At 60.1% G+C, this 115343-nt stretch carries 105 protein-coding genes, 6 tRNA genes and 1 riboswitch (2 of these 112 running past the window's edge); of the genes, 28 read left to right on the forward strand and 83 right to left on the reverse strand.

Translation table 11 applies throughout. The features are described 5' to 3' along the window. Together rapA and rluA are read left to right on the forward strand one after the other, a co-directional pair. Positions 1-2502, forward strand: partial view of an RNA polymerase-associated protein RapA gene (rapA, locus tag AB5Y99_RS09755; protein WP_368209602.1) — the 3' portion only. The gene continues 366 nt to the left of window position 1, outside the view; the window shows 2502 of its 2868 coding nt (coding positions 367-2868); the start codon falls outside the window, past its left edge; it ends in the stop codon at positions 2500-2502. A gap of 115 nt (positions 2503-2617) precedes the next feature. Beyond that, on the forward strand, positions 2618-3274 hold the full coding sequence (rluA, locus tag AB5Y99_RS09760) for a bifunctional tRNA pseudouridine(32) synthase/23S rRNA pseudouridine(746) synthase RluA (RefSeq protein WP_042081022.1): 657 nt from the start codon (positions 2618-2620) through the stop codon (positions 3272-3274). A 60-nt stretch (positions 3275-3334) separates the two neighbouring features. On the opposite strand, the gene AB5Y99_RS09765 is transcribed toward rluA, so the two are convergent. The 5 genes from AB5Y99_RS09765 to treR all read right to left on the reverse strand — a co-directional run bounded on the left by AB5Y99_RS09765 (position 3335) and on the right by treR (position 8546). Continuing rightward, the gene (locus AB5Y99_RS09765) at positions 3335-3523 is read right to left on the reverse strand and encodes a hypothetical protein (protein ID WP_005336040.1); all 189 of its coding nucleotides are present in this window, start codon (positions 3521-3523) and stop codon (positions 3335-3337) included. Positions 3524-3643: 120 nt separating this feature from the next. Further along, a complete protein-coding gene (locus AB5Y99_RS09770; protein ID WP_368209604.1) occupies positions 3644-4243 on the reverse strand; it encodes a sugar O-acetyltransferase in 600 nt (199 codons plus the stop codon). 3 nt (positions 4244-4246) lie between these two features. Next, a complete protein-coding gene (treC, locus tag AB5Y99_RS09775; protein ID WP_368209606.1) occupies positions 4247-5908 on the reverse strand; it encodes an alpha,alpha-phosphotrehalase in 1662 nt (553 codons plus the stop codon). 67 nt (positions 5909-5975) lie between these two features. Then, the gene (gene treB, locus AB5Y99_RS09780) at positions 5976-7406 is read right to left on the reverse strand and encodes a PTS trehalose transporter subunit IIBC (protein ID WP_042052735.1); all 1431 of its coding nucleotides are present in this window, start codon (positions 7404-7406) and stop codon (positions 5976-5978) included. 192 nt (positions 7407-7598) lie between these two features. Beyond that, positions 7599-8546, reverse strand: a complete 948-nt coding sequence (gene treR, locus AB5Y99_RS09785; protein WP_323894396.1) for a trehalose operon repressor TreR — start codon at positions 8544-8546, stop codon at positions 7599-7601. 137 nt (positions 8547-8683) lie between these two features. On the opposite strand from treR, the gene AB5Y99_RS09790 reads away from it, so the two are divergent. The 7 genes from AB5Y99_RS09790 to pbpG all read left to right on the forward strand — a co-directional run bounded on the left by AB5Y99_RS09790 (position 8684) and on the right by pbpG (position 14397). After that, positions 8684-9634 (forward strand): AEC family transporter, encoded by a 951-nt coding sequence (locus AB5Y99_RS09790; RefSeq protein ID WP_159157724.1) that lies wholly within the window; start codon positions 8684-8686, stop codon positions 9632-9634. Positions 9635-9806: 172 nt separating this feature from the next. Next, complete coding sequence (locus tag AB5Y99_RS09795) at positions 9807-10001, forward strand: heavy-metal-associated domain-containing protein (protein ID WP_005348755.1); 195 nt, start codon at positions 9807-9809, stop codon at positions 9999-10001. Between the two features lie 130 nt (positions 10002-10131). Further along, positions 10132-11190, forward strand: a complete 1059-nt coding sequence (gene ansB / locus AB5Y99_RS09800) for an L-asparaginase 2 (protein ID WP_113740412.1) — start codon at positions 10132-10134, stop codon at positions 11188-11190. A 17-nt stretch (positions 11191-11207) separates the two neighbouring features. Next, positions 11208-11471 carry a hypothetical protein gene (locus AB5Y99_RS09805; protein ID WP_368209609.1) on the forward strand — a complete coding sequence of 88 codons (264 nt, stop codon included), beginning with the start codon at positions 11208-11210 and terminating at the stop codon, positions 11469-11471. Beyond that, entirely contained in the window at positions 11434-12726 is a 1293-nt protein-coding gene (locus AB5Y99_RS09810) for a hemolysin family protein (RefSeq protein WP_159162840.1), read from the forward strand. The genes AB5Y99_RS09805 and AB5Y99_RS09810 overlap by 38 nt, the downstream gene beginning before the upstream one ends. An 18-nt stretch (positions 12727-12744) precedes the next feature. Further along, on the forward strand, positions 12745-13410 hold the full coding sequence (locus AB5Y99_RS09815; RefSeq protein ID WP_005343012.1) for a DedA family protein: 666 nt from the start codon (positions 12745-12747) through the stop codon (positions 13408-13410). 159 nt (positions 13411-13569) lie between these two features. Next, complete coding sequence (gene pbpG, locus AB5Y99_RS09820) at positions 13570-14397, forward strand: D-alanyl-D-alanine endopeptidase (RefSeq protein WP_005343009.1); 828 nt, start codon at positions 13570-13572, stop codon at positions 14395-14397. Between the two features lie 332 nt (positions 14398-14729). Here the strand turns inward: pbpG and AB5Y99_RS09825 are convergent. From AB5Y99_RS09825 to pncC, 12 genes are all read right to left on the reverse strand, one after another. Further along, positions 14730-14806: transfer RNA gene (locus AB5Y99_RS09825), tRNA-Arg, on the reverse strand. A 28-nt stretch (positions 14807-14834) separates the two neighbouring features. Further along, positions 14835-14911 (reverse strand) — tRNA-Arg (locus AB5Y99_RS09830). Between the two features lie 28 nt (positions 14912-14939). Continuing rightward, positions 14940-15016: transfer RNA gene (locus AB5Y99_RS09835), tRNA-Arg, on the reverse strand. 25 nt (positions 15017-15041) lie between these two features. Next, positions 15042-15118 (reverse strand) — tRNA-Arg (locus AB5Y99_RS09840). Between the two features lie 100 nt (positions 15119-15218). Then, a tRNA-Arg gene (locus tag AB5Y99_RS09845) sits at positions 15219-15295 on the reverse strand. Between the two features lie 3 nt (positions 15296-15298). After that, a tRNA-Ser gene (locus AB5Y99_RS09850) sits at positions 15299-15391 on the reverse strand. Positions 15392-15604: 213 nt separating this feature from the next. Next, entirely contained in the window at positions 15605-15793 is a 189-nt protein-coding gene (csrA, locus tag AB5Y99_RS09855; RefSeq protein ID WP_005336053.1) for a carbon storage regulator CsrA, read from the reverse strand. 103 nt (positions 15794-15896) lie between these two features. Continuing rightward, on the reverse strand, positions 15897-17135 hold the full coding sequence (locus AB5Y99_RS09860) for an aspartate kinase (protein ID WP_005336054.1): 1239 nt from the start codon (positions 17133-17135) through the stop codon (positions 15897-15899). A 16-nt stretch (positions 17136-17151) separates the two neighbouring features. Then, complete coding sequence (alaS, locus tag AB5Y99_RS09865) at positions 17152-19776, reverse strand: alanine--tRNA ligase (protein ID WP_323893647.1); 2625 nt, start codon at positions 19774-19776, stop codon at positions 17152-17154. Positions 19777-20071: 295 nt separating this feature from the next. Further along, on the reverse strand, positions 20072-20581 hold the full coding sequence (locus tag AB5Y99_RS09870; RefSeq protein ID WP_043822097.1) for a regulatory protein RecX: 510 nt from the start codon (positions 20579-20581) through the stop codon (positions 20072-20074). A gap of 44 nt (positions 20582-20625) precedes the next feature. Then, positions 20626-21690 carry a recombinase RecA gene (gene recA, locus AB5Y99_RS09875; RefSeq protein ID WP_368209611.1) on the reverse strand — a complete coding sequence of 355 codons (1065 nt, stop codon included), beginning with the start codon at positions 21688-21690 and terminating at the stop codon, positions 20626-20628. 80 nt (positions 21691-21770) lie between these two features. Beyond that, on the reverse strand, positions 21771-22262 hold the full coding sequence (gene pncC / locus AB5Y99_RS09880) for a nicotinamide-nucleotide amidase (protein WP_216956522.1): 492 nt from the start codon (positions 22260-22262) through the stop codon (positions 21771-21773). 322 nt (positions 22263-22584) lie between these two features. Between pncC and mutS the strand changes: the two genes are divergently transcribed. Then, complete coding sequence (gene mutS, locus AB5Y99_RS09885; protein WP_216956903.1) at positions 22585-25104, forward strand: DNA mismatch repair protein MutS; 2520 nt, start codon at positions 22585-22587, stop codon at positions 25102-25104. A gap of 90 nt (positions 25105-25194) precedes the next feature. On the opposite strand, the gene AB5Y99_RS09890 is transcribed toward mutS, so the two are convergent. From AB5Y99_RS09890 to AB5Y99_RS09905, 4 genes are all read right to left on the reverse strand, one after another. After that, entirely contained in the window at positions 25195-26058 is an 864-nt protein-coding gene (locus tag AB5Y99_RS09890) for a patatin family protein (protein ID WP_005357796.1), read from the reverse strand. Positions 26059-26335: 277 nt separating this feature from the next. Continuing rightward, complete coding sequence (locus tag AB5Y99_RS09895; RefSeq protein WP_368209613.1) at positions 26336-27235, reverse strand: hypothetical protein; 900 nt, start codon at positions 27233-27235, stop codon at positions 26336-26338. Positions 27236-27309: 74 nt separating this feature from the next. Then, positions 27310-27999 carry an LrgB family protein gene (locus tag AB5Y99_RS09900; protein WP_005341581.1) on the reverse strand — a complete coding sequence of 230 codons (690 nt, stop codon included), beginning with the start codon at positions 27997-27999 and terminating at the stop codon, positions 27310-27312. Continuing rightward, the gene (locus tag AB5Y99_RS09905; RefSeq protein WP_040069042.1) at positions 27992-28393 is read right to left on the reverse strand and encodes a CidA/LrgA family protein; all 402 of its coding nucleotides are present in this window, start codon (positions 28391-28393) and stop codon (positions 27992-27994) included. The genes AB5Y99_RS09900 and AB5Y99_RS09905 overlap by 8 nt, the downstream gene beginning before the upstream one ends. 135 nt (positions 28394-28528) lie before the next feature. Between AB5Y99_RS09905 and AB5Y99_RS09910 the strand changes: the two genes are divergently transcribed. Continuing rightward, positions 28529-29413, forward strand: a complete 885-nt coding sequence (locus AB5Y99_RS09910; protein WP_368209615.1) for a LysR substrate-binding domain-containing protein — start codon at positions 28529-28531, stop codon at positions 29411-29413. On the opposite strand, the gene AB5Y99_RS09915 is transcribed toward AB5Y99_RS09910, so the two are convergent. The 4 genes from AB5Y99_RS09915 to ybaK form a co-directional block, all read right to left on the reverse strand. Further along, complete coding sequence (locus tag AB5Y99_RS09915; protein ID WP_368209616.1) at positions 29407-30291, reverse strand: transporter substrate-binding domain-containing protein; 885 nt, start codon at positions 30289-30291, stop codon at positions 29407-29409. The genes AB5Y99_RS09910 and AB5Y99_RS09915 overlap by 7 nt on opposite strands. Positions 30292-30403: 112 nt before the next feature. Further along, a complete protein-coding gene (locus AB5Y99_RS09920; RefSeq protein ID WP_368209618.1) occupies positions 30404-31216 on the reverse strand; it encodes a substrate-binding periplasmic protein in 813 nt (270 codons plus the stop codon). A 61-nt stretch (positions 31217-31277) separates the two neighbouring features. Then, complete coding sequence (locus AB5Y99_RS09925) at positions 31278-32171, reverse strand: hypothetical protein (RefSeq protein ID WP_193860481.1); 894 nt, start codon at positions 32169-32171, stop codon at positions 31278-31280. A 136-nt stretch (positions 32172-32307) separates the two neighbouring features. Further along, positions 32308-32772, reverse strand: a complete 465-nt coding sequence (ybaK, locus tag AB5Y99_RS09930) for a Cys-tRNA(Pro) deacylase (protein ID WP_368209620.1) — start codon at positions 32770-32772, stop codon at positions 32308-32310. Positions 32773-32990: 218 nt separating this feature from the next. Between ybaK and AB5Y99_RS09935 the strand changes: the two genes are divergently transcribed. Further along, positions 32991-33428, forward strand: coding sequence for a GNAT family N-acetyltransferase (locus tag AB5Y99_RS09935; RefSeq protein WP_368209621.1), 438 nt, complete (start codon positions 32991-32993; stop codon positions 33426-33428). Then, positions 33421-34380 (forward strand): DUF2971 domain-containing protein, encoded by a 960-nt coding sequence (locus AB5Y99_RS09940; RefSeq protein ID WP_323893661.1) that lies wholly within the window; start codon positions 33421-33423, stop codon positions 34378-34380. The genes AB5Y99_RS09935 and AB5Y99_RS09940 overlap by 8 nt, the downstream gene beginning before the upstream one ends. A 43-nt stretch (positions 34381-34423) precedes the next feature. Here the strand turns inward: AB5Y99_RS09940 and AB5Y99_RS09945 are convergent, their stop codons facing one another. Then, positions 34424-34741: a hypothetical protein gene (locus AB5Y99_RS09945; protein ID WP_323893663.1), complete on the reverse strand. Its 318-nt coding sequence runs from the start codon at positions 34739-34741 to the stop codon at positions 34424-34426. A 143-nt stretch (positions 34742-34884) separates the two neighbouring features. On the opposite strand from AB5Y99_RS09945, the gene AB5Y99_RS09950 reads away from it, so the two are divergent. Both AB5Y99_RS09950 and AB5Y99_RS09955 read left to right on the forward strand, forming a co-directional pair. Further along, a complete protein-coding gene (locus AB5Y99_RS09950; protein WP_033112521.1) occupies positions 34885-35220 on the forward strand; it encodes a hypothetical protein in 336 nt (111 codons plus the stop codon). 37 nt (positions 35221-35257) lie between these two features. Then, positions 35258-35647: a hypothetical protein gene (locus AB5Y99_RS09955; protein ID WP_234822020.1), complete on the forward strand. Its 390-nt coding sequence runs from the start codon at positions 35258-35260 to the stop codon at positions 35645-35647. Positions 35648-35918: 271 nt separating this feature from the next. Here AB5Y99_RS09955 and thiH read toward each other — a convergent pair whose 3' ends face one another. The 9 genes from thiH to AB5Y99_RS10000 all read right to left on the reverse strand — a co-directional run bounded on the left by thiH (position 35919) and on the right by AB5Y99_RS10000 (position 45894). Then, the gene (gene thiH, locus AB5Y99_RS09960; protein WP_368209652.1) at positions 35919-37124 is read right to left on the reverse strand and encodes a 2-iminoacetate synthase ThiH; all 1206 of its coding nucleotides are present in this window, start codon (positions 37122-37124) and stop codon (positions 35919-35921) included. Between the two features lie 20 nt (positions 37125-37144). Then, positions 37145-37912, reverse strand: a complete 768-nt coding sequence (locus tag AB5Y99_RS09965) for a thiazole synthase (protein ID WP_182963022.1) — start codon at positions 37910-37912, stop codon at positions 37145-37147. Between the two features lies 1 nt (position 37913). Then, on the reverse strand, positions 37914-38120 hold the full coding sequence (gene thiS / locus AB5Y99_RS09970; RefSeq protein ID WP_368209623.1) for a sulfur carrier protein ThiS: 207 nt from the start codon (positions 38118-38120) through the stop codon (positions 37914-37916). Next, a complete protein-coding gene (locus tag AB5Y99_RS09975) occupies positions 38117-38911 on the reverse strand; it encodes a ThiF family adenylyltransferase (RefSeq protein ID WP_368209625.1) in 795 nt (264 codons plus the stop codon). The genes thiS and AB5Y99_RS09975 overlap by 4 nt, the downstream gene beginning before the upstream one ends. Continuing rightward, on the reverse strand, positions 38901-40508 hold the full coding sequence (gene thiE, locus AB5Y99_RS09980) for a thiamine phosphate synthase (RefSeq protein ID WP_368209626.1): 1608 nt from the start codon (positions 40506-40508) through the stop codon (positions 38901-38903). The genes AB5Y99_RS09975 and thiE overlap by 11 nt, the downstream gene beginning before the upstream one ends. Further along, positions 40505-42511 carry a phosphomethylpyrimidine synthase ThiC gene (gene thiC / locus AB5Y99_RS09985; RefSeq protein ID WP_368209628.1) on the reverse strand — a complete coding sequence of 669 codons (2007 nt, stop codon included), beginning with the start codon at positions 42509-42511 and terminating at the stop codon, positions 40505-40507. Before thiC ends, thiE begins: the two co-directional genes overlap by 4 nt. A gap of 280 nt (positions 42512-42791) precedes the next feature. Continuing rightward, positions 42792-42904, reverse strand: a riboswitch (TPP riboswitch). A gap of 271 nt (positions 42905-43175) precedes the next feature. Continuing rightward, entirely contained in the window at positions 43176-44639 is a 1464-nt protein-coding gene (aerA, locus tag AB5Y99_RS09990) for an aerolysin AerA (RefSeq protein ID WP_236368271.1), read from the reverse strand. A gap of 260 nt (positions 44640-44899) precedes the next feature. Then, entirely contained in the window at positions 44900-45385 is a 486-nt protein-coding gene (locus tag AB5Y99_RS09995; RefSeq protein ID WP_368209630.1) for a hypothetical protein, read from the reverse strand. A gap of 86 nt (positions 45386-45471) precedes the next feature. Then, positions 45472-45894: a hypothetical protein gene (locus tag AB5Y99_RS10000; protein WP_064338884.1), complete on the reverse strand. Its 423-nt coding sequence runs from the start codon at positions 45892-45894 to the stop codon at positions 45472-45474. Positions 45895-45982: 88 nt separating this feature from the next. Between AB5Y99_RS10000 and AB5Y99_RS10005 the strand changes: the two genes are divergently transcribed. Together AB5Y99_RS10005 and AB5Y99_RS10010 are read left to right on the forward strand one after the other, a co-directional pair. After that, on the forward strand, positions 45983-46651 hold the full coding sequence (locus AB5Y99_RS10005) for a response regulator transcription factor (RefSeq protein ID WP_005340090.1): 669 nt from the start codon (positions 45983-45985) through the stop codon (positions 46649-46651). Then, positions 46648-47892: a HAMP domain-containing sensor histidine kinase gene (locus tag AB5Y99_RS10010; protein WP_216959635.1), complete on the forward strand. Its 1245-nt coding sequence runs from the start codon at positions 46648-46650 to the stop codon at positions 47890-47892. Before AB5Y99_RS10005 ends, AB5Y99_RS10010 begins: the two co-directional genes overlap by 4 nt. Positions 47893-47987: 95 nt before the next feature. Here AB5Y99_RS10010 and rimK read toward each other — a convergent pair whose 3' ends face one another. Continuing rightward, entirely contained in the window at positions 47988-48884 is an 897-nt protein-coding gene (gene rimK / locus AB5Y99_RS10015) for a 30S ribosomal protein S6--L-glutamate ligase (RefSeq protein WP_005340088.1), read from the reverse strand. Between the two features lie 231 nt (positions 48885-49115). Beyond that, entirely contained in the window at positions 49116-52811 is a 3696-nt protein-coding gene (metH, locus tag AB5Y99_RS10020) for a methionine synthase (RefSeq protein WP_368209654.1), read from the reverse strand. A gap of 216 nt (positions 52812-53027) precedes the next feature. Between metH and AB5Y99_RS10025 the strand changes: the two genes are divergently transcribed. Together AB5Y99_RS10025 and AB5Y99_RS10030 are read left to right on the forward strand one after the other, a co-directional pair. Then, the gene (locus AB5Y99_RS10025; RefSeq protein WP_021231596.1) at positions 53028-54305 is read left to right on the forward strand and encodes a sodium:proton antiporter; all 1278 of its coding nucleotides are present in this window, start codon (positions 53028-53030) and stop codon (positions 54303-54305) included. 505 nt (positions 54306-54810) lie between these two features. After that, positions 54811-54987, forward strand: coding sequence for a hypothetical protein (locus AB5Y99_RS10030; protein ID WP_005340085.1), 177 nt, complete (start codon positions 54811-54813; stop codon positions 54985-54987). Positions 54988-55140: 153 nt separating this feature from the next. On the opposite strand, the gene AB5Y99_RS10035 is transcribed toward AB5Y99_RS10030, so the two are convergent. Both AB5Y99_RS10035 and AB5Y99_RS10040 read right to left on the reverse strand, forming a co-directional pair. After that, positions 55141-55638, reverse strand: coding sequence for a GNAT family N-acetyltransferase (locus AB5Y99_RS10035; protein ID WP_042081371.1), 498 nt, complete (start codon positions 55636-55638; stop codon positions 55141-55143). 128 nt (positions 55639-55766) lie between these two features. Further along, complete coding sequence (locus AB5Y99_RS10040; protein WP_019446506.1) at positions 55767-56588, reverse strand: HDOD domain-containing protein; 822 nt, start codon at positions 56586-56588, stop codon at positions 55767-55769. A gap of 169 nt (positions 56589-56757) precedes the next feature. Here AB5Y99_RS10040 and AB5Y99_RS10045 point away from each other — a divergent pair, with 169 nt between their 5' ends. Then, on the forward strand, positions 56758-57024 hold the full coding sequence (locus AB5Y99_RS10045) for a hypothetical protein (protein WP_005348674.1): 267 nt from the start codon (positions 56758-56760) through the stop codon (positions 57022-57024). Between the two features lie 72 nt (positions 57025-57096). Here the strand turns inward: AB5Y99_RS10045 and aphA are convergent, their stop codons facing one another. Both aphA and AB5Y99_RS10055 read right to left on the reverse strand, forming a co-directional pair. After that, positions 57097-57816, reverse strand: coding sequence for an acid phosphatase AphA (gene aphA / locus AB5Y99_RS10050; RefSeq protein ID WP_236317233.1), 720 nt, complete (start codon positions 57814-57816; stop codon positions 57097-57099). Positions 57817-57922: 106 nt separating this feature from the next. Continuing rightward, positions 57923-58597, reverse strand: a complete 675-nt coding sequence (locus AB5Y99_RS10055; protein WP_139443100.1) for an adenine nucleotide alpha hydrolase — start codon at positions 58595-58597, stop codon at positions 57923-57925. A 166-nt stretch (positions 58598-58763) separates the two neighbouring features. Between AB5Y99_RS10055 and AB5Y99_RS10060 the strand changes: the two genes are divergently transcribed. From AB5Y99_RS10060 to AB5Y99_RS10070, 3 genes are all read left to right on the forward strand, one after another. Then, positions 58764-60083, forward strand: coding sequence for an MFS transporter (locus AB5Y99_RS10060; protein ID WP_236317232.1), 1320 nt, complete (start codon positions 58764-58766; stop codon positions 60081-60083). 138 nt (positions 60084-60221) lie between these two features. Beyond that, the gene (locus AB5Y99_RS10065) at positions 60222-60944 is read left to right on the forward strand and encodes a MarC family NAAT transporter (protein ID WP_368209632.1); all 723 of its coding nucleotides are present in this window, start codon (positions 60222-60224) and stop codon (positions 60942-60944) included. A 159-nt stretch (positions 60945-61103) separates the two neighbouring features. Beyond that, positions 61104-61307 carry a hypothetical protein gene (locus tag AB5Y99_RS10070; RefSeq protein WP_005340062.1) on the forward strand — a complete coding sequence of 68 codons (204 nt, stop codon included), beginning with the start codon at positions 61104-61106 and terminating at the stop codon, positions 61305-61307. 132 nt (positions 61308-61439) lie between these two features. Here AB5Y99_RS10070 and tldD read toward each other — a convergent pair whose 3' ends face one another. The 27 genes from tldD to AB5Y99_RS10205 form a co-directional block, all read right to left on the reverse strand. Continuing rightward, positions 61440-62888 (reverse strand): metalloprotease TldD, encoded by a 1449-nt coding sequence (gene tldD, locus AB5Y99_RS10075; RefSeq protein ID WP_201943971.1) that lies wholly within the window; start codon positions 62886-62888, stop codon positions 61440-61442. Positions 62889-63066: 178 nt separating this feature from the next. After that, entirely contained in the window at positions 63067-63873 is an 807-nt protein-coding gene (locus tag AB5Y99_RS10080; protein WP_323893679.1) for a carbon-nitrogen hydrolase family protein, read from the reverse strand. A gap of 19 nt (positions 63874-63892) precedes the next feature. Continuing rightward, positions 63893-64480 (reverse strand): nucleotidyltransferase domain-containing protein, encoded by a 588-nt coding sequence (locus AB5Y99_RS10085; RefSeq protein ID WP_323893681.1) that lies wholly within the window; start codon positions 64478-64480, stop codon positions 63893-63895. Beyond that, a complete protein-coding gene (locus AB5Y99_RS10090; protein WP_323893683.1) occupies positions 64477-64809 on the reverse strand; it encodes a Dabb family protein in 333 nt (110 codons plus the stop codon). Before AB5Y99_RS10090 ends, AB5Y99_RS10085 begins: the two co-directional genes overlap by 4 nt. A 34-nt stretch (positions 64810-64843) precedes the next feature. Next, positions 64844-68737 (reverse strand): YhdP family protein, encoded by a 3894-nt coding sequence (locus AB5Y99_RS10095; protein WP_368209634.1) that lies wholly within the window; start codon positions 68735-68737, stop codon positions 64844-64846. Next, positions 68738-70207, reverse strand: a complete 1470-nt coding sequence (rng, locus tag AB5Y99_RS10100; protein WP_005340056.1) for a ribonuclease G — start codon at positions 70205-70207, stop codon at positions 68738-68740. A 95-nt stretch (positions 70208-70302) separates the two neighbouring features. Beyond that, positions 70303-70890, reverse strand: coding sequence for a nucleoside triphosphate pyrophosphatase (locus AB5Y99_RS10105; RefSeq protein ID WP_005340055.1), 588 nt, complete (start codon positions 70888-70890; stop codon positions 70303-70305). A gap of 2 nt (positions 70891-70892) precedes the next feature. Continuing rightward, positions 70893-71378: a rod shape-determining protein MreD gene (mreD, locus tag AB5Y99_RS10110; RefSeq protein ID WP_005340054.1), complete on the reverse strand. Its 486-nt coding sequence runs from the start codon at positions 71376-71378 to the stop codon at positions 70893-70895. Further along, the gene (gene mreC, locus AB5Y99_RS10115) at positions 71378-72268 is read right to left on the reverse strand and encodes a rod shape-determining protein MreC (RefSeq protein ID WP_005340053.1); all 891 of its coding nucleotides are present in this window, start codon (positions 72266-72268) and stop codon (positions 71378-71380) included. The genes mreD and mreC overlap by 1 nt, the downstream gene beginning before the upstream one ends. Positions 72269-72310: 42 nt before the next feature. Next, the gene (locus tag AB5Y99_RS10120) at positions 72311-73351 is read right to left on the reverse strand and encodes a rod shape-determining protein (protein WP_005340051.1); all 1041 of its coding nucleotides are present in this window, start codon (positions 73349-73351) and stop codon (positions 72311-72313) included. A gap of 204 nt (positions 73352-73555) precedes the next feature. Next, positions 73556-77311, reverse strand: coding sequence for a DUF6701 domain-containing protein (locus AB5Y99_RS10125; RefSeq protein ID WP_368209635.1), 3756 nt, complete (start codon positions 77309-77311; stop codon positions 73556-73558). Next, positions 77311-77736, reverse strand: coding sequence for an MSHA biogenesis protein MshP (locus AB5Y99_RS10130; protein ID WP_103422546.1), 426 nt, complete (start codon positions 77734-77736; stop codon positions 77311-77313). Before AB5Y99_RS10130 ends, AB5Y99_RS10125 begins: the two co-directional genes overlap by 1 nt. 37 nt (positions 77737-77773) lie before the next feature. Further along, positions 77774-78703, reverse strand: a complete 930-nt coding sequence (locus tag AB5Y99_RS10135; RefSeq protein ID WP_368209637.1) for a PilW family protein — start codon at positions 78701-78703, stop codon at positions 77774-77776. Further along, positions 78703-79263 (reverse strand): prepilin-type N-terminal cleavage/methylation domain-containing protein, encoded by a 561-nt coding sequence (locus AB5Y99_RS10140; protein WP_206875943.1) that lies wholly within the window; start codon positions 79261-79263, stop codon positions 78703-78705. Before AB5Y99_RS10140 ends, AB5Y99_RS10135 begins: the two co-directional genes overlap by 1 nt. After that, entirely contained in the window at positions 79250-79744 is a 495-nt protein-coding gene (locus AB5Y99_RS10145; RefSeq protein WP_368209639.1) for a prepilin-type N-terminal cleavage/methylation domain-containing protein, read from the reverse strand. The genes AB5Y99_RS10140 and AB5Y99_RS10145 overlap by 14 nt, the downstream gene beginning before the upstream one ends. A 59-nt stretch (positions 79745-79803) precedes the next feature. Further along, positions 79804-80277: a prepilin-type N-terminal cleavage/methylation domain-containing protein gene (locus AB5Y99_RS10150; protein ID WP_100654690.1), complete on the reverse strand. Its 474-nt coding sequence runs from the start codon at positions 80275-80277 to the stop codon at positions 79804-79806. 14 nt (positions 80278-80291) lie between these two features. Beyond that, positions 80292-80963, reverse strand: coding sequence for a prepilin-type N-terminal cleavage/methylation domain-containing protein (locus AB5Y99_RS10155; RefSeq protein ID WP_123173923.1), 672 nt, complete (start codon positions 80961-80963; stop codon positions 80292-80294). A gap of 77 nt (positions 80964-81040) precedes the next feature. After that, positions 81041-81502, reverse strand: a complete 462-nt coding sequence (locus tag AB5Y99_RS10160) for a hypothetical protein (protein ID WP_368209640.1) — start codon at positions 81500-81502, stop codon at positions 81041-81043. A gap of 77 nt (positions 81503-81579) precedes the next feature. Beyond that, positions 81580-82800, reverse strand: coding sequence for a type II secretion system F family protein (locus AB5Y99_RS10165; RefSeq protein WP_111900319.1), 1221 nt, complete (start codon positions 82798-82800; stop codon positions 81580-81582). 3 nt (positions 82801-82803) lie between these two features. Continuing rightward, positions 82804-84513 carry an MSHA fimbrial ATPase MshE gene (gene mshE, locus AB5Y99_RS10170; RefSeq protein WP_064341307.1) on the reverse strand — a complete coding sequence of 570 codons (1710 nt, stop codon included), beginning with the start codon at positions 84511-84513 and terminating at the stop codon, positions 82804-82806. A 74-nt stretch (positions 84514-84587) separates the two neighbouring features. Then, positions 84588-85682: a tetratricopeptide repeat protein gene (locus AB5Y99_RS10175; protein WP_304520313.1), complete on the reverse strand. Its 1095-nt coding sequence runs from the start codon at positions 85680-85682 to the stop codon at positions 84588-84590. Further along, positions 85679-86569 carry an MSHA fimbrial biogenesis protein MshM gene (mshM, locus tag AB5Y99_RS10180; RefSeq protein WP_368209641.1) on the reverse strand — a complete coding sequence of 297 codons (891 nt, stop codon included), beginning with the start codon at positions 86567-86569 and terminating at the stop codon, positions 85679-85681. Before mshM ends, AB5Y99_RS10175 begins: the two co-directional genes overlap by 4 nt. Before the next feature lie 92 nt (positions 86570-86661). After that, positions 86662-88335 (reverse strand): pilus (MSHA type) biogenesis protein MshL, encoded by a 1674-nt coding sequence (gene mshL / locus AB5Y99_RS10185; RefSeq protein ID WP_110304182.1) that lies wholly within the window; start codon positions 88333-88335, stop codon positions 86662-86664. 70 nt (positions 88336-88405) lie between these two features. Next, a complete protein-coding gene (locus AB5Y99_RS10190; RefSeq protein WP_005348607.1) occupies positions 88406-88735 on the reverse strand; it encodes a hypothetical protein in 330 nt (109 codons plus the stop codon). Then, entirely contained in the window at positions 88728-89375 is a 648-nt protein-coding gene (locus AB5Y99_RS10195; protein WP_323893704.1) for an MSHA biogenesis protein MshJ, read from the reverse strand. Before AB5Y99_RS10195 ends, AB5Y99_RS10190 begins: the two co-directional genes overlap by 8 nt. Next, positions 89375-89968, reverse strand: coding sequence for a PilN domain-containing protein (locus AB5Y99_RS10200; RefSeq protein ID WP_368209642.1), 594 nt, complete (start codon positions 89966-89968; stop codon positions 89375-89377). Before AB5Y99_RS10200 ends, AB5Y99_RS10195 begins: the two co-directional genes overlap by 1 nt. Next, complete coding sequence (locus AB5Y99_RS10205) at positions 89968-90831, reverse strand: MSHA biogenesis protein MshI (RefSeq protein ID WP_110304179.1); 864 nt, start codon at positions 90829-90831, stop codon at positions 89968-89970. Before AB5Y99_RS10205 ends, AB5Y99_RS10200 begins: the two co-directional genes overlap by 1 nt. A gap of 87 nt (positions 90832-90918) precedes the next feature. Here AB5Y99_RS10205 and AB5Y99_RS10210 point away from each other — a divergent pair, with 87 nt between their 5' ends. Then, positions 90919-91842 carry a pyridoxal-phosphate dependent enzyme gene (locus tag AB5Y99_RS10210; protein ID WP_323893706.1) on the forward strand — a complete coding sequence of 308 codons (924 nt, stop codon included), beginning with the start codon at positions 90919-90921 and terminating at the stop codon, positions 91840-91842. A gap of 76 nt (positions 91843-91918) precedes the next feature. Here the strand turns inward: AB5Y99_RS10210 and AB5Y99_RS10215 are convergent, their stop codons facing one another. Then, positions 91919-93847 (reverse strand): EAL domain-containing protein, encoded by a 1929-nt coding sequence (locus tag AB5Y99_RS10215; protein ID WP_323893708.1) that lies wholly within the window; start codon positions 93845-93847, stop codon positions 91919-91921. A gap of 504 nt (positions 93848-94351) precedes the next feature. Between AB5Y99_RS10215 and AB5Y99_RS10220 the strand changes: the two genes are divergently transcribed. Next, positions 94352-95878 carry an EAL domain-containing protein gene (locus tag AB5Y99_RS10220; RefSeq protein WP_323893710.1) on the forward strand — a complete coding sequence of 509 codons (1527 nt, stop codon included), beginning with the start codon at positions 94352-94354 and terminating at the stop codon, positions 95876-95878. Between the two features lie 310 nt (positions 95879-96188). Further along, positions 96189-97286 carry a calcium:proton antiporter gene (locus tag AB5Y99_RS10225; protein ID WP_005348596.1) on the forward strand — a complete coding sequence of 366 codons (1098 nt, stop codon included), beginning with the start codon at positions 96189-96191 and terminating at the stop codon, positions 97284-97286. A gap of 145 nt (positions 97287-97431) precedes the next feature. Here the strand turns inward: AB5Y99_RS10225 and hutH are convergent, their stop codons facing one another. From hutH to ftsY, 10 genes are all read right to left on the reverse strand, one after another. After that, entirely contained in the window at positions 97432-98964 is a 1533-nt protein-coding gene (gene hutH / locus AB5Y99_RS10230) for a histidine ammonia-lyase (RefSeq protein ID WP_368209643.1), read from the reverse strand. A gap of 4 nt (positions 98965-98968) precedes the next feature. Beyond that, entirely contained in the window at positions 98969-100678 is a 1710-nt protein-coding gene (hutU, locus tag AB5Y99_RS10235; protein ID WP_368209644.1) for a urocanate hydratase, read from the reverse strand. A 53-nt stretch (positions 100679-100731) separates the two neighbouring features. Beyond that, positions 100732-101694: a formimidoylglutamase gene (hutG, locus tag AB5Y99_RS10240; protein WP_368209645.1), complete on the reverse strand. Its 963-nt coding sequence runs from the start codon at positions 101692-101694 to the stop codon at positions 100732-100734. Further along, positions 101687-102922 (reverse strand): imidazolonepropionase, encoded by a 1236-nt coding sequence (gene hutI, locus AB5Y99_RS10245; protein WP_368209646.1) that lies wholly within the window; start codon positions 102920-102922, stop codon positions 101687-101689. The genes hutG and hutI overlap by 8 nt, the downstream gene beginning before the upstream one ends. Positions 102923-103076: 154 nt before the next feature. Beyond that, positions 103077-103781, reverse strand: coding sequence for a histidine utilization repressor (gene hutC / locus AB5Y99_RS10250; protein WP_368209655.1), 705 nt, complete (start codon positions 103779-103781; stop codon positions 103077-103079). Positions 103782-103792: 11 nt separating this feature from the next. Beyond that, the gene (can, locus tag AB5Y99_RS10255; RefSeq protein WP_005339998.1) at positions 103793-104452 is read right to left on the reverse strand and encodes a carbonate dehydratase; all 660 of its coding nucleotides are present in this window, start codon (positions 104450-104452) and stop codon (positions 103793-103795) included. 125 nt (positions 104453-104577) lie between these two features. Beyond that, positions 104578-105432 carry an RNA polymerase sigma factor RpoH gene (gene rpoH / locus AB5Y99_RS10260; protein WP_005339997.1) on the reverse strand — a complete coding sequence of 285 codons (855 nt, stop codon included), beginning with the start codon at positions 105430-105432 and terminating at the stop codon, positions 104578-104580. Positions 105433-105883: 451 nt separating this feature from the next. Next, positions 105884-106837, reverse strand: a complete 954-nt coding sequence (gene ftsX / locus AB5Y99_RS10265; RefSeq protein ID WP_106844124.1) for a permease-like cell division protein FtsX — start codon at positions 106835-106837, stop codon at positions 105884-105886. Beyond that, entirely contained in the window at positions 106837-107505 is a 669-nt protein-coding gene (ftsE, locus tag AB5Y99_RS10270; RefSeq protein ID WP_005339995.1) for a cell division ATP-binding protein FtsE, read from the reverse strand. Before ftsE ends, ftsX begins: the two co-directional genes overlap by 1 nt. A gap of 89 nt (positions 107506-107594) precedes the next feature. Further along, positions 107595-109364, reverse strand: a complete 1770-nt coding sequence (gene ftsY / locus AB5Y99_RS10275; RefSeq protein ID WP_368209647.1) for a signal recognition particle-docking protein FtsY — start codon at positions 109362-109364, stop codon at positions 107595-107597. A gap of 110 nt (positions 109365-109474) precedes the next feature. On the opposite strand from ftsY, the gene rsmD reads away from it, so the two are divergent. Then, on the forward strand, positions 109475-110104 hold the full coding sequence (rsmD, locus tag AB5Y99_RS10280; RefSeq protein WP_005339991.1) for a 16S rRNA (guanine(966)-N(2))-methyltransferase RsmD: 630 nt from the start codon (positions 109475-109477) through the stop codon (positions 110102-110104). Then, positions 110088-110399 (forward strand): DUF1145 domain-containing protein, encoded by a 312-nt coding sequence (locus AB5Y99_RS10285; RefSeq protein WP_019444692.1) that lies wholly within the window; start codon positions 110088-110090, stop codon positions 110397-110399. The genes rsmD and AB5Y99_RS10285 overlap by 17 nt, the downstream gene beginning before the upstream one ends. A gap of 855 nt (positions 110400-111254) precedes the next feature. Here the strand turns inward: AB5Y99_RS10285 and AB5Y99_RS10290 are convergent. The 4 genes from AB5Y99_RS10290 to AB5Y99_RS10305 all read right to left on the reverse strand — a co-directional run. After that, complete coding sequence (locus tag AB5Y99_RS10290; RefSeq protein WP_005339987.1) at positions 111255-112241, reverse strand: YafY family protein; 987 nt, start codon at positions 112239-112241, stop codon at positions 111255-111257. A gap of 287 nt (positions 112242-112528) precedes the next feature. Beyond that, entirely contained in the window at positions 112529-112915 is a 387-nt protein-coding gene (locus AB5Y99_RS10295; RefSeq protein ID WP_042052535.1) for a SirB2 family protein, read from the reverse strand. Beyond that, complete coding sequence (locus AB5Y99_RS10300; RefSeq protein WP_158110892.1) at positions 112912-114768, reverse strand: monovalent cation:proton antiporter-2 (CPA2) family protein; 1857 nt, start codon at positions 114766-114768, stop codon at positions 112912-112914. The genes AB5Y99_RS10295 and AB5Y99_RS10300 overlap by 4 nt, the downstream gene beginning before the upstream one ends. Positions 114769-114835: 67 nt before the next feature. After that, on the reverse strand, positions 114836-115343 hold the 3' portion of the coding sequence (locus AB5Y99_RS10305; protein ID WP_323893715.1) for an NAD(P)H-dependent oxidoreductase. The gene runs 89 nt beyond the window's last position; 508 of the gene's 597 nt are visible here — the last part of the coding sequence; the start codon falls outside the window, past its right edge; the stop codon is at positions 114836-114838.

The raw sequence follows: 115343 nt of genomic DNA on the forward strand, positions 1-115343 counted from the left end.
TCCCGCTTTACCCTGCGCTACGAGGCGTTGATCAACCAGCACCAGCGTCGTCGCAACCCGACTCGCGGTCTGGCCGGTGGCCGTGTCAGCCTGATCCCGCACCAGCTCTATATCGCCCATGAAGTGGGTCACCGCTACGCTCCGCGCGTACTGCTGGCCGATGAGGTAGGTCTGGGCAAAACCATCGAAGCGGGCATGGTCATTCATCAGCAGCTGCTCTCCGGCCGTGCTCATCGGGTGCTGATCCTGCTGCCCGAAACGCTCCAGCACCAGTGGCTGGTCGAGATGCTGCGCCGCTTCAACCTGCACTTCTCCCTGTTTGACGAGGAGCGCTGCATCGAGGCGTTTGCCGATGCGGAGAACCCCTTCGAGACCGAACAGCTGGTGATCTGCAGCCTCGACTTCCTGCGCAAGAAGCGTCGTCGCTTCGAGCAGGTGCTGGAGGCCGAGTGGGATCTGCTGGTTGTCGACGAAGCCCACCATCTGGAGTGGAGTGAAGAGGCGCCGAGCCGCGCCTACGAAATGGTGGAAGCGCTGGCCGAACAGGTGCCGGGCGTACTGCTGCTGACCGCTACCCCGGATCAGCTGGGCCACCAGAGCCACTTTGCCCGTCTGCGCCTGCTCGACCCGGAGCGTTTCTACGACTACGAGGCCTTCCTCGCCGAGGAGCAGGCCTATGGTCAGGTCGCGAGCGCCGCGCAAGAGCTGCTGGATGGCGAGACCCTGAGCGATGAAGCCAAACAGATCCTCGCCAGCCAGCTGGAAGGGCTGGACTTGAGCGATGCCGCCGCCCGTCAGCAGGCAGTCGCCAAGCTGCTGGACCAGCATGGCACCGGCCGGGTACTGTTCCGCAACAGCCGCGCCAATATTCAGGGCTTCCCCGAGCGTCACCTCAACGTCTACCCCATGCCGCTGCCGGAGCAGTACAAGACTGCCATCAAGGTGATGGGCATGATGGGTGGCAACGGTGGCGATCTGCAGACCCGCGCCCTGCGCTACCTCTATCCCGAGAAGATCTTCCAGCAGTTCGAAGGTGACAACGCCACCTGGACCCAGTTCGACCCGCGCGTAGAATGGTTGCTGGAGCTGCTGCTCTCAGCCCGTCAGCAGAAGGTGCTGGTGATCTGCTCCGAAGCGGCAACCGCCATCGCGCTGGAAGAGGCGCTGCGCACTCGTGAAGGGATCCGTGGTGCCGTGTTCCACGAAGGGATGTCGATCCTCGAGCGGGACAAGGCCTCCGCCTATTTTGCCCAGCAAGAGGGTGGCGCCCAGGTGCTGCTCTGCTCCGAGATCGGCTCAGAAGGGCGCAACTTCCAGTTTGCCAGCCATCTGGTGCTGTTCGATCTGCCCCTCAACCCGGATCTGCTGGAACAACGTATCGGCCGACTGGATCGTATCGGTCAGCAGAATACCGTCGAGATCCACGTTCCCTATCTGGAAGGGACTGCCCAGCGCGCCCTGCAACTCTGGTATCACGATGGTCTGGACGCGTTCGAGCAGACCTGCCCGACTGCCCGCCCGGTATTCGAAGCGGTACGTGAAGAGCTGTTCGAGCTGCTGGCCGCCAACACCGGCGATCAGGCAGCCCTCGACGCCCTGCTGATCAAGACCCGCGAACTGCACGAGCCGCTCAAGGCCCGACTGGAGCAGGGTCGCGATCGCCTGCTGGAGATCCACTCCAGCGGTGGCGCCGCCGCCCAGCAGCTGGTCGACAAGCTGGCCGCCGAAGATGACGACACTGGTATGATCTCCTTCGCTCTCAAGATGTTCGACGAGATCGGCGTCAATCAGGATGACCGTGGCGAGAACGCGCTGGTGCTGACCCCCGGGGATCACATGCTGGTCTCCAGCTTCCCGGGCTTGCCGCAAGATGGCATGACTATCACCTTCGATCGCAACACTGCCCTGTCGCGTGATGACATGGCGCTGCTCTCCTGGGATCACCCCATGATGCGCGGCGGTATCGACCTGATCCTGGGCTCCGAGATCGGTGCCACCTCGGTCGCACTGCTCAAGAACAAGGCGCTGCCCATCGGCTCCATCCTGCTTGAGCTGATCTTCGTTGCCGAGTCTGCGGCCCATCCCCAGCTCTACCGCTTCATGCCGCCGACACCGATCCGTCTGCTGATGGACAAGAACGGCCAGAATCTGGGTGAAAAAGTGGCGTTCGATGCCTTCAACCGTCAGCTGACTCCGGTCAACCGCCACCTCGGCAGCAAGCTGGTCACCGCGTCCCAACCGGTGATCCACGGTCTGATTGGCAAGGGCCAGGCCATTGCCGAAGAGCTGAAAGCCGGGATTGTCGACAAGGCCCGCACCCAGATGGCGCAGACCCTGCAGCAGGATCTGGATCGTCTGGAAGCGCTCAAGGCGGTTAACCCGAACGTGCGCGACAGCGAACTGGATTATCTGCGCAATCTGCAGGCAGAATTGCACCACCTGATCGATCAGACCCAACTCAAGCTGGATGCAATCCGCTTTATCGTGGTCACCCATAACTGACAAGGTACCGACCGACAGCGGCCAGAACCAGCTCAAACTGGATACCCAAGGCCGCTTTGTCGTGGTTACCCATAACTGATGGGGGCTTGCCCCCACCTTCTGATGCGAGACATTTATGTTTGAATACTCACCGCCTCTGGAACCCTGGCTCGATATCCTGTTCAAGGACAAGGACATCATGGTGGTCAACAAGCCCACTGGCCTGCTAAGCGTCCCCGGGCGCGGCCCCGAGAATGAAGACAGCGTCCTGCATCGGGTAAAACAGCAGCACCCCAAGGCGGCGGCAGCTCATCGCCTCGACATGTCCACCACTGGCGTCATTGTCATTCCCCTCAATCCCAACTCTCATCGGGAGCTGAGTCGGCAATTTCGCGAGCGGGAGACAGAGAAGCACTACCTCGCCTGGGTGTGGGGCGAGCCGGAAGCAGAGTCGGGTCAGGTTGACCTGCCGCTCTGCGTCGACTGGCCCAACCGCCCGAAGCAGAAGGTGGATCACGAGGAGGGGCGTCATGCTCTGACCCTGTGGGAAAAACTGAAAGTGGAGAACGGCAACAGCCTGATCAAGTTGACCCCCATCACAGGTCGCTCCCACCAGCTGCGCGTCCATATGCTGGAGCTGGGGCACCCGATCCTGGGTGACAACCTCTATGCTCATCCGGATGCGCTGGCGGCTGCGCCCCATCTCTACCTGCATGCGGCCATGTTGACCATCAGTCACCCCCGTAGCGGCGAGCGGATGACCTTCGAGGCGCCGGCTCCTTTCCCGGTCTGATCCCGCAAATCGCAGAGATAAAAAAGCCCCCATCGCGAGATGGGGGCTTTTTCATTAGGGTCAGACGCGAATATCGATCTTGCTTCCCAGAGAAGCGCTGGCCGATGTCGGTGCAACCGGCGCTGATTGCGCTGCGTTTTGCAGCAGCTTCAGCGCAGCTTCGCCCTCTTGGGTCTGCTGTTTCTTGGCCAGACTAGCCGTCATCAGAGCAGAACCAAACGACGCATTTGCAGAACTTGATATATCCATAGGGTTCCTCCTGCACTCAACAGTATCGACCAAGCGGCCCCGAACATAAGCACTGAATGCAAAACAATCTGAAAGTCGCTTTTCTATCAATCAGATAGCAATAGCATTCATGGTCCCTGTTCACCGTTGGATGACGCCTTCAAGCTCCTGTGCCGTCATCGGCCGAAGCACCTTGCAAGGGTTGCCAGCCGCCACCACGTTGGCGGGCACATCTTTGGTCACCACCGAGCCTGCGCCTATCACGCTGTTGTCACCGATAGTGACGCCGGGGCAGATGACGACGCTGCCGCCAATCCAGACGTTGTGACCGATCCGCACCGGCTTGCCGAACTCGACACCCCTGATGCGTGGCGCCACCGCCACCGGGTGAGCGGCGGTGTAGATCTGCACCCCGGGCGCCAGCAGCACGTTGTCGCCGATGTGCACCTCGCAGACGTCGAGGATGGTGCAGCCCACGTTGGCGTAGAAGTTCTCGCCGACGAAGATGTTGGCACCATAGTCGCAGAAGAATGGCGAATTGATGGCACACTCCTGGCCGCGGCCACCGAGCAGCTCGTGCAGCAAAGCATCCCGCGCCGGTTTCTCCTGCCAGCTGGTATTGAAGGTGTGATAGAGCCTGCGGCAGCGCTCACGTGCCGCTTTGAGCTCGGGGTCAGCCGCGTCATAGGGCTCCCCCGCCACCATCTTCTGCCACTCGGTACCGCGCACCACCTTCTCCATTACCTACTCCATCAGCCAGATCAGGGATTCATAAGGGCGCAGCATACCCGATTGCGGTCGGGCCGGGCTATCCGGGTAGTTGCCGAGCAGCAGCCGACCTTGCCCGCTTTGCAGCTCGGCAGGCAAGGCAAACTCCACCGGCTCGCCATAGAAGTTGCTCACCACCAGCAGGGTCTGGCCGTTGACGCGACGGGCGTAGGCCCAGATCTGCGGGTGCCCCGTCAGCAGCTCCTGATAATTCCCCTGAGTGAAGATGGGGTGCGCCTTGCGAAGGGCGATAAGATCCCGATAGTGCCAGAACACCGAGTTCTGGTCGGCCAGCGCCGCCTCGGCGTTGATCTCGGGATAGTTGGCGGCAGGCTTGAGCCAGGGCGTTCCTTGGGTGAAACCTGCATTGGCCGCAGCGCTCCACTGCATCGGGGTACGCGAGTTGTCGCGGGACTTGGCACCGAGAATGGCGAGGATCTCGGCCTCGCTCATCCCTTCCGCCTGCTTGATGGCGAAGATGTTGCGACTTTCCACATCCTGATAGTCGTTGATGTGCTGATAGCCGGGGTTGGTCATGCCGATCTCCTCCCCCTGATAGATGTAGGGGGTGCCCTGCAGGCCATGCAGAGTGCTGGCCAACATTTTGGCAGCGACCACTCTGTACTCACCCTCATCGCCGAAACGGGAGACGATGCGCGGCTGATCGTGGTTGCACCAGAACAGCGCCGACCACCCCTTGCCGTGCATGCCACTCTGCCAGTGGTTGAAGATACGCTTGAGTTCGAGGAAATCGAACGGCGCCTTGGTCCACTTGTCGCCGTTGGGGTAATCCACCTTCAGATGGTGGAAGTTGAACACCATGGAGAGCTCGGAGCCATCGAGGGCGCCATAGCGCTGGCAGTGTTCCAGCGAAGTAGAGGACATCTCCCCCACCGTCATGGCGCCGACAGGAGCAAACACGTCGCGGCTAACATCCTGCAGGAATTCGTGGATGCGCGGCCCGTCGGTGTAGAAGCGGCGGCCATCGCCAATATCGTCGTTCGGGAAGGTCTGATCCTTGGAGATAAGGTTGATAACGTCGAGGCGGAACCCATCCACTCCCTTCTTGGCCCAGAAGTGGATGATGTTTTTCACCTCGGCACGTACCGCCGGGTTTTCCCAGTTGAGATCCGCCTGCTCGCGGGCAAACAGGTGCAGGTAGTACTGACCGGTGAGCTCATCCAGCGCCCAGGCGCTGCCGCCAAACTTGGATTGCCAGTTGTTGGGCACGCTGCCATCCACCGGATCGCGCCAGATGTAGTAGTCGCGGTAGGGGCTGTTCTTGTCCCCCAGCGCCGACTTGAACCAGGCGTGCTCGGTGGAGGTGTGGTTGACCACGATATCCATCACGATGCGGATGTCGCGCGCGTGGGCGGCGGACAGCAGCGCCTCGAAATCAGCCATGGTGCCGTAGGCGGGGTCGATGGCGTAGTAGTCGGCGATGTCGTAGCCGTTGTCCACCTGCGGCGAGACGTAAACCGGGGTCAGCCAGAGGGCATCGACCCCCAGCGTCTTGAGGTAATCGAGGCGGGCCATGCTCCCCTTGAGATCACCGGTGCCACGGGCGCCGGAATCCTGAAAGCTCTTGGGATAGATCTGGTAAATCACGGCGCTCTGCCACCAGGGTGTTTGGCTCATGGCTCTTTCTCTTGTCACAAATTGAAAAGGGAGAGGGCGACCCGTTGGGTCGCCCTGACAATCAGATTCAGGCGCTGGCTTCGGCCAGCTTGCCGGCCGCTTGCTGGCGCTTGTAGACCAGCAGGGTCAGCACCACCGGCACCACGATGGCGACCAGCATGGCGAGGGAATAAACGGCCCAGTATTGCGGCTGGATGGAGAGGATGCCCGGCAGGCCGCCTACTCCGATGCCGTTGGCCATCACCCCGGCGAAACCGCAGATGAGGGCTGCAAGGCTGGAGCCCACCATGGCGCACAGCATGGGGAACTTGTACTTGAGGTTGATTCCGTACATGGCCGGTTCGGTCACCCCGAGGTAGGCGGAGATGGCGGCAGGTACCGAGATCTCCCGTTCGTTCTCCTTGCGGCTAATCAGAATGATGCCCACTACGGCAGATGCCTGAGCGATGTTTGAGAGAGCGATCAGCGGCCAAATCGGAGTGCCACCCATGCTCTGCATCAGCTGCAGATCCACTGCGTTGGTGGTGTGGTGGATACCGGTAATGACCAGCGGTGCATAGAGGAAACCGAACAGGGCAGCGCCGATGGGAGCGAAGGAGCCAGTCATGGCGGCCTTGGCAGCGAAACCGACGCCATCACCAATCCAGCGACCGAACGGGCCGATAAAGGCGTGGGCCACGATCACTGCCAGCAGCAGCGAGACAAACGGCACAATCACCAGATATAGGTAAGCCGGAATGATCCGCTTGAGGTTGGTCTCCACCCAGGCGAGGAAGACACCCGCCAGCAGCGCCGGAATGACCTGTGCCTGATAGCCCACCTTCTGGATCACGAACAGGCCGAAGTCCCACACCTCGGGAGTCTGCTGGCCGATGCCGTAGGCGTTCATCAACTGCGGTGACACCAGCGTCACCCCCAGCACGATACCCAGGATCTCGGAGCCGCCCATCTTCTTCACTGCAGACCAGCAAACACCAACCGGCAGGAAGTGGAAAATCGCCTCGCCCAGCAGCCAGAGGAAGGCGTGTACCTGAGCCCAGAACTGGCTGATCTCGGTGAGGGTGTGCGTGCCATCGTCGAACATCTTGATGTCGCCGATGACGTTGCGAAAGCCCAGGATCAGACCACCGGTGATGATGGCGGGCAGCAGCGGAACGAAGATCTCCGCCAGATGGGAAATGCCCCGCTCCAGCGGGTTCATGTTCTGGCGCGCCGCCTGCTTGGCGGTCTCCTTGCTGCCACCGCTGACGCCGAGCTGCTCGGTCAGCGCCTTGTACCACTGCTCCACCTCGTTGCCGATCACCACCTGGAATTGACCGCCCTGGGTGAAGCTTCCCTTCACCGCCGGGATGGTTTCGATGGCCTTGCTGTCGGCCTTGGCCGGATCGTTCAGGACGAAGCGCAACCGGGTCAGACAGTGGCTGACGGTGGCGATGTTCTCCTTGCCGCCGATCTTGTCGATCAGGGTGGCAAGCTGCTGTGCGTTGATCTTGGACATGGGTCTTCCCTCTGTGACGCCATTGAATAGTGGTCTGTATCGCCCTTTTGAGCCAGTCTGTCGGCCTGAGCGTTTTTGGTATCGTTCCCATTTAGCATGCCGACAATCTGGCCAGATCGAAATGGGAACGTTCCCAATTCGTGGCGAGCGTCACAGAAAGCGCACTTTTTGTTCAGTCGGAAGTGATGGGGCTCACAGGGTTCGACAGGGGGCGATTGTCACCAGCGGAGGCTGATCCTGCTCAATCTGGCCGAGCAGCTGACGCGCCGCCTGCTCCCCCGCCCCCTTGTAACCAAGATCGAGACTGAGGGCGTTGGGGAAGAGGAAGCTGAGCATGGGGTTGTTGCCAAGGCCGGTCACCAGCACCTCGCTACGCCCTTGTTCTTGCAGGTATTTTGCCGCACCGATGGCGAGGGTGTCGCTGGCGCAGACCAACGCCTGGGTGGAGGGAGTCAGCAGCTCGGCCGCCAGCCGGTAGCCGCTCTGCAGGCTGAGATCGCCGAGGGCGCTGCGCGGGTGCAACCCTTGCTCTGCGCAGTAAGCGAGATAGGCGTCGAGGCGGCGCTGGCCGGTGGTGAGATCCGAGGCATCCACCCCCAGATAGGCGATGTCGCGGGCGCCACGGCTTGCCAGCTGCGCCAGCATGGTGCGCACCGCACCGGCGTCGTCAAAGCAGACCGAGGAGAAACCGGGATGTTCACGGGCGACCAGCACCAGCTTCTCTTTCAGCGACGCCATGGCGGCATAGTCCAAGTCATTGAAGGCGAACAGGATAATGCCATCCACTCCGCGCCGCTCCAGCACCGCCAGATGCTCCTGTACCTTGGCGGGGGAGAACTTGCTCTCCATCAGCACAGCATCGTAGCCACGCTGGTAGAGGGTCTCCAGCATGCCGCGCACCGCCTGATTCTCCGAGCTGGAGTCGAGCCGCGAGACGATGATCCCCACCACCTGCTGGCTCTGGCTGCGCATGGCCCGCGCCGACTTGCTCGGCACGAAGCCGTGCTCGGCGATGATCTGCTCCACCCGCTCGCGGGTCTCCTGCTTCACCTTGGGATCCTGGTTGAGCACCCGGGAGACGGTCGACTTGCCGACGCCACTCAGTCTGGCGATATCGAGGATGGTCAGTTTCTTGTCCATGAATTGGCTCACAGGAGGCTAGGCGGTGGAATTGCCCACATTGTTGTGATTAACCCCTGTGAATACAAGCCCATGGCGTTAGAATGCCCTTTTTGCCCCGCCGTCAGGGTGTGTGGGCACAGCACAGGATGCCCATCATGGATCTGCTGGCCAGTCTGCTCTTCTCCCTCTCCATCACAGGCCCCATCTGCGTGGTGCTGCTGCTCGGCATCTTGCTCAAGCGGTTGGGGCTGCTGCCGGATCCCTTTACCGAATCAGCCTCGCGACTGGTGTTTCAGGTCACCCTGCCCGCTCTGCTCTTTCTCAGTATTCTGGGTACCAACTTCGCCACCATGCCGAGCCTCTGGTTTATCGGCTATGGCCTGCTCGCCACCGTTATCAGCTATCTGGTGCTGGAGCTGCTGGCCGGACGTTTTATCGGGGAGCTGCGGCTGCGCGGCATCTTCGTGCAGGGGAGCTTTCGCGGCAACAGCGCCATTATCGGGCTCGCCTATGTGCAGAACGCCTACGGCCACGAGGGGTTGGGGGCGGCGGCCTTCTATGTCGGCGCGGTGACCGTGCTCTACAACATTCTCGCGGTGATCACCCTCACCCGCAGTCTCGGCGGCGCCACCGGTATCCGCCCCATTCTGCTCGGCATCATCAAGAACCCGCTGATCATCGCCATTGTGGCGGCGCTGCCCTTTACCCTGCTCGGTATCAAGATGCCGCAACTGCTGCTCACCACCGGCAGCTACTTCGCCAACATGACGTTGCCGCTGGCGCTACTCTGCACCGGCGCCTCTCTCAGCCTCGACGCCCTGCGTGGTGGTGCAGCCATTGCGGGCTGGGCCAGCATCATGCGGCTCTGTCTCATTCCGGCTGCGTTCACTCTTGGGGCTGCCCTGCTCGGCTTCAGCCATCTGGAGCTGGGTATTCTGTTCCTCATCAGCGCCACTCCGACTGCCGCCGCCAGCTATGTGATGACCCGCGCCATGGGGGGCGACAGCGTGCTGGCAGCGAACATCATCGCTACCACCACCCTCGGCTCGCTGGTCACTACCAGCCTCGGGGCAACCCTGATGAATTACCTAGGTCTGATGTACTGACCCTGCCCGAAGAAACTGCCACCCTCATCGCCACCACGAACCTTTGCTCGCATGTCACCCATACACCGGCAGGGAGCAACCATGATGAACTATCTGGGTCTTATGTACTGAGGCTTGACCTTGCCGGAGGCGGCAGCTTTAGGCTGGCGCCCATCAACAGAGGAGATATCCCATGACCATCGAACTCACCGTGTCCGGCATGTCCTGTGGTGGCTGCGCCGCCAGTCTGCAAAAAGCGCTGCTGGCCCAGCCTGCGGTCACCACCGCGACCGTCGATTTCGCCAGCAGCAAGGCCTTCATCGAGAGCGAGCTGAGCAAGGCCGAGCTGATCGCTCTGATCGAAGCCAAGGGTTTCTCTGCGAGTTAAATTATCTCCATAGAGGTATAAAACAGGTTAAAAATCTGTACTCACCTGTCTTTTGGTGAGTTTTATCACAGACCCGGGTTATTAAACGGGCAAACTTGCTGCGATTATTCCAACCACAAGGATTTGCAGCATGACCCTACCGATCCGCAAGACCCTGCTCGCCGCCGTCGTCGGCCTGACCCTCTCCCCCATGGCGATGGCGCTGCCCAACGTCCATATTCTGGCAACCGGCGGCACCATTGCCGGGGCTGGCCAGTCGGCTACCCAGTCCAACTACGAGGCAGGCAAGGTAGCCATCGAGACGCTGATCGCCGCCGTGCCCGAGATGAAGAACGTGGCCGATGTGCAGGGTGAGCAGGTGGTGAAGATCGGCTCCCAGGACATGAACGACGAGGTGTGGCTCAAGCTGGCCAAGCGGGTCAACGAGCTGCTGGCCAAGGATGACGTGGATGGCATCGTCATCACCCACGGCACCGACACCATGGAAGAGACCGCCTACTTCCTCAATCTGACCGTCAAGAGCGACAAGCCGGTGGTATTGGTTGGCGCCATGCGCCCCTCCACCGCAATGAGTGCTGATGGCCCGCTCAACCTCTACAACGCCGTGGTGACCGCCTCCGACCCCGCCTCCAAGGGCCGTGGCGTGATGGTGGCGATGAACGACACCGTGCTGGATGCCCGCGACGTCACCAAGACCAACACCACCGGGGTGCAGACCTTCGCCTCCCCCAACTTTGGCCCGCTCGGTTACATCCACAACGGCAAGATCGACTATCAGCGCAGCCCGGCCCGCCTGCACACCAGCAAGACACCGTTTGACGTGAGCAAGCTCGACAAGCTGCCGCAAGTGGGCATCGTCTACAGCTACGCCAACGCCACCGACTTGCCTGCCAAAGCGATGGTGGATGCCAAGTTCGACGGCATCGTCAGCGCTGGGGTGGGTAACGGCAACCTCTACCACACCCTGTTCGATACCCTGGCTCAGGCGAGCAAAGACGGCATCCGGGTAGTGCGCTCAGCCCGCGTGCCGACCGGCGCCACCACCCTGGATGCCGAGATCGATGATGCCAAGTACGGCTTCGTGGCCTCCGGCACTCTAAACCCGCAGAAGGCGCGGGTGCTGCTGATGCTCTCCCTGACCCAGAGCAAGGATCCGGCCCAGATCCAGCGCTGGTTCCAGCAGTTCTGATAAGGGTTGTCTGAACCATGACAAGCAAGGGCGGGACTTCCCGCCCTTTTCCCTCCTGCAATGCTGCCTCGCCCATTACGCCGTTTGGCGGGGCCATCCCTCCCTTTTCCGGTCATCTTTTTCAGCCACCCCAGAGCGCTGTCATCAAATTAGCGAGCCGGATCACCCGCTTTCACAAGCGCATCGCCGCCAAATTCATTACACTGCCAGCGATCTTATCCACTCAAGGAGTGCTGTTGCTGTATGGAAATATTGATCCTGCTGGGATTGATTTTGCTTAATGGCGTCTTCGCCATGTCAGAAATCGCCATCGTCACCGCACGCAAGGCTCGCCTCGGCAAGCTTGCCTCTGAAGGCAACCGCTCCGCCGCCATTGCCCTCAAACTGGGCGAAGACCCGACCCATTTTCTCTCTGCCGTCCAAATCGGCATTACCAGCATAGGTTTGCTCAACGGTATCTACGGCGAATCCCTGCTGGCCCAGCCCTTCTCCCTCTGGTTGCAGGAGTGGGGACTATCCCCCAAGAGCAGCGGCCTGATCGCCACCGTCATAGTGGTGGTGGTGGTTACTTACCTCTCCATCGTGGTGGGGGAGCTGGTGCCCAAGCGGCTCGGCCAGCTCAATGCCGAGCGCATCGCCTGTCTGGTCGCGCGCCCCATGCACTGGCTCGCCACCCTGACCCGCCCCTTCGTCTGGCTGCTGTCGGCCTCTACCAATGCCAGCCTGCGGCTGCTGCGGGTCAACCAGAACGGCAGCGCCAACGTTACCGAGGAGGAGATCCACGCCATGCTGGTGGAGGGCTCTGAAGCCGGGGTGATCGAGGATCATGAACACACCATGCTGCGCAACGTCTTCCGTCTCGACGAGCGCAGCCTCTCCTCCCTGATGGTGCCGCGCAGCGATATCCGCTATCTGGATCTGGCGCTGCCGCTGGAGACCAACCTGCAGCGACTGGTGGAGTATCGCCACAGCTATTTTCCGGTCTGCGACGGCAACCTGTCAGAATTGGTGGGTATCATCAATGTCAGCAAGGTGCTGCACGCCTATATCAAGGGGGAGCCCATCGATCTGGCTGCCCTGACCCAGGAGGGCAGCCTGCTGCCCGAGACTCTCAACGGCGTCGAGCTGCTCAACCACTTCCGCACCCACAGCGAACAGATGGCGCTGGTGGTTGACGAATATGGCGAGCTGCAGGGGCTGGTCACCCAGCAGGATCTGCTGGAGGCGCTGGCGGGGGATTTCCAGCAGGAGGATGGCGAGGACAACTGGGCCTTCCGGCGCGCCGACGGCAGCTGGCTACTCGATGGCCTGATCCCGCTGCCCGAGTTGAAGGACTGTCTGAAGTTGGTTCGTCTGCCAGAAGAAGAAAAACATCACTATCACACCCTCGGAGGGCTTATCATGCTGCTCCTTGGTCGTGTTCCACAAACCGGAGACCTGGTGACACTGGAACAGTGGCAACTGGAAATTGTTGACATGGATGGCCTGCGCATCGACAAGGTGCTCGCCATGCCCTTGACCGATCAACCCAGCTAACCTGCGGAGTTTGCAAGTATGGAGCAGTTTTACCAACTGGCTCACGCCTTTATGAATCACGATCTGAACACACTTTCCGATCCCAAGATGGCCTTCATGATCTGTGGTGTGATTCTGACGTTTCTGGTACTGGAAAACGGATTCATCCCTACCGCCTTTCTGCCCGGTGACAGCCTGCTGATCCTCACCGGCGTGCTCATCTATCAGGATGTATTGTCTCTCGGGGTGATCCCGCTGTTAATCATGGCTACCTTTGTCGGCACCTGGCTCGGTTACATGCAGGGGCGCTTCCTTGGCCACACCCAGCTCTACCATCGGCTGATGTCCCACGTGGAAGAGCGACACCAGCAGAAGGTCTACCACCTGCTGGACAAGTACGGGATCATCACCCTGATCACCGCGCGCTATATCGCCTTCGTGCGCACCGCCTACCCCTACATCGTGGGTGCCACCGAACTGCCGCAGGGGCGCTTTCTCATCGTCAATCTGATCAGCTCCATCATGTGGATCTGCCCGTTGGTCGGGTTTGGCTACTACCTGAGCCACACCAAGCTGGCCGCCGAATACCAGACCCAGTTCTTCAATATCATCATCTATCTGCCGGTGGCCCTGCTGGTGGGTGGCATGGTGGCGCTGGTCTGGCGCTGGATCAGCAAACGCAGGGCCGCGCAGCCGCGGGATTGACCCCTCGCCCAACGCCCGACCAGAAAGCCCTCGCCAGAGGGCTTTTTTGATCGCCAATTTCGCGCAAATAGCAGAAATAGTCCCGCTCGGCCCTTGTAAAGCCGGGGTAAAAATGAGTGAATCTAGCGCCTTTTTTTGGATGGGAACGGAGTCGGTTGTATGTGGTGTCGGATTCGCGCAGCAGCGCTGGTTGTCGGGTTGATGGGAATACTGGGATTGCCTGCGGTCAGCGCGGCACCCAACCCTGCCAAACTGGAAGTACGCTCGAGCAGCGCCCTGGTCGTGGATGTAAAAACGGGCAAGACGCTCTACCAGAAGAATGCCACCAAGGTGCGTCCCATCGCCTCCCTCACCAAACTGATGACAGCGCTGGTGGTGCTGGATGCCAAGCAGAATCTCAACCAGACCATCACGGTCGATAAGAACGATCTGGATCGGGTCAAACACACCCACTCCCGCATCCGCATGGGCACCAAGGTGACCCGCCGCGACGCCCTGCATCTGGCGCTGATGTCCTCCGAAAACCGGATGGCCTCGGCACTGGCGCGTCACTATCCGGGCGGTCGCAGCGCCTTCGTGCGAGCCATGAACAACAAGGCCAGACAGCTGGGTATGCGTAATACCCACTTCTACGACTCCACCGGCCTCTCCACCCGCAACGTCTCTACCGCCCAGGATCTCGGCAAGCTGGCTGCCGCCGCCTACCGTCAGCCGCTGATCCGTCAGTTCACTCAGGATGAGAACCGGGAGATGCGCTTCAGCGCCCCCGCCTACAGCCTGATGTTCAACAACACCAACCCGCTGGTGAAAAACCCGGATTGGGACGTGCGCCTCTCCAAAACCGGCTTCACTGACGAAGCGGGGCGCTGTCTGGTGATGCGCGCCAAACCGGACAGCCGCGAGCTCGCCATCGTGCTGCTCAACTCGGTGGGCAAACGCACCCCCATCGGCGATGCCAACCGCATTCGCAAATGGCTGAAAAGCTGAGTCAATATCTCGACACAAAAGGATGCTGCGGCATCCTTTTTTATTGCCTGCAGAACGCCTCTGCAGGCCTTGCAGGATGTTGATAGCCAAACCCTGAGTAATGAGCTGCGCGCAGTCCCCACAGCAACAGCAGGCATACAGCCCGCTTGCAGATGAGGCAAAGGCTTGTTCCGTTCAGAAGAACGCGGCTCAATAACAGAAGAGGTATAAAAGAGGACAAGAACAGACAGGCAGGAGGGTGACCCGGCCGCCACAGCGAACGCGGATCCACACGACAGGGGTAAATATCGCTCATAAAAAAACAGCCCCGACCGACGTCGAGGCTGTCTGTATGGTGCGCCCGAGAGGATTCGAACCTCTGACCACCTGGTTCGTAGCCAGGTACTCTATCCAGCTGAGCTACGGGCGCTCATAAACTTTTGATACTGCTCGAAAAATGGTGCGCCCGAGAGGATTCGAACCTCTGACCACCTGGTTCGTAGCCAGGTACTCTATCCAGCTGAGCTACGGGCGCTCACAAACTTTTGGTACTGCTTGAAAAATGGTGCGCCCGAGAGGATTCGAACCTCTGACCACCTGGTTCGTAGCCAGGTACTCTATCCAGCTGAGCTACGGGCGCTCATAAATCGTTGAGTCGTTTTAAATGGTGCGCCCGAGAGGATTCGAACCTCTGACCACCTGGTTCGTAGCCAGGTACTCTATCCAGCTGAGCTACGGGCGCCCTGTTTTAAAACGATAAAAAAAGCTTACTTATCAGTAAGCCTTTTCCAAAGTGTCGACTTGCTTATGGTCAACACATGACTCTTGCTTGAGTCGTAATATGGTGCGCCCGAGAGGATTCGAACCTCTGACCACCTGGTTCGTAGCCAGGTACTCTATCCAGCTGAGCTACGGGCGCAAATGGCGGAGAAGGGGGGATTCGAACCCCCGATGCGGGTATAAGCCGCATACTCCCTTAGCAGGGGAGCGCCTTCAGCCTCTCGGCCACCTCTCCGTTTGCGGGGCTGATAATACTTCACAGGGATTTTTAGTCAAACACTTTTTTGGAGAAAAAAGTGCGTTCGCTCAGCATTTGGTCAAAGCGTGGAATATTCAAACAATATCGGCACTTATCCCGCAGTTTCGCGCCCTGCAGGGCAATTTCAGGGGGCCGGAAAAACAAAAGGCGACACATGAGGTGTCGCCTTGTCACAGCCATGAAAGTGGCTTAGAAGCCCGGTTGGCCCGGAACTTTCTCGGCCTGGATGCGCTGGTAGATCTCTTCGCGGTGCACGGAGACCTCTTTCGGCGCGTTAACACCGATACGGACCTGGTTGCCTTTAACGCCCAGTACGGTGACAGTCACTTCATCACCAATCATCAGGGTTTCCCCAACACGACGAGTCAAAATAAGCATTCGCTTGCTCCTGTATCCTGTTTTGTTTTTATATCGATATGCGACATTATCTAACAAAGATACCGATATGGTAAATGGTTGAAACTAAATCAATCAGAGATTGTTAGCCCAAGGGCTGCTCTTGCGGTGCCTGATCCAACCCGAAAGCAGCGTGCAGGGCTCGCACCGCCAGCTCCAGATACTTCTCGTCAATCACCACAGAGATTTTGATTTCAGAGGTCGAGATCAACTGCATGTTGATCCCCTCCTCGCCCAATACCTTGAACATGGTGCGCGCAACACCGGGATGGTTCCACATGCCGACACCGACAATGGAAACCTTGGCAATTTCGCCATTGCCCTGCACGCAGGAGGCGCCAAGTTCGGTGGCGGTCTCCTCCAGCAGTGCCCGGGCGCGGCGATAGTCGTCACGATTCACCGTGAAGGTGAAGTCGGCGGTGCCATCTCCCAGGGTGTTCTGCACAATCATGTCGACATCAATGTTGGCGTCGCTGATCGGATTCAGGATCTGCGCGGCAACGGTTGGTCTGTCCGGCACGCCCAGAATGGTCAGGCTGGCCTCGTTGCGGTTAAAAGCGATCCCGGATACCAGGGGAGCTTCCATCCTATCACCTCCATATGTGATTAAGGTTCCCTCTCCATCGATAAAGCTCGACAGCACCCGCAGCGGGACGCGGTACTTGCCCGCAAACTCCACCGAGCGGATCTGTAGCACCTTGGCGCCGAGACTGGCCATCTCCAGCATCTCCTCGAAGGTGATGGTGTCGAGACGACGCGCCTTGGGTTCGATGCGCGGATCCGTGGTGTATACCCCATCCACATCGGTAAAGATCTGGCACTCATCGGCCTTGATGGCCGCCGCCACGGCAACCGCCGTGGTATCCGAACCGCCGCGGCCCAGAGTCGTGATGGCGTTATGCTCGTCACGGCCCTGGAAACCGGCGATCACCACCACCTTGCCCGCAGCCAGTTCGGCATGAACCAGCTCGGTGTCGATGTGGGTGATGCGCGCCTTGCCATAGGCGGAATCGGTGTGAATCCGTACCTGATCACCGGTCATCGAGACCGCAGGACAACCGCGTTTGTTCAACGCGATCGCCAGCAGCGCTATGGTGACCTGCTCACCGGTGGAGACCAGTACATCCATCTCCCGCCGGTTGGCATCAGGATCCAGCTGCTGGGCCATGCCCAGCAACCGGTTGGTTTCGCCCGACATGGCGGAGACAACCACCACCACGTCGTGTCCCTGGGCGCGGGTCTGCTCGACCCGCTCAGCTACCGCCTCGATCCGCTCCAGTGTGCCGACCGAGGTGCCGCCGTACTTCTGTACATAGAGTGCCACAGATCACCTCGCCCGATTACAGGCGCTCTTCCAGCCAGGAGTGAACGGATTGCAGCGCTGCCGGCACCGCCTCAGGCTGGGTACCACCCGCCTGTGCCATGTCCGGACGGCCACCGCCCTTGCCACCCACCTGCTGGGCAACCAGATTGACCAGCTCACCGGCCTTGACCTTGCCGGTCAGGTCGTTGGTGACACCGGCGATCAGGTTGACCTTGCCGTCGGCACAGGTTGCCAGCAACACAACACCGGACTTCATCTGGTTCTTCAGCTCGTCCAGCATGCCGCGCAGGGATTTCGGATCGGCCCCTTCCAGCGCTGCAACCAGCACCTTCTGACCGTTGATCTCGATCACCTGACCCAGCAGGTCGTTACCGGCCTGAGCGGCCAGTTTGGCCTTGAGCTGCTCCAGCTCGCGCTCCATCATCTTGGCCTTGTCCAGCATCTGGCGAACCTTGTCGGCGATGCAGAACTGGTCGCCTTTCACCAGGGCAGCAGCCTCTTCGATCTGCTCGCCAACCTGATGCATGAAGTCGATGGCCGCTTTGCCGGTCACCGCTTCGATACGGCGCACGCCAGCAGCGATACCGCTCTCGGCGATGATCTTGAAGAAGCCAATATCACCGGTGCGCTTGGCGTGAGTACCGCCGCACAGTTCGGTGGAGTAGTCGCCCATGCGCACCACGCGCACGTCGTCTTCATATTTCTCACCAAACAGCGCCATGGCACCGGCGGACTTGGCCGCTTCCAGATCCATCAGCTGGGTGGTGATTTCGTGGTTGGCGCGGATCTGGTTGTTGACCAGCTCCTCGACCCGGCGAATGGTCGCCATGGTCAGCCCCTCGAAGTGGGAGAAGTCGAAACGCATGCGCTCGGCCCCAACCAGAGAACCTTTCTGGGTGACATGCTCGCCCAGTGCCTGACGCAGGGCAGCGTGCAGCAGGTGAGTCACGGAGTGGTTCAGGGCGATGGCCTGACGACGGTCAGCGTCAACCACGGCTTCCACTTCGGCGCCCTTCTCCAGGGTGCCCAGCTCCATGTAGCCCTTGTGGATGATCGCCTTGCCCGCTTTCAGGGTGTCGGTCACGGCAAAGATGCCGTCGTCCACTTTCAGGGTACCGCTGTCGCCAATCTGGCCGCCGGACTCGGCGTAGAAGGGGGTCTCTTCCAGCACGATGACCGCTTCGTCACCGGCGATAAGACCGCTCACCTCTTCCACACCCTTGTAGATACCGACCACGCGGGTACGCTCGGTGAGGGTCTTGTAACCGGTGAAGGGGGTCTCGAAGTCGAGCTTGAGCATCTCGTTGTAGTTCACGCCGAAGCTGGACGCTTCCTTGGCACGAGCACGCTGCTTCTCCATCTCGACCTTGAAGCCCTCTTCGTCGATGCCGATCTCGCGCTCGCGCACCACGTCGGCAGTCAGGTCGGCCGGGAAGCCGTAAGTGTCATAGAGCTTGAACACCACTTCGCCCGGAATAACCTTGGCATCGCCCAGGTTGGCCAGAGCGTCTTCCAGCAGCAGCAGACCGCGATCCAGAGTGCGGACGAACTGCTCCTCTTCGATGCGCAGCACGCGCTCGACCAGCGGCAGCTGGGCGATCAGCTCGGCAGCGACATCCTTCATCTGCACTGCCAGCTCGGCAGCCAGTTTGTAGAAGAAGACATCGGTAGCGCCCAGCTTGCGACCGTGACGCACGGCGCGGCGGATGATGCGGCGCAGCACATAGCCACGGCCTTCGTTGGACGGCATCACGCCATCTGCCACCAGGAAGGCGCAGGAGCGGATATGGTCAGCGATGACGCGCAGAGACTGGTTGCTCAGATCGGTAGTACCGACAATCTCGGCCGCTTTCTTGATCAGCGCCTGGAAGATGTCGATTTCGTAGTTGGAGTGGACACCCTGCATGATGGCGGAGATACGCTCCAGCCCCATGCCAGTATCCACGGACGGACGCGGCAGCGGCTCCATGGTGCCGTCAGCCTGACGGTTGAACTGCATGAAGACCACGTTCCAGATCTCGATGAAACGGTCGCCATCCTCTTCCGGTGAACCGGGACGGCCACCCCAGATGTGATCGCCGTGATCGTAGAAGATCTCGGTGCAGGGACCGCACGGACCGGTATCGCCCATCGCCCAGAAGTTGTCGGAGGCGTACGGAGCGCCCTTGTTGTCACCGATGCGCACGATGCGATCAGCCGGCACACCGACCTCTTTTTCCCAGATGTCGAAAGCTTCATCGTCAGTCGCGTAGACGGTCACCAGCAGGCGCTCTTTCGGCAGTTGCAGCACCTCGGTCAGGAAGCCCCATGCAAACTTGATGGCATCCTGCTTGAAGTAGTCACCGAAGCTGAAGTTGCCCAGCATTTCGAAGAAGGTGTGGTGACGAGCGGTATAGCCGACGTTTTCCAGATCGTTGTGCTTACCACCGGCACGCACGCAACGCTGGGAAGTCGTCGCGCGATTGTAGGCACGCTTGTCTGCGCCAAGGAACACGTCCTTGAACTGGTTCATACCCGCGTTGGTAAACAACAGGGTCGGGTCGTTATGCGGTACCAGCGAGCTGGAGGAGACAACCTGGTGCCCCTGGGAACGGAAATACTCGAGAAACGCAGCGCGAATCTCTGACGTGGACATATACATGGAAAATCCTGCTTGATTCGAATACGGACTTTTAACCGCATTAATGTAAGTTTTCTGCGGGGTAAAGTAAAACGGACAGGGCCACCACGGGCGAAAAAGCGCACATAAACGGGCCAGATAAGAGCGCCGCTGCCCACAGTGGCTTTTTTCACTGTCGAGAGGCAAAAAAGCAGCGCATAAAGAGGGATGAGATGAACAAAAGGCCGCTTTTTCGGGATTGTGCGCGCAAGCTACTGAACGGGCAGGAAAAACCTGCCATAAGGAGAGGTGAAACGACGTTTGCCACGCAGTGGCGTTACTCCTCCCGCTCCTGCAGGGCAGAGATAGCGTAACGTGCCTGATCCTGGGTAAAGCCGCGCCCCAGCAGATACTTGAGCCACTTCATCCGCAGCTTGAAATCCGCCAGATCGGCCACCCGGGCGCGCCGTTCGAGCAGGGCAAACGCCAGTTCGAACCAGTCCAGCTCCGGCTGATCGAACGCGGCATCAATCTGCATATCGTCGAGCCCCTTGCGGCGCAGATCGAAGCGGATCTTGATGGGGCCATGGCCCTTGGCGGCACCGGCACGTACAGCCATACCGCCGTAACGTTCGTCATTGACCCAGTTGTAACCGCGGCAGTAGTCGACCACCGCCTCGATCACCTCTTCATTGAAGCCCTGCTGGCGCAGCCGGTTGGCCAGCTCTGACTCGGCACTCTCGCGACGGGCCAGACTGCGCATGGCATAAGCACGGGCAGCGGCCAGCTGCTCGGCAAAGGTCGGTTCGGCAGGCTCGACCGGTTCGGTAACGGATTCATCAACCATCATAAATAACAAGGCCGGGTATCAACCCGGCCTTCCTTTGTTCCTTATTCGAACTCTTGTTCGCTTTCGGCATCGAACTCGTCTGCCTCAACCGGAGCAGCCTTGTCATCGACAGGCACTGTGCCGGAGAGCAGCAGCTCGCGTAGACGAGCCTCCACTTCACCAGCCATCACCTTGTTCTCGGCGAACAGCTTCATCACGTTGGCCTTGCCCTGACCGATCTTCTCGCCGTTGTAGCTGTACCAGGCACCGGCCTTGTCGATCAGCTTGTGCTTGACGCCGAGATCCACCAGCTCACCCTCTTTGGAGATACCGGCACCGTAGAAGATCTGGAATTCAGCCTGCTTGAAGGGCGGGGCAACCTTGTTCTTGACCACTTTAACGCGGGTCTCGTTACCGACCACTTCGTCGCCTTCCTTGATGGCGCCGATACGACGGATATCCAGACGCACGGAGGCGTAGAACTTGAGCGCGTTACCACCAGTGGTAGTCTCCGGGCTACCGAACATGACGCCGATCTTCATCCGGATCTGGTTGATGAAGATGCACAGGCAGTTGGCGTTCTTGATGTTGGCAGTCAGCTTGCGCAGTGCCTGGGACATCAGACGGGCCTGCAGGCCAACGTGGGAGTCACCCATCTCGCCTTCAATTTCCGCTTTCGGGGTCAGGGCTGCCACGGAGTCGACGATAATGACGTCAACCGCGTTGGAGCGAACCAGCATGTCGCAGATCTCCAGCGCCTGTTCACCGGTATCCGGTTGGGAAATGAGCAGGTCGTCGACGTTGACGCCCAGCTTGGCAGCATAGATGGGGTCGAGGGCGTGTTCCGCATCGACGAAGGCACAGGTTTTGCCCTTCTTCTGGGCTTCCGCGATCACCTGCAGGGTGAGGGTGGTTTTACCGGAAGATTCCGGGCCGTAGATTTCGACGATACGGCCACACGGCAGACCGCCAATGCCCAGCGCCACGTCCAGCGAGAGGGAACCGGTAGAGATGGCTTCTATATCCATGGTCTTGCTGTCGCCCAGACGCATGATGGAACCTTTGCCGAACTGCTTTTCAATCTGACCCAGCGCAGCCGCCAGTGCCTTCTGTTTGTTCTGATCCATGCCAATCTCCGCTGGAAATCGTGAGTAAGAAGTGAAGTTGGGCTAAGTATACTGTCTATTCATACAGTATCAAGCCCAATTTATCTAAGCAGGGCCAACAGACCCGACAAGGCCTGTCTCACCGCCTGCTGGCGCACCTGTCGGCGATCCCCGTCGAAGCGGGCGAGCAGGGAGTGGTGACGGCCGTTGCGGTCGGTCCAGGCGAACCAGACGGTGCCTACCGGCTTGCCCTCGGTGGCGCCGCCGGGGCCGGCGATGCCACTGATAGCAACGCTGATGGAGGCAGACGAGTGCGCCAGCGCGCCGCGGGCCATCTCCAGCACCACGGCTTCACTCACCGCACCGTGCTGTTCAAGGCTATCGCTGCTCACCCCTAACATCTGCTGCTTGGCCTCGTTGGTGTAGGTGACAAATCCGCGATCGAACCAGCCGGAGCTGCCCGCGATGTCGGTGATGGCGCTGGCCACCCCGCCGCCGGTACAGGATTCGGCGGTCGTCGCCAGCCAGCCCCGCTGACCGAGGGCCCGTCCCAGCTCGATGGCAAGGTGCTCTATCTCTGCATCCAGTTTCATCACGACTCCTTCTGATCCGCTCAAGAGGCACATTATGCGATCCCGCTAGCGCCGCCCGCAACCACGGCTGACCGCCCTTGCCTGCCGCAATGTGCGGTGCCGCACCTGTGTCATGCCTTCAATAGTGCAGAACAACCGCGCCCGGAACACCCGCTCCCCCGTCGCAGCGCTTATGTGTAGAATGGCGCCATCAAGCTCAAGGCTCATCACCGCAGACATTGGCCCGCAGAGGCCCCTTCTGGAACAGAACATGACCGCACAACACCAAGCCAGCGGCGCCACAAGCTCCGCTCCCGGCGCCAATCTGAGCGCCCACACGCCCATGATGCAGCAGTACCTCGGCCTCAAGGCCGAGAACCCGGAGATCCTGCTGTTCTACCGGATGGGCGACTTCTACGAGCTGTTCTATGACGATGCCCGCAAGGCCTCCCAGCTGCTCGATATCTCCCTGACCAAGCGCGGCCAGTCGGCCGGCAGCCCCATCCCGATGGCGGGTGTTCCCTATCACGCCATCGAGGGCTATCTGGCCAAGCTGGTGCAGCTTGGCGAATCCGCCGCCATCTGCGAGCAGGTGGGGGATCCCGCCACCAGCAAGGGGCCGGTGGAGCGCAAGGTTATTCGCATCATCACCCCGGGCACCGTCTCCGACGAGGCGCTGCTCAGCGAGCGACAGGACAACCTGATCGCCGCCGTCTACCACGATGGCCGCCGCTTCGGCTATGGCACCATGGACATCGGCTCCGGCCGCTTCTTCATCAACCAGTTCGAGAAAGAAGAGACCCTGCTGGCAGAGCTGCAGCGCACCAATCCGGCCGAACTGCTCTACCCGGAATCCTTCGAGTTTCTGCACCATATCGAGGGCCGCCGCGGCCTGCGTCGCCGCCCGGAGTGGGAGTTCGAGCTGGGCACCGCTCGCAAGCTGCTCTGCCAGCAGTTCGGCACCCAGGATCTGGTGGGCTTTGGCGTCGACAAGAGCGAAACCGCCCTGTGCGCCGCTGGCTGCCTGATGCAGTACGTCAAGGACACCCAACGTACCGCCCTGCCCCACATCCGCAACGTGCGCCTCGAGCAGCCGGATCACGCGGTCATCATGGATGCCGCCACCCGCCGCAATCTGGAGCTGACCCAGAATCTGGCTGGTGGCTATGAAAATACCCTGGCCGAGGTGCTGGATCGCACCGCCACCCCCATGGGCAGCCGGCTGCTCAAGCGCTGGATCCACCAGCCGATCCGCGATCGGGTGATCCTGAAAGGTCGCCAGAGCACCATCAAGGAGCTCATTGAGCAGAACCTCTACGACGAGTTGGGCAACCTGCTGCGTCAGGTGGGTGATGTGGAGCGGGTGCTGGCCCGTCTCGCCCTGCGCTCGGCCCGTCCTCGCGACCTCACCCGCCTGCGTCAGGCCTTCGCCCAGTTGCCCGAGCTACAGCGCCTGCTGGCGGACAACGAGCACGAAGCGGTCCAACAGCTGGCCGAGCGGGCCAGCACCTTCCCCGAGCTGCTCGACCTGCTGGAGCGCGCGGTGATGGAGGTGCCGCCGGTGCTGATCCGCGATGGTGGCGTCATCCGTGACGGCTTCAATCAGGAGCTGGACGAGCTACGGGATCTCGCCAACGGCGCCACCGCCAGCCTCGCCCGCATCGAAGAGCGGGAGAAGCTGCTGACCGGCATCAACACCCTCAAGGTGGGTTACAACAAGGTGCACGGCTTCTATATCGAGGTGAGCCGCGCCAACAGCCATCTGGTGCCGGCCCACTACATCCGCCGTCAAACCCTCAAGAACAACGAACGCTACATCATCGATGAGCTGAAGAAGTACGAGGACAAGGTACTCACCGCCCAGTCCCAGGCGCTTGCGCTGGAGAAACGGCTCTACGAAGAGCTGCTCGATGCCCTGCTGCCCCACCTCGGCGATCTGCAGGATTCTGCCGCCGCACTGGCGGAGCTGGACGTGCTGGCCAACCTGGCCGAGCGGGCCGAGACCCTCGACTACCGCTGCCCCACCCTCATTGACGAAGATCAGATCCTGATCGAGGCGGGCCGCCATCCGGTGGTTGAGCAGGTGATGACAGACCCCTTTATCGCCAACCCCATCAGGCTGGAGCGGGAGCGGCGGATGCTGATCATCACCGGCCCCAACATGGGCGGTAAATCGACCTACATGCGCCAGACCGCGCTGATCGTGCTGCTGGCCCATATCGGTGCCTTCGTCCCCGCCGACAGCGCCCGCATCGGCCCCATCGACCGCATCTTCACCCGCATCGGGGCATCGGATGATCTCGCCTCCGGCCGATCCACCTTTATGGTGGAGATGACCGAGACCGCCAACATCCTCAACAACGCCACCGCCCGCAGTCTGGTGCTGATGGACGAAATTGGCCGCGGCACCAGCACCTACGACGGCCTCTCGCTGGCGTGGGCCTGCGCCGAGCAGCTGGCGAGCAAGATTGGCGCCTACACCCTGTTTGCCACCCACTACTTCGAGCTGACCCGCTTGCCGGAGCTGATGAGCGGGCTGGCCAACGTCCACCTGGATGCGGTGGAGCACGGCGACACCATCGCCTTCATGCATGCGGTGCAGGAGGGGGCGGCCAGCCGCTCCTACGGTCTGCAAGTGGCGGCGCTGGCGGGGGTACCCAAATCGGTGATCCAGCAGGCCCGTCACAAACTGCACGAGCTGGAGAGTGCCACCCCGGTCGCCGCAGGTGAAAGCCGCCCGGCTCCGGTGACTCTCGCCCCGCAGCCTCATCCGGTGGTGGAAGAGCTGGAAGCGGTGCGCCCGGACGAGCTCACCCCCCGTCAGGCACTGGACCTGCTCTATCGCCTCAAGCAGATGCTGTAATCAACGACTGCCGCACAAGCATGCAAAAGGGGAACCGCGAGGTTCCCCTTTTTATGTTCAGCGCATCATATTCAGCACCCGGCAAACCAGTCAGGCCACCGCTCGCGCCTCTCCACGGGCCCGCAGCAGGCTCTGGCGCCCCTGCCAGTAACCCTGCAGATAGCCGGACTCCAGCTTGACCGGATCCTGGGTAAAACGGGAAACCATGAAATCGGCCGGTGGCGCGATCACCTCGATCTCGCAATCGGCAGGGGGATTGGCGATGAAATCGAGCGCCCGGTTGTAGGCGCGATCCCGCTCCAGCATGGCTTGCGCCAGCGCAGGCTGGGTTTTCAGCAAGGCTTTGACCATCCAGCAGAAACGGGCCGGCTTCTTGCGATATCCCCAGGGCTCCGACAGCACCACCGTCATCCGCCGCGCCCCGCGCCGATAGGCCTCGATCACCGGAATGGAATCGCTGATGCCGCCATCGGCCATCGGGCGACCATCGACGCAGGGGGTATCGTGCTGCACCACCGGCAGGGCGCAGGTAGCGGTCAGCACCTCATCCATGTTGTCGGGCCGCACCGGCAGATAGATGGCCTTGCCGCTCGCCACATCGGTCGCCACCGCGTAGAAGGGAATGTCGCGGGCGCAGAAGGTGTCGAGATCGAGCGGGAAGCGATGGCGACTGGCTTGCCACAGCCAGCCGATGTCCACCAGATCGCCCCCTTTGACGAAACGCAGGGGATCGAGAAACCGGGAGCTGCAAGCCAGCTCGGTGATGATGTGGTGACTGCGGCGCGGCTGCTCGCTCAGATAGGAGACCAGATTGGTGGCACCGGCCGAGACGCCCATGACGAAATCGAACGGGTAGTGGTGACTTTCGACAAACGCATCGAGCACGCCGCTGGCAAAGATGCCGCGCATCGCGCCCCCTTCGACAATCAGGGCGCAAGAGTGGGGATTAAACATAACAAGGCTCCGTCAGCTGTAATACCTGCCGGGATCGATCCCGGCCCAGTGATGGACGCCTTCATGCAGAACATCAAGACGCCGCAGCAGGACGATTCAGGCTCACTCACACAAGCCAGAAGCGGGCAGGAGCAAACCTGAACCGTGAAGCGACCCCCAGTATATGCAGCGCACCAACCTTCAAAAAATGAATTTAAATAATAAAAAACATGCCTTTTTGGCATGACTTGGTTCATCAGCAGAGACGGCCCTTTATCCGGGAACAGCACCATCAGGATCAAGGCAGCCCGGGCCCGAACGTCCCGTCGACGGGGTTGTAGTGGTAGGCCCGATAATCAAAATCCACCTTATCCAAGCGCGGATTGGCCAACTCGAACAACAGGCGTCTGGGGAGCTGTGCCTGATCGAGGGAAGGTTTGAAGTGGCGCAGCCAGAGCTGTTGCAGCGAGCCATCCCGCCACGCCAGCTTGAGCCCGACCGAGATGCGGCGGATGGCGGCCTGATTATCCTTGTGGGTGTAGAAGAGGTGGAGGAAGGGATAGTGCAGCGCCACTCGCCGATCCACGGTGAGGCCGGGCAGATCACTGTGCTGCTCCTGCTCGATAAAGAGCTCGTTGGCCCCGCGGCAGAAGAGGTCGATGCGACCGCGAGCCACCAGCTTGAACAGCCGCTCGTAACCGTCGATCTCCTGCACCTTGAAACCCCCATGACGCAGGATCTCAGCATCCTGCCAGCCACGCCCCTGCCCGTGCAGAAATTGCTGCAGCTCGGCCAGGGTATTGACCCTTGCCACCGCATCGGCCTGCTGCGGACTGACAAAGCAGATGCGATAACCGAGGATGCCCAGCTCCACCGGAAAACGGACGTAATCCAGCGCTCCGCTCTCTGCGGCCGGACGCAGACTGTCGGCCACAAACAGATTGGGGTATTGCTGAGTCTGCACAATCTGTCGCATCCGGATACGGTTCATCGGCGGCGCGGTTCGCAGCTCGTAGTCACCGAAGCTGTCGCGGGTCTTCTCCAGCGCCAGCTGCAACAGATCGCGAAAATAGAGGGTACGCAAGTCCCGATCGCTCTCGGGGCTGATGTGAGTGATGACGTCGCTCGCCCGTAGGGGAGTGGCAAGGAGGGAAAGGCTGCACAGCAGCAAGCAGGAAGCGAGGCGATGAAAGGTCATACTGCTCATCCCGGAAATACAGGCTCACTAGAGTGTAGCGCCGGGACGAGCCGCCTTCTAAAGGGAAGCCAGGCCTACCAGAACATCCGGCCCAGCAGGGGCGCCAGCAGCACGGTCACCATACCGGCGATCATCATCACCATGCTGGAGACCACTCCCTCCTCATTACCCATCTGATAGGCCCTGGCGGTGCCGGCACCGTGGGCCGAGGCGCCAAAGCCCGCCCCCTTGCCGAGGCGACTGCGAATGGCCAGCACGGTCAGCACGCTCTCCCCCACCGCCATACCAATCACCCCGGTCAGCACCACAAACAGCGCAGTGAGATCGCTCTGACCGCCGATGGCGCGGGTCGCCTCCACCGCAAACGGCGTGGTGATGGAGCGCATCGCCAGACTGCGTTGCAGCATGTCGGAGAGATCCAGCCAGCGAGCCAGCAGCACGGTACTCCCCACCGCCATGATGACGGAAGCAACCACCCCGACCGACAGCGACAACCAGTGGCGGCGGATGAGCTGGCGGTTCTCGTAGACCGGCACCGCGAAGGCGACGGTCGCCGGGCCCAGCAGCCAGAGCAGCCAGTGGGATTCCGCCATGTAATCCTGATAGGGGATGTGGAACAGCAGCACCACGGCCACCAGCAGGGTCGGCGCCAGCAGCAGCGGCATCAGCGGCAGAATGCGTTTCTTGCCGTAGAGCCATTTGCTGGCGTAGTAGAAGAGCAGGGTAAGGGCGAAACAGATCAGCCCGAGCAGGGTATCAGACATGACGACGACTCCGGCGGGCCAGTTTCAGTTCGAGGCGGTAGACCCGGTCTACCACCAGCGCGGTAGTGCCGAGCACCAGCGTGGTGCTCACCAGCAGCACCACCATGATGCGCCACCCCTCTTGCAGCAGCAGATCCTGATAGTTGACCACCGCCACCACGGCGGGCACGAAGAAGAGCAGCATCTCGGCCAGCAGCCAGCGAGCACCCGCGCTGAACCACTCGGCCTTAACCACCCCGAGCAGGATGCAGGCCAGCAGCAGCAACATGCCGGTGAGATTGGCGGGCAGCGGCAGATGGAGGGTACGCACCGCGGTATCGGCCAGCAGCCAGATGGCTGCCAGCAACACAATCTGGAAGGGAGTCTGTAACCAGCGCAAGCAGAGGGCTTTCATGATCATCGTCTTTCTGTGAACCAGCTCACAGTATAGAGTTGAGCAAAACCTGCCAGAAATGAATTAAAATTATCAAATTCATGCCACATAGGCATACTTCCATCCCGTACCCGCCAACACGAGTCGAGAGAGTCCATGGATATTCGCGCCCTGCGCTATTTTGTCGAACTGGTGCGGGAAAAGAGCTTCACCCGCGCCTCTGAAAAGCTGTTCGTCACCCAGCCCACCATCAGCAAGATGATCCGCAATATCGAAGAGGAGTTGGGCCAACCCCTGCTCAACCGGGAAGGGCGCCGCTTCACCCTGACCGACAGCGGCCAGGTGCTGTTCAACCGGGCCCAGACCATATTGGCGGAGATGCAACAGCTGGAGGCCGAACTGGCGGATCTGCAGAGCCTGCAACATGGTCGCCTCACCCTCGGCATTCCCCCCATGGTGGGTCACGTCTATGCGGACCTGATCCGCGCCTACCGCAGCCGCTATCCCAAGGTGGAGCTGACACTGGTGGAGTACGGCGGTCGCCGCATCGAACAGGCGGTGCTGGAGGGGGAGCTGGATCTCGCCATCACCATGCTGCCGACCAAAGAGGGGGGGGCCCTCAGCGCGCTGGAGCTGGATCAATACCCGATCCGGGTAGTGTTGCCTGATCAACCCCGCTGGCATGGCGATGCGCCGCTGCGGCTGGAATCACTGCAAGATGAGCCCTTCCTGCTCTATACCCAGGCGTTTACCCTGAGCGAGCGACTGGAGCAGGCGTGTCAGGAGGCGGGCTTTGTGCCGCAGGTGGCGGCGCGCAGCAGCCAGTGGGATTTTCTCACCGCCATGGTACGCAGCGGCATGGGGGTCGCCTTCTTGCCGGAGCCGGTCTGCAACCGGCTGACCCCGGATGGTCTGGTGCTGCGACCGCTGGAACCAGAACTTAGCTGGCGACTCGGGGTGATCTGGCCGAGCGAGCGCTATCTCTCCCGCACCGCCGAGGCCTGGCTGGCCCTCTGCCGCCAGCGGCAGGCGCCTCAGTAATCGCCGAAGCGATCGGTTTGCGGATTGTAGAAGTAGGGGCGGTAATCGAAGCTGATCCCGTCGAGGAAGGGGTTATCCAGACGCAACATTCGGCGCTGGGAGAGCTTGGCAAAGGCGATGGCCGGGCCAAAGCTCTTGCGCCACAGCGCCTGTAGCGAGCCATCCTGCCACGCCAGCTGCAACCCCCGCTCGACCCGCTGCAGTGCCTCGCGATTGTTGGGATTGGTGTAGAAAACCCGGGGCAGCGGGTAGTAGATCAACAGCGCGTCATCCACCAGCAGGTCCGTCATCTCCTTGTGGGTCAGCTGCTCGCTGCGCAGCTCGCTCACCCCGCGGCAGAAGAGATCGAAGCGGCCCCGCGCCACCATCTTGAACAGCTTCTCGTACCCCTCCACCTCCACCACCTCCATCCCGGCGTAACGCAGGATATCCACATCCAGCCACCCCTTGCCCTGACCGAAGGTGAACTGGCGCAGCCCCTTGAGGTCAGTCACTTTGCTCACCGCCCCCTTTTGCTGCGGGCTGACAAAACAGATGCGGTAGCTGACGATCCCCAGATGGATGGGAAAACGGACATAGGCGAGCCCCAGATCCTCGCGGGTGCTGCTGTAGCTGTCCATTACAAAGAGGTTGGGATAGCTGTCGAGCTGCATGCTGACCCGCTCGCGCGCCTTGGTCATGGGCGGCGCAGGTTCCAGCAGATAATCGCCAAACTGGTCACGAGTCTTGTCGAGGGCGAGCCGCAGCAGCTCCCGATCATAAGTGGTTCGCGGATCTCGTTCGCTCTCCGGGCTGATATAGGTAAACCGGGTGGCCGCCTGTCCGGTCAGCGACAACATGCAGAGCAGAGCGGCGGCCAGCAGATGCAGGGGTGACATAAACCGCGCCTTGGCTGAAGGGGTACTTTCAGTGTAGCCCCTGAGCGTGGCCGCTCGGCCCTGCCCCGCCCCCACGCTCTCCTCCCCTTTTCGGCCAGTCGCATCCATCAGCCTACTCCCCCACCGGAGGTGTGCTTCTGAGCGATGTTGCATAACGCTGATAGGCAGCAGAGTCGCGCACCTGCTCGATGGCATCCCACACCTGCCGGCTTTGTCGGGGATGGGCCTGATAGAAGCGGTGAGAGAAGACCAGATAGTAGGGCTTCTCCACCAGCACCGGCGACAGCCGCTCGATGCGGGCCTGCAACTCGGGATGAGCCACCAGAATACTGTCGGCCACCTCGGTCTGGATGGCGGTCGCCTGCGCCCGATCCATCACCAGCTTTTTCAACATGATCAGCGGGTCACGGCTGGAGTCATCCACCTCGGCTCCCGCAGCCTGCAACAAGTCGACGATGGAAAATCCGGACTGGGCCGCCACTATGCCATTGACCCTGAGGGTGGAGCCATCCCACTGGCTTTTGCCACCCTTGAGCTGGTAGAGACTGTAACTCTCGGTCAGCAGCCGCTTGGCGGGGTCAGGTTTACCCTCACGCATGGGATAGACCCCCACCTTGGTCGCCCGCTCGACGCTATAGCTCATCTTGATGGCCGCATCCATCTGGCCACTGCTCACCTGAGAGAGGCAGCGCTTCCACGGTAGCGGCGTCAGCACGATCTCGGCATCAAGAGCGGTAGCAACCGCCTTGAGGTGATATTGCACAACCCCCTCCCCCGATTGCAGCAGCCAAGGGTAGGAATCACTGTTTTCAAAGCAGGTACGCAGCGTAAAGGCCGGAGCCGCGCTGCCGGTGGCGGGCAGCAGCAACGCGATAAAGAGCAGGGAGCAGGGAGCAGGGAGCAGGCAGATGCGCGCATGGGCCATATCCTTGGCGGCAATGATCTCTCCCTTACTCTATCAGAGCCTGCGCACCTGATAACTCGGCTCAGGGCAGTGAACCGAAATCATCCGCCAGCGGGTTGTAAAGGTAGGAACGATAGTCAAAACCGCCCTTGGGTAACTGCGGATTGCCGAGCCGGAAAATCTGGCGAGCCCCCAGATTGGCAAACACCAGCGAGGGTTGGAAGTGATGGCGCCAGAGCCGCTTGAGCGAACCATCCTGCCAGGCTAGTTGCAGACCGCGCTCAAGGCGCTCACGCTCCTGAACGTAGCGGGCATTACTGTAGAACACGTGGATCAACGGATAGAAAAGGGCCAGATGGCGATCGACCGTCAAACCGGCCACCTTGCCCTGATGAGATTGCCACTCCGGCAGGATCTCGTTGGCCCCACGACAGAAGAGATCGATGCGCCCTCGTGCCACCATACGAAACAGCGACTCGTAGTTATCCACCTCATGCACAGTCAGCCCGCCGTGGCGCAGGATCGCCGCATCCTGCCAGCCGGTGCCCACCCCTTGAGTGAAGTGGCGCAACTGATCCAGGGTGTTCACCCGCGCCAGCTCGGCAGCACGATCCGAGCCGACAAAACAGACCCGATAGCCGAGGATCCCCATATCGATCGGGAACGGGATCGATGCCACCTGATCCGCCACCGCCTCCCCCTGATAAGGCCAGCTGTCGACAATAAAGAGGGCGTTTTTGCCCTGCTCCTGCACCTCGATCCGCATCCGCGCCTTGTTCATCGGCAGGGAGTCCAGCAACTCGTAGTCGCCATATTCGGGGCGAGTTTTCTCTAGCGCCAGCTGCATCACCTCACGGTAATAACGCATCCGCATATCCTGACTGTTTTCAGGGCTGAGCAGGGTAAAACGGGTGGCAGCCAGCAAGGCAGAGGGGAGGGATAAACAGAGGCAAAGCAACAGAAGTCGGTACATCATGGCTGAACTCATACAACGGGGTTCACCCATTATAGACTGGCACGCACCCCGTTGAGCACAGGGCACGCGCCCGCTCACAGGTGGGGCTATCCGGGCCGCCACAGGCCCGGAGGACAGGTTCACAACGTGCCCGGCACTACTCTTCGCCGATGGGAGCGGCGATCCACTTCATCAGCGTCAGCATATCCTGCGGCGCCACCCCGACCGAGAGGCCGCGCTTGCCGCCGCTCACCAGGATCTCGTCAAACTGCAGCGCCGACTCGTCGAGCACGGTGGGCAGCAGTTTCTTCTGGGCCAGCGGGCTGATGCCACCCACCTTGTAACCGGTCAGCTTCTCCGCCTCCGCCGGTTTCATCATCTCCACCTTCTTGAGGCCGGTCGCCTTGGCCAGCTGTTTCAGACTGCACATGCCGGATGAGGGAACGATGGCCACCACCGCCTGCTTGTCGTGATGAGCGACCAGAGTCTTGAACACCTGCGCCTCCGGCATCCCGAGCTGGGTCGCGGCATGCTTGCCGAAATCGTCGTGGGCTTCGCACTCGTAGGGGTAGAGCTTGTGGGGGATCTTGAGCTTCTTCAGCAGGTTGATGGCAGGAGTCATGATGGTTGCCTTGAATCGAATCGCATAAAAACAAGGCCAAATAGTCTGCGCCTCACTCTGGGGTGATGCAAGGGGGGATGGAAGTTGCAAGGACCATTGACTGGCGCCATACCATGCACGCTTGGTGGCGAGCGACCAGAACACTTGACCAAACAGAGTCCAAACGGGTATTGCTTTAACCCTTTAACGCCGCCACAACCCATACCGCAGGAGCCCATATGCAACTCACCCCACCCCAACCACCTCAGGACGATGATGTTGAAGCGCTGCGCATTGGCCTGACGGGCTACAACATAAGCCAGGCAGGCCCTCAACTGTACGAACTTCGGCGCGAGCGGATCGCCAGCTTTATCAAGGATGAAGAGGGCAAGGTACACGGCGGCATCATCGCCGACATCAAGTGGGGCTGGCTGCACGTCGACTGGCTCTGGATCGACGAAAGCATCCGCCGCGATGGCTGGGGTGGCCGCCTGCTGGGCACCATGGAGCAGTACGCCCAAAGCAAGGGCATCAGCAACTACCATCTGGAAACCACCAGTTTTCAGGCTCTCCCCTTCTATCAGAAGCAGGGTTACAAGGTCTTTGGCCAGCTGCCCGATATGCCGCCGGGGCATGTGAGTTATTTTTTGAAGAAGCAAGGCATTTGTAATGAATAAAATTTACAAATACATGAAATTTAGACCTGATTTTTTTAAAAAACCTAGTCTTAGGTTAAGTCAACGCTGTGCACTGAATGACCCTTTTGAGCTCAGCCCGGACCAAGATACGCTAGATAAAATATTAGAAGATGCTCATCGAGAGGATTTCTTCCAACAAATTTCAGAATATGCAAGTGATGAAGGGTTTGATGATACAGGAATCATCTCTTTCACGGAAAGTTATAATAACTTATTGATGTGGTCTCACTACGCTGACGAGCATAAGGGTATTGTTATTGAATTTGACTACAATGCTTTGAATACTCACTTCAATAAAATATTATCTGTGAGTAACTCTATTGAACGGGTATTATATAATAGAGAAAGACATGAGAGACTACCATGTACCACCTCACCCAAAAGAAACTTATTAACTAAGAGCGATGACTGGATTTATGAAAAAGAACATCGAGTAATAACTAAAGTATCGAATGCTGATTACTTTATCATAAATAAAGACACCTATGAATACATCCTAGACTTCTATGATGAGAACTACCTTGCACTTCTTAAGTTTCAAGAATGTAAAGGAGTGATTAAAACATCCATAAACCATCAATTATGCGACTTAATGGATAAACAAGAAAAAGATGGCAGTGCTACAGATGATATGGAAGAGATGAGATTTTCTCCAAGTGGGACAATATTAAACGAACTACTTTCTTTTATTGCTGCTGTTCCGACATCCATTTTCCTTTTTGATATCCCTGTAGAATGTATTACTGGGATATTTTTAGGTTGTAGGCTAACCAAATCAGACAAAATATCACTAGGAAAATTAGCGCTCGAGGAAAATTCATTTAAGAAAATACCTTGCTATCAAGCTAGCTTAAGCAAGTATCAATTCGCCTTGAATTTTAGAGAAATCGAACTGCCATATACAGAACCATCAGTTGAACAAACTCTATGAGTTACACCTCCATTTTTCAAACTTATCAAAAACCACTACCAAACTAAATAATGACACTTAACAAAAAGTGAGAAAAAATGGATAGCAACAACCCCAAAAACCCAGCCATATATATAACTCCTTTTTTAAATGGGATAAATAATGAACCAAACAATATCAAACTATATGAAAAAACAGGGAGATATTGGGTCAAGCGGCCAATATAAATTGAAGTGCCGGAAGTAGTAACTGGGAAAGTGTAATAGAGGATAAGATAGAATATAATCAAGAGCAAACCAAATAAAAAACGCTTATCCTCAAGCCGCCCAAAACCAGCAAAAATGTAGATTGCCGCAATAAGAAAAACGCCCAGTAGCATCATGATAAATATCCATCTCTCACTGTTCTGCTTACCTCATAACAGTACGATATACCTTCCATTTTCAAACCCTTCAATTTGACGATTGGCTGGATAAATGATATCCATTTGGTCTCATTCATGTCTGGTAGCTACAGGAGAGTATCATGGGGATAGCCACTTGTCCGATCAAAGAGTTGACTCTGAGCTCCCGCTCAATAGATGCTCTTGAGCAAATTGATCAACTGGTGGATAGCGCAAATCAACTTGCATTCGCTGTTTCTGCCACACCGCTATATACGATTTTCAGCGATCCAAGAAGTGCCAAAGACGTGGTTTACAATATCAACGATTACGATTGGGAGTTGTATGGTCAAGCAATGGAAGGGATCCCCAATATGCTTCGCCATAAATTGAATCAGGTTGTTGAACCCATGGCATGGTCTTCAACAGGTAAAGAATCCCAATTCTGGAAATGCGTCCATGCCTCATATAACAAGTAAACTTGCCTTCCTGCTGCTCTTTATATGTCAGGGCTCTATGGCACTCTCACTCCACGATCTGGATCCTGTGTTTGAGCGATGTGAAGCGATCAAGTCACAACACAGCGCCACACTGCCCGCGAAAAGCGACCTCTTCTGGTCACTGGAGAGGGAACAGCAGGCAACCTTGCTGATCTATCTGCATGAGAAAAGCATGGAGCGCTGCACCGCAGCAGAGGTCGATGCGCTGGCACTCAAGGCGTTCCATCAAGCCGTAGAGGGAGACCGCAGTTTTCTCGACACCTTGATCGAAGCGAGGACCACCACGCTAACTCCCGCCCAGCAAACCCAGCTACAGAAGATTGGCCAGGCAGAACTGGACAGATTCGCAGGGATGAAGGAATTTGCTCAGCCCTTCTCGCTAACCGAATACCTCAAGCAGCTCTGAACAAAGGGGCGCCATATAATTTGTGCCTTGAAGAATTGGGGGTGTAATTCAACTTTCATCCCCCAAATCGGCCATTGCTAATGGTCGCAATGGCCCATTCAATAAGCTGACCAGCACTCACGATTTTTGCACTGTCGAAACGATATCAAGAATCATCGTCTCACCAACGAAACAATCTTGTTGGAGCAAACAAAGCAAAGCGGCAAGCAGTGGCGGGGATCTGCCCCTCCGATCTGCTTGCCGCTGTCTGTTACCGCAGGTGTAAACGTCGTTAGCGACCCAAAAACGGCTCCCAATCCTTGAACACCGGCTGCAACCCCGCCTGCCGCACCGCGGCGGCCACTTCACCCACCGGGCGGTCGTCGTGGATGGCGAACTGCTCCAGCTCCTCTTTATCCCCTTCGGCATAGCCCCCCGGCTGGGTGCGCGATTCGGCCGACATCTGGGTGATGCCAAGGCGCACCGCGCCGTTGCGAAACGTGGCCGACTCGCGGGTGGAGAGGGACAAGTCCAGGGTCGGCGAGAAGAGGCGCCAGGCGCAGATAAGCTGGGCAAGCTGGCGATCCGACATGATGACGGCAGGCTCCAGTCCGCCGGTGCAGGGGCGCAGGCGCGGGAAGGAGAGCGAGTAGCGGCTCTGCCAGTGGTGGCGCTCAAGCCAGCTCAGATGCTCGGCGACAAAGTAGCTGTCGGCGCGCCAATCCGAGGAGAGGCCGATGAGTGCCCCCAGCCCTATCTTGTCGATACCGGCGCGGCCCAGCCGATCCGGTGTGGCGAGGCGCCATGCGATGTCCCGCTTGTTGCCGCGCAGATGGTGGCGGGCGTAGGTGGGGGCGTGGTAGGTCTCCTGATAGACCATGACAGCGTCGAGGCCGAGGCTCTTCAGCTCGGCATATTCGGCCTGCGAGAGGGGCTGCACCTCCATCCCCACCGTGCTGAAGTGGCGGCGGATGATGGGCATCACCTCGCGAAAATAGGCGAGCCCCACCTTGTGCTCGTGCTCACCGGTCACCAGCAGCACGCTGTCAAAACCGCGCGCCTTGATGGCCAGACACTCGCGCTCAATCTCCTCTGCATTCAGGGTCTTGCGCTTGAGGCGATTGCTCATGGAGAAGCCGCAGTAGGTGCAGTCGTTGGCGCAGAGGTTCGACAGATAGAGCGGCACATAGAAGCCGATGGTGTTGCCAAAACGCTGGCGGGTGAGCCGCTCGGCCTCGGCCGCCATCTGCGGCAGATACGCCTCGGCGGCTGGCGAGATCAGCGCCATAAAGTCGGCCAGGGTGCGGCGGGGGGCGCTCAGGGCACGGGCCACGTCGGCAGCGGTCTTGGCGCGGATCTGCATGCCGATATCGTCCCACTCCAGCTCTTGCCATCGGTCGAGAAAGGTAGGCTCCTTAGCCCTCACCCCCAGCCCCTCTCCCCAAGGGAGAGGGGGGCAAACCTCTGGCTGCCCTTGGGGCAAGGGGGAGATGTTCATGGTCGCCCCTGTTTCATGACTCATAACGCCCCCAGAAAATCGGTGAGCGGGCTGGAGGCTTGGGCCTGCAGGGCGCGGGCGCCAAGGCCAGCTTCATAGGCGCTGCGACCGGCGGTGCAGGCCAGCGCAAAGGCGCGGCCCATGGCGACCGGGTCGCCACTCACCGCGATGGCGGTGTTGACCAGCACGGCGTCGGCACCCAGCTCAAAGGCTGCGGCGGCGTGGCTCGGCGCACCGATCCCCGCATCCACCACCACAGGCACATTGGCCTGCTCGACGATGATGGCGAGAAACTCCCGGGTCACCAGCCCCTGATTGGAGCCGATGGGCGCGCCGAGCGGCATCACGGCGGCGCAGCCCACCTCTTCCAGCCGCTTGCAGAGCACGGGGTCGGCACCGCAGTAGGGCAGCACCACAAAGCCCTCTTTCACCAATTGCTCGGCGGCTTTCAGCGTCTCGATGGGATCGGGCAGCAGGTAGCGCGGGTCGGGGTGGATCTCCAGCTTGAGCCAGTTCGTCCCCAGCGCCTCGCGGGCGAGATGGGCGGCAAACACCGCCTCGGCGGCGGTCTTGGCGCCGGAGGTGTTGGGCAGCAGCTTGACCCCGAGTTGCAGCAAGGGACTCAGGATATCGTCATGGGCCTTGCCCGGCTCGAGCCGCTTGATGGCCATGGTGACCAGCCGGGAGCCGCTCGCCTCGATGGCGGCGGCCATCAGGTCCGGGCGGGCAAACTTGCCGGTGCCGGTAAAGAGGCGCGATGAGAAGGTGTGATCGGCAATTGTCAGCATGTCAGCCTCCCGCAATGGCGGTGAAGAGGTGAAGTTCATCCCCGTCATTGAGACGGGTCTCGGCCCAGCGGCCTCGGGGCAACACGGCGCCGTTAAGGGCCACCGCTACGCCCTGTGGATTAACGTCTTGCGCCGCCAGCAGGTCGGCGACGCTCTGCCCTGCCGCCAGCGACTGGGCTTTATCGTTGAGTCGAATGGTGAGGATCATGGGGTGATCTCCTTATCGTGTGTCGGACATCGGCCCTGCCCGCAGACCGGGCAATCGGGATCGGGGGCCAGAGTGAGGGTCTGCCACTGATGGGTCAAAGCATCGAAGCGGCGCAATGTGCCAGCCACCGGGCTCGGCATCCCGAGCAGCAGTTTCAGTGCCTCCAGCGCCTGCAAAGAGCCCATCACCCCCACCAGAGGGCCGGTGACGCCGCTGGTCTCGCAGCTCTGGGCGAGCTTGGTATCCAGCGGATAGAGGCAGGCGTAGCAGGCGTGCTCCGTACCTGTGCGCGCCATCAGCTGCCCCTGCCAACCCACTGCGGCGGCGGAGATCCACGGCTTGCCCTGAGCCACGCAGGTGGCGTTGATGGCCTGGCGGGTAGGGAGGTTGTCGCAGCAGTCGATCACCAGATCTACCTCGGCCACAAACTCCGGCAGGCTGGCAGCATCGAGCCGCTGGTTGATGGCGATCAGCTCCACCAGCGGGTTGTGGGCCGCCAACCGCTCGCGGGCCAGCTCCGCCTTGGAGTGGTTGACCGCCTCGGAGTCGAACAGGATCTGGCGCGGCAGATTGCTGGAGTCCACCGTATCGCCATCGGCCAGCCACAAGGTGCCCACCCCGGCCCCGGCCAGATAGAGGGCGAGCGGCGAGCCGAGCCCGCCGAGGCCGACGATCAGCACGGACTTATCTTTCAGCCGTGCCTGCCCTTCTTCACCCACTTCCGCCAGCATCAGCTGACGGCCGTATCGCAGATACTCTTTGTCACTAAGGGAAGCTGCATCAGAGTGCATGTTCTGCCTCCTGTATAACGGTGGCCGAGCATGGCTCATCCCCCGCCCCCACGGCGGCGAGCAGCCGCTCGGTCGCCCCCTGCCAGTCGTCACTGGCGGTGATAGCCGAGACCAGCGCGATACTGCCGACCCCGCTTGCCTTGACCGCAGCCACCCGCTCCTCGCTGATGCCACCGATGGCCACCGTCGGCCACTCCGCCATCAGGGCGCGGTAGCGATGCAGCCGCACCAGCCCCTGCGGGCGCGAAGGCATCGCCTTGGTATTGGTCGGGAAGATATGACCCAGCGCCATATAGGAGGGGGCCAGCTCGCGGGCCCGCATCAGCTCGAAGTAGCCGTGAGTGGAGATGCCAAGGCGCAGCCCGGCGGCCTGAATGGCGGCGAGATCGGCGGTCTCCATGTCCTCCTGCCCCAGATGCACGCCCCAGGCACCCGCCTCGATGGCCTGCTGCCAGTAGTCGTTGATAAAGAGCCGCGCCCCATGGCGGCGACCAAGCTCAACAGCATCACGAATGGCCGGTGCTACCTCTGCGGCGGGCAGATTCTTGATCCGCAGCTGGATGGTCTTGACCCCCTGCCCCAGCAGGCGGCGCAGCCACTTGACCGAATCCACCACCGGATAGAGGCCGAGGTTGGATTCGGTCGGCGCGAAGGGGCCCTGCGGCAGGCGGGCGCTGCTCGCCTCATAAAGTCCGAAGCGGCGATCGAGGGTTGAACCTGCCAGCACGGCGCGGGGGAAGTGGGCAAGATCGGCGGGCCAACCGAGATGGGCGATGGGGCCGGGGCCTGCCCCCACTCCTTGCGCCGCCGCCAGCCCCTGTTGCAGGTAGGCGCGAGCGAGGGTGATGGCGTCCTCTACCGGATAATCCTGCGCCACCACGGCGGCGATGGCGCTGGCGTAACAGCAGCCGGTGCCATGGCCGTGGCGGGTATTCAGGCGCGGCGCGGCGAGCCAAAATTCACGCTGCTCATCCTGGTAGTAGTCGAGACAGAGATCGCCGCTCCACTCCAGATGGCCACCCTTGACCAGCACGGCGCGGGCGCCGAGTTCACGCAGACGGCGGGCGGCGAGGCGCACCAACTCGGGGCTGCTGACCGGCAAGCCGGTCAGGGCCTCCAGCTCGGGGCCGTTGGGGGTAATAAGCGACAGACGTGGCAGCAGCTGTTCACGCACCGCCTCCAGCATATTGGGCTCCGCCATCGGGGTGCCGGTGCTGGCGATGGCCACCGGATCGTAGACCACGAAGGGGACCGGGGTGGCTGCCAGTCGGCGGGCCAGCACCTCGACATGGAGCCGGGTCGGCAGCAGGCCGATCTTGATGGCGGCGGGCGGCAGATCGACGCCGAGGGCGTCGATCTGGGCGGTGAAGGTCTGCATCAGCACGGGGTCGACCATCTTCACCGCCACCGAGTTCTGGGCGGTGATGGCGGAGATAACCGAACAGCCGTGCACGCCGAGGTCGTGCAATGTGTGCAAGTCGGCCTGAATGCCAGCACCGCCGCCGGAGTCGGAACCGGCGATGGTCCAGACCACAGGGCGAGAGTCCGTCATGGGCGACAGGTCGGCGGGGCTGACAGCCCAGCTTGCGCTGCTCACGCCTCCTCCCCTGCGGCCTGTTTCAGCGCCGCCGCCTGATGGTAGATCTCGCCGCCAGTCTCCTTGAAGGTTTCGGCCATGCGGGCCATGCCGCTCTCCACCTGAGCCACCACCTGCTCCTGTTGGCCATCCATACCAACCAGCTTGATCTCCACCGCTTCAAGCTTTGCTGCATTCAGTTCGGCGGTGTAGGCGCGCACATCCTGAGTGATCTTCATGGAGCAGAACTTGGGCCCGCACATGGAGCAGAAGTGGGCCACCTTGCCGGACTCCAGGGGCAGAGTCTCGTCGTGGTAGGCACGGGCAGTGTCAGGGTCGAGGGCCAGATTGAACTGATCCTCCCAGCGGAACTCGAAGCGCGCCTTGGACATGGCGTTGTCGCGGATCTGGGCGCCCGGGTGACCCTTGGCCAGATCGGCGGCGTGGGCGGCGATCTTGTAGGTAATCAGCCCCTTCTTCACATCCTCCTTGTTGGGCAGCCCCAGATGCTCCTTGGGGGTGACGTAGCAGAGCATGGCGCAGCCGTACCAGCCGATGAGCGCGGCGCCGATGCCGGAGGTGAAGTGATCGTAACCCGGTGCAATGTCGGTGGTGAGCGGGCCCAGGGTATAGAAAGGCGCCTCGTGGCAGTGCTCCAGCTGCTCGGTCATGTTGCGCTCGATCATGTGCATGGGCACGTGGCCGGGGCCCTCTATCATCACCTGCACGTCGTACTCCCACGCGATTTTTGTCAGCTCGCCCAGGGTGCGCAGCTCTGCGAACTGGGCCTCGTCGTTGGCGTCATAGACGGAGCCCGGACGCAGACCGTCGCCCAGCGACAGGGCCACATCATAGGCGGCGCAGATCTCGCAGATTTCGCGAAAGTGCTGGTAGAGGAAGTTCTCCTTGTGGTGGGAGAGGCACCACTTGGCCATGATGCTGCCGCCGCGCGAGACGATGCCGGTGAGGCGCTTGGCGGTCATCGGGACGAAGCGCAGCAGGACGCCGGCGTGGATGGTGAAGTAGTCCACCCCCTGCTCGGCCTGCTCCAGCAGGGTGTCGCGGAACAGCTCCCAGGTGAGGTCTTCGGCGATGCCGTTGGTCTTCTCCAGCGCCTGATAGATGGGCACGGTACCAATGGGCACCGGGCTGTTGCGCAGGATCCACTCGCGAGTCTCGTGGATGTAGCGGCCGGTGGAGAGATCCATCACTGTGTCGGCGCCCCAGCGGGTCGACCAGACCAGCTTTTCGACTTCCTCTTCGATGCTGGAGGTGACCGCCGAGTTGCCGATGTTGGCGTTGATCTTCACCAGAAAATTGCGGCCGATGATCATCGGCTCCGCTTCCGGGTGGTTGATGTTGCTGGGGATGATGGCGCGACCGGCGGCCACCTCATCGCGCACAAATTCGGGAGTGATATTTTCCGGCAGGCGGGCACCGAAATCGCGGCCCGGATGTTGGGTGCGCAGCAGTTCGGAGCGCACCCGCTCACGCCCCATGTTCTCGCGAATGGCGATAAATTCCATCTCGGGAGTGACGATGCCGGCGCGGGCGTAGTGGAGCTGGGTGACCCGGCGGCCCGGCTTGGCGCGGCGTGGCTTTGGCAGATGCTCGAAGCGCAGATGATCCAGCCCCTCGTCGGCCAGACGCTCCTGAGTGAAGGTGGAGCTGAGCCCCGGCAGTTCATCGGTATCGTCGCGCTCCAGCACCCAGTTCTCCCGCAGGCGCGGCAGACCGCGGCGCACATCGATGGCGACCCCCTCCTCCCCGTAACGGCCCGAGGTGTCGTAGACCGGCACCGGCTCGTTGGGCTCGAACTGAGGAGCCTCTTTGGTGCCGCCGATGAAGGTGTCGGCCAGCTGGATCTCCCGCAGGGGCACCCGGATATCGGCGCGGGAGCCTTCGATAAAGATGCGGCGGGAGTTGGGGTGAGCCATCCCCTTGAGGCTGTCGATAAAGGCCTGAGCGCTGGAGCGCTGCTCGCGGCGGCTGGATTTGGCGGTATCAGATACAGAAGTAGACATAGCAAAACTCACATTAACTGGTTGAAGTTATGGGTATTTGCTTGTCTGGAGTTCGAGGAGAAGATGAACTTGCGGCGGGGTGTTTATCTCGGGAGGGAGTGCGCGCGGGATAGATCTCCGCGCTGCTGTTCTGCCGCTTCCCGCTCTCTGCATGCTTTGGGCAAGGCGCCCCACGTGCTGGACAACCGGACGGGACAGACTCCCTCCTGTGCGCCCTGACCCATCAAGGGTGAGCCCTTCGATGAGCGGAAGAGGCTTGTTCCTCCTCCGGCGCGGTAACCCGCAAGTTACCCTTGTTCCCTTCGCAGGTTTTAACCTGATCAGGTTCCACGGATCCCGAATTAACGGTCTCAGCTTCGCGTCGTTCGACGGTCAGCACTCCGACAAGATGGCGCCAGTATAAGGGGGAAAATTTAAAGCACAAGCCGTTAACAATCTGGCCAACACCACTCTTGCAACAAATGAGTGAACGATGCCTCACTCACGGGGCCACCCCAAACAGAGGTCAAACCTGCGTTGGCATCACCTTGGCAAGCCATAGCTTCCCGCTGTGATCATGCAGGTACAGGAGGACAAAAAGAGGGAAAAGCGAGGTGCGCTGGGCAAGTGCATCGTCTTACGCAGAACAGGAACAGGCCCCTATGAAAGGGGCCTGCGAGTGAGGTTATTGAACCGGAACTATGGTCAGGGATACGTTGCCAAACCCTTCGTTGGCAAGGGCCTCGCTGTCCAGATCCACACCGGTAAGCGCCACCTCATCGGCAGAGGCACTGCGCAGCTGGGCAGACTTCGCGGAACGGGTCTGGGGCTGACCGATTTCGATATCGCCGGCAAACTGGCTCTCGGCATAGAAGTCACCAGTCACCGCCGAACGGATCGGGCGCAGCACACGACCCAGGTTATTCTGCATGGTCGACAAACCATACTCGCTGATGGTCCAGTTCCAGTCCCACCACTTCACTTCACCCGGGATATAACGCTTGTCCCACTGGTAGCGGATGCTGCTCGCCTTGTCGCGGAACGGGCCGACGGCAAAGGTGTGCTCCCAGGTCGGACGATTCTCCGGATGGGTATACCAGGCATTGCCGCCCCAACGCAGGAAGCCCTTCATGGTCAGGTCATAATTGACCTCGGCCTTGAACTCGTAGGGGTAGGAGATGTTGGACTTGTAGAGGGCAACCCGCACCGGCAGGCTGGAGTGAGGCGGCACCGTGGGGCGCGCTTCAACCGAGACGGTCTCGGTCGTCGAGCCCCCTTTCTGGGAGGCCCAGCTCTGGCTCGCAGCGATCTCGATAGCCAGTTCGGTTTCCCCCACCAGCGGCCACTGAAACTTGTTCTTGGTAGTCACCTTCTCGCTCAGGCTGTAGGTGTCGGTCTTCGACCAGTTGGTGGCCTTGTCGTACTTCAGGGTCACCACCACCTGCTGAGGCAGATCCGTGTAGTTGGTCGCATTAGCCGTGATGGTCTTGACCAGCTGCTTGCCGCTCTCGGTAACCTGACCATGGCTGAAGGAGTCGGGTTCCAGGGTATATGAGAAGTTGCTTACCTTGATGGAGCTCTTCTCCCCACAACGATATCCGGAGCAGCCGCCGTCATTATTTCCCTTTATCAGCCAGCCATCGCCAACCCGGGTAACATCCATATCTTCCCCGACATAGGGGCTATGATTTCCACCTACCCAAGCGTATCCCAAATAATGGGCGAGATAACTGACTGGCTTGATAAAATAATCATTGTCGTGGACAAGACGCCATTGCACATCGACCTCATCACCCGCCGGAATATTCCAGTCAGAGAGTGTTGGTATTTCTCCGGAAACCGGTGAGTTGGGATAACACCAGGTTTCTCCGGCAGTGCCCTGTTTGATTTCGCCATTATATCCAGGCCCCATAATCACCCAGCGATCCGCCAGCCCGGTAATCTGCCACTGCCCCATGCGGCTGACCAGATTGCCCTTGATACTCATGGCTTCATCGCGGGTCAGAGGACGATAACCACTGGCACAGACGCCCGTCCCAAGACCCGCCCACTTGACCTGATCAGGGTAGACAGGTTCAGCCGCCTGCACCTGAGCGAGCATCAATGAAGACGCCAAAAACGCCAGATTGGCGGTAATTATTCTATTCATCATTTATCCCTCTTTCAGACATACGATAATTGTTATTGTGTAGAAATATCCTTTTTCATTTGACAGGTATGGACTCCGACAAAACCTGACACAAATAAAATAAACCACCAAAAAAAATTCATGACAAACAAAATAATGGTGATACAGGAAAATAATTAGAGTGATGACTTTATTGAGGAATAAATCATAAATATTGTGGCAGCCATTATTTAATGGCTGCCACAATATGGTGAAACCATATTAAATAAGAAGATGCTGAATTACTCTTCCGGATTGATCACTTCAATTCCCTGCAATATTCCATCCGCCGAACGGATCAATACCAGCTCGCTCCCGGCATGCAGATCGGCGGCCGAACCGTTGACCCAGCGCACCTGCGGATTGAGTGGCACTGTGCCCAGGGTTGCCAGGGTGAGCTGCCGATCATCGAAGGATTGCAGGCGATCTTGCGCCCGCTGCCAGGGCTGATTGGCCCGCGGGGCTCTGGCGGCCAGCAGCTCAATCCGGGTGGCAACGCCATCGGCCACCAGCAGGGCGAGCTGGTCGCCGGGTTTGAGTGGCTGCGGCCAAATCTCCCCCTGCCGCCAGATGGCGGCACTGCCCTGCTCCACCTCGGCCCCCTGAAATTGCAGGCGGATGCCGTCGCTGTGCTCCAGCTCCACCAGCCACAATTCATCGGCTCCCGCCTGCGCCGCCCAGAGCGGCACACCCAGCATCCATGCACACCACTTTCTCGATTGTTCCATCTTCGTTCGTCCCTGAACAAAAAGCCCATGCTGGACAAGCATGGGCTTCATTCGGGAGCATTTCTAATCGGAACGCAGAGATCGGATCAGTCATCCTCGCGGCAGCGGCTCAGGCGCATGCCGTCAAACTTGCACTCCAGCTCCAGCCAGCGCCCTTCGAACGGCGCCAGACTGTTGTCCGAGGCGGTGTAGCCCCAGATCCGCCCCCCTTCCACCGGCCCTTCCAGATCCATCTCGTCCTTGTCATCTTCGTCGAGGGCTTCAACCTTGCGCACATAGCGCACGCCGTTCTCAACCACCCCCTTCATCTCGACCCAGGTACCGCCGAGATCATCTTCGTTGAGCCAATCCTTGAAGCGGGTCTGGTCGTCGATCACGAACGGCATGCCATTGACCATCAACTGGCCAAGCTGCCAGGTAGTGCGGCCGGTCAGTTTGAATTCGGTCGCCTGTGCGGTGCCAAGTGGCAACAAGATAAGCAGCAGGAGGGCGCAGAGAGACTTCTTCATCAGGGATCCTCGGGGTTACACTGGCAAACAGGATGCCGAATCCGGTGTGAAAAGAGCGTGAAACGCTCGCCAACCAGGAGAGCAAAGCATGAAGATTTTGGTAGTGGAAGACAATCCTCAGGTGGCGGAAACCATCATGGATTATCTGGAGCTGGCCGGTCACCGCCTCGATTGTGCCTATCACGGTCAGGCGGCGCTGCAACTGCTGGAGGAGCAGCGTTTCGACGTCATCATCATGGATGTGATGATGCCGCGCCTCGATGGCCTCAGCACGGTGGCGCGCCTGCGCGAGCAGGGGATTGCCACTCCCGTGCTGTTTCTCACCGCCCGCGACAGCCTGGAAGACAAGCTGGCAGGCTTCAAGGCGGGGGGGGATGACTATCTGGTCAAGCCGTTCGCCATGGAGGAGCTGGAGGTACGGCTGCAAGCTCTGAGCCTGCGCGGCCCGCGCGGCGATGTGGGGGCCATCAGCTTTGGCGATCTGACGGTCGATGTCGCCAGCGGCCGCGCCACCCGCGCCGGTGAGCCCCTCAAACTCGGCAAGATCCCGTTCCGGATCCTCGCCCTGCTGGCCCGCCGCGCCCCCGCCATCGTCAGCCGTCAGGAGGTACTCGACACCGTCTGGGGGGATGAGGAGCCCGACTCCGATGCCCTGCGCAGCCATATCTACGCCCTGCGCAACGCGCTCGACAAGCCCTTCCCCACTCCCATGCTGGAGACCCTGCACGGTCAGGGCTATCGACTGGTGAGCGCATGAGCCTGCCGAGCCTGCGCCGCCGCCTGATCATGGCGCTCGGCGGCGCCGGGGTGGTGCTGCTGATCCTGCTCTCCGGCCTGATGCTGGTGGCCGAAGACAAGATGGAGGAGCTGAGCCTGCGCCACTGGCTGGAAGCCGAAGTGACCCGCTACAGCGATGACTGGCTGCGACTCGGCCCGGCCGCAGCTGCCCCGAGCCCCAGACAGTTCTCCAGCTACTGGACCGAGGCGGGCCGCCTGCCGAAGTGGCTGAAGCCCTACCAGACCCCCGGCTTTTTCGAGCATCAGCTGGGCAAGGAGGACAAACACTTTCTGGTGGCCCGTCACCCCTCCGGCGAGGGACTGCTCTATCTGGTGTTCAACGACGACGCCGATGACTACCTCGACCCCTACGAAGACAAGCTGCATCTGGCGACCCGGCTGATCGGGGTGACCCTGCTGCTGGGCTGCCTCGGCTTCGGTATCTGGCTGGTACGCCATATCACAGGGCCGCTGCAACGGCTGCAACAGAGGGTCGCCCACCTCACCCCGGATCAGGCGGATTTCGAGCCCGACGCCCCCTGGCAGGAGCTGCGGGATATCGAGCTGGCGCTGCTGGCCGGCAAGCAGGAGGTGAGCGCTGTGTTCGCCCGCGAGCAGGAGTTCAGCCGCTTCGCCAGCCACGAGCTGCGCACCCCCAACATGGTGATCCAGGGCTCGGCCGCGCTGCTTGGCAAGGTGACAGATCTGCCAGCACCGGCCGCCCGCGCCACCACCCGCATCCGCGCCGCCGCCGACGAGATGGCACTGCTCACCGAGACCTTCCTGCTGCTGGGCCGCAAGGAGGCAGTGGAGCGACCGCTGCAACAGGTCACCCCGCTGATCCGTCAGGAGCTGGCCCGCCTCGCCCCACTGTTGCAGCGGGAGGCCCTCGATATCCGGCTTAATCTGGACGAGAGCAGCGAAGTCAACGCCCCCCTCTCCCTGCTCGCCATCGCCCTTGGCAACCTGCTGAAAAATGCCCTGAGCTATGCCGAAGGACATATCGACATCGAGCTGTGCGGCCCGGAGCTCACCATCAGCAACCCGACGGCGGCGGCGCCGGATCAGATCCTCGGCTACGGCTGTGGCCTCACCATCATCCAACGCATCTGCGAGAAGCTGGGCTGGCAGATCGACACCCGGCTCGAGGATGGCGTATTCAGCGCCCGGCTGGCGATGATCACTGCCGAACAGTTCCCTCTCCCTTTGGGAGAGGGTTAGGGTGAGGGCGCAGTGGCACCGCCAACCCACCAGCCAGATAGCAACAAGGCGCCCGAGGGCGCCCTGTTTCTATCTGACAGATGCAAGCCCGCGGCTCACTCCGCCGGTTTGTTCTTGCGGCTCGCCTTGAGTTCGAGGAACTCGATGATCTTGCCGGCCACATCCTTGCCGGAGGCGGCTTCCACCCCTTGCAGGCCGGGGGAGGAGTTGACCTCCAGCACCAGCGGGCCGCGGGCGCTGCGCAGGATATCGACCCCCGCTACATCCAGCCCCATGATCTTGGCGGCCTGCACCGCGGTAGCGCGCTCTTCCGGAGTGATCTTGATCGCCTCGGCGGTGCCGCCACGGTGCAGGTTGGAGCGAAACTCCCCCGGCTGTGCCTGACGGCGCATGGCGGCAACCACCTTGCCGTTGACCACCAGACAGCGGATGTCGGCGCCATTGGCCTCGCGGATATACTCCTGCACCAGAATGTTGTTGTTGGTCTGGATAAAGGCCTCGATCACACTCTCGGCGGCCTTCTGAGTCTCGCAGAGCACAACGCCAATCCCCTGGGTTCCCTCCAGCAGTTTCACCACCAGCGGCGCCCCGCCCACCATGGTGATGAGGTCGGGCACGTCGTGGGTGCTGTGGGCATAGCCGGTGATGGGCAGGCCGATACCGTGGCGGGAGAGCAGCTGCATCGCCCGCAGCTTGTCGCGGGAACGGCTGATGGCCACCGAGCTGTTGAGGGCCATGGTGTTCATCATCTCGAACTGGCGCAGCACGGCGGTGCCGTAGGCGGTAATGCTGGCCCCGATCCGCGGGATCACGGCGTCATAGCTTCCCAGCTCCCCACCCTCGTAGTGAATGGAGGGGTTGTGGGAAGCGATATTCATATAGCAGCGCAGGGTGTCGAGCACCTCTACCTGATGACCGCGCGCCTGTGCCACCTCGACCAGACGGCGGGTGGAGTAGTTTTTCGGCTCACGGGATAAAATGGCGATCTTCATGACAATTCCGCTAGAAGGCTGTGCCTGGGCAGGATGGGGCGGGAGAGTATAAGGTGCCACAGCGCCAAGACAACGCCAATTGTTTATCCTGACAACAAGACAAACCACACCAAACCGCACGCTACCACATCACTGTGACCAACAGGTTAAACGGCGGCTCAGCGCAGGTTGTTCAACCCGTGCAAGGATGCCGCCGTTTCTCGTTAAAGATCAACCGATGTCACGCGGAAATCAGTTCAGGTTTGGCCCCAACCAGCGTTCGGCCTCTGCCAGCGTCATCCCCTTGCGAACGGCGTAATCTTCCACCTGATCTTGCTGGATCTGCGCCACCGCGAAGTACTTGCTCTCGGGGTGAGAGAAGTACCAACCCGACACCGCCGCACCCGGCCACATGGCGTAGGATTCGGTGAGCTGCATGCCGATAGCCTGCTCCACCTCCAGCAGCTCCCAGATGCTCCCCTTCTCGGTGTGCTCCGGGCAGGCCGGATAACCGGGTGCCGGGCGGATGCCCTGATAGTTCTCGCGGATCAGCTCCTCGTTGCTGAGGGCCTCGTCGGGAGCATAACCCCAATGCACCTTGCGCACCTGCTCGTGCAGATACTCGGCAAAGGCTTCGGCCAGACGGTCGCACACCGCCTGAATAAGGATGGCGTTGTAGTCATCGTGCTGCGCCTTGTAGGCCTTGGCAATGGCCTCCTCACCGATACCGCCGGTCACCGCGAAGGCGCCGATCCAGTCGGGCTTGCCGCTCTCTTTCGGCGCCACATAGTCCGCCAGACAGTAGTTGGGGAAGCCCTGCTTCTCGCTCTGCTGGCGCAGGTGGTGCAACACCTTGATGACCTCGGTGCGCGACTCGTCGCTGTAGACCTCGATGCTGTCTCCTACCGCGTTGGCCGGGAACAGGCCGATCACCCCGGCGCAGCGCACGCTCTGATCCTTTTCCAGCTGGTCCAGCATGGCGTTGGCGTCGGCAAACAGCTTGGTCGCCTCCTCGCCGATGATCTCGTCCTCGAGGATGCGCGGGAATTTGCCCGCCAGCTCCCAGCTGAGGAAGAACGGCGTCCAGTCGATGTAGGGACGCAGCACCGAAATGGCCACATCTTCGAACTTCTGCACCCCGAGCTCGCGGGGCTTGGGTGGCTGGTAGCCAACCCAATCCAGCTGGTGCCGGTTGGCGCGGGCGTGGGCCAGACTGACCGGGCGGGAGCGCGGCTGCTTGCGGGCATGCTGATCCCGGGCGATCTCGTACTCCTTGTCGATGCGGGCGACAAACGCCTCCTTCAGATCCGGACTAAGCAGGCTCTGGGCCACCCCCACCGCGCGGGAGGCGTTGGAGACATAGACCACTGGCTCCGAGTAGTTCTGTTCGATCTTCACAGCAGTGTGCGCCTTGGAGGTGGTGGCACCGCCGATCAAGAGCGGCAGCTTGAAGCCCTGACGCTCCATCTCCTTGGCCACGTGCACCATCTCGTCCAGCGACGGGGTGATAAGACCCGACAGCCCGATGATATCGGCGCCGACCTCCCGCGCCGTCTTGAGAATCGTCTCGCAGGAGACCATGACCCCGAGGTCGACAATCTCGAAGTTGTTGCACTGCAGCACCACCCCGACGATGTTCTTGCCGATGTCGTGCACGTCCCCTTTCACGGTCGCCAGCACGATTTTGCCGTTGCTGGAGCCGCCCGATTTTTCCGCCTCGATATAGGGCTGCAGATAGGCCACCGCCCGCTTCATCACCCGCGCTGATTTCACCACCTGCGGCAGGAACATCTTGCCCGCCCCGAACAGGTCGCCGACCACGTTCATGCCATCCATCAGCGGCCCTTCGATGACGTGCAGCGGCTTCTCGGCACCAGCGCGTGCCTCTTCGGTATCCTCTTCGATAAAGTCGGTGATCCCCTTGACCAGCGCGTGCTCCAGCCGCTTGCCCACCGGCCAGCTGCGCCACTCCTGATCCCGCGGATCCTCAGCCTGGGCTCCGGCACCGCGATACTTCTCGGCGATGGCCAACAGCTCCTCGGTGGCGTTGTCATTGAGGTTGAGCACCACCGCCTCGACCTTCTCTTTCAGCTCCGCCGGAATGTCTTCATAGATGGCGAGCTGACCGGCGTTGACGATCCCCATGTCCATACCGTTCTTGATGGCGTGGTAGAGGAAAACGGCGTGAATCGCTTCCCGCACCGGCTCGTTGCCACGGAATGAAAACGAGACGTTGGAGACACCGCCGGAGATCATGGCGTGGGGCAGGTGAGTCTTGATGTCCTTCACCGCCTCGATGAAGTCCACCGCGTAGTTGTTGTGCTCGTCGATGCCGGTCGCTACCGCGAAGATATTGGGGTCGAAGATGATGTCTTCCGGCGGGAAACCGACCTGATCCACCAGGATCCGGTAGGCGCGCTGGCAGATCTCGAACTTGCGGGCGCGGGTATCGGCCTGACCCGCTTCATCGAACGCCATCACGATGACGGCGGCGCCGTAGCGGCGCAGCAGTTTCGCCTGCTGAATGAACTTCTCCTCCCCCTCTTTCATGGAGATGGAGTTGACCACCGGCTTGCCCTGCACGCACTTGAGACCCGCCTCCAGCACCTCCCACTTGGAGGAGTCGATCATCACCGGCACCCGGGCGATATCCGGCTCACCGGCGATGAGGTTGAGGAAGCGCACCATGGCCGCTTCGGCGTCCAGCATCCCCTCGTCCATGTTGATGTCGATGATCTGGGCGCCGTTCTCTACCTGCTGCTTGGCAACATCGAGCGCCTCGTCGTAGAGCCCCTCCTTGATCAGCCGCTTGAACTTGGCCGAACCGGTAACGTTGGTGCGCTCACCCACGTTCACGAACATGGATTCAGGGGTGATGATCAGCGGCTCAAGGCCCGACAGGCGGCAGGCTACCGGCAGCTCGGGCAGCACGCGCGGCTTGATGCCCGCCACGGCGTCCGCCATGGCGCGGATATGGGTCGGGGTGGTACCGCAGCAACCGCCGACCATGTTGAGGAAGCCGCTCTGGGCCCACTCGCGGATATGCTCCGCCATCTCGACGGCATCGAGGTCGTACTCGCCGAACGCATTGGGCAGACCGGCGTTGGGGTGGGCGCTGACGCAGGATTCGCTGATGCGCGACAACTCCTCCACATACTGGCGCAGCTCGTCCGGCCCCAGCGCACAGTTGAGGCCGAACGATACCGGTTTGACGTGGCGCAGCGAGTGGTAGAAGGCTTCGGTGGTCTGGCCGGAGAGGGTACGGCCGGAGGCATCGGTAATGGTGCCGGAGATCATCACCGGCAGGCTGTAGCCCAGCGCCTCGAACACCCCTTCCACCGCGAAGGCGGCGGCCTTGGCGTTGAGGGTGTCGAAGATGGTTTCAATCAGGATGATGTCGGCGCCACCCTCGATCAGGGCGTGGGTCGATTCGGTGTAGGCCGCCACCAGCTGGTCATAGGTGACGTTGCGCTTGCCGGGATCGTTCACATCCGGCGAGATGGAGGCGGTGCGGTTGGTGGGGCCCAACACCCCTGCGACGAAACGCGGCTTGGCGGGATCTTTTGCCGTCCACTCGTCGGCCACGGCGCGGGCCAGACGGGCGGCTTCCCGGTTGATCTCGGCCGAGAACTCTTCCATCTCGTAATCGGCCATGGCGATGCGAGTGGCGTTGAAGGTGTTGGTCTCGAGAATGTCGGCCCCGGCAGCGCAATACTGCTCGTGGATCTCGCGGATCACCGCCGGACGGGTCAGCACCAGCAGGTCGTTGTTGCCCTTGATGTCGGTATGCCAGTCGGCAAACCGCTCACCCCGATAATCCGCCTCCCCGAGTTTGTAGCCCTGGATCATGGTGCCCATGGCCCCGTCGATGATCAGGATCCGCTCCCTGAGACAGGCTTCCAGCTTCTTTGTTACGTCCGACTGCTTGCTCGGCTCTCTGCTCGACATTACGTTCGACACCGCGTGTTCCTCTTACATCCATGCAACTGCGTAAACAGCATCCTAACAGCAAACAAATAAAATGGAAATCTAGCCGTCTATCAGTCCAAATGCGCCACCATATACTCATTTATGGGTAATGAGTAACATAGGGCCCGAGAGTAACCTATGCCCGTCCTGCATAGGGATACGTGCTTGCTGTCTACCAACGAGAAAAAAATAACTATGAGCGTCTACTACACACTCTGTTTTCTGGCAGCGTTGGCGATTTTTATCGCCTTTGCCAACCAGTATGTTGTGAAGATCCAGACCACCATCGCCATTACTGCGGGCTCCATGCTGATCTCCGCACTGCTGGTGCTGTTTGGCAAACTGGGCTGGTTCAACCTGGAACCTCTTGCCGTCAAGACCATGGAGAGCATCGACTTCCAGAACTTCCTGCTGAAGGGGATTCTGGGCTTCCTGCTGTTCGCCGGTGGCCTTGGCATCAACCTCAAGGCGCTGCGTAGCCAGAAGTGGGAGATCACCATTCTGGCCATCATTGCCACCCTGCTCTCCACCTTCCTCATCGGCTACGGCTTCTGGTTTATCGCCAAGCTGCTGGGCTGGGAGTTGCCGCTGGTCTACTGCATGCTGTTCGGCGCGCTGATCTCCCCCACTGACCCGATTGCCGTACTGGCCATCGTCAAGAAGATGAAAGCGCCACCCCAGATCGCCATCCAGATCGAAGGGGAATCCCTGTTCAACGACGGTGTTGGCCTCGTCATCTTCGCCACCGTGTTTGCCGTCGCCTTTGGCGGGGTCGAGCCCACCTTCGGTAGCGTGGCCGGTCTGTTCCTGCACGAAGCCCTCGGTGGCATCCTGTTTGGCGCCGTGCTGGGCCTCATCGCTCACGTGATGATCAGCGCCACCGATGACGGTTCATTGGAGCTGCTGCTGACCCTCTGCATCCCGACCGCCGGCTTTGCCTTTGCCAACATGATCGGCGTCTCCGGTGCACTGGCCATGGTGGTCACAGGCATCATGATCGGCAACTGGACCCGTCACTCCGGCTTCTCCGAGCAAAGCAGCCATCACCTGGATCACTTCTGGGAGTTGATGGACCAGTTCCTCAACGCCCTGCTGTTCCTGCTGATCGGTCTGGCGCTGGTACTGCTGGATCTCGCCTGGCGTGACTGGATCCTGCTGGTCATTGCGGTGCCGCTCTGCCTGGGTGCCCGCTTTATCAGCGTGTCGCTGCCCTATGTGGCTTTCCGCCGATTCCGCAATTACAACACCTTCTCGGTGCGGATCCTCACCTGGGGTGGCCTGCGCGGTGGTCTGGCGATGGCGATGGCACTGGCACTCCCCTCCGGCGTCATGATGATACCGGAACATGGCGTCGACCTGCGTCAGGTCATCCTGGTGATGACCTACTCGGTGGTGATGTTCTCCATCGTGGTGCAAGGCATGACCATCACCCCGATGATCACGGCCGCCAAGAAGGCCTGTGGCGACTACTGAGTCGGCCCACTGTGCTGATTGCAGAATGAGAGAGGGCTCCCGTCGGGAGCCCTCTTTTTATGGCGGATAGCTGCGGATATTTGCTGCTGATAGCACCTTGATTACACAGAGGAAAAGCGTACTGACTTCAACATCGGCAAATTATTGTTTGCTTTTTATTCATTTCGAGGAGAGAATGCGCGTCGGCTAGTTAATCAGCCTGTTTATGTTTGCCCTGCAATGCTTCACCTCACGATGAATCCTGCCAGTACCCGCATAACCTTCTTCTGATTTACTCGCCTTGAGAACCGTCAGGCTGTCTGCCTGCGTTGCCCGGCTCTCACGGTGCAGACCCGATCTGCCCACCCAATTTGATTTATGCATCAGCATATTCCTTGAAAGTGCAGACGCCCCTTAACCGGGCTGGGTATTCCTGCGCGCTTGTCGTTCACCCAATCGACCGCGCCCATTGACCTGACATTTGCCAATACAAGGAGCAAACACCTAATTTATATAGAGAAATACCATGATGAAAGCAGTACAAACACACAAGCCCCTGCGTCGCAGCAAGCCCATCAACCTGCCTGTGCAAGAGCACGACAATGATGCGTTTCTGATCCAGTTCAGCACCCGCTTCAGCGGCGGTTTCGCCATCTCCTGTGATGGTATCGCTGGCGAGTTCTCCATCGAAGACCTCAACTGATCCTGCCTGCCCTCCGGCAGCGCCCGATGCAGACAGGCCGCAACTCACGGCGGCCTCTTTGCTTCTCTCACGCCTTTAGCCAAACCCGGCCTCTTGCTTGTCACTCAGCCTGACAGCTACCTCGCCATTCGCTTTTCAGCTCTCTGACCTTGATCACTGCTCCAGCAGCAGGCACTCATCAGCATCTTCGCTCAACTTGACCAGTCGACTGCGCACCAGCCCCAGCTTGGCCAACAGGCCGATGGATCGCTCGTTGCCCGGAGTGACGATGGCAACTACCTGCCCGATCCCCAACCGGCTTTTGCCATCGGCAAGGGCGGCCTGCGCCGCTTCAATGGCGTAGCCCTGACCGCGATATTGCGGCAGGAAGGCGTAACCGATATCGACCTGCTCCAGGGTATCGCGCTTGATCAGACCGCAGATACCGAGGCTGACACCGTCCTCTTTGCGCTCCACCAGATAGAGTCCGTGACCATAACGGGCATAGCTGACCGCCGGCCCCTGCTGGATATACTCCTGCGCCTGCTCCAGGGTACGAATGCCCCGATCGCCGATGTAGCGATAAAAGTCGCCGTCATTGAGCAGCTCAAGGATGAAGGGGGCGTCAGTGGCGATCATTTCGCGCAGGATCAGGCGGGAAGAGGCAATCATGGCACGGGCTCTCAAACGGAAAGTGAAGGGCAAAGAGTGCCCCGTCACTCCCGGGCTGGCAAGCCTGTAGCACCATCAGCCATGAAAAAGGGGCCGCGTTGGCCCCTGATGAGATGGGATAAACGGGCTCAGGCAGCCAGCAATCCGGCATAGCCATTACCCTGCTCGCGCAGCGCAGTGAACTGGGCGGCGCAATCGGCCCAGCTCAGCCCCAGCGCGTCTGCCACCTTGTGGGGCCACTCGGGTGGCGCCTCTTCCCCCACATCGGATTGCGCAGCCAGCACGATCGCCAGATGGATCAACCCGGCCTCGGGAGAGAACTCCTTGGCCAGCATGGGGTTGTAGTGATACTCCACCGCATTGCTGATGGTCTCGGGGAACTTCCAGTAACGTGCCATGGCCGCCCCGACCTGGGCATAGTTGAAGCCGACCACCAGCTCTTCCGCCTTGGCCCGCCCCTTGTGCAGCTCCAGATCGTGGATGTGATGGACGGTGTTTTCCGGCAAGCCTACGTGCATCACCAAGCGGCCGAGATCGTAGAGCAGGGCGCAGGTAAAGACCTCATCCCCCTTCATCCCCTTCTTCACCGCCAGACGACGCGCCAGCTCCGCCACGTTGAAAACGCAGCCCCAGAAATGTTTGAGGTCAATGCCGGGCACCGCAGTGACCGATTCGGTGAGCCCGCAGGCCAGCACCATGTTGCGCACCATCGCCAACCCCAGCCGCACCGCGGCTTCATTGACGGTGCCGATCTGGCGACTGCTGCCGAATTTGGCCGAGTTGGCCAGACGCAGCAGCTTGGCGGAGATGACAGGGTCCTTGTTGATCAACTTGCTGATCTTGAGCAGATCCGGATCCTTTTCATTGAAGGTCTGGATCAAATCGCGCATCACTTCCGGGATCTGGGGCAGTAGCTTGGGCTCGGCCAGCAGGGAATCTATCGTGGGCATAGGCGTGTCCATCCATGTTATCTGTGTTCCAACCTGTTTGCCTTGGCAAACTCCTCCTAATTATGGGTAACAAATGGCCTCCCCATCGGATTGTTTATTCGCTGGTCATTCAAGGTGTTAGTCACATTCAGGCTATACTGGCCGCCACATTCACTGTTGCGGATATCCCATGAACGACACTCAGGAATTTTTTGATGAAGACGCGCTGCTGGAGATGGTGGAGAACCAGCTCAACGACGGTCACCCGCCCCATGTGAAGGCGACCCTGATGCGGCTGGTGATGAAGGGCACCCCGCGGGAAGAGGCGCTGCAATATATCGCCTGCGCCCTCGGTGCCGAGCTGATGGCAATGGAGGCCGATCAGGGCCCCTTCAATCTGACCCGTTACGGCGAGTTCCTCGACAGTCTGCCCGAGATGCCGTGGGCAGACGACTGACCCGAGCTGGATGACGGATGCAAAAAGGGCGGGTGCCAATGGCCCCGCCCTTTTGCATGGATCCGCTCCGGATCAGAACTGGGAGTTGATGATCACCTCTTCCCCCAGCGCCCCTGCCAACGGCAGTGGCCGATAGCTGGAGTTGGCGGCCCGCAGCAGACGAATGCCGCGAATGCCGACCTCCTGCGCTGCCTTGATATCCCCATCGGCATCGCCGTAGAAGAGCTTCATCTGCTTATCCTTGAGCCACTGCACCTTGGTGTTCTGGCCCGGCTGATCACCGGCGAAGATCACCGAATTGAGCTGGTCGGCCGGAATATTCATGGTCTGCTGCAGAGTCTGGCTCACGGTTTCGGTCTTGGTGGCCGAGCGGCCGGTGACGAAATAGATATGGTCACCTCGCTTGAGGTGCATGGCGATGAGCGCCTTGCCCACCTCTTTCGGCATGCTGAACGCATCCCAGCCATTGTTCATCTTCTCCCAGAAGGCAGGGTTCTTCAGATAGCTCTCGTCGTTGGGCGAGAACTCCTGTTTGCCGCGATAAAAGCCCGGGCTGGAGAAGAGCAGGGTATCGTCGATATCAAACCCGACGGCCATCGGCGGCAATCCATCAAGGCTCTTGGCAATCTGCTCCACCGACACCCAGTGGATCGGCGCCTGCTGGGCCAGAGTGACGGTGGTGACACCGGCAGGGATTGGCTGAACAGTAGCGGCTTGACCCGCCACAGCAGGCAGAAAGAGGGCGGCAGCCAGCAAGGAGGCAAGCAGCGCCGGACGAGAGATGTGTTTCATAAGGCAGGTTGTCATCTTCAATCAAAAGAGGGGGCCAATAGTGCCCCCATCCAGCCTCTCAAATCTGTGAATGCTCCTGCAAAAGGGAGCATTTGACGCCCGATAATTAATCCTCGATTGGCAGCAGGTCGGTAAAGACAAAGCCGTCGCGCAGCACTGTCTCGCCGACCCGAATGCCGAGCGGACGGGAGAACATGGGGCCATCATAGGCCAGGGTGTGAAACTCGCCGTTCTCGCCGCACGGATCGACCCCCTCCGGCAGCGCCGCCAGCAGCACCTCGTCAAAGTCGTGGCCCCCCAGGCTGGCATCCAGCTTGTTCGGGTCGAGAGCACTGATCCGCGCCTTCAACCCAGCGGCCACCATCTGCGGCGCCAGTTCACGGGTATTGCTGCCCCACAGCGGGAACAGTGGTTCGATGCCAGTGCCTGCCAGCTGCTTTTCACGGTAGGCGCGCACATCCTCAAGGAACAAGTCGCCAAAGGCCATATGGCGGATCCCCTGTGCCACCACATCGGCGATAAAGCCGGTCATGATGCGGGCGTAATCCTCGTTGCTGCAGGGCCAGGGCAGATCGATGGTGATGAGGGGCAGCCCGACGCAGGCGGCCTGCTCGGTCAACAGTTGCTTGCGCACCCCATGCATCGCCACCCGCTCGAATGCCTGATTGAGGGTGGTAAACAGCCCCACCACCTCGATGGCGGGATCTTGCCGCAACTGATGCAGTGCCCATGCGCAATCCTTGCCGCTGCTCCAGGAGAGCAGTACCCGTTTCTTTTCCATCATTCCTCCGCCATCGGGGCATTCGGATTGCCCCAAAAAGATGCAAGACAGTGTTGCGAATTGCGCGATTTACACACAAGAGGCAGGCAGCATACTCTCGATCACCTGTATATGCCCCTTGCACGGGGTGACAATAACTAAAAAAACCAATGGGAAACATACGGATATGACCACGACCACACAACAGCACGATCACGCCCGCCCCCTCAATCGACAAGATTACAAAACCCTGAGTCTGGCTGCCCTCGGCGGCGCGCTGGAGTTTTACGACTTCATCATCTTCGTCTTCTTCGCCGTGGTCATCGGCGAGCTGTTCTTCCCGGCCGACATTCCCGAGTGGCTGCGCCAGTTCCAGACCTTCGGCATCTTCGCCGCCGGTTATCTGGCCCGCCCACTCGGCGGCATCATCATGGCCCACTTTGGCGATCTCATCGGTCGCAAGCGGATGTTCACCCTCAGCATCATCATGATGGCGCTGCCCACCTTGCTGATCGGTCTGTTGCCGACTTATGCGGTGCTTGGCATCGGCGCCCCCATCGCCCTGCTGGGACTGCGGATCCTGCAAGGCGCCGCCATCGGCGGTGAAGTGCCCGGCGCCTGGGTATTTGTCGCCGAGCACGTCCCTGCCCGTCGAGTCGGGGTCGCTTGCGGCACGCTCACGGCGGGATTGACGGCCGGCATCCTGCTTGGCTCCCTCATCGCCACTGCGGTCAACAAGAGCCTGACCCCGGCCGAAGTGAGTGACTGGGGCTGGCGAGTGCCCTTCCTGCTCGGCGGTATCTTCGGCATCGTCGCCATGTACCTGCGTCGCTGGTTGCACGAGACCCCAGTTTTCGCCGAGATGAAAGCCAACAAGACCCTGGCTGACGAGCTCCCCCTCAAGTCGGTGCTGCGCAACCACAAGAGCAGCGTGGTGGTCTCCATGCTGCTCACCTGGCTGCTCTCCGCCGGTATCGTGGTGGTGATCCTGATGACCCCCACCTATCTGCAGAAGGTTTATAGCATCAGCCCGGCCGACGCCCTGACCGCCAACTCGCTGGCCATCGTGGCCCTGACCCTCGGCTGCATCGTCTATGGTCGACTGATCGACCTGCTGGGCAGCGGTCTCACCTTCATGTTCGGCTCCCTGCTGCTGGCGGGCTCCAGCTACGCCTTCTATCACGGTCTGGCGGCCGGTACGAGCCAGCTGGTGCCGCTCTATATGCTGGCGGGCTTTGCGGTCGGGATTGTCGGTGCCGTGCCTTATGTGATGGTCAACGCATTCCCGCCGGTGGTGCGCTTCTCCGGTCTGTCATTCTCCTACAACGTGGCCTACGCCATCTTCGGTGGCCTCACCCCGATGGCGGTGACCCTCTGGATGAAGAGCGACATGCTGGCCCCCTCCCACTATGTGGTGAGCCTGTCGGTGCTGGGTTTCGCCATCGGTCTCTGGCTCTGGTTCCAGCAACGGGCCATCCGGCAGCAGCAAGCGCCGCAAGCGGCCTGACCCGAACAACAAGCCCCGGCATCTGCCGGGGCTTTTTTGTACTGCTTATGTTCAGTTTCGCCAGCATAAGATAGCCTCCCTCTGGGGCCTGCCACCCGCATCGCCCCATGACGTCCAACTCTTTATCCGAGGCTCAAGATGTTCTTTCAGGTCGTATTACTCACCTTGCTGGCGCTGCTGCCCATGGTCAACCCGCCCACCACGGCCACCCTGCTGCTGGGACTGAGCAAGGGGATGTCGCGCGAACACGTGCGCCGTCAGGTCAATCTGGCCGCCATCTATCTGTTCTGCACCCTCTGCATCACCTTCTTTATCGGATCCTCGATCCTGGATCTGTTCGGGATCTCCATTCCGGGCTTGCGCCTGGCCGGTGGTCTCATCATCGGCTTTATCGGCTTTCGCATGCTGTTCCCCGCCCCCAGCCAGCAGAGCGGGGTCGATATAAACCAGAGCATTGCCTTCGTACCGCTCACCATGCCCAGCATGTGCGGGCCGGGCACCATGGCGCTGGTAATAAGCGGGGCAGCCCAGATTGCCGAGCTGCCTGACGAGTACAACCGCCTCACCATCTACGCCGGTGTGGTAACGGCGTTTGCCCTGATGAGCCTGATCAGCTGGGGAGTATTGAAGCTGGCGGATCCGGTCTGCAAGATCCTGGGCGCCACCGGCATCGATGCCATGACCCGTATCATGGGCTTCCTGCTGGTCTGCATGGGTATGCAGTTTTGCATCAACGGCATCAAGGAAGTGGCACAGGATCCGGTATTCCACGGCGGCCAGACCGTGCACACCGCACCGGCGCTACCAAAGGCTTCCGGCACGTTTGATCAGTTGCCGCAGAAGCCCACCGGCTCTGATTGAAAACGGTATCAAAAAGTCCCTGACGATCTGCACTGATCTTGTCCCTGATCATGTTATTGACACACAAATGAGTTAGTTTGTTTTTCATACAGACTGTATTCAGATGGACGCTGATAGGTTTGTTGATGAATACCCACTCAACTTCAGGAGAGTATGCAGATGGACAAGATGCTGACCGAAATAGGGAGCCATAGCCTGTTTCACGAGTACCTGAACGTGGTTGGGATTGCGAGCCCATCCCTCGCCAAGATCGAGCAACGCTGGGAATATAAAGATCAAGAGCAGCTGGTTGCCAAAATCCAGATCGACAAACAGGGTAACGCTCGCTATTTCATCGACGCACGCGCCATATCCGTCAACTGATACCGAATAACCCGCCAGCCCCGGTCCAACGACCGGGGCTTTTTATTGCCTGTAGTTCCCTGAATAGCAAAACCCCGGCAAGAGCCGGGGTTTGAATGCATCGGGTTACGCCGCTGCGCGGCTAACCCAAACCTACGACGTGCCACCCACGGTGAGCTGGTCCAGTTTGAGGGTGGGCTGGCCGACACCGACCGGCACGCTCTGCCCCTCCTTGCCGCAGATGCCAACCCCGCGATCCAGCGCAAGGTCGCTACCCACCATGGAGACCTGGCTCATCGCCTCAGGGCCGTTGCCGATCAGGGTCGCGCCCTTGATGGGAGCGGTGATCTTGCCATCCTCGATGAGGTAAGCCTCGGAGGCAGAGAAGACAAACTTGCCGGAGGTGATGTCCACCTGACCGCCGCCGAAGTTGGGGGCATAGATCCCCTTCTTCACCGAGGCGATGATCTCGGCCGGATCATACTGACCCGCCAGCATATAGGTGTTGGTCATGCGCGGCATCGGCATGGCGGCGTAGGATTCGCGGCGCCCGTTGCCGGTGAGCGGTACCCCCATCAGACGGGCATTCTGCTTGTCCTGCAGGTAACCCTTGAGGATGCCGTTCTCGATCAGCACGTTGTAGCCACCCGGTGTCCCCTCGTCATCGATGGAGACGGAGCCGCGCCGACCCGGCAGGGTGCCATCATCGACGATGGTACAGTACTTGGAGGCCACCTGCTCGCCGATGCGACCAGCAAATGCGGAAGATCCCTTGCGATTGAAATCCCCCTCCAGACCATGACCCACCGCCTCGTGCAGCAGCACGCCAGGCCAGCCGGAGCCCAACACCACTGGCATGGTACCGGCTGGCGCGTCGATGGCTTCCAGATTGACCAGCGCCTGACGCACCGCTTCACGCACATAGCCAAAGGCGCGGCTCTCCAGCCCGTCCAGTTCGAGGAACCAGTCGTAACCAAAGCGCCCGCCGCCCCCGGCACTGCCACGCTCGCGGCGATCGCCCTTCTCGGCGATCACGGTCACCGACAGCCGCACCAGCGGGCGCACATCGGCGGCCAGGGTGCCGTCGGTGGCGGCCACCAGCACCTCTTCGTAAACGCCGCTGATGGAGGCCATCACCTGATTGATAGCGGGATCCAGACTTCTGGCGAACTTGTCCATCTGCTCCAGCAGGGCGATCTTCTGGTGCTTGTCGAGGGTCTGCAGCGGATCCATGGCCGGATAGAGCAGGTTCGCTTCGGTGCGGGCCCACGCCTTCACCTTGCCGTGAGCACCGGCTGCGGCGATGCCGCGAGCGGCGGTCACCGACTGTTGCAGGGCCAGCAGGCTCAGCTCGTCCGAGTAGGCGAAGCCGGTCTTCTCGCCGCTGACGGCGCGCACCCCGACCCCCTGATCGATGTTATAGCTGCCATCCTTGACGATGCCATCTTCCAGCATCCAGGACTCGTGCCAGCTGCGCTGGAAATAGAGATCGCCGAACTCCACCTGATGGCTCATCAGGCTGCCGAGCAGCTGCTGCAGGCGCCCTTCGTCGAGGTCGTTCGGGGCCAACAGGGAGGCACTAACCTGGCTCAATAGACTCAATCTTCTTCTCCAATCTCAACGTGAGATGTCGTAACGGTTAATTCATCCGGTGTGGCCCGGTGTTCAGTTCGTATTCGCAGGGTGCAATGGGCGCCGTGAATGGCGCCGCCAACCCCAAGATCGGCACAGGTGCAATGCGCTTCGCTTGTTGCACCCTACGTCAATCAACACCCCGGGATCACAGCAACCGGGCATGCCTCAGCACCGGCATGGTGCGCTGCAATTCATCGATAAGCTCGGCATCCATCTGCGCCAGCACTGTGCCGCCCCCGGACTCTTTGCTCGCCAGCACCCGGCCCCAAGGATCGATCACCATGCTGTGGCCCCAGGTCTGGCGCCCCGTTTCGTGGGTGCCGCCCTGATTGGCAGCAACTACGTAGCACTGGTTTTCGATGGCGCGAGCCCGCAGCAGCGGCTCCCAGTGCGCCTCGCCGGTCACGGCGGTAAAGGCGGCAGGCACCAGCAGCACGCGGGCACCGGCACGGGCCAACTGGCGGTAAAGCTCGGGAAAGCGCAAATCATAACAGATCGAGAGGCCGAGGGGACCAAAGGGGGATTCCACCACCACAGGCGCCTCCCCCGGGCTGAAGGTCTCCGACTCCCGATAGCGACCGTGATTGTCCGCCACATCCACGTCGAACAGGTGGATCTTGTGGTAGTGGCCCCTGAGCTCACCGCTTGGGTCAAACACCAGCGAGCTGGTGTGGATATGGTCGAAACCTGCGATAGTCGTCGGCATAGCCCCGGCCACCAGCCAGATGCCATAATCGCGGGCCCATTCAGCCAGTTGCTGCTGGATCGGGCCCTCACCTATGGCCTCGGCCCCATCCAGATAACCCTGCCGTTCGCCAAACAGGGCGAAGTTCTCCGGCAGCAGCACCAGCAGCGGCCGCTCTTTGGGCAAGGCCGCCAGTTCGGCGGCGATCTGCTCCCGGTTATCCTGCCAGTGACGGCCAGATACCAGCTGTATTGCGGCTAACCACATGACGTTCTCCTTGTCCGCGTTAATCGCGATCCACAATATTCGGGTCTTTATCCATCTCGGCCAGCAGCTTGCGAAGATGATGCCGGACCAATCCCCGCTGCCCCCGCTCCGCCCATTTGAGGCAATCGAACAACTCCCACACCAGACCATCCCCTTCGGCCATATAGGCAGGAAAGTTCCAATGGCTTGGGACGGGGCCAGATACCTCAAGCGCACCAAGGGAGGAAGTTTTATCGAACAGTGGCAAGTAAGGTTTGGCAAGGGGGAACTCAGCCCCCCGATCAAGGATATGGATCTCGATGCTGGACATATCGAGGAAGATGAAGCGCCAGTATGAACAGACCTCTTCATGTCTTCCTTGCCAGCAGTGAAAGATGGGCCGATCCCCCACAATGGTGCGCACCAGTTCGTCTCCCTGCTTATGGAAGCCCGGCTCGGCCAGCAGCAAGAGATCGACGTCGGATACCCGGTCTGCCTTGCCCTTGGCGAGCGACCCAACCACTACCCCGGCATCAATCGCAGGATGAGCTGCGCCATGTTTCATAACCGATTCCAGCAGTGCGCGCTGCAGTGGCGGGATGGCAGCCCAGTGCTCATCCACCATCATAACGGCCCCTCTGGCACAACCCGATCCCCCGCCTGCAGGGTGTAATCCAGTACAATAATTCGCTCCAGCACCGGACGGAAGATGGCCTTGAGGGCATCGTGATCAGGATGGGGCAGATAACGCTGGCGGGCTGCTTCGTCGGCGAAGGTCATCAGCACGCTGTGGGTAAAGCCATCATCCCTCCCCTCCGGGCTATCATTCTTCCCCCACTCCACGGCGGTCACGCCGCTAACCTGATGGGGAATGGCGAGAAAAGCGTTACGCACCGTATCTATCTGGGCAGGCTGGGTGCCCGGCTTGAAGGCGATCAGCAGGATATGTCGGATCATGGCTCACTCCTTGTGATGGTGCCGGGCCGCTCGTTCAGCGCTGAGCGGGCCCTGCGTGTTTGGGGCTCAGCAGGAAAGGGGTCACCTCTTGCGTCGGCAGGCTGGGAGCAACGGCGTCAACAGCATCTTTCTGCTGCTGGTTGAGCTTGATGCGCGCGCGATCTCGCCCCGCCTCGATCAGCTTGGGTGCGTCGAGCGGGCCCGAGATGCGAAAATCGATGCGGGTCACCACATCCACCACCGGCTCCAGCAGTTTGGAGAGGGCCAGCACATAGAGACCCGTGACCGGCGTGATGGAGAAGGCCGCCACCACCGGCAGGGTGCCCCCCAGATTGGGAGAGAAGCTCAGCTCGTAGTCGAGCCGCCAGCGCACCAGATCGGCGATCCCCTCGCCGCGCAGGTTGCCTGCCGCCCCCTTCATATAGAAATCATCGTTGCTGACCTGCCCCTGCTTGATGGTGGCAGAGGCGGACATGGATTCGAAGTAGAAGCCCTTGTCGAACACATCGCGAAAATCGAGCCGCAGCTTGCGCAGCAGGGAGTCGAGACTGAGCAGGGAGAGCAGCCGCGCCCCCTTGTCGTTGACCTCCCGCAGGGTGCCACCCTCCAGCTGATAGTTGGCACTTCCCCCCAGAGTCGGCAGGCTCGGGCGATAGGGCACATCCTGCCAGTTCAGATCAAAAGCGAGGGAGCCGGGAGCATCGCCGATGGGCGAGGTGTAGCCGAGCCGCTTGAGCAGCAGCTCGCTGTTGTTGCTGGTCAGCTTGCCACGGGCACGGGTCTGCATCCGGTTGCCATCGGCCAGCCAGTCGACGCTGCAGGTGAGCTGACTCCCCGCCAGCCGCACATCCAGCCCCTTGAGGGTCACCTTGTTGGCGCCGGGCACCAGCTCCCCTTTCACTTCACCAAGAGGTAGCTCACCAAAGCGGCAATCGACACAGCTCACCTTCAACCAGGGGATGGAGGCCATGATGGCGTTGTCCTGCTTGGCATCGGGATCCGGGCTGAGATCCGAACTCTTGCCAGACCAGTAGATGCGGGCAAACTTGGCATCCACCGGGCGATTGGCCACTGCGGGCAGGCGGATCACCCCCATCACATCGGGGCTGTCGATCATCACTTCGGTAGCCTGATTGGTCGGCCCCACGGTGAAACGCGCCGCCTTGAGGGTGGCGCTGCCGATATAGGCGCGGGCCAGCTGTCCATCCACCCACCACTCCTGTGGCAGGAAGGCGGGGCCGACCACCGCGTTGCCGGTCTGATTCTGCGCCGGCAGCCATTGTTTAAGTCGCGCCAGCCAGCCACCGACATCGGCCTCCTGCTGGTTGATGGCAAGCAGCATGGGGGCATCGCGCATTACCCGGGCGCCCGGCTGGCCTATATCGACCCGCACCCTACTGAGATAAGGCACCCCTTCGCCGTAGACCAGTCGGGTCTGCATATCCACATCGGCCCCCAGCACGGCACGAATGTCGGCGCTGCCATCCCGGCCACGGGCGATAACCTTGAGCGGCAGCCGGCTGGCACTGTTCTTGGCCAGTGGCAGCGGCAGATCCAGCCCCATCCCCTGCAGGTTGGAGTCGAGCGCCAGCTGGAAGCTGAACGGCTTGCTGTCGGGCAGGGTCAACCCGAGCTTGCCGCCCCAGTTGCTGCGGCCGTTGAGGATACCGTACGAGGAGATGGCGGCGGGTTGGCGGCGGCTATCCCACTGCCCCTTGAAATCGAGGTCGACCTGATAGTGATCCGGATGCTGGCGCCCCTGATAGTCGAGGGTCAACGGCTGGTTCCACAGGCTCGCCTTGAGGTTGTTGAAACGGGTCTGTTCGTTGTCATATTCGAGGCGCCCCTGCACCTTCTCCAGCGGCAGATCCAGACTGGCGACCCGCACCTTGTTGTTGCTGAAGGTGGCATCGCCACTCGCCTTGACCTCGCTCTCGCCATCGAGAGGAATATCGAGCTTGACCGATCCTGCCATCGGGCCGCGGATCTCGATCTCCCGCAGCGCCTGACCTACCGAACTACCCAGCGGGGAGTCCTGCAGGTAGTCGCTGATGGCCTTGCCCTCCCCCTGCACCTTGGCATCCACATAGAGGTGGGCGCCGGGGGAGAGATCCGGGATCCAGGCATGTACCGAGTCGGAGCTCGCCTTGCCGAGTTTGGTGGATCGGCTGCGCATATCGAGGCCGGCATTCTGGAACAACAGGTCGATCTGCAGGTCGGTGAGCGGTTGCCAACCGGGGAAGAACTCGTAGGTGGCCTGCTCCAGCGGCACCGCCACCTGGAAGATGCCCTTGCCGTTGTCGTAGGGGAAGTCCCTGAACTCGCCATACCAGAGCAGGTCGGCCCCCTTGGCCTTGCCCCCCTTGATGGCGCCGCTCAGGTAATCCACCAGCCCCTTGTCCATCGCCTGCAGCGGGAAGTAGCGATCCGCATGGCCCGCATTCTTCACATCGATGCGGCCGGTCAGGGCCAGGAAAGGCTGCTCGAACAGATCGAGGCGGAAACGGCTGGCCAGGGTCAGATCCGGGTTATCCAGCGCGATATCCTGCCCGTAGAGCACCCAGCCCTGTTCCTCGCGCCACCAGTCGAGGCGGGCCGAGAAGTGGTCGACCGGGATCGGCTCCTTGAAGTGACGGGCGGGATCCACCTTGTCGTTCGCCAGCGCCAATCTGGCGCTACCGCCGGTCGGGGTAAGCCAGAACTCGCCGTTGAGATCCTGCATCCCGGGTATATCCTGCCAGGCCTTGAGACGCACCTTGCTGAAGCGGCCACTGAGGGAAAGCTCCTGCCAGTCGGCATTGGCCAGCAGCGTCAGCTCCTGCACCGACCCCTGCGGATTGCTCTGGCGCAGGGTCTCGCAGAGTGTGGGGTAGAGCGCCGAGACCAGCTGACTGATCTGGGTGATCTTGTCGAACTCTATGCTGGGCAGGTAGCCCTGCACCCGATCCCCGATCCGTTCCAGTTGCAAGCGGCTCTGCAACCAGGGTTTGCCATCCAACTTGAAGGTGACGTTATGGCTCGCCAGTTGCCAGTCGGAGCCCTCACGGCGCAGCTGGATCTTGCCACCATCGAGACCGAAACGGTGCATCTCCCCTTTCTTGGGATCCTTCCAGATCAGGTAGTTGTTGCCAAACGCCAGCAGGGTATTGCCCAGCTTGCCGCTGTCAAACTCGCTCCAGAGCTGGAAGTCGAGCTGACCGGCAACCTTGGGTTCGCCCGCATGGATCTTGGCCAGGGTCGGGGTGATATCGAGCTGGCGGGCCCCCAGATAGAGTTGCCCCTTGAGGCGATCGAGCCGGGCAGTCGGGGCGTCCACATCCAGAATCAGATCGAGGGTGCTCTCGCCCACCCCGTTGATGAGATAGGCCTTGCCGACCCCCTGATGGCGCTTGCCACGGTTCTGCCAGCGCAACTGGGCAATGTCGAGCGCCCGCAGATCACCGAGGGAAGTGGTGACGCTGAGACGGGTGTTGTGCACATCGAAGGTAGAGAGCTGGGTCAGCAGAAAGCGCAGCAGGGCGCCCTGCTGGGGATCGCCGGAGGGGCTCTCGTCAGCCGGTTGGCGCAAGTCGATGGTGATATCGCCATCGCTCAGGATCAGCTCGCCAAATACCGGCTTGAGCTCGTTAATGGTGCGCCAGAAGTCGAGATGCACCCAGGCTTTGCCGAGCCGTACGGCAAAACGCCCCGAATCCGGGGCGATGGCGAGTTGCTGCAGTTCAAGCGCAGGCCCGGATTGTGTCCAGTCCAGCCCCACTTGCTCCACGCTGACCTTGAGTTGTGAATCACCCAGCAGAGTGTGGATCAGACTCTCCCGGTATTGATTCAGCAAAGGGCCCCCGACCCGTACCAAGGTGACCAGCATGGCCATCAGTACGAACAGGACCCCCAGGGCCAACCAGCCCCGACTCAGCCAGCGATAGACCAATTACATCATCACCACGTCGAACTGCTCCTGACCACAGAGGGGTTCGCTCACTACCCGCACCTGCTTGCCGATGAACACTTCCAGCTCAGCCAGACTGTGGGACTCCTCGCCATGGAGGTAGTCGGCCACGGCCGGGGCTGCGTAGACGGTGAACTGATCCGCATCGTAGGCGCGATTGACCCGGATGATCTCCCGCAGGATCTCGAAGCAGACCGACTCCACCGTCTTGACCCGGCCACGTCCCTTGCACTCGGGGCACTCGGAGCAGAGCACATGCTCCAGACTCTCGCGGGTGCGCTTGCGGGTCATCTCCACCAGACCGAGCTGGGAGAAGCCATTGACGTTGGTCTTGGCACGATCCTTTGACAACGCCTGCTCCAGGCTGTGCAGCACCCGACGGCGGTGATCCTCCGACTGCATGTCGATGAAGTCGATGATGATGATGCCGCCGAGGTTGCGCAGGCGCAGATGACGGGCGATGGCCGCCGTTGCCTCGACGTTGGTGTTGAAGATGGTCTCTTCCAGATTGCGATGGCCGACAAAGGCGCCGGTGTTGATATCCACCGTGGTCATGGCTTCGGTCTGGTCGATGATGAGGTAGCCGCCGGATTTCAGCTCTACCTTGCGCTCCAGCGCCCGCTGGATCTCGTTCTCCACGTCGTAGAGATCGAAGATAGGCGACTCGCCGGGGTAATACTCCAGCTTGCTGGCCAACTCAGGCACGTACTCTTCGGTGAAGCGCTTGAGCTGATCGAAGCTCTGGCGCGAGTCAACGCGGATCTTGTCGAGCTCGGCACCGACAAAGTCGCGCACCACCCGGAATGCCAGACTGGGATCCTCGTAGAGGATCTTGCAGGGGGGATACTTCTGCTTGCGCTCGAGGATCTTGCGCCACAGCCGTTTCAGGAAGGCAGCATCCTGCTCCAGCTCCTGCTCCCCCACCCCTTCGGCAGCGGTGCGGATGATGTAACCACCCAGCTCGTCCACATAACCGGCTACGGTGCGCTTGAGGCGCTCGCGCTCGGCTTCGGATTCGATACGCTGGGAGACACCGACGTGGGCACTGCCCGGCATAAAGACCAGATAGCGGGATGGCAGGGTGATATCGGTAGTGAGACGGGCACCCTTGGTACCCAGCGGATCTTTCACCACCTGCACCATGATGTCCTGCCCCTGACGCACCAGCTCGGCGATGTTACCGACCTGGAACTGCTCCTTCTCCTTCACCGCCACACACTCGGTGTGAGGGACGATATCAGAGGCGTGCAAAAAGGCTGCCTTGTCCATGCCGATATCGACGAAGGCCGCCTGCATGCCGGGCAGCACCCGGCTGATCTTGCCTTTGTAGATATTGCCGACAATGCCGCGCTTGGCCTGACGCTCTACATGCACTTCCTGCAGCAGACCGTTTTCGACCAGAGCGACCCGGGTTTCGGAGGGGGTAACGTTAACCAGCAGTTCTACCGACATAAGTAACCTTGCCTGTTCCAGTTTTGAATTCTATAGAGCCAATCCGGTACAACGCGCGCAAGGGAGAAACGCAGCAGAGCACAGCTGACGGGAAATTATTTGAGCTGTTCCAGATGATGCTTGATCAGCAAGTCTGTCTCCAGCAGGGGCAGGCCGACCACGGCGCTATAGCTCCCTTCGATGCGGCTGACAAACTTGCCGGCAATACCCTGAATGCCATAAGCCCCGGCCTTGTCACAGGGCTCACCGGTCTGCCAGTAGGCCTCGATCTCGGCCTCGTCCAGCTTGCGAAACGCCACGTTGGTGGTGACCAGACGCACGTCACAACGATCCTTGCTGGCCAGCGCCACCGCCGTCATCACCTGATGCACCTTGCCGGAGAGGGACTCCAGCATATCTTTGGCATCAAGCAGATCGGACGGTTTCTCCAGTACCCGGTCGCCCAGCACCACTATGGTGTCGGCACCCAGCACCGGCAACGCCGTCGGCGCACACGCCACGCCCGCCATCGCCTTGTCACGGGCGAGACGGCAGACGTAATCCTGCGCCTTTTCACCCTCTTCCCGCTGCTCGGGCACATCCAGTTTCAGCACCTCGAAGCGGTAACCAATCTGGGTCAGCAGTTCACGGCGACGGGGAGAAGCCGAGGCGAGATAGAGTTGTGGTTCGTTGTTTTTGTTCATATTTACCTGATATTGAAGCGGCGCCGCACCTTGCGCAGCACCAGAAACACCCAGGGCCATATTAGCATCGTCGTCAACGTCGACCAAAAGTAGGAGAAGTTGAGACTGGCCTGGCTGAACAGATGCTCGGCCCAGAATACCGTCATTTTACCCACCAGCGAGAGGCCACCGATGATCAGTGCCTGCTGCCAGAGGGAGAAGTTGCGGATCTTCTGGAACTGGAAGGCCGCCAGATAGGTGGTAATGGCCATCGCCATCGCCCGCACGCCGAGGGTGCTGCCAAGCAGCACATCCAGCAGCAGGCCCGCCACCCAGGCGGTGCCGACGTTGGTCCGATGCGGCAAAGCCAGTGCCCAGTAGATGAGCACCATGGCCAGCCAGTCCGGGCGGAAGGGGTCAAATTCGAAAGGAAGCGGCAGGATCGACAGGCTCAAGGCCAGCAAGATCGAGATCCAGATCCAGATCCTGCCGCTGGCGGGTTCTAGCATTAGCGGGTGGCTCCTGCGGCGGACGCAGCGGGAGCCGCCCGTTCGCCATCCTCATCATGTACTTCAGGCTTCTTGTCGGTCCACAGCAGCAGCAGATAACGCAGTCTGTCCAGCTCCACCAGCGGCTTGGCCTCGACCTGAGCGAAGGGCTTGCCCTCCACATACTCGGAGCGAGTCACAGTCGCCACCGGATAACCTTCCGGGAAACGGCCACCCAGACCCGAGGTGACCAGCAGGTCACCGACCTGAATATCGGTATTGCGCGGCAGGTTGCGCAGCTCAAGCTTGTCGAGCTCGCCACTGCCGGAGGCAATGGCGCGCAAGTCGTTGCGCAGCACCCGCACCGGAATACCGTGGCTGGAGTCGGTGATCAGCAGCACGCGACTGGTGGTGGAGCCCACGTGGAGCACCTGACCAATCACACCCTGATCGTTGATCACCGCCTGACCGTTGTAGACGCCATCCAGCGCCCCCTTGTTGATCAGCACCTGATGGCTGAAGGGGTCGGAATCCACCGACAGCAGCTCGGCCACCATTTTGCGGGACTCCTTGTGCACCGGCGAGCCGAGCAGCTCACGCAGCCGCTGGTTCTCGTGCTCCAGCTGATCCATTTTGAGCAGACGGGCACGTAGGGTAAACAGCTGTTGCTCCTGCTGTTTGGTCTGCTCGATGAGATCGGCGCGGGTCTGCACCTGGGTCGACATGGTGTCGAGCAGGGTACCGGGCGCATTGGCCATGTATTGCAGGGGACTGACTAACGAACTGAGGTAGACGCGGACATGGGTAAACACACCGAAGCGGGAATCCGCGACGATGGCAGCGATGGAGATGATGACGGCGAGAAACAACCGTAACTGAAGCGAAGGGCCTCTACCAAAAATGGGTTTCATGGGTCGTCAAAAAAGAGCCGGCACGCTGGCCGGCTTTGGGTCTTATTCGTAGTGGAACAGATCGCCACCGTGCATATCGATCAGCTCCAGCGCCTTGCCGCCGCCACGGGCCACACAGGTGAGGGGATCTTCGGCCACGACGACAGGAATGCCGGTCTCTTCCATCAGCAGACGGTCGATATCTTTCAGCAGTGCGCCACCACCGGTCAGCACCATGCCGCGCTCGGAGATGTCGGAAGCCAGTTCCGGCGGAGACTGCTCCAGCGCCACCATGACGGCAGCCACGATACCGGACAGCGGCTCTTGCAGCGCTTCCAGGATTTCGTTGGAGTTGAGAGTGAAGCTGCGCGGTACACCTTCAGCCAGGTTGCGGCCACGGACTTCAATCTCGCGCACCTCTTCGCCCGGATAGGCGGAGCCGATCTCGTGCTTGATGCGCTCGGCAGTCGCTTCACCGATCAGGCTGCCGTAGTTGCGACGGACGTAGCTGATGATCGCTTCGTCAAACTTGTCGCCACCGATACGGACTGACTGGGAGTAAACCACACCGTTCAGAGAGATGATGGCCACTTCAGTGGTACCACCACCGATATCAACCACCATGGAACCGGTCGCTTCGGATACCGGCAGGCCGGCGCCGATGGCAGCAGCCATAGGCTCGTCGATCAGGTAGACCTCACGGGCACCGGCGCCCAGTGCGGACTCCTTGATGGCGCGACGCTCAACCTGGGTTGAACCGCACGGTACACACACCAGCACACGCGGGCTGGGGCGGAAATAGTTGTTGTCGTGAACCTGTTTGATGAAGTGCTGCAGCATCTTCTCGGTCACGTAGAAATCGGCGATCACGCCGTCTTTCATCGGGCGGATTGCGGAAATGTTGCCCGGGGTACGGCCCAGCATCTGCTTGGCGGCATGACCGACAGCAGCGACCGATTTGGCGTTCCCGCGCTCTTGGCGAATGGCGACAACTGAGGGTTCGTTAAGGACGATCCCTTGATCTTTTACATAGATCAGGGTGTTGGCAGTTCCCAAATCGATCGACAGATCGTTGGAAAAGACGCCTCTGAGCTTTTTGAACATGGCTACGGGAAATCCTAAGAATTTGGAGGTGCAGAAAACCGGCTAACTTTACCAATGCCCACCCCAATGGGCAAGCGCTCAAACTGTCGCCAATCAATCAGGCGCGACAAAAATGCGAGTCATCACTCACTCGCACACGCTTGCAAACACTAATAAACAAGGATTTAGGGGGATGCTGTTGAGCCAGCCCCCCTTTCACATCATTCAATGCAATACTTCGCGCCGATAAATAATTCTGTCATTACCCCGGCTGGAGCCGAAAATGGCCTCACCTTGCAGGTTGCCGTCATTGGCACTCGTTGGGTCAGACAACCAGAGTGGCGATGATGGCTGTTTTGCCAATTCGACCTTGTAGGGGATGCGCACCGAGATGTCCGGCTTGGCAAAGTGGAACAGGATCTCCCCTTCTTTCGCCAGTGCAGCATCCCCACCCGGTGCAGAACTACCCAACCCCAGCTTGATCTTGCGACCCGCCCCCAAATTCAGCTCGCGAGTCGCCGCATCAAAGGTGTGACTCGGATTGAGGAAAGTGAACCCCTGATTGGCCAAAGAGAGCTGGGTACATTGATCTTCCTTGTTTTGCAGCCAGTTGCCCCCTTCGTAATATTGCATCTGCAGTGGAATGGCCAGCGGCGCCGAGGCAAGACCCGCCGCCGTGCCAGCCAGCAGGCGGCCATAATAAGCCGTCATGGTGTTATTCACCCGCGTAGGAATCGTCAACTGCTTGGCATTGCAGTTAACCCCTTTGGTACAACCATTCTTGATGCCAGGATTCAGGTCAGCGTCAGCCATGAAAGTGACTGAGGGTGACTCCTCATCAAGCACTTGCAGGCCAAAACGCAGTAACTTAAAGGGCTCTTCGGGAGTAGTCAGGCCGGGATCGCGCTCAGAAAGCCGGGCAAAGCGGCTCTGGCTGTCAATATTGGCTTCGCCTGATGCCCAGCTGGCCATCATGCTCCCCACTCGATCTGTGCGATCAATCCCATCATGATTATTGCCTGCCACCAGATAGAGCCGCCCCTTCGCGAACTCGCCACCATAGTTTTTGGTCACCCCGGCACTCTTGTTACGAGCCTGTACCGTCATCTTGACCCCGAATGGCTGACTCATATAGCTGAACTGCCCGCAAGCAGGAGTAAGCACCCCGCTCAGCAAATTGAAATCCCAAGGGACAAAACGTCCCACCGGCAGGCTGCTGGCGGGAGGGATGGTATAGCCGAAATAGCCCGTAGATACAGTGCTTCCTTCTGGCTGCTTTGCCGCCGGTGGCGTCGCCGTCATTCGGAACACTCCCACCTCGCTCACGGTCTGGCTAACGTTATTGGCACTGTTGGCCGCAGCCACATGGCTATAGGCGGTAGTACCCAGCGTTGCATTGGTGCCCGGATTGGGTGCCACCAGCGTACTGCCCAGAGCAATATTGGGCAGGGCAAAGTTGGGCGTAGTCTGATTCCCTACGCAGATATCCCCATCATTGGCCGACTCCCAGGCCATCGCCTTGATATCCACCTGGAATGTTTCCCCTGCTTTTTTGAAGACCGGACAGCTGCTATCACCAGCCGCGCAGACCCCTTGCGGGGGCGTGATGCACAGGCCGACCGGACGTGCCACAAACTGATCGGCGCCTAGCATCACCAGACCGGCTTCACTGCCAGTACCATCATAGCGGGCATCCAGTTGCACCTTGCCCGCATCCGGATAATTAACCGTGATGGTCGACTGCCCCTGATCATTAAATGCGAGGGAGAGCGGTGTTGCAGCCCCCTGACTGGCACCAATCGCACTGCTATTGACGCTCATCTGGCTGTTATAGGGGTTACCGGTGGGGGAGATATAGCTGCTCCAGAACTTGACGCTCTTGGTCTGACTGGCAAACCCCGGCACACACAGCTTGGTCACATCGCTCTTTTTGATCGCCTTGATAGTCACCGTCTGCGGCTGGTTGGAATAAGTATCAGGCACATCGAAGAAGAAGCCGCTATCGGCAAAGTTCAGGGTACAGGCTGCCGCACTGGGCGTACCGGCCCCGGCCTTGCACAAGGTGGTACTGAATGGCTTGGTCGTCGGAGTCGAGCCGGAAACGCCGATAGTAACTGCAGTCGTCGTGTTATTACGCAACTGCACCTTGGTCGAACCGCCGCTAAAGGTCACCGTATTGCCACCAATCCAACCATTGCTGGCAGAAGTAGGGGTAAGACTCAGGGTCGCAGTAACCGGGTCTGTGATAAGCGTGTTACAAGCGGCATCGGCGCACGCCTTGACCGTCACCGTCTCGGGGTTGCAGGTCAGTGGCTGACCGGAGTGATCAAGTTGGAAATGATCAATCTGCACCCCGATCGGGTTGGAGCGCAGGGCGCAGATCTGGATATCATCCAGCTCATGGTTATTGTTGGCACCTCCGGTTGACCCTGTAAGCGACAGCAAAAAATCTGCAGGAACCTGCTCCTGCCCAGCGGTTGCCATCGCATCGAATGGCGCAACCAGGGTACTAAATACGGAGCCAGTGTTTCTATCCAGCGAGACCATTGAGCGGCCAGCCACACGTGAATCAATCCTTAACCGATAGAGATGGCCGGGCTGGGCCGAAGAAGTACCACGTACATCGACTCGGGGGCTAATATTGGCCGTCGTCCCCGCCAAATAGCGATAACTGGAACCAACCCCTCCTCTTATAGCAATGGCCTGCGCACGAGCACCGGGGCCACCCACTTTACCCTCATTGGGATTGGAGAAGTTTCCATATTCATCAAGCCCGACACCAAGCCAGCCACCTGCAAAACCGGGAGTACCGTTGTCACGCTGCGCATATCCCAATGCGCCACCAAAACTGCCGGGTTGAGGTGTAACGGTCGCATCGGAAAGAATCACCGCCAAGCCATCCCCTCCTGTTCCGGTTTGAGGTGACCAAGCGTAATAGCGGAAAGTAACTTCAACCAAGTTGTTAGCTGCGGGAAATAAACGCTGATAAGTCGCTGAGGTAGCCTGGTTACCACTCGCTTCAGTCATCCGTAATCGGCCGCTGATAATCTTCGGATCAAAAGTACCAGAAGTCCGTTTGACAACCCACTTGTCACTCAACACAGTTCCAGGAAAATTATCTGAAAAACACCCAAGTATGGGAGTGAATGTCTGATCATTGATTACCGAATTATCCGTCATATTAAGACTGCGGCTTGTCGTACGGCCACGAATAATGGCTGAATTGTTAAGCGTCAAATTTTGATCGGAGTACACGTAACCATTTATTTGACTCCCACCATTCAGAGTAATCCCACCATAACCAAATAACAGTAGAGAACCCTCACCAGAGGCGTTCAATATGGCATCATTCAGCTCAAGAGTATTTTTGACAAAAATACGAACTTCACCCTGGATCTGAATTTCTGTCCCCTGATTCATCGTTAATGATTCAATCCAGTAATCACCAGATGAAAAAATCACTTTGGCACCATTGTTCAATGCCAGCGACTTGATCCGATATTCTGTAGCTGCACTGGAGAAACTTAACGAACAGCTGGTATTCAATGCGATGGAATTAAATTGGTTTGAGGTTGCACTCCCGACATTCAACTGCTGCCCAGCTTGGCACTGTGTAAAATTCCCACTTGAACCACTACTTGAGAAAAAGATATTGCCGCCGGTAATAGATAATCCACGAATTGTATTTCGTGTAATAGTACACAAGCGGCGAGAGCCATCTGCGTTGTCACACGCGTCCAACGGCATCCCGGAGCCCTGGGTTGAGGCACAATAATTGAGTGCAGCCCCTGCAGTACCGTTCACCTTGGCGGAGCCATACATTGTCAACGCAGGATTACCAAGGGAATTGCAATTAACATTGGTGTCCCCACGATGACCCTGAGTTACCGCAGGGAAATAGGTTGCAGTATCAATCACCTGAAACGCCCCTGCTGTACCACTAAATAGCCACACGGCTGCGACGATCCATAAATTGCGCATCAGGGAGTTCCTCCATCATAAGCTTCGACCATCAGGGTTCGGCTCACGGCAAAATCCGGGTTGGCACTGTTAAGGTCGGAGCTGCCACAGGTGCCGACACTCTCGAGACGATAGCCATTGGTCACAGATCCGTTGTAGGTCACCGGCACCGTGGCGCAACGAACCACAGCCTGACAGTTGGTCAGCCCTGGATTGCTGGCAAAGCTCAGTGGGCTGCTTGCCAGGCAGACCGCAGGTGGGTTCGGTTGGGCAAGCGTGCGCTTGGGGAACAACCGATAGAGTGCTACTTCCAGCCCGCTCTGGGCGGCCAGCAGGGCACGCACGCTGCGCACCTCCACCGTATTTTTCTCGCCGCTATCGACCAGAAAACGGCCCATGGCAGCCGCCAGCAGTGCCATCACCACAATCACAAACAGGGCGATCATCAAGGCACTGCCTCGCATCCGTCCGAAAGCCTGTGGATCAGGGCACATTGAACACCTCTATCTTGTGGTTGAAGGTGACCGACTCCCCCTTGCGCTCGAACACAAAGCGCATACCAAACTCCCCTTCGGCGTTAAACGCCGAGGTTTCCCGATAGAAGGTGCCAATAAGAAGGGAATCCGCCATCAACACGCCCTGTGCAGGTAAGGATGCTCCAATGGGGGCTGTGGCACGGGTCAGCGTGTTTCCTTCCACACAGTAGCGAACCTGCTGGTTGGCAAAGTAGACCCGGCTGCCGGGAGAGAGGCCAGTCAGACTCTCGGCACTGGTATAGCGGATAGTTTGCGCTCCGGATACGGGCGTCAGCACATCCGTGACCTTGGCTACGCAGCGGCCATAATCACAGCCTGCAGTAAGCGAACCGACACTTTTGTCCGGCACGGGGAATACAATCAGCTGATCGTCTTTTTTAACGGCGGTGGCATCCACATCCAGCGGATTGGCAGCAGAAGCCGGGGTCGCCATCACCAGCTCAAGGGTGGCCGTGCTCCCCGACATGGCGCGGTTAAGCGCCAAATAGCGGCTGGAGGTGCTGATGGGCCAGAACCGCAAACAGGCGCCGGTGTCGACCCATGTCCCGCCAGTCGTCTCGATCCGCTCCGATCCCGGCACCGCATCGCGCAGTTCGCGGTTAAGCCGCTCCATGGCGAAGCGGGCATCGCTCATCAGCTGCTCACGGCTGCTGGCATCGCCATAAATCTGGGTACCGATACCGATAAACTGGCTGGTAAAGGTCGCCATTATCCCGAGCAGCAGGATGACCATCACCAGCTCGACCAGGGTAAAGCCACGGTTACCCCGAGGTTTGCGGTAGGTTCGATTGGCCACCAGGCGTAATCTGGCGCCGGAGTTGGCTAGGGGCGCTGATATTCTGGTAGAGAGGCAACCCCCGACAGCAGAGCGATCCATCAGTAGTTCCCCCGGTAGAAGGAGAAGTCGAGCACGCTCTGATCCGGTAGCTTGATCTGCAGATCAATACGCTTACCCACAGAGCAGGGTGCGGCACAACTCTTGAAGGTGCCGTCGCTGAAATCGGCTCCGCTCACCGCAATTTTCACCTGATAGTTGCGATACTCCTCACCGCCGACTCCCGCTGCAGTCTGGGTCAGGGTGTTGGCATCCACCCAGCTACCTGCGGTATCGAAATCATCCACATCGTTATAGGCATAGGATGCGGGCTCACCATCAGGGCCATAACTGGTGGAGCAGGGAGAAATGGTCACCCCTGCCACCTGCTCACCACAACGATAACGACCACCGTTATGATCCGAATGTTCATCAAACGACTTTTGCAAGATCTCGCCGGAGAGGCGCTGGGCCAGCTGGGCGGCCCGCACCTGCTGCACCGGATCCACCGCCTGCGGCGCCTGATTGATAAGCAACCCCAATATGCCGGTCAAGGCCACTGCCAGCAGCACAATGCCAACGATCAGCTCAATCAGGGTGAAACCGCGCTTAAGGGATCTCATGAATAAACCCCTCTGACTCAATCTTGATGCGGCTGGTTTCGCGGCCATCACTCACCAGCAATATACAACCGGTGGCGCAGCTGCCTAGCGGTCTGCCCATCTGATCGAAGCGCAGCACGAAGCGGTTGTTGTTATCTAGGGAGATGGAGATACCGGCAGAGGGCGTAACCAGTCGACCACGAGTCTCCAACTGGGGAGTCCAGCCACTATTGGTATCCAGACCATCGCTGGCGGGACACGCCGCATAAGTACGGTGGGCAAAACGGGGAGAGGCCACCACCAGCTGGGTACAACGATTGGCTGGCTCATGCATATTGACGGTCTGTACCAGCCGCAGCCGGGTCAGCAGCTCGTCACGCACGGTTTGAGTTTCAAAGCCGCCTTTGCCCAGCCATTTCGGCACGGCAAAGGCGGCCAGAATCCCGAGTAACAGGATCACCAGTACCAGTTCAATCAGGGTAAAGCCCTTGGTTGCAGGCATGGAGGTTCTCATCAGGGAAAAGAGAAAGCGAGGCCGAAGCCTCGCTTTAACATTATGGATTATGGGGTTACAACACATGCATTGGTTGCGTCGAATTTACCCAATTCCGCTTTAGCGGGTGTAGTAGAGGTGGCTTGAGTGTAAAGAACACAATCAGACTTTTCTTTCGCATCGTTTGGTGCAAAACGGAATGTGGAAGAAGAAGCTGACACGCCTTTCCAGGAACCATCAATAGTCACAGCTTGTTCAATACCGTCTGCAGATGCCTTGGGATAACCATACACAACTTGAATAGTGGTGCCATCAGAGCTCGATACAGCACCGGAAGAGGCTGTTTCCAACCCTTCCAACGCGGCTTTGCTGTATACCAGTTGAGAAGAGCTCTGCACGGCGGCCAATACGCCGCTAGCTGCTGCCGTTTTTGCATCATCCTGCAGATTCAGGAACTTGGGTGCAGCGGTAACCGCCAGAATACCCAGAATGATGATCACGATAACCAGTTCGATCAGGGTAAAACCCGCCTGTTTTTTCATTTCACTTTCCTCTGTTAATTAATATTTGTGGTCACCTGACCGGACGCCGGGCGGTAACTGAAACTCATAAATGCATCAGTCTTGCCTTGCGGATCCTGATACTTGCCATCACTACCCTTACTCAAACTATTGACCAAATAGTAACGGCAGACCGAATCCAGTCCATTACTGCTCACTGTGGCATAGTATTTCAGGTCATTCCCGCTACCGCGCACTTCATTGAAGCTGGCCGTAGCCTTGGGCGGGTTTTGCAGTAACCCCTCCCAAATATTGAGACAACGTTCGGCGGTCAGATTAGCCGGATCCACATCGGGATTACCGCTTGCAACGGTATCCATCGGATAGCCGGGCGACAGCTCGCCATTGCTGATCTGGGTCTCGGTCGGAGTGGTCAGATAGAAGCGACTACCGTCATAGAGCACAGTATTGAGGCTGTCCTGTTTGGCGCGACCTTCCGCCTCCCATTGCGCCCGCACCAGTGAAACGCCGGTAGCAAAACCGCCAGAGACCCCTTCCACGCTGGCCTTTTTCGCTTCGTCAGTCACATCGAGAAAGCGCGGCAGTGCAGTCACCGCCAGGATCCCCAGGATCACGATAACGATCACCAGCTCAATGAGGGAAAAGCCGGCAGACCGTCTTCTCATCCCGTTTTCCGGCATTGTTGGTGCCATTGGTTTCATTGTCATGCTCCCTCCGTAATGCCCCGCATTATTTCATGCAGGCCCAAAAAAATCATGTAGTTGGGTCATATGATTAGTTTCATTCAAGGCTTTTTCGTCACCCGCCCGTCAGAAAACTGATAAACCAGCCAATAACCATCCCACCCCATCTCGCAACCACTGCCATCGGGGCGGGCCAGAACCTGCAGGGGAGGCACGCCCCCCTTCGTCTCCCCCATCAGTGCCAGCCACAACTGACGGCAATTTTCCGAAGGAGATTGCAGCGGCACCAGCCCCAGGGGCCAGCCTCGGGCATCAAACTGCCACCCCTTGCCGGCGACATGCAGTGTCTGCGGGCGCCGCTCATCGAGCCAAATGCCGTGCAAACGCTGTGCCCGCTCGGCAAATTGCTCCCCCAGCAAAGTGAGGGTGAGCTGCTGCACCTCTTCCCGGTGGCCCTGATAGCTGCGCACCAGGGTCGCCACGATCACCATCAGCAGGATGATCACGGCGATCCGCCTATATCCGGTCAGCCAGCGATCATCCTGCTGCGTCTGTCTGTTCATCCAGCCCTCGACTCCACCGCTCACTTGCCTCTTACGGCTCGCATCATGTCCCACCATTCAAGCGTGAAGATGCCGAGTTACTTGCCGCGAACTGCGCGCATCATGTCCCACATGGGGGTGAAGATACCCAGCGCTAGGATCAACACCATTACTGCCACGATCCCGATCAGGATCGGCTCGATCCGAGCGGTGAGACTCTTGAGGTCATAATCCACCTCCCGCTCGTAATACTCGGCCGCTTCGTGTAGCAGGTCATCGACCTGACCTGTCTCCTCCCCCACGGCGATCATCTGCATCACCAGCGGGGTGAACAGGCCGCTGCTACTGGCAGTGCGAAGCAGGCTCTCGCCCCGCTCGATACCGGCGCGCATATCCCGTACCCGCCCCGCCATCCAGGCGTTATCCACCGCATCGGCCACCAGGGTCAGCGCCGTGTTCAGCGGCACCCCTGCCTTGAGCATCATGGAAAAACTACGGGCAAAACGGGCCAGCAGGGAGCGCTCTATGATGGTGCCGACGATCGGCAACTTGAGCTGCCAGCGGTGCCAGGTCAGCTTGCCCTTGGTGGTGGCGACCCAGCGACGCCAACCGAACACCATCCCCGCCAGAATGGCGAGCAGCAGCCACCAATAGTTGACAAAAAAGTGCGAGGTGGCGAGCAGAATGCGGGTAGCCAGCGGCAACTCCACCCCGAATTTGGCGAACATGCCGGCAAACACCGGGATCACCATGATATTGAGGATCACCATGGCGATACCGATGGCGATCATCACGAAGCTGGGGTAGCGCATGGCGGTCTTGATCCGCTTGCGGGTCTCCAGCTCTAGCTCGAAATAGTTCGCGAGCTGCAAAAAGGACTCTTCCAGCTGACCTGTGTTCTCACCCACATGGATGATGGCGACAAACAGGCTGCTGAATACCTTGGGGTGCGCCTGCATCGAGCTCGACAGCGGACGACCGTTGCCGAGATCTTCCCCCAGCGAGTGAAGCGCCCGCTTGAGCGGCTTGCTGTGAGTGCTCTCCTCCAGCCCGGCGATGGCGCGCAGGATCGGGATCCCGGCCCGGGTCAGGGCATACATCTGGCGGCTGAAGATCACCAGCTCATCCAGCTTGACGCCCCCTTCCAGCAGCAGTGACCAGTCGATGGCAGCGGATTTGGCCTTGCCCGGTTTGAGCTCGGTCGGCATCACGCCACGGCGCATCAGCTGTTCGGCGGCCGCCATCTCGTTGGCAGCTTCGACCACGCCACTGGTGGCGTTGCCCTGGCTGTCACGTCCCTTGTAGGCAAAGTTAGCCATCGCTTACCCCAAATCCTCGGCCAGTCGCAGCACCTCATCCACCGAGGTGATCCCCTGACGGGCATAATCGAGGGCAGTGAGGGCAAGCGGCCGGTAGTGTTCATGTTGACGGGCCGCCTTGGCGAACCCTTCCGCATCGTTGCGGCGCAGGGCATCCATCATCGGCTGATCCAGCTCCAGCAGCTCGTAGACCCCGATCCGGCCGGAATAACCGGTAAAGTTGCAGCTCTGGCAACCCCGGCCCTTGTGATAGATGTGCTGGCCGGGCGCCTCGCCGGAGAGCACAGTGAGCCAGGTGGCCTGCCCTTCATCCGGCGCCTTCTCCTCGACGCAGTGCTCACATACCCGCCGCACCAGCCGCTGGGCGACCACCGCCCGCAGGGCGCTCGCCACCAGATAGCCGGGCGCCCCCATGTCGATGAGGCGCAAGGCACTGGTCACCGCATCGTTGGTGTGCAGGGTGGTCAGCACCAGGTGACCGGTGATGGCGCCACGCAAGCCGATCTCCACCGTCTCGTTGTCCCGCATCTCCCCCACCAGCAGGATGTCCGGATCCTGACGCAGGGTGGAGCGCAGCACGTTGGAGAAGGTGAGGCCGATCTTGGGGTTGACCTGCACCTGATTGACGCGGGAGAGACGATATTCCACCGGGTCTTCTACCGTGATGATCTTGTTGCTGGACTGGTTGAGCTCGGAGAGGGCGCCATAGAGGGTGGTGGTCTTGCCGCTACCGGTCGGGCCGGTCACCAGAATCATCCCGTGCGGGCGTTTGAGCTGGCGACGGAAACGGGTCAGGATCTCCGGCGGCATCCCGGTCTCGGTCAACGACAGGATGCCGGAGGATTGATCCAGCAGACGCATCACCACAGACTCGCCATACTGCACCGGCATGGTGGACATCCGCACATCCACATCGCGACCGCGCACCTTCATGTTGAAACGGCCATCCTGCGGCAAGCGCTTCTCGGAGATATCGAGCCCCGCCACCAGCTTGAGGCGTAGCACCAGCGCCTGGGCGATGCGCACCTCGTTGAGGATGTTCTCGTGGAGGATACCGTCGATCCGCTGGCGAATGCGCAGCACCTTCTCGTCCGGCTCGATGTGGATATCCGACGCCCCCACCTGAACCGCATCCTCGAACAGGGAGCGCAGCAGCTTGGCCACCGTCGCCTCCCCCTCGTCGTTGGCCCCTAGGTTACTGGAGCCCAGCTCAAAGCCGGAGTCCTGATACTCCTCCTGCAACTGTTCGGCGAAACTCTCAATCTCGCGGGTACGGCGATAGAGGCGGTCGAAATACTCCAGCAGCTGCCCTTCCCGCGCCACCGCCAGCACCATGATGCGCGGGCTGAGCAGGGCGGCGATGGCATCCAGTGCGCTCAGATCCGCCGGATCCGACATGGCCACCGTCACCTTGTCGTCGGTGAGGTTGACCGCCAGTGCCCGATAGCGACGCGCCTGCACTTCGGGCAGCAGCGGCACCGCGGCGGCGTCGATGGTGAGGTTGTTGAGATCGAAGAAGGGCACATCCAGCTGGCGGGCGAGAAACTGCAACAGCTGCACCTCACTGATAAAGCCGAGGTCGATGAGGGTGGTGCCCAGCTTGCGGCCGGTCTGACGCTGCTGCTGCAGGGCAAGCTGCAGCTGATCATCAGAGATGATCTGCTCTTGTACCAGCAGGTCGCCGAGGCGCATTTTCAGTCTGGGTTGTGCCATGTTTGCTCCGATCTCTGTTACTTCACACCCGTTGCCGCATCCGATTAGGCTTTGCTAATCGAACCTGCTGTTTATCAAGGGGTTAGTTGGCCAATTCGTTGTTCCAGCCAGTTGGTCGATGCCTCGCCGAGGTTGCCGTGCAGCAGGGCGTTGCGATAGGCATCGAGCGCCCGCTGGCTGTGACCCTGACCATCCTCGGCCACGCCGAGGCCAAGCCACCAGCGGCCCTGATCCGGCTGCTGACGCAGCAGTTTCACATAGAGCGCCGCCGCATCGGCATTCTGGCCCAGCTCCTGAGTCAGCCCGGCCCAGGTCGCGTAGTAGTCCATGTTGCTGGCGAGATCCGGCTGATAACCGGACAACCAGCCAAGCGCCTGCTGCTGCTGCCCCTCGCTGATGGCAAGACGGGCCAGCAGCAGACGAAAATCAGCCTGCTGGGGATCGAGCCGGATCCCCTCCTCCAGCAGCTGGCGTGCCTCGGTCAGGCGGCCCTCGCCGTAGAGCAAACCCGCCAGTTGCTCGCGCGCCCCCTGGTTATAGGGGTCGTGGGCCAGCACCTGATAGTAGTTGTCCTGGGCATCCCGCAGGCTCCCCTTGGCCATGGCGGTGGTCGCCTTGCGCTCCGCCAGTGCCGCCAGCTCCTTGGCCGACAGCTCCACCGTCTCGATCTTCAATACGCTCGGTTTGCGAGGCGCGCTGGCGACGGCCTGCTGCTCTGCCGCCAGTTCGGCGTAGAGCTCGGGCTGCAGCTCTTCATCGCTAGGGGTCCGCTCATCGACCTCGCTGGAGGCATCAAAGGGCGCACCGTCGGCCATGCCATCCGAGTCACTCTCGCCTGCCTCATCATTCACCTCATCCTGGCTTGGCAACGGCAGCGCGGCCGCCACCTCGACCGGCTCGGGCTGGCTGACCGGCGCGGCGGCCCTTGTCACCACATCGGGAGTCACCGCATCAGGGGCGACCACTTCGCTGGACGCCGTGACGATATAGGTCTGCTGCCAGTAGATCCAGGTTCGCCAACCGAGGATCCCCAGTGCCAGCCCGCAGATCAGGGTCAGCAGCAACATCCACCATCCCTGCTGGCGCGCAGGGGCAATATAGACGGCAGCACCTTCGGATCCTTGCTGGCGCCGGTCCAGATCTTTCAGCATCTGGTTGATAACGCTCATGGCCAGACTCCATAAGCCAGGGCGCACCCCAGCAACAGTAACAGGGGCCACCAGCGCCGTGGCGCAAAGCGGCTCGCATCGTCGGTATCGCGAATGGCAAGCCGGACCAGACGACTGTCGATCTGACGCACACCCTGACCATAGGCCAGCATCAGACACTTCTGCGCCAGAATATTGATAAGTCTCGGGATCCCTCGCGATGCACGCCACAACAGGCGCATGGCGCGACCAGCAAACAGCGGTGCCCCACGGTAACCGGAGACCTGCAATCTGTGCTCCAGATAGGCGCGGGTCTCGTCAAAACGCAGCGGCCGCAGGCAGTAGGAGAAGCCAATCCGCTGGCGCAGTTGGCGCAGATGCGGCTTGGCCAGTCTGGCATCCAGCTCCGGCTGGCCGAACAGCACGATCTGCAGCAGCTTGCTCGATTCGGTCTCGAGATTGCCGAACAGGCGGATCGCCTCCAGCGTCTCGTCCGGCAGCGCTTGCGCCTCGTCGATCAGCACCACCACCCGACTGCCCTGCTGGTGCAGGCTGATCAGGTGACGATGGATACGATCGGTCAGATCCAGCTCGCTCTGATCCCGTACCGCCAACCCCAGCTCCAGCGCCAGCGCGATGCGAAGTTCGGCCGGAGTGAGGTGGGGATTGGGCAACCAGGCAAGCCGCACCGGACGCGCTTCCGAACCCAGCTCGCTGAGCAGCTTGCGGCAGAGCAGGGTCTTGCCGGTACCCACCTCGCCGGTCACCTTGATAAAGCCCTCCCCCTGCGCCAGCGCCCAGTTGAGCACCTGCATAGCTTCTTCGTGAGGCGGCAGGCCGTAGTAGAAGCCGGTATTGGGAGTGAGGCTGAACGGTGCCTCCTGCAGGCCGAAGTGGGTCAGGTACATGAGACCTCACCTGCCACGGCAAGCAAGCAGCCGGTGCTGGCAAGGCAGCACAGGCCGTTCGGGATAAGGGTGACTGCATCTGGTGTCATGGGTCAGCCCTTGGCCGGATACCACTTGTCGAGCAGCTCGGAGGAGCGTTGCAGCTCGTTTTGCCAGGTATCTTTCTCCACCACGGTCGGTTTGAGCATGATCACCAGCTCCACCTTCTTGGTGCTCTCGCGGCGGTTGGTAAAGGCTTCACCCACCCAGGGAATATCCCCCAGCAGCGGCACCTTGCTGACGATCTCCTGCTTGTCGGTCTTCATCAGACCGCCGATGACGATGATATCGCCGTTATTGGCCTGCACCACGGTATCGGATTCGCGGATCGAGCTCTTGGCGAGCGGCAGTTGCAACTTGCCACCCGAGGTACCCATGTCGATCACCTTGTTTTGCTCTTCGGTATCGATAACCGAGGGATGGATGTGCAGCAGCACCTTGCCCTCTTCATCGATCTGCGGCGTTACGTCCAGCGCAATACCGGAGAAGAAGGGGGTCAGCTCCACGTTAGGCGTCTTGTCTGTGCCCGTCGAGGTAGTGGTAATGGTGGTGGACGCATTGGTGACGTAATACTCGTCCGTCCCCACCTTGATCACCGCCTTCTGGTTGTTGGTTGCGGTGACACGGGGACTGGAGAGGGTATTCACATCGCCCTGGGTCTTGAGCAGGTTGACCGCCACATTGAAGTTGCCATCAGAGATCTTGAAGCCTGCACCGCCCCCCAGCGCACTGAAGATCTGGTTGGGGGTGCTGGGCAGCTGAGTATTGGCAAGCGACTGCCCACCGGTAATCCCCTTGTTGCCATCCCAGCTGGCGGAGAGACCGCTCCAGTCCACCCCCTGTTCATACCCTTCGTTGAGGGCAACTTCGATGATCCGCGCCTCCAGCACCACCTGCCGCTTGAGGTGACTCTCGGACTGGGTCAGGAATTCACGCACCGCCTTGAGCTCTTTCGGATAGGCGCGAATGGTGACCAGACCCGCCTGCGGGCTGGTGATCACGGCGCGACCGTCACCCGTGCCAATCAGGGTCTGCAGGGAGTCGCGCAGATCGGTCCAGTAGTCGCTGTTGGTGTCGGTTTCGATACGGGTGCCGTTGTTGTTGTCACCGCTCGAGTTGCTGCTGGTTGAGCTGTTGCTGCCGCTGTTGTTGTTCGATGCACTGTCAAAACTGCTGTCGCTACTGTTATTGCTGTCATTGGCCGTCACCCCACCGGTGCTGACCGAGGTGCGGGAGAGGCCACGACGGGACATCATCAGGTAGTTGACCGGGATGGTTTCGGTACGCAGACCCGCCGGATAGATATGGAAGACATTGCCCTTGCGCTGCACGTCGAAGCCGTACATGTCGCCCACCACCGCCAGCACCTCCGGCAGAGTCACATCCTTGAGCTCGACGGAGACCAGCCCGGCCACCCCGGGGTGAACCGCCACGCTGTAGCGGGAGCCCTTGAACAGGGAACCGAAAAACTCCACCGCCTCCACGTCGTGAGCCGCGATACGCAGCCGCTTCTCCGGCATGCCGACCGGCATCTGCGGCCGGTTCAGCTGCAGCAATTCACTTTGCACCGATTTGGGCAACGCGGTCAGAGGGGCAGCCTGTTTCTGCTGTTCGTTCATGGCCTGCTTGAGGGCATCCTTGGCTTGGGTCGGCTCGGGGTGCTGATACGTGGTACAGCCTGCAGCCATCATGGCCACGGTGATCAGACAGAGACGGTGTTTTTTCATGTAATTAGGGCACCCTGACTTGCAATTAAACTCGATAAAGCCGATTCACCTCTCGAGAGGCAAGCACGACTCAAACCCGGATCTTGCTGGCAAACAGTGTTACCGCATGGCGTTTTCCCGCCTTTTCCAGCACCACGGCATCGGCATTGATGGCCACCAGCGTATAGCCGTCCACCTGTTGTCCGACCCGATAACTCTTGCCATTGAGTACCGCCAGTGCCGGGCCATTGCCCAGCACGACACTCTGCAGCTTCGGCAAACCGGCACTGTTCTCGCCGGTCGCACGGGCGCCAACCGCCACATCAGCCAGCGGCGCGGTGGGATCCTGCAATACCTCGACCTGCTCCGCCTGTACCAGCAAGCTGAACAGGCAACAGCACAACGCAAACACTCTAGCCACGGATAAACTCCTTGCTGGTACTCAGGGTGTAGATCTCCATCTCCACCACCGCGCCGGGATAGGCTTTGACCTGATAGTCGAACTGCTTCCAGTAAAAGTGGCGCGGCAAGGCCTCCAGCGCTTTAAGATATTGATACACATCGAAATAGCCGCCTTCAAGCTGAAGCCGGATACCATGCTTGTAGAGATTGACCTTCTGCTCTCCCGCCATCAGCGGGGTCGGCTCCAGCGAACTGAGAGCCAGCATGTGAAGGTTGGCGGAGCGGGAGAGCAGCGCCTCCAGCACCAGCGGCATCTCGTGCGCCGGGATCAGATCGACGGTCTGGGCCTTCAGCTCATCGTCGATCCGGGCCAGATCCGCTTCGACCTGCGCCAGCTGCTCGCGAACTCCCTGATTGGGATCCCGCTTGAGCCGGGCCTTTTTGCCGAGGTTTTCCAGCTCCATGATCTCGAGGTCGCGCTCGGCGGCGCTCAGGGCCATACGATCCTGCTGCAGGCGGGTATCGGCGCCATCGAGCCAGCCGTAGAGTCCGGCCGCGCCCAGCAGCACCAGACCGGTCAGCAGGATCAACACCCGCTCCCGCTGGCTCAACACGGCGATACGCTGGCCCCATGCCTGCCATTGTGCTTTCAGGTTCATCAGGGTTTCTCCCGCGCAATGCCGCTCAACTGGAAGGTCAGACGGCCCTCCTTATCACGGCCAAGGGTCAGTTCACCAAACTCCTTGCCCACCAGACTCGGGGTCTGCTTGAAGCGATTGACCCAGGCCGGTACATCCTGACTGCGTCCAGCAAAGCCGGAGAGGTTGATCCGCCCTTCGTTGATCTCGATGCGCTGCAACGACAGGTTGCTGCTGCGTATGCGGGAGAGATCCGCCATCACGCTGGCATAGCCCTGGGATTTTTGCAGGGTCAGGCTGCCCAGCTGGCGCATCAGCCCCTGCTTGGCCGTCAGCTCATCCTGCTTGTTGACCAGTTGCTGTTGCAGCTGGGGATCTGCCTGATGGCGCGCCAGCTCGGCATCGAGCAGCTGCGCCTCGCTGCGCTTGAGTTCCAGCTCGGCAGAGCGCTGCGCCAGCGCCCGGCTGACCTGCTGCTGCTGCCAGCTGTAACCGACACCCGTCAACAGGATCAGCAGCAGCGCAAAGCCCCATACCAGCGCCATCTGATTGAGGCTGGCCCACTGCCGCTTGGGGCGAAACTCGGCGCCATAGAGGTTTATCTGACGTTTCATCACGCATCCTCCCCGATGGCGGCGGCGTAGGCCGAGAGGTATTCGACGCCGGCCAGGACCGCCTTGTTGGCCATGGCGGAGACGGCAAAGCCGAAGGTCTGCTCCATGTGGCGCACCAGGGTACCGATAAAGGGCGAGGCGACGGCAAACTGCATCTGCCCCAGCTCGGGCAATTTCAGCTGGCCCGCCAGATAGTCGAGGGAGCGCTGGATCTCCAGCGCCAGTGAATCGAGCAGCATACTGTCCGGCTCATGTTCGCCAGTCAGGCTGGTAAAACCGCGCAGCTGGCGGGAGAAGCAGAGCCCGCCCTGATGGAAGACCAGCAGTTGCAGATCGTGCCCCTTGGGCTGCCACAGCAGCATGCGCACCGTCTCGTCAGCGTCATAGAGAGAGGTCAGCGCCAATTCGTCGCTGATGATGGATTGCAGGGTCGCGATGCCGTTGATGGCATCGGCCAGCTGCTGCACCCGGCTCTTGGGCAAGCAGATCACATTGATGCGCGGGCGACCGGCAGGCGGGGTGGGCAAGTCCACATAATCCATCGCCAGTTGCAGCACGGGTTCGCTGACATAATCCTTGATGGCCCAGGGGAGCGCCCCCGCCATCTCGGCGTCAGGCACGGCAGGCTTGTCGATCTGGATCTGTTGATAAAGGCTGGCGGCGAGGGCCACCCGCACCGTAGACTTGGCCAGCCCATGACGGCTGAACAGCTCGTTCATGGCCACTGCCCACTCCTGTGGGCCGTTGATGGTGCGCGTCGCGAAGACGGGGGGATTGCCCACCGCAGCCAGCATGATCCTGTCATTGGCCAGCAAGAGCCCGACCTGGCGGCTTGGCGTCGACCGTCTGAACAGTTGTTTCATGTAAGCCCGCCCATCAATAGTGATTAAATGTATGAAATATTAACATAAACAGCAGATTAGCCTCCAGATTAAAAGACGGACTCACCATTGCAAACCAGCCTTTCCGCCGAGTCAGAGGGTCAAGCCATCCTCCCTTCCCCCCTGCAACGCCTCCACCATCCGTTGCTGACCCGCTATGGCGTCGAGCTGTGGTGCAAGCGTGATGATCTGATCCATCCAGCCATCTCCGGCAACAAGTGGCGCAAGCTCAAGTACCACCTGCTGCATGCCAAAGAGCACGGCAAACGGCATCTGCTCTCGTTTGGCGGCGCCTACTCCAATCATATCCATGCGCTGGCGGCAGCGGGGTGCCAATCTGGTCTTCGTACTACCGGTATCATACGGGGCGAATATGACGCCGTCAGTAACTCTACCCTTCGGGATGCCCGGCACTGGGGCATGGATCTCGTTTTCGTCGACCGCCAGAGTTACCGGCGACGGCAGGATCCCGACTGGCTGGCCCAATTCGATGCACCCGATACCCTGATCGTGCCGGAAGGGGGTAGCAGCCCGCTGGCCATCCCCGGTGTGGCGGAACTGGTCGGCGAAGTGCCCTTCTCGCCGGATCTCTGGGTACTACCCTGCGCCAGCGGCGGCACTCTGGCGGGCCTGATCGCTGGGAAACAGGATCGGGAGCAGATCCTCGCCATTGCGGTACTGAAAGGAGGCGGCTTTATCGCTGACGAGGTGTGTCGCCTCCATCCCGCGGCTGCCAATATCCCCGGCTGGCGCATCGCGCTCGATCACCACGATGGTGGCTATGCCAAATTCAGCCCGGCCCTCTGGCAGTGGGTGCAGGATTTCAGCGCCACAACCGATCTGCCCCTTGAACCTATCTACAGCGGCAAGGCAATGTGGGGTCTGTTTCGCGAGCTGGCGGCGGGCCGCATCGCCAGCGGCAGCAAAATCGTCTTTATCCACACTGGCGGCATGCAGGGGCTCGCCGGGCTGCGTGAGCAGGGGCGACTGTGACCCCCGCCTGACGGCAACCGCAAACAGCATCGCAAGCAAGAGAGGGTCGCCCCAAGGCGACCCTCTGTTGTTTATCTCAATCGCCAGCCGGTTCCAGCACCAGACGCTGGGGCTCGGCAAACCAGGGCCCCTGCCCGGCATGCACTCCGAGGTGGCGCAGCATCTTCCACTCATCACCACTCTCCACCCCCACCGCCAGCACCCGGGTGCGGGTATTGGCACAACCCCCTACCAGACTGCGTACCGCCATCTGGTTGACCTGACGAGCATGGATCTCCCGCACCAGACTGGGATGCAGCTTGAGGAAGTTGATCTCGAACTCCTTGATGTACTGGGTGCTCACCACATCCTGACCGGCATGATCGATGGCCAGCTGGCAGCCCAGCATCCGCAAGGAGCGCAGCGGCCGCTTGAGCGCCTCGAAGTGGCGGGTCACCTGGGATTCGGAGAGTTGCAGGATCAACCGCTCGTTGGTGCTGCGCGGCAGTTGGAACAGGGCGAAGAAGAGCCAGCGCTGGAACTCGCGGTTGAGCAGGCTCTGGGCACTGAGGGTCAGGCTGATGGGGCAGCTCTGCTCGGAGCGCTGGCGCAGCAGGGCGAGGGTCTGCTCCGCCACCAGCCGATCCAGTTGCAGCAACAAGCCCACCTTCTCCGCCATCGGCATGAAGATCCCCGCCTGCAGGGCACGCCCCTGCTCGTCGTGCAGATAGGTGAGCAGCTCCTGCTGCAACACCACCTGCCCCCGATCCTGCTGGATCGGCTGGGTGTAAAATTCGATGCCGTGCTCTTCGAGACGGCGGCTGATCAGGGTTCGCCAGCGTACTGTGCCCTTGCTGCTCTGCTCTTCATCCAGCTGCTTCTCGTAGAGGAACCAGCCGTTGTGGCCCTGCAGGCGGGCGCTCTTGAGGGCCAGCTCAGCCTCCTCCTGCACCTTGAGCAGGCTGTCTTGTGCCTGATAACAGACTGCGCCGAGATAGACCGCCGTCTCCGGGTTGACCTCCTGCGGCCAGTGCAGCCGTTGCAGGCTCTTGAGCAGCTGGCTGGCGCCATCCACCATCTCGCTCTCGGACATATTGGGCAGCAGCACCGCAAAGACCTGGCCGGCGTAGCGGGCCTGCAGGGCACCGTTATGCTTGCGCACGAAGGCACCTATGGTGGCGCTCGCCTCCATCATCAAATCGTGCCCCAGCAGTTCGAACTGATCGGCCTCCAGCTCCTCCAGACAGGCGAGATCGATCAGCAGCACGCCGCCGCTCATCACACTCGCCTCCATGATGGCGCTCTCCAGCCGGTTGTCGAAAAACAGCCGGTTGCCGATGCCGGTCATCTTGTCGACGAAGGCGTTACTGCGAATGAAGTTGTCGAAGCGGCTGCGCTCCTTGCGGGCATCCGCCAGCTCGGCGAGCAGGTGATCGAGGGCCTGACTGGCGGCCACCGGCCACTCTTCAGCGGGGTCATGACTCAGTTTGGAGAGTTTGTCATCGAGGATCAGCTGGGCGCGAATGCCCAGCAGCTCGGCCCCGCGCAGCTGCTGGCGCAGCCAGCGGATGGAGTACCAGAGACCGAACACCACGATAAAGATGCCCAGCGAGATGCCGGACATTGCCTTGATGGAGTATTCCGCCTCCTTGAAGGGGCGCTCCAGCTTGAAGTTGGCCTGCATGCCAGCCTGATGGGGCAGCGGGTGGCTGTATGGCACCAGCAGCTGTTCGTCGACCGGATTGCGCACATCGCGGAACCAGTAGACCCGCTGGTTATTCTGGCGCACTTCCAGCTCTACCACATGGGCAGCCCGCAGCAGGGTGGGCAGCCAGTGGCTCATATCCTCCATGTCGTGAGCAACATCGAGCTGCTTGTCGATCACTTCGACCAGCGCATCGACCTTCTTTTGCTGCAACTCCATGCCCAGCTCGCGAAAGCTGAACACCCCGCCAATCAGCACGGTCGCCATGGCTGCGATCACGCAAAGGGTGATAAATGAGACAAGCTGTGTAGTGAGTTTCATGCGCCTTTCCGTATGCCCAGCATCATCCATGTCGCCTCATGGTAGCAGCGGCGATCGGGCCACAGCTATGGATGAAGATCCCGCTTCTGCAATTTAAGCGGGCAAGCATAACCCAAAGCAGAGGAAGAATACCAAGGATGACAGGCTACAGATGCGGGAAAGGGCGGGATGACAGACAGAAAAATGGTCCCTCAAAGGGGACCAAAAGGAACACTCATATCAAAACTAACACTCTGTGCTACTGACAAAAAACAGATACAGGAGTATTGAACACACGGTGAGTCAAACCGCAGGGCTACTCTAATGCAGTTCGGATAAGCTGAGCAATTGTCATTTATGACAGGTCAGCGATTGAATCTAGCCAAAGTTAATAATAAACACATTTAAAATCATGCAGTTAAAAAATCAATCAACAAGTGTGACAACTCGGACTCAAATTGATTGCACTAATGCTCTATGATGGCAAAGTCCATTTGTGTCTCATGAAACTGGCAGGTACTTCCTTTGCGTAAATCACCCGTCTGGATCGCTCTGTTGCTGTTCGTCCTGCCAGTCGTGGGCAGCCAGTTTCTCGGCCTGTGGTTTGCCAAGCCGATGGCCTTTCATCTGCTGGAAGAGAAGGTTGCCGAGCTCAAGGGAGCCATGGCCGTACGCCACCGAGAGCTGGATGCCGCCATCAACAAACAGCTGGCACAATTTGAGTTCAACTGTGGCGCCAAAGACATGGAGCTGCTGCGCGATCCGCGCTTCTACAGCGCTCATATCCGCCTGCAAGGGTTGGAGCTCGCCTCTGGCAACAGCTGCTCCAGCCTGGGGGTGGAGATCCCGCTGATCAAAGAGCTCCAGAACAGCGGGCAGAAGTTTGGCAAGCTGGGGATCACCGCCACCGTGGCCAAATACAATACCGAACAGGAGCTGGTGGCCTTTTACCGATCCGGCGGCAACCTCGCCTACTGGGTACTGGATAACAGCTGGAGCCACGACCTGCTGCAACACCCGTGTAGCCACTGCTTCTATCTGGAGTTCAGCCGACAGGATAACGATGCAAGCACAGTCCACTTTCCCCGTGGCGACAAGGAGATCAAACAGGAAGAGAGCAATATCAGCCTGAGTTTCTTCGATCCCAATGAACTCACCAAACAGACGGTCTGGGCGGGTAAAGCGCTGCAGCAATATGCCCATGACCAACTCAATCACTACGGTCTCTGGTTCGGTATCGCGCTCGGTGCCCTGTTAAGCGTCACATACTGGCTGCTGCGCAGCTATCGGCGCTCCCTCAAAGGACTGCTGCAAACAGGGTTGATCCGCAAGGAATTTATTCCCCTCTACCAGCCGATAGTGGATGCCCGTACCCACCAAGTGGTGGGATTCGAGGCGCTGCTGCGCTGGCAGCGGGGAAGCGAGCTGATCCCCCCGGGCACCTTTATCGAATATGCAGAGGAGCAGGGGCTGATCCTGCCGATGACCGAACAGCTGCTGGAGCAGGTGATCACCGACCTGCCGCAGCTGGCGCCAGAGCAGTGGGTCAGCGTCAATCTGGTGGCGGCCCATATCGAGCAGCCCCTGCTGCGCACCCTGCTCGCTCACAGCCAAAACCCCTCACCCGCCCGGCTCACCTTCGAGCTGACGGAGCGCAAGCCGATCCTCGACATCAAGGCGGCCACCGAGGAGATCACCCTGCTGCAACAAATGGGGTATCACTTCAAGCTGGATGATTTCGGTACCGGCTACGGCGGCTTTGCCTACCTGCAGAGCCTGGGGATCCGCCAGATCAAGATCGACAAGATGTTCGTCGATACCATAGGCACCAACGACCTCAAGCGCAGCGTACTGGATGCCATCATCGTCTTCGGTCGGGAATCGGGCATGGAGATGATCGCCGAAGGGGTCGAGAGCCAGCTGCAGGTCGACTATCTGAGCCAGCACGGCGTCTATCTGATCCAGGGCTACTTCTTCGGCAAACCCATGCCGCTGAAGATACTGACCCACTGGCAACAGGAGTGGCAGTTGCAACACCAGAAGGCCAGCTAACACAGAGATGGCAGGATTTGACCGTGAAACGGTTTGGCCAGCAGCTCGACATCATCAGGTTGATGCTGGCGGTAGCGCCGTAACCCAGCCCGGCCATCAGGCGGATAAAGCCTCCTGCAAGCCCTGGCCCGGCTCCATGGTGAAATCAAACCGTCTCCTGCCACCCCTTATTTACATTCAGCAACAAAATGATCTGCCCTGACGGGGATAACAACCTTTATCATAAGGAGCCGGTTATTGCGCAACCGATAACCGTGCAGCCTGTTTATGTCATCCGGTCGTCAAGACCCCCAATAGAGAACCATTGCCTATGAAGACAGTTATCCGGCAAGAGATTGCCCTGCCCGTTGGCCTGCTGACCCTGCTCTTTTTCAAGACCCTGGGCAGTGACCTGCTGACAGAGACAACTCCGCTCGGGATCTATCTTCCTGTTTCGGCGGCATTACTAGCCATCGTCACCTGGGCCATCTTCTCGGTGGTGCGCCACTCCGATGCCCTCGCCATCAAGCTGGGCGAGCCCTTCGGCACCCTGATCCTCACCCTCTCGGTCATCTCGCTGGAGGTGGTGATGATCTCCTCGGTGATGCTGACCGGCGAGCCCAACCCCACCATGGCCCGCGATACCATGTTTGCGGTAGTGATGCTGGTGAGTACCGGTCTGGTGGGCTTCACCCTGCTGTTTGGCGGCTGGCGCTACCACACCCAGAGCTTCAATCTGGACGGGGTCAAATCCTATCTGGTGGCCATCATCCCGCTGGCCCTGCTCTGTCTGGTGCTGCCCAACTTCACCGAGGGCGGTGCAATCGGCAGTATGTCGCGCGCCATGTCGTGGATGCTGATCATCATCTCGATCCTGCTCTACGGGGTCTTTCTGCTGATCCAGACCCGCAGCCACAGCCACTTCTTCGTCGACAGCGATCACGAGGATTATGAGGAGCACCACGGCCCGCTGCAGAGCAACGTCTATCACACCATCCTGCTGCTCGCCTACCTGCTGGTGGTGATCTTGCTGGCCAAGACCCTGGCAATCCCCATCAACTACGGGGTGCATGTCATGGAAGCACCCGCCGCACTGGGCGGCTTTATCGTGGCCTGCATCGTGCTGGCCCCCGAAGCAGTCGGTGCCATCAAGGCCGCCTTCAACAACCAGCTGCAGCGGGCAATGAACCTCTACTTCGGCTCCGTGCTGGCCACCATCGCCCTCACCGTGCCTGCCGTGCTCTTTATCGGCTCCATGCTGGATCAGGAGGTGCGCCTCGGCCTCTCCCCCGCCGATATGGTGCTGCTGGTCACGACCTTGATGGTCTGTAAAGTGACCTTCAGCAGCGGCCGCACCAATGTGCTCCATGGTGCGACCCATCTGGTGTTGTTTGTGGTCTATCTGTTCCTGATGTTCGAACACGAATAACCGCGTTCAACCAACGTCAGACACGCAAAGACCGCCCGATTGGGCGGTCTTTTGTCATCTGCTCCCGGCTCTCACCGGCGCCTGTGAAGCGGCTTCCACCTCATCCCCCACCCTTCTCCCGCCAGGGGAAAAGGGTGATCAAGGCTTACAGGCTGGGCAGCACCCCGGCCGGAATCAGATCGTTGTAGCTGGCACGGCCCAGCAGGGCAGCGGCCGCTTCGATATCCGGCGCGAAGTACCTGTCCTTGTCGTAGAAGCTCACTTCTGTCCGCAGTCGTCCCTTGGCCTGCTCGATCAGCTCGGTACTACGCAACGGCGCGCGAAAATCGAGCCCCTGTGCCGCCGCCAGCAGTTCGACTGCCAGAATGCCACGGGTATTCTCGGCCATATCGGCAAGCCGGCGGCCAGCGAAGGTCGCCATGGAGACGTGATCCTCCTGATTGGCCGACGTAGGCAGACTATCCACCGAGGCGGGATGGGCCAGGGTCTTGTTCTCGGAGGCGAGTGCCGCCGAAGTGACCTGAGCGATCATAAAGCCGGAGTTGACCCCGCCATTATTGACCAGAAACGCCGGCAGACCGGACATCCGCGAGTCAATCAGCAGTGCCATCCGCCGCTCGGAGAGCGAGCCGATTTCGGCGATGGCCAGCGCCAGATTATCGGCCGCGAAGGCCACCGGCTCGGCATGGAAGTTGCCACCGGAGAGGATCTCCTCGTCATCGGCAAACACCAGCGGGTTGTCGGAGACCGCATTGGCCTCGCACACCAGCACCTCGGCGGCCTGACGGATCTGGGTCAGGCAGGCACCCATCACCTGCGGCTGGCAGCGCAATGAGTAGGGATCCTGCACCTTCTCGCAATTGTGGTGGGACATGCCGATCTCGCTGCCATCCACCAGCAGGTGGCGATAGCAGGCGGCCGCGTCGATCTGGCCACGCTGACCGCGCACCTCGTGGATGCGGGCATCGAACGGCCGACGACTGCCGAGCGCAGCCTCCACGCTCATGGCGCCGATGGTGATGGCACCAGCGAACAGATCCTCGGCGTGGAACAGCCCCTCCAGCGCGAAGGCGGTGCTCGCCTGAGTGCCGTTGAGCAGGGCCAGCCCCTCTTTCGGCGCCAGTGCGATGGGCTCGAGCCCGGCAATTTTCAGCGCCGTAGCGGCGTCGATCAGCTCGCCCTTGTGGCGGGCCTTGCCCTCCCCGATCAGCAGGCAGCTCATATGGGCTAGCGGCGCCAGATCGCCGGAGGCACCGACGGAGCCCTTCTTCGGCACCACCGGATAGACTTCGGCGTTGATGAGGGTCATCAAGGCCTCAAGCACCGTCAGCCGGATGCCGGAGAAGCCCCGCGCCAACGAGTTGAGCTTGAGCACCATCATCAACCGTACAGTGGCGTCATCCATGTATTCGCCGATGCCAGCGGCATGGGAGAGCACGATGGAGCGCTGCAGCTCGTCCAGCTGCTCCACCGGAATGCGGGTGTTGGCCAACAGGCCAAAGCCGGTGTTGATGCCATACACCACCCGGTTCTGTTCGATCACCTTGGTAACCACAGCTGCGGAGGCGTGGATCCCCGGCAGCGCGGCCGGATCCAGTGAAACATGTACCGGCTCGCGGCTGACGCGGCGCAGGGTGGCAAGATCCAGCTCGCCCGGAGTAATAGTCAATTCAAACATGGTGTTACACCTTTCCTTTGACACCGTTGGCGCCGTCAATCATCGGCAGATCCAGTTTCGCCTCATGGGCACAGTTGATGGCAATCTCGTAGCCGGCATCCGCGTGGCGCATCACCCCGGTGGCCGGATCGTTGCGCAGTACCCGACCCACACGGCGGGCCGCATCATCGGAGCCGTCACAGACGATCACCACGCCGGAGTGCTGGGAGAAGCCCATGCCGACCCCGCCGCCGTGGTGCAGGGAGACCCAGGTCGCGCCGCCGGCAGTGTTGAGCAGGGCGTTGAGCAGCGGCCAGTCGGAGACGGCATCGGAGCCATCCATCATCGACTCGGTCTCGCGGTTCGGGCTCGCCACCGAGCCGGAATCGAGATGGTCGCGGCCGATGACGATGGGGGCTTTCAGCTCGCCGTTTTTCACCATCTCGTTGAAGGCCAGACCGAGCCGCACCCGATCCTTGACCCCGACCCAGCAGATCCGCGCTGGCAGCCCCTGAAACGCGATGCGCTCGCGGGCCATGTCGAGCCAGTTGTGCAAATGGGGATCATCGGGGATCAGCTCTTTCACCTTCTGATCGGTCTTGTAGATATCTTCCGGATCGCCGGAGAGGGCCACCCAGCGGAACGGGCCTATCCCCTCGCAGAACAGCGGGCGGATATAGGCCGGGACGAAGCCGGGGAAGTCGAAGGCATTTTTCACCCCCTCCTCAAGCGCCATCTGACGGATGTTGTTGCCGTAATCCAGAGTCGCCGCGCCGCGCTCTTGCAGGGTCAGCATCGCCTCCACCTGACGGGCCATGGAGCGACGAGCGGCCAGATTCACCTCCTGTGGGGCACTCTGCTGCAGCTCGCGCCACTTGGCCACGCTCCAGCCCTGCGGCAGGTAGCCGTGGATCGGGTCGTGGGCAGAGGTCTGGTCGGTCACCACATCCGGGGTGATACCACGGGCCACCAGCTCGGCGAAGACGTCGGCGGCGTTGCCGAGCAGGCCGACGGAGACGGCGGTGCCGCTCTGTTTGGCCCCTTCGATCATGGCCAGCGCCTCATCCAGACTGTGAGCCTTCTTGTCCACATAGCGGGTGCGCAGACGAAAATCGATGCGGGTCTCGTCGCACTCTACCGCGATCATCGAGAAACCGGCCATGGTGGCGGCCAGCGGCTGGGCACCACCCATACCACCGAGCCCACCAGTGAGGATCCAGCGCCCTTTGGGTTCACCGTTGAAGTGCTGGTTGGCCACCGCGAAGAAGGTTTCGTAGGTGCCCTGCACTATCCCCTGGGTGCCGATGTAGATCCAGGAACCCGCAGTCATCTGGCCGTACATCATCAGGCCCTTCTTATCGAGCTCGTTGAAGTGCTCCCAGTTGGCCCAATGCGGCACCAGATTGGAGTTGGCGATCAGCACCCGCGGCGCATCCTTGTGGGTCTGGAACACCCCGACCGGCTTGCCGGATTGCACCAGCAGGGTCTGATCCTCCTCGAGCCGGGTCAGCACCTCGACGATCTTGTCAAAGCAGGCCCAGTTGCGGGCAGCGCGACCGATGCCGCCATAGACCACCAGCGACTGGGGATGCTCGGCCACCTCGGGGTCCAGGTTGTTCATCAGCATCCGCAACGGCGCCTCGGTGAGCCAGCTCTTGGCGGTCAGTTCGGTGCCGCGCGGGGCACGGATCACGCGGTTCGGATCATGACGGGGATCCTGCTGTTGCACAGACATACACACTCCTTGTTGTATCAATAGGGTGCCTTCGGCGATATGCGGCCAAAGGGTTAACGGGTCAACAGATGAACCAGTCGCGCGGCCACGCGGGCACTGCGGTTGTCCTGATCCAGCGTCGGGTTATACTCGGCCAGATCGGCGAGCCTCAGCTTGCCGCTGGCCCGGATATGGGCAATGAGCGGTTCGATCACCGCCAGCTCCACACCGCGGGCGGCGGGGGCGCTCACTCCCGGCATCACGGCCGCCGGCAGCACGTCGAGATCGATGGTCAGATAGAGGTGATCACAATCGGCGATAAAGGCATCCAACCCGCTTAGCAAGGTGGGCAGAGCACGCTCGCTCATGGCTTCATCTTTCACATACCAGACCCCCAACTCGTCGGCCCGTGCAAACAGCGCCTGGGTATTGGCGGTCTCGGCCACCCCGAGGCAGGCGTAGCGAAACGGTGTGCCCTGAGCGGCGCACTGCTCGGCGATCTGGAAGAAGGGGGTGCCGGAGCTGGCCTGCTCCTGCTTCATGCGCAGGTCAAAGTGAGCATCGAGGTTGATAATGCCGACCTTGCCACTGCCACCCAGATGACGGTTAAGGCCGCTCCAGCTGCCGAAAGCCACCTCGTGACCGCCCCCCAGCACCAGCGGGAAGTGGCCCAAATCGAGCGCAGCGGCGACCCGCTCGGCCAGATGGCCGTGGGCGGCGTCGAGATTGCCATCGGTACAGCTCACATCCCCACCATCATAGACGGGGCGACTCAGATGCCAGGCGGTGTTGGCCAGCAGCTTGCGCACCGCTTGCGGCGCACCGGCGGCGCCGACACGCCCCTTGTTGCGGCGTACCCCTTCATCGCAAGCAAAACCGAGCAGTACCACACCGGCAGTGTCTTGTGCTCCGGCGATCCAGGGCTGCGCCTCTTGCCAAGGCAGAACTTTGTCATGCCAGCGCAGGGCCAGTTCGCCATCTTCCGGATCCTGCCGCCCCTGCCAGAGCGACATGTCGATCGGGTTGAACTTATCCATGGAGGGTCTCCTCGCCGTGGAAGATGCGGGCTGCCAGCTGATCGACGCCGACCATGTAGCTCAGCTCGGCCGGATGGGCGCAGTGCCAGATCAGAAAATCAGCCGCCATGCCCACCCTGAGCTGGCCAAGGCGATCCTGCTCGCCGAGCGCTTTGGCGGCGTGACGGGTCACCCCGACCATGGCCTCCAGCGGGGTCAGGCCAAACAGGGTGCAGGCCATGTTCATCGCCATCCGCAGCGAGACGATGGGGGCGGTACCCGGGTTGATGTCGGAGGAGACCGCCATCGCCACCCCCGCCTTGCGCAAGGTGGCAACCGGCGGCAGCTTGGTCTCTTTGAGGAAGTAGAAGGCAGTGGGCAGCAAGGTGGCGACCACGCCGCGCTGGGCCAGCGCCAGGATCCCTTCCGGATCCAGATACTCCAGATGATCCACCGAGAGGGCGCCGAAGTTGGCAGCGAGCGTGCTGCCACCGAGATTGGAGAGCTGATCCATATGCCCTTTCACCGGCAGGCCGTATTGATCCGCCGCCAGATAGACCTGCTCGGTCTGGGCCAGCGAGAAACCGATATGCTCGCAGAAGACATCCACCGCATCGGCCAGGCCCGCTTTGGCGGCGGCCGGGATAATCTCCTGACAGATGGTCTCGACCCAGCTGTCGGGATCGTCGCGATACTCCGGCGGCACCGCATGGGCCGCCAGCAGAGTGGTCTTGACCCGGATCGGCAACGCCTCTCCCAGTCGACGGGCCACCCGCAGCATCTTGAGTTCGTCATCCAGCGTCAGGCCATAGCCGGACTTGATCTCCACCGTGGTGACCCCTTCGCGGATCAGGGATGTCACCCTCGGCAACGCCAGCTCGAACAGTTGCTCTTCGCTGGCGGCACGGGTCGCACGCACCGTGCTGATGATGCCGCCGCCCCGACGGGCGATCTCGGCATAGGGCACTCCCTGCTGGCGCAGCTCGAACTCCTCGGCACGGCTACCGGCGAAGACCAGATGGGTGTGACAATCGATAAGGCCGGGGGTGACCAGCTTGCCCCGCATATCCTGCCAGTGAGCAGGATACGGCCCCTTCAGTTCGGTCATCGGCACCAGCGCGTGGATCTTGCCATCCTTCACGCCGATGGCGTGGAGCGGCAGCAGGCCGTAGTCGGCCAGCTCATCATTCAGGGTAGCGGGCGTCACGTTGAGCCAGACCCGCTCGCAGTTCAACAGTTCCTTGTTCATAGCGACCTCAAATGTATATACATATTCTTATAGTCGATCTCTATGACGAAAGGAAGAGCGAAATTCACATCCTGATAACAGCATCAAACTTAGAGTTTAAGCACAAAAAAGCCCACCAGGAGGTGGGCTTTGCAAAATCGAGTTGTATAGACATTCACTCCAGCTGAGTCTTGGAGCTGAGCTTGTAGCGGGAACCGGGGGAGAGCAAACGGGCGTAGGAGACCAGATGCCCCTCCGACCAGGTACGCCGGTGCAACAACAGACAGGGGGAATCTACGCGGATCTGCAACAATCCCGCCTCACCGGCGCTGGGCAACACGGCTTCCACCACGTGCTCCATCTCGGAGAGGGGGCAGACATCCATCAGATAGCGGTTGGGGGTCTGTTGGGTAAAATCCTGCTCGCCATAGCTAGGCAAGCGCCCGGCATCGACGAAGCGTTCCTCCAACTGCAGTGGCTCCCCATCGGCCTGATGGACGATCAGGCTGTGAAAGATGGGGGCGCCAACCCGTAGCCCCAGTTGTACCGCCACCTTCTCGTCGGCTGCCAATCGCTGCAGCCGGATCACCCGGGCGCTGTACTCGCTGCCACGCTCGGCGATCTCGTCGGCGATGTTGCGAATAGCCAGCAGCGGCGACTCGGTACGTCTGTCCGCCACGAAGCTACCGGAACCGGCGGTACGCACCAGCCACCCTTCCGCCACCAGTTCCCGCAGCGCCCGGTTGACCGTCATCCGGCTCACGGTGAACTGCTCGCACAGGGCCGCTTCGGTCGGGATCCTGTCCCCCGCCTGATAGTGGCGTTCGCGGATCCCGTCCAGAATATGCTGCTTGATCTGCAAATAGAGAGCTGGTGCCACCATGAAGCTCCCTAGCGCCGACGGTGGGGCGGACGCATGTCCGGCCAGGCGCGGTAGACATCGGGGATCTGATCCGGGCCGCTGATGCAGAGATCGAGATCGTGCAGCAGACCGTCTTTAATCCCGTAGATCCAGCCATGCACCGCCAGCTCCTGCCCCTTGCGCCAGGCATTCTGGATGATGGTGGTGTGGCAGACGTTGGCGACCTGCTCGGCCACGTTCAGCTCGCACAGGTAGTCGAAGCGCTCGTGCTCATCCTCGATGGCCTCGAGCTCTTCACCATATTTGAAGTAGACATCCTTGATGTTGCGCAGCCAGTTGTCGATGAGACCCAGCTCCTGGTTCTGCATCGCGGCCTTGACACCGCCGCAACCATAGTGACCGCAGACGATGATGTGCTTCACCTTGAGCACTTCTACCGCGTATTGCAGCACAGAGAGGCAGTTGAAATCGGTATGTACCACCAGATTGGCGACGTTGCGGTGGACGAAGACATCCCCCGGCAGCAAGCCCATCAGCTGGTTGGCGGGGACCCGGCTGTCGGAACAACCAATCCAGAGGTATTCGGGGGCCTGCTGGGCAGAAAGAGTGGCAAAGAAAGCGGGATCTTCGGCCTTGATCCGTTCGGCCCACTCACGGTTGTTGGTAAACAGGTCGTTCAACAGTTTCACTTCTGCTCTCCCTAATGTGGCAGTGGCGGCAACATAACACACTCAAGGGTAACCAAAGCAAGGCCGACCAGATCCCTGCGAAACAAAAACAGGGCCATCAGGCCCTGTTTTTATGAGAGGAAGCATCAGGCTTCCATGGCATCTTTCAGCTTCTTGAGTGCGTTTTTCTCAAGCTGACGCACACGCTCGGCAGAGACGCCGTAGGTATCGGCCAGCTCCTGCAGAGTGGTCTTGCTGTCATCATCGAGCCAGCGGGCGCGGATGATGTGTTGGCTGCGCTCATCCAGGGTGGCGAGGGCCGAGCTCAGGCGACGGGTCGCGTGATCGTCCCAGTTGTCGTTCTCGATGGTCGCGGCCAGATCGGAGGATTTGTCCTCCAGATAGTGAACCGGAGCGAAACCGCCCTCTTCTTCATCATCACCCACCAGATCGAACGCCTGATCGTAGTTGGCCATCCGCGCTTCCATCTCGGTCACGTCAGCGGCAGAGACGCCGAGATCGGCCGCCACGGCCTGAACCTCTTCGTGGTTCAGCCAGCCCAGACGCTTCTTGGATTTGCGCAGGTTAAAGAAGAGCTTACGCTGGGCCTTGGTGGTCGCCACCTTGACCATGCGCCAGTTGCGCAAGACATATTCGTGGATTTCGGCCTTGATCCAGTGCACGGCAAAGGAGACCAGACGCACGCCGACCGTCGGGTCGAAGCGCTTGACCGCCTTCATCAGGCCGATGTTGCCTTCCTGAACCAGATCGGCCTGAGGCAGGCCGTAACCGGCATAACTCTTGGCGACATGAACGACAAAGCGCAGGTGCGACATAACCAGCTGACGGGCAGCCTCGAGATCGCCATCCTGCTGCAAACGCTCAGCCAGTTCACGCTCTTCCTCTGCGCTCAGCACAGGAATAGAGTTTACTGCCTGGATATAGCCTTCCAGACTACCTTGCGGAATCAGAGCCATAGTGCGCTGCAATGAAGTTCCCATCTGTTACCTCTTACTTTTCAATCGAATCAGTCTAACACCCTGAGAGGGTCTGTCTACTGACCGGATGCCATTCTGCGGCGTGTATCAAAGAACATGCCCAGTTTTAGACCGGCTTATCTTAAGCCTGCAGGATGAATCATGAATGAACAGTCAAAAAAAGGGGGTCACAATGAAGGACCCCCGAAAAGTAGCATGCTAAGTCCATTGTTGCGGAGCTCGCAACCTTCACATGCTTGCCAAGTCTGACGAGCAAGGCAGAGGGGCCACACCCGTATAAATGCTTCAGCTTTAATAGACTGCTTATAAATCAGAAGGTTCACTGGATCTAGCGAAGATCCGGAAGATCATTGTTATTCAGAATACTCTGACTATGGGGGCCAAGCCAGAAACGGCCCCTCTTTTACTTGATCCGCCTCTCAAAATCCAGCGATTTACTTTGATGACAAAGTAATCAGGATGGTTCGATGTCGCGAATGTGGCGATGGACCGAGAACCAGGAGGCAATCAGCCCCAGCAGGGCGCCCAGCAAGATCAGATTGATCCCGTCTACCGCCCCCATGCCAACCAGCCGGAAGTTACTGTTATACAAGCCCGCCAGCTCCTTCACCACCCCTTCGCTCCAGATCACCATCACTTCGGTCAGCCACCAGGCCAGCATGCCGCCGATCACCCCGAACCAGATACCGGTATAGAGGAAAGGGCGATGAATGAAGGAGTCGGTCGCTCCCACCAGCTTGAGCACTTCGATTTCGGAACGCTGGTTGAGGATGTTGAGACGCAGGGTATTGCCGACGATCAGCAACACGGCGGAGAGCAGCAGCACCGCGATACCGGTAATGGTGTGGCGCAGCAGGTTCATGATCCCCTGCAACCGGGTCAGCCACTGCAGATCCAGCTTGCCCTGCTCGACCCCCACCTCGTTGTTGAGCTTGCTGAGCAGCTCGGCGGCCCCTTCCGGGTTCTGCCAGCGCGGATCCGGGATCACGCTCAGCACCGGCGGTAGCGGGTTGCTGTCCAGATAATCGAGGGCATCGCCGAAGCCGGAGATCTCGCGAAACTCCCGCAACGCGTCGTCACGGCTCAGGTAGGTGACCGAATCTACCTCGGGATAGAGCAGGATCCGGTGCTGCAGATCGAGAATGCTCTGCTCCGGCAGATCCTTGCGCAGGTAAAGGGAGATCTGGGAACTGGTCTGCCAGCTCCCTTCCACCACCTCGGCGTTTTTCAGCAGCACGTGGAAGCAGGAGGGCAACGCCAGACTGACGCCGAGCACCGCCAGCGTCATCAGAGAGGCGAGCGGATTGCGCCACAACTCCCCGAGACTGGCAAACGCCTGCCGCACATGATCAACCCCGTACATCATCAGACGGCGCAGCGGCGGTTGTTTATGACGAACGATAGCCATCAGAGCTCCTCCCCGGCCGAGTACATGCGACCCGCCTTGAGGGTCAGAGTGCGATAGCGCATGCGGGCGATCAGCCCCAGATCGTGGGTGGCAATCAGTACCGAGACCCCAAAATTATTGAACTCCTGAAATAGCCGCATGATATCCATGGAGAGCTGGGGATCCAGGTTGCCGGTCGGTTCATCCGCCAGCAGCAGCGGCGGCTTGTTGACGATGGCACGGGCGATGCCGACCCGCTGCTGTTCACCACCGGAGAGCATACGCGGCTGGTAACGCTCCTTGCCGAGCAGCCCCACCTTGTCCAGCGCCGCCGCCACGCGCTTGTTGATATCGGCGTGGCTGTAGCCATCGATCACCAGCGGCAGCGCCACGTTGTCAAACACGGTTCTGTCCATCAACAGCCGGTGATCCTGAAAGATCATCCCGATCTGGCGGCGAACATAGGGGATCTGGCTGCGCTGGATATGGCTGACATCATCGCCATGAAAGAAGACGCGACCATCGGTCGGACGCTCCATCACGCTGATCAGTTTGAGGAGGGTACTCTTGCCCGCCCCCGAGTGCCCGGTTAGAAAGGCCATCTCTCCCTTGCGCAGGTGAAAGCTGACCTTCTGCAACGCCTGATGGCCACCGCTGTATACCTTGCTGACCTTGTCAAAACGAATCATAACGGTTCCCTGAAATTGACAAACCCCGACCGGAGTCGGGGTATGGAACACTTACTCATCACGGCTGAGCTGACTCATCGCGGCCGGACTTATTCATCGCGGCTGAAGAGCGCCTCGATGAAGTCGTTGGCAACGAAGGGACGCAGATCGTCGATCCCCTCGCCCACCCCGATATAGCGGATCGGGATCTGGAACTTGTCGGCCACCGCAAAGATGACGCCGCCCTTGGCAGTGCCATCCAGCTTGGTGAGGGTGATACCGGTCAGGCCCACTGCCTCGCTGAACAGCTTGGCCTGGCTCAGGGCGTTCTGGCCGGTGCCGGCATCCAGCGTCAGCATGATCTCGTGGGGCGCCTCTTCATCCAGCTTCTTCATCACCCGCACCACCTTCTTGAGCTCCTCCATCAGGTTGCTCTTGTTCTGCAGGCGACCGGCGGTGTCGGCGATCAGCACGTCAGCCCCGCGGGAGCGGGCGGCCTCGATAGCGTCATAAATGACGGAAGCGGAGTCGGCGCCGGTGTGCTGGGCAATCACCGGAATGTTGTTGCGCTGACCCCAAACCTGCAGCTGTTCGACCGCTGCGGCACGGAAGGTGTCACCCGCCGCCAGCATCACGCTCTTGCCCTCGGCTTGGAACTGCTTGGCCAGCTTGCCGATGGTAGTGGTCTTGCCGACGCCGTTTACACCGACCATCAGGATCACATAAGGCTTCTTGCTGGTGTCGATCACCAGCGGCTGCTCCACCTTGGCCAGCATCTCGCCCATGTCCTGCTTGAGCAGACCGTAGAGCGCTTCGGCATCCTTGAGCTGCTTGCGATCCGCGTGCTGTACCAGCCCTTCGATGATGCGAGTGGTGGTATCCACACCGAGATCGGCGGTCAGCAGCTGGGTTTCCAGCTCTTCAAACAGCTCATCGTCGATCTTCTTGCCACGAAACAGGCCGAAGAAACCGGAACCGATATTCTCCTTGGTGCGCACCAGACTGCGCTTGAGGCGAGCAAAGAAGCCCTCCCGCTGCGGTTTGTCCTGGGTGTCGTCGTCCACCTTGGCGGCCAGCGGCAGGGCAGCCAGTGCGGCGGCCTCAGCCTCCATCGCGGCGACCAGGCGCATATCTTCCGCTCGCTGGGCCTCTTTGGCGATACGGGCTTCTTCCGCAGCCTGAGCTTCAGCGGCAATACGAGCTTCTTCCGCAGCGCGAGCCTCGGCAGCAATACGGGCCTCTTCCGCGGCGCGGACTTCGGCAGCGGTACGAGCCTCTTCCGCAGCGCGGGCTTCGGCGGCAATGCGAGCCTCTTCCGCAGCACGGGCTTCGGCTGCAATACGAGCCTCTTCCGCGGCGCGGGCTTCGGCAGCGATACGTGCCTCTTCCGCAGCGCGAGCCTCGGCGGCGATACGAGCATCTTCTGCAGCGCGGGCTTCGGCAGCAATGCGAGCCTCTTCCGCAGCGCGGGCTTCGGCAGCAATACGAGCCTCTTCGGCTGCCTTGACCTCAGCGGCTTGCGCCTCTGCGGCAGTGCGAGCGGCGTCAGCGGCACGCTCCTCTTCGGCGATCAGCGTTTCGTTGACGATCACCGGCTCCAGATCGGAGGCGCACTCCTCCACCACTAGCGGGCCGTGATCGTCCAGCTCGGTCGGCAGGCAGCAATCATCTTGCAAAACGGAATTCTGTGCGCTGGCAGGCACTTCGGGAGCAACAGCCGGCGTACTATCGGAAACAGTGGTATCGGAAACGGGAGCGGGGGTAGCAGTGACCTCGGGCTCAACGGTAACGGGGGTGGCTTGGGGTGTCTGTGGTTGGACAGCCTCAGCCTCTTCTTTCTTGCGGCCGAAACCCAGCCAGGAAAACAAACCTTTTGCCATCTAAAAATACTCACATCAAAGGCTGACTGCTAAGATAGCCGTCCCTTGGCGGGTCGGCATAAAAATGAACCGCCTTATACTACCACTTTATTTTCTGACGATGAAACGCGATGCCCAGAGTGAAATCCAGCCGTAGCAACCCGAGCAAGAGTCCCGCCCCGCAAGGAAAATCGGGCTTTGTAAGAATCATCAGCGGCCAGTGGCGAGGCCGCAAATTGCCGGTCAAGGATGTGGAGGGGCTCAGACCCACCACGGATCGCGTCAAGGAGACCATCTTCAACTGGCTGGCCCCCCACATTCGTGGCACCCGCTGCCTGGATCTGTTTGCCGGTAGCGGCGGACTCGGACTGGAGGCGCTATCGCGCTATGCCGAGCAGGTGACCCTGATCGAGATGGACAAAGGGGCCGCTGACCAGATCAAGAAGAACCTGACCGCCCTCGGCAGCAGCCAGGGTCAGGTGATCCAGTCAGATGCAGTGAGCTGGCTGCAAGGCCCGGCCACGCCGTTTGATCTGGTGTTCCTCGATCCGCCGTTTCGCCGCGAGCTGCTGCCGCAAGTGTGCGAACTGCTGGAGCAGCGCGGCTGGCTGGCGCCGGACGCCCTCATCTATCTGGAGCGGGAAAAGGAAATGGCCGATCTGGCGCTACCCGCCAGCTGGCAACTACTCAAGGACAAACAAGCCGGTCAGGTCTGCTATCAACTCTATCTAAGGGAGGTAAACAATGAAGCGAGTCTTTAATCTGTTGGCGATGGGGCTGATATTGTTCTTCTGGTTTGGCGTGCTGATAAGCCTGATCGCCCCGCTGCCCGGCAAACTCAACGGCTTTCTGCCGGTCTGCGGCGTGATCGTCGCCCTGCTACATTGGCTGCAGGCCAGCATGATCAAGGCAGCTTGCAAACGCTACTTCGCGGTCACCAAGGCCGAATTTGTCACTGTGCTGATCTTTGGTGTGTTTGGCATGGTCGACATTCGTCAGCGCCTGCAAGAGATCGTCAACGCCGCCCAGCGCGGCAATCTCTCGGGCAAACCATAAAAGAAAAGGGGACGGCGGTAGCCGTCCCCTAGAGTCGTGTCGTCCTGTCCGTAGAACTGCAATGCTCCCTGCAATCCCTGACGTTATCCTAATCCTTTGGAATATCCCCTTTCCAATCCGTTGGCGTGTCCTGCGGCGTTCCTGGCCTGGCAATTCATCCTGAACTGCTTCACTGTCTCCATCCTGGAGGTGTCCATTACCACGTCCTGTGGGGTTCCTTGCGTCTTCCTGACAGATAACCATCCGGGTTATCTCACTTCATCCTGAAGTATTCCTCTCGCATCCGGCGAGGTCCTGTTCATCCTGAAGAACGAGGTTCCGTTCGTTCTGCTCCCATCCCGAGAGTGTCCTGCCGCATCCCGCGGTGTTCCTTTATTCATCCGTGACGATAATCATCCTGATTATCGAGCTCATCCTGAGGAGTCCCTTGTCCACATCCTGCGGACTATTCCATCTTTATGCGCTGTCCTGCATCCTGCCGGACCAGCTCCGTCCTTGTGAGACCCATACTAAGGAAATGCGCACCCCGAACAAGGGCCATCCGATGATAAAGATCCGATGCGGCTCCCATCTCAAAAAACGAACTTAAAAACTAACCCTTTAATATCAGTTAGTTATTTAGTTTCACGGGAAAGCTCGATCATTCTGGCATGGCTTCGCGTACGGCTCAAAGCGCCAGCCTCTTACAGTCGCTATGGCAGATCTCTTACACGGGTTTCGCCCCCAAAAACGGGGCAGGAAAACGGTTCAATCCTGACGTTAAGACTTAAAAATTAGTTGAATAAATATGCTTAAAAAAACCGCAAAAAAAAGAGCCGAGGCCAGGCTCGACTCTTCAACATTCCAATTTTTTAATCAGCTCAAGCGGTTGGCCGGATTGAGATAGGCCTTACGCAGCGATTCCGGTGCCAGCACTTCCAGTTCACCGCCGATGTTGTTCAACCAGCTGCGAAACTCCGGGGTGTCCTGCACTTCGGTCTCCACCACCACGCTGCGCTTGTCATAGCGGGTCATGCGCGGATTGTTGCCGGGGATCTGGTTATCCACCAGCGACTGGCTGTTGGCATCGATCCGGCCGACGAAGCGGATCGGACCGCTCACATCCTGATAGCCCTGATCGCGGATCAGCTTCTGGATATTGAAATCCTTCGGCTGGGTGGCGCTGAAGTTGGTCAGCTCCACGTTCTTGATATGGTCAAACGGGATGCCGTAGACCTTGGGATCCAGCTCGGACAGAGTGCAGAGCAGGATCGGGCCGTCCGGCTGATTGAGAATGCCGAGCGGGTTGATACGGTCGTAGCAGAGCCACACGGTGCGCTCTTTGATCACGCGCTGGATCTCGGCACTGAACTTGCGACCACGCCAGAGCGCATCGCGGATCAGGGTGCTGCGGCGGATCTCCGGGTTGCCGGCAAACGGACGCGGTGACTGGTGGACACTCTCCAGCCAGCGTTCGGCCAGTTCGCTCTGGCTGTCGCGGATCACCTGACTCGCCTTGTCGACCAGCGGATTCAATTCGGTCAGTACACTCGCCGGCAACAGTTGGCTCGCCTGATCACTCCAGGTTTTCAGAGCCACCGCCAGCGAGAGCGGCATGATATTGGCAAAGTCGTTGAGGCCGTGGCGCTCGAAGCACCAGCCATGGGGTTTGCTGCGCTCGTCCGAGGTGAGGTCGAACAGTCCCATGCCGGACATCTCCTCCAGGTCCCGTTGCACGGTACGCAGACTGACGTGGATACCTTCCTCTTCCAGTTTTACCTGGAGTTGGCTGGCGGTCAGCTTGTAAGGGCGGTGCGGGATGCAACGCGCCAAGGTCAGTTGTCGTAACAGCTTCTTGCTCATGGTGCTTGCCTTCACTGGTTTAGCGTTGACTGTATGCTAGTCGTGACTTGCGACAGTCTATGTCGCAAGTTTTGCTGCGACAACTGTCGCCATTTTCATACAAAACACACTAACTAGTTGATTTATAAAGACAATACACTCAAAAAAGGAGCCGCTAGAGGCTAAAATTAGCCAAAAATCCCTCAAATGAAAGTTCTATCTTGCGATTTATTGTTAGCATAAAACTCCGATTAATTAATTCATCGCAGAATATGATTTCAGAGGAGAGCATAGCTCTCCCCTTTTGCTTACATCAGCCACGACCAGGCTGACTTGGTGATGGCCGCGCCGACCATGTAGCCAAACACCGCCAGTGCCGCCACACCGGCCACCAGCTTCTGACCGCGGGCCGGGCGCTTGAGCGCCATGACACCCAGACCGATATAGAGCACCAGTGCAATCAGCTTGGCCATCAGCCAGGGTTGTTGACCCGGGCTCAACTGCAAGGCCACCGCCAGCAACACACCAAACAGCAGCAGGAAGGTGTCGTTGATATGAGGCAGGATCTTCAGCCACTTCTGCTGCAACCGAGCGCTGCCGGCCAGCGCCAGACTCCAGCGATAGATAAAGAGCAGCAGACTGACCAGCGCCAGCGTCATATGCAGGTGTTTGAACATGGGGTAATAGGCAATCATTTTGCTTCCTTGTCGTCGTCGGGTAGCCCGCTATTCCAGTTGTGGGCATGGATACGCTCCTGCCCCTCCTCGTCGTCTTGCAACAGATCGGAGAGGATCTCCCGGTATTGCAGGCTCTTGTTGATATAAGTGTGTTCGTCGTCCAGATAGTTGACCTGCTCGCGCAACAGCCAGTTATCGTGCTGCTTGAAGGTCTGCCCCGCCCGCCAGGCCTGGTTGGCCCTAAACCCAAGCTGGGTCAGGGCTTCCACCCCCAGATCGACCGCCGAGCCCAGAGTTTCCCGGTGCACGCTCTCGACCCCGTGGCGCAGGATCTCGTGGGCGTGGGGTCGATCCAGCGCTCGCGCCAGGATCTTCAGGTGCGGGAAGTGCTTCTGCACCATCTCGATCACCGCCAGCGAGGTAGCCGGATCGTTGATGGAGAGCACCAGCAGCTTCGCCTTGTGCGCCCCGGCGGCATGGAGCAGGTCGATCCGGCTGGCATCGCCATAGAAGACCTGATAGCCGTACTTGCGCAGGGTCTCTATCTGGCTGGCATCCTGCTCGAGGATGGTGGTACCGATGCCGTGACCATGCAGCAGACGCCCCACGATCTGACCGAAGCGGCCGAAGCCCGCGATGATCACCGGATGCTCCACCAGCTCAGGTTGCTCATGCTGCGGTGCGTCGCTCTGGTTACGGTAATCGAACCAGGGCTGGATCACCCGATCGTTGAGGATCAGCAGCAGCGGGGTGAGCGCCATGGAGAGCGCTACCACCAGCGTCAGCAGGGAGATGGTCTCGCCGGGCAGCACCCGGTTTTGCGCGGCAAACGAAAAGAGCACGAACGCAAACTCACCGCCCTGAGCGAGTGCCAGCCCGAAGGTCCAGCGCTGGCTCGGCGAGATGCGGATGATGAAGCCGAGCGCCATCAACACCAGCCATTTGAGCACCATCAGGCCAACCACCAGGGTTGGTATCAGGAAGGGGTGCTCGGCAAACAGCCCAAAGTCGATCCCCGCCCCCACCGACATAAAGAACAGGCCGAGCAGCAAGCCTTTGAACGGCTCTATGTCGGCCTCCAGCTCATGGCGATATTCGCTGTCGGCCAGCACCACACCGGCGAGGAAGGAGCCGAGAGCGGGCGAAAGCCCCACCGACTCCATCAACACGGCGATGGCGATCACCAGCAGCAGAGCGGCGGCGACGAAGATCTCCCGCATATGGGACTGGGCGATGGCACGAAATACCGGCCGCATCAGGTAGTGGCCACCCAGCACTATGCCGGAGATGGCCGCGACCACCAGCAGACCATGCTGCCAACCCGCCAGCTCGGAGCCACCATTGCTAGCGACCGGCGCCATGGCCAGCAGTGGCAGGATCGCCAGGATCGGAATGACCGCAATATCCTGAAACAGCAGCACCGCAAAGGCGGAGCGACCGCTCTCGCTCTGCATCAGCTTACGCTCCTGCAGGCTCTGCAACACGATGGCGGTGGAGGAGAGCGCCAGAATGAGGCCGATGGCCAGCCCCTGTTGCAGCGGCAGACCGATCAGGTGCGCCACGCCGGTCAGCGCCGCCGTGGTGAGCAGCACCTGCAGGCCACCGGTGCCGAGGATCGGCCCCTTCAACTGCCACAAAAGGGCCGGGCGCAATTCAAGACCGACCAGAAACAGCATCAGTACCACGCCAAACTCGGCGAAGTGCATCACATCCTTCTGCTCCCCCACCAGCCCCAGCAGAAAGGGGCCTATGATGATCCCCGCCAGCAGATAACCGAGCACCGAGCCCAACCCCCAGCGTTTGGCCAGCGGCACCGCGATGACGGCGGCGGAGAGGTAGATAAAGGCATCAAACAGGATCCCGTGGCCCATCAGTCGGCCCTCCGCATGAACATCTGATCCGGCTCATGAGCTCGGCCAACAAGCTGCCCGTGTGTCATCAGAGTACCTCCAGCAAGTCGCGTAGATAGGGGCGCCCGGCCAGTTGCTCTGGAGTCAGCTGATCGTCACGCAGGGCGCAAAGCAGCTGGCGGTAGTCCTGCCCGCAGCGGCGCAGGGCGGCGGGATCCTTGATCTTGTGGAACGAGTGGAGCACAAAAGGCGGCAACCAGTTCATGCCGCACAAGGTGGCCGCCTGCTGAAATGGCAGCAGAAAATCGAGCAGCGGTCGGCTGTTGTAACCCTCGCTGCAGTAGGACTCCGGCGCCCCGCCGGTGGTGATGGCGCTCAGCCACTGCTTGCCCTTGAGGGCGTGGGCTTCGGGGCCGTAGGCATAGCCATACTCCAATACCAGATCCATCCACTCTTTCATGATGGCCGGGCAGGAGTACCAGTAAAACGGGTGCTGAAAGACGATGATGTCGTGCTCACAGAGCAGCGCCTGCTCCCGCTTCACATCGATAAACATGTCGGGATAGTGCTGATAGAGGTCGTGAACCGTGACCCCA

It is taken from the genome of Aeromonas sp. R4-2, assembly GCF_040908295.1.
GTDB lineage: Bacteria > Pseudomonadota > Gammaproteobacteria > Enterobacterales > Aeromonadaceae > Aeromonas > Aeromonas veronii.

Coding starts and splice junctions, on each gene's coding strand:
- AB5Y99_RS10155 (WP_123173923.1), bottom strand. CDS start 80,963: ATGACAATGAAACCAATGGCACCAACAATGCCGGAAAACGGGATGAGA.
- AB5Y99_RS09900 (WP_005341581.1), bottom strand. CDS start 27,999: ATGTCTGATACCCTGCTCGGGCTGATCTGTTTCGCCCTTACCCTGCTC.
- AB5Y99_RS10090 (WP_323893683.1), bottom strand. CDS start 64,809: ATGATCCGACATATCCTGCTGATCGCCTTCAAGCCGGGCACCCAGCCT.
- AB5Y99_RS10065 (WP_368209632.1), top strand. CDS start 60,222: ATGTTCTTTCAGGTCGTATTACTCACCTTGCTGGCGCTGCTGCCCATG.
- AB5Y99_RS10285 (WP_019444692.1), top strand. CDS start 110,088: ATGAAGCGAGTCTTTAATCTGTTGGCGATGGGGCTGATATTGTTCTTC.
- AB5Y99_RS10160 (WP_368209640.1), bottom strand. CDS start 81,502: ATGAACAGACAGACGCAGCAGGATGATCGCTGGCTGACCGGATATAGG.
- AB5Y99_RS09790 (WP_159157724.1), top strand. CDS start 8,684: ATGGATCTGCTGGCCAGTCTGCTCTTCTCCCTCTCCATCACAGGCCCC.
- AB5Y99_RS10175 (WP_304520313.1), bottom strand. CDS start 85,682: ATGAGCGTTATCAACCAGATGCTGAAAGATCTGGACCGGCGCCAGCAA.
- AB5Y99_RS09935 (WP_368209621.1), top strand. CDS start 32,991: ATGCAACTCACCCCACCCCAACCACCTCAGGACGATGATGTTGAAGCG.
- AB5Y99_RS10195 (WP_323893704.1), bottom strand. CDS start 89,375: ATGAACCTGAAAGCACAATGGCAGGCATGGGGCCAGCGTATCGCCGTG.
- AB5Y99_RS10290 (WP_005339987.1), bottom strand. CDS start 112,241: ATGAGCAAGAAGCTGTTACGACAACTGACCTTGGCGCGTTGCATCCCG.
- AB5Y99_RS09770 (WP_368209604.1), bottom strand. CDS start 4,243: ATGGAGAAGGTGGTGCGCGGTACCGAGTGGCAGAAGATGGTGGCGGGG.
- hutH (WP_368209643.1), bottom strand. CDS start 98,964: ATGTTTGAATTGACTATTACTCCGGGCGAGCTGGATCTTGCCACCCTG.
- AB5Y99_RS09940 (WP_323893661.1), top strand. CDS start 33,421: ATGAATAAAATTTACAAATACATGAAATTTAGACCTGATTTTTTTAAA.
- mshE (WP_064341307.1), bottom strand. CDS start 84,513: ATGGCACAACCCAGACTGAAAATGCGCCTCGGCGACCTGCTGGTACAA.
- rng (WP_005340056.1), bottom strand. CDS start 70,207: ATGTCGGTAGAACTGCTGGTTAACGTTACCCCCTCCGAAACCCGGGTC.
- mshM (WP_368209641.1), bottom strand. CDS start 86,569: ATGTACCTGACCCACTTCGGCCTGCAGGAGGCACCGTTCAGCCTCACT.
- thiH (WP_368209652.1), bottom strand. CDS start 37,124: ATGAACATCTCCCCCTTGCCCCAAGGGCAGCCAGAGGTTTGCCCCCCT.
- AB5Y99_RS10140 (WP_206875943.1), bottom strand. CDS start 79,263: ATGAGATCCCTTAAGCGCGGTTTCACCCTGATTGAGCTGATCGTTGGC.
- rluA (WP_042081022.1), top strand. CDS start 2,618: ATGTTTGAATACTCACCGCCTCTGGAACCCTGGCTCGATATCCTGTTC.
- AB5Y99_RS09805 (WP_368209609.1), top strand. CDS start 11,208: ATGACAAGCAAGGGCGGGACTTCCCGCCCTTTTCCCTCCTGCAATGCT.
- treC (WP_368209606.1), bottom strand. CDS start 5,908: ATGAGCCAAACACCCTGGTGGCAGAGCGCCGTGATTTACCAGATCTAT.
- alaS (WP_323893647.1), bottom strand. CDS start 19,776: ATGTATATGTCCACGTCAGAGATTCGCGCTGCGTTTCTCGAGTATTTC.
- recA (WP_368209611.1), bottom strand. CDS start 21,690: ATGGATCAGAACAAACAGAAGGCACTGGCGGCTGCGCTGGGTCAGATT.
- AB5Y99_RS10105 (WP_005340055.1), bottom strand. CDS start 70,890: ATGAACAAAAACAACGAACCACAACTCTATCTCGCCTCGGCTTCTCCC.
- hutG (WP_368209645.1), bottom strand. CDS start 101,694: ATGGATAAGTTCAACCCGATCGACATGTCGCTCTGGCAGGGGCGGCAG.
- pbpG (WP_005343009.1), top strand. CDS start 13,570: ATGTGGTGTCGGATTCGCGCAGCAGCGCTGGTTGTCGGGTTGATGGGA.
- AB5Y99_RS10060 (WP_236317232.1), top strand. CDS start 58,764: ATGACCACGACCACACAACAGCACGATCACGCCCGCCCCCTCAATCGA.
- rpoH (WP_005339997.1), bottom strand. CDS start 105,432: ATGGGAACTTCATTGCAGCGCACTATGGCTCTGATTCCGCAAGGTAGT.
- mutS (WP_216956903.1), top strand. CDS start 22,585: ATGATGCAGCAGTACCTCGGCCTCAAGGCCGAGAACCCGGAGATCCTG.
- pncC (WP_216956522.1), bottom strand. CDS start 22,262: ATGAAACTGGATGCAGAGATAGAGCACCTTGCCATCGAGCTGGGACGG.
- AB5Y99_RS09870 (WP_043822097.1), bottom strand. CDS start 20,581: ATGGTTGATGAATCCGTTACCGAACCGGTCGAGCCTGCCGAACCGACC.
- AB5Y99_RS10055 (WP_139443100.1), bottom strand. CDS start 58,597: ATGGAAAAGAAACGGGTACTGCTCTCCTGGAGCAGCGGCAAGGATTGC.
- mreD (WP_005340054.1), bottom strand. CDS start 71,378: ATGCTAGAACCCGCCAGCGGCAGGATCTGGATCTGGATCTCGATCTTG.
- AB5Y99_RS10120 (WP_005340051.1), bottom strand. CDS start 73,351: ATGTTCAAAAAGCTCAGAGGCGTCTTTTCCAACGATCTGTCGATCGAT.
- AB5Y99_RS10045 (WP_005348674.1), top strand. CDS start 56,758: ATGAACGACACTCAGGAATTTTTTGATGAAGACGCGCTGCTGGAGATG.
- thiC (WP_368209628.1), bottom strand. CDS start 42,511: ATGTCTACTTCTGTATCTGATACCGCCAAATCCAGCCGCCGCGAGCAG.
- thiS (WP_368209623.1), bottom strand. CDS start 38,120: ATGATCCTCACCATTCGACTCAACGATAAAGCCCAGTCGCTGGCGGCA.
- AB5Y99_RS09965 (WP_182963022.1), bottom strand. CDS start 37,912: ATGCTGACAATTGCCGATCACACCTTCTCATCGCGCCTCTTTACCGGC.
- metH (WP_368209654.1), bottom strand. CDS start 52,811: ATGTCGAGCAGAGAGCCGAGCAAGCAGTCGGACGTAACAAAGAAGCTG.
- AB5Y99_RS09895 (WP_368209613.1), bottom strand. CDS start 27,235: ATGACCTTTCATCGCCTCGCTTCCTGCTTGCTGCTGTGCAGCCTTTCC.
- AB5Y99_RS09995 (WP_368209630.1), bottom strand. CDS start 45,385: ATGGAACAATCGAGAAAGTGGTGTGCATGGATGCTGGGTGTGCCGCTC.
- AB5Y99_RS10145 (WP_368209639.1), bottom strand. CDS start 79,744: ATGCCTGCAACCAAGGGCTTTACCCTGATTGAACTGGTACTGGTGATC.
- AB5Y99_RS10005 (WP_005340090.1), top strand. CDS start 45,983: ATGAAGATTTTGGTAGTGGAAGACAATCCTCAGGTGGCGGAAACCATC.
- AB5Y99_RS09910 (WP_368209615.1), top strand. CDS start 28,529: ATGGATATTCGCGCCCTGCGCTATTTTGTCGAACTGGTGCGGGAAAAG.
- AB5Y99_RS10205 (WP_110304179.1), bottom strand. CDS start 90,831: ATGAAACAACTGTTCAGACGGTCGACGCCAAGCCGCCAGGTCGGGCTC.
- AB5Y99_RS09905 (WP_040069042.1), bottom strand. CDS start 28,393: ATGAAAGCCCTCTGCTTGCGCTGGTTACAGACTCCCTTCCAGATTGTG.
- AB5Y99_RS09975 (WP_368209625.1), bottom strand. CDS start 38,911: ATGCACTCTGATGCAGCTTCCCTTAGTGACAAAGAGTATCTGCGATAC.
- aphA (WP_236317233.1), bottom strand. CDS start 57,816: ATGAAACACATCTCTCGTCCGGCGCTGCTTGCCTCCTTGCTGGCTGCC.
- AB5Y99_RS10200 (WP_368209642.1), bottom strand. CDS start 89,968: ATGAAACGTCAGATAAACCTCTATGGCGCCGAGTTTCGCCCCAAGCGG.
- AB5Y99_RS10030 (WP_005340085.1), top strand. CDS start 54,811: ATGATGAAAGCAGTACAAACACACAAGCCCCTGCGTCGCAGCAAGCCC.
- ansB (WP_113740412.1), top strand. CDS start 10,132: ATGACCCTACCGATCCGCAAGACCCTGCTCGCCGCCGTCGTCGGCCTG.
- AB5Y99_RS09810 (WP_159162840.1), top strand. CDS start 11,434: ATGGAAATATTGATCCTGCTGGGATTGATTTTGCTTAATGGCGTCTTC.
- mshL (WP_110304182.1), bottom strand. CDS start 88,335: ATGAAAAAACACCGTCTCTGTCTGATCACCGTGGCCATGATGGCTGCA.
- AB5Y99_RS10035 (WP_042081371.1), bottom strand. CDS start 55,638: ATGATTGCCTCTTCCCGCCTGATCCTGCGCGAAATGATCGCCACTGAC.
- AB5Y99_RS10085 (WP_323893681.1), bottom strand. CDS start 64,480: ATGATGGTGGATGAGCACTGGGCTGCCATCCCGCCACTGCAGCGCGCA.
- rsmD (WP_005339991.1), top strand. CDS start 109,475: ATGCCCAGAGTGAAATCCAGCCGTAGCAACCCGAGCAAGAGTCCCGCC.
- AB5Y99_RS10225 (WP_005348596.1), top strand. CDS start 96,189: ATGAAGACAGTTATCCGGCAAGAGATTGCCCTGCCCGTTGGCCTGCTG.
- AB5Y99_RS10130 (WP_103422546.1), bottom strand. CDS start 77,736: ATGATCGCCCTGTTTGTGATTGTGGTGATGGCACTGCTGGCGGCTGCC.
- aerA (WP_236368271.1), bottom strand. CDS start 44,639: ATGAATAGAATAATTACCGCCAATCTGGCGTTTTTGGCGTCTTCATTG.
- hutI (WP_368209646.1), bottom strand. CDS start 102,922: ATGAACAAGGAACTGTTGAACTGCGAGCGGGTCTGGCTCAACGTGACG.
- ftsY (WP_368209647.1), bottom strand. CDS start 109,364: ATGGCAAAAGGTTTGTTTTCCTGGCTGGGTTTCGGCCGCAAGAAAGAA.
- AB5Y99_RS10025 (WP_021231596.1), top strand. CDS start 53,028: ATGAGCGTCTACTACACACTCTGTTTTCTGGCAGCGTTGGCGATTTTT.
- AB5Y99_RS09955 (WP_234822020.1), top strand. CDS start 35,258: ATGGCACTCTCACTCCACGATCTGGATCCTGTGTTTGAGCGATGTGAA.
- AB5Y99_RS10300 (WP_158110892.1), bottom strand. CDS start 114,768: ATGGGCCACGGGATCCTGTTTGATGCCTTTATCTACCTCTCCGCCGCC.
- AB5Y99_RS09920 (WP_368209618.1), bottom strand. CDS start 31,216: ATGGCCCATGCGCGCATCTGCCTGCTCCCTGCTCCCTGCTCCCTGCTC.
- AB5Y99_RS09765 (WP_005336040.1), bottom strand. CDS start 3,523: ATGGATATATCAAGTTCTGCAAATGCGTCGTTTGGTTCTGCTCTGATG.
- AB5Y99_RS09950 (WP_033112521.1), top strand. CDS start 34,885: ATGGGGATAGCCACTTGTCCGATCAAAGAGTTGACTCTGAGCTCCCGC.
- AB5Y99_RS09915 (WP_368209616.1), bottom strand. CDS start 30,291: ATGTCACCCCTGCATCTGCTGGCCGCCGCTCTGCTCTGCATGTTGTCG.
- treB (WP_042052735.1), bottom strand. CDS start 7,406: ATGTCCAAGATCAACGCACAGCAGCTTGCCACCCTGATCGACAAGATC.
- AB5Y99_RS10295 (WP_042052535.1), bottom strand. CDS start 112,915: ATGATTGCCTATTACCCCATGTTCAAACACCTGCATATGACGCTGGCG.
- treR (WP_323894396.1), bottom strand. CDS start 8,546: ATGGACAAGAAACTGACCATCCTCGATATCGCCAGACTGAGTGGCGTC.
- AB5Y99_RS10070 (WP_005340062.1), top strand. CDS start 61,104: ATGGACAAGATGCTGACCGAAATAGGGAGCCATAGCCTGTTTCACGAG.
- ftsE (WP_005339995.1), bottom strand. CDS start 107,505: ATGATTCGTTTTGACAAGGTCAGCAAGGTATACAGCGGTGGCCATCAG.
- AB5Y99_RS10215 (WP_323893708.1), bottom strand. CDS start 93,847: ATGAAACTCACTACACAGCTTGTCTCATTTATCACCCTTTGCGTGATC.
- AB5Y99_RS09890 (WP_005357796.1), bottom strand. CDS start 26,058: ATGTTTAATCCCCACTCTTGCGCCCTGATTGTCGAAGGGGGCGCGATG.
- AB5Y99_RS10150 (WP_100654690.1), bottom strand. CDS start 80,277: ATGAAAAAACAGGCGGGTTTTACCCTGATCGAACTGGTTATCGTGATC.
- AB5Y99_RS10125 (WP_368209635.1), bottom strand. CDS start 77,311: ATGCGCAATTTATGGATCGTCGCAGCCGTGTGGCTATTTAGTGGTACA.
- AB5Y99_RS10010 (WP_216959635.1), top strand. CDS start 46,648: ATGAGCCTGCCGAGCCTGCGCCGCCGCCTGATCATGGCGCTCGGCGGC.
- AB5Y99_RS09945 (WP_323893663.1), bottom strand. CDS start 34,741: ATGATGCTACTGGGCGTTTTTCTTATTGCGGCAATCTACATTTTTGCT.
- ybaK (WP_368209620.1), bottom strand. CDS start 32,772: ATGACTCCTGCCATCAACCTGCTGAAGAAGCTCAAGATCCCCCACAAG.
- csrA (WP_005336053.1), bottom strand. CDS start 15,793: ATGCTTATTTTGACTCGTCGTGTTGGGGAAACCCTGATGATTGGTGAT.
- AB5Y99_RS09795 (WP_005348755.1), top strand. CDS start 9,807: ATGACCATCGAACTCACCGTGTCCGGCATGTCCTGTGGTGGCTGCGCC.
- AB5Y99_RS09815 (WP_005343012.1), top strand. CDS start 12,745: ATGGAGCAGTTTTACCAACTGGCTCACGCCTTTATGAATCACGATCTG.
- mreC (WP_005340053.1), bottom strand. CDS start 72,268: ATGAAACCCATTTTTGGTAGAGGCCCTTCGCTTCAGTTACGGTTGTTT.
- AB5Y99_RS10165 (WP_111900319.1), bottom strand. CDS start 82,800: ATGGCTAACTTTGCCTACAAGGGACGTGACAGCCAGGGCAACGCCACC.
- AB5Y99_RS10135 (WP_368209637.1), bottom strand. CDS start 78,703: ATGGATCGCTCTGCTGTCGGGGGTTGCCTCTCTACCAGAATATCAGCG.
- AB5Y99_RS10000 (WP_064338884.1), bottom strand. CDS start 45,894: ATGAAGAAGTCTCTCTGCGCCCTCCTGCTGCTTATCTTGTTGCCACTT.
- rimK (WP_005340088.1), bottom strand. CDS start 48,884: ATGAAGATCGCCATTTTATCCCGTGAGCCGAAAAACTACTCCACCCGC.
- AB5Y99_RS09925 (WP_193860481.1), bottom strand. CDS start 32,171: ATGATGTACCGACTTCTGTTGCTTTGCCTCTGTTTATCCCTCCCCTCT.
- AB5Y99_RS10080 (WP_323893679.1), bottom strand. CDS start 63,873: ATGTGGTTAGCCGCAATACAGCTGGTATCTGGCCGTCACTGGCAGGAT.
- AB5Y99_RS10040 (WP_019446506.1), bottom strand. CDS start 56,588: ATGCCCACGATAGATTCCCTGCTGGCCGAGCCCAAGCTACTGCCCCAG.
- ftsX (WP_106844124.1), bottom strand. CDS start 106,837: ATGGCTATCGTTCGTCATAAACAACCGCCGCTGCGCCGTCTGATGATG.
- hutU (WP_368209644.1), bottom strand. CDS start 100,678: ATGTCTGTGCAACAGCAGGATCCCCGTCATGATCCGAACCGCGTGATC.